We start from the raw sequence: 82,640 nt of genomic DNA on the forward strand, positions 1-82,640 counted from the left end.
TGGCACTGTGATGCCTCGGCGGGGGCGAGTCCATTCAATTACAAAGGGCGACAGCGCAGATGCATGTCAACGCCAGGGAAATTTGAGTTCCCAGCGCCAGGCATGGGCCACGATCTGCTCCAACGAATCGAACTGCGGCGTCCAGCCGAGCACCTGCCTTGCCTTGCCGGCATCGGCCACCAGCCTGGGCGGGTCGCCAGGGCGGCGGGGCGCATCGCTGATATCGATCAGCCGCCCCGTCACGTGGCGTGCGGCATCAATCACCTGCTGCACCGAGAAACCAAGACCATTGCCGAGGTTGAACGCGGTGCTCGCGCCACCGGCGACCAGGTAGTCCACCGCCAGGGCATGGGCCGAGGCCAGGTCGGCGACATGCACATAGTCGCGAATGCAGGTGCCATCCGGGGTGTCGTAGTCACGGCCGTACACCGTGATTGTCGGGCGCCTGCCGGCAGCAGCCTGCAGGATCAGCGGGATCAGGTGGGTCTCAGGTTCGTGGCACTCGCCCAGATGTCCCTCCGGGTCCGCGCCGGCGGCATTGAAGTAGCGCAGGCACACCGACCTCAAGCCATAGGCGCGGTCGAAATCCGCGAGCAATTGCTCGACCATCCATTTGCTGCGCCCGTAGGGATTGATCGGTGCCTTGGGGTGTTCTTCATCGATGGGCGTTGCCACCGGGTCGCCATACACGGCCGCCGTGGAGGAGAACACCAGTTTGTCGATACCAGCCCGCACCATGGCCTGCAGCAGCGTCAGGGTGGCCGCAACGTTGTTCTGGTAGTACTTGCCGGGGTCGGCGACGGACTCGCCCACCTGGATGTACGAGGCAAAGTGGAACACGGCGTCGAAACGGTACTCGGCCAGCAGCGTGTCCAATGCATGGACATTGGCGATGTCCAGTTGCACCCAGTTGATACCTGGGCGCGTGGGGGCGGTGTCGGCCACCACCACCTGATGATTGGCCCACAGCAGGTGCTTGACCATGTGCGAACCGATATAGCCTGCACCCCCGACAACCAGAAAATTCATGCAAACCTCCTGGATTCCTTTGCCTGTGCAACCTTCCCTGACGCGCGCTGGGAGCGGTGGCTTGTCGGCAGGCCTGATCACAGGCCGCCAGAACAGGTCTTTTGTGACTCTAGATGGCTATTTCAGGAACAGCCAATTGGTCATTCGCTGGCCGTCGAGGCGCAGGTTGTAGCGGCCGTCCTTGTAGGTCACGGGGAGCTCGCTCTGCTTGCCGGAAGCGTCGCGGCTATAGAGCTTCAGGCCCTGGGCGGCCTTGATGGACAGCGTGCCTTCGAGGGGTTCGACATGGAAAGGTGTCTTGTCGTCCGCCCTGGGCTCCGCCCGGCTGCCCAGTGAAACCAGCAGGCTGCGGGACTGGGCGAGCGGCTTGGCGTCCAGGCTTTGCACAACGACACTGGCATAGGGCGTTTTCATCTGTACCTGAATACCCCCCAGGCTGATCGACTGACCGCCGAGCCAACCGGTGGCGGCCTGGGTCAAGGGCGTGTCGATGGTATAGACCCCTTGCTGCCAGTTGCGCTTGAGCTCGCCTGTGTCGGTGGTCGCTTCGCTGGCGTTGGCGTCGATCAGTGACTGGTCGGGGTCATGCAGGACCTTGGCATCGGCGGGTATCGCGCTGGGATGCAGCCACGGCAGCACCGGGGTGGCGGGCATCGCGACCTGCAGCCGGCCCTTGGTCATGGCGGTGCGCAGCAACGCCGAGTTGGCGGGGGTGATCTCCTGGCCGAACAGCATGCTCGAGGGCGGCGCGAAGACATAACGGGTACGTGCTGCTTGCACGTCGCCTCGGCGATAGAGCAAGGCGGCGGCGGGGAGGGTGGCGAGCATCGCCGGGTCGTTGTAGGCATGCCAGTTGTCGGCCGTGCGCCAGCCTTCGGTCAGGGCTTGCTGGCTGTAGGCGTACTGCATCAGTGCATCCCAGCCCTGGTGCCTCGCGGTCGCCGCCACATACAGCGGCAGCGAGTGGCGGTCGGGGGTGGGGAAGGGCTCGGCGTTCCATTCGGTGACGGTCAGCGGCATGCCGACCACCTGGGCGGCGGCGATCCAGTTGATCATGCCGTCGCTGGTCAACGGGTTCCTGTCCAGCTGGCCGGCACCGCCATAGCTGTGCGCATCGATCACGTCGCCGGCGGTCAGCGCCGGCAGGGCGCTCAGGCCGTTGCCGCCCCAGGTGCTGGTGGTGACGATCGGCACCTTCACCCCCAGGCCGCGCAGGTGCTTGATCATGTCGACGTTGAAACGGTGCTCCAGGTCGTTGAGGAACAGTTTCGAGGGGCCGTGCTCCCAGGCGTGCCAGATGGTTTCCGTGGGCAGTTGGTTGCGCAGGGCGAATACCTTGGCTTCTTCCATGTAGCGCTTGCTGTGCTTGGGGACGTTCTTGTCCTCGAGCAAGGCATTGCCAAAGTGCTGGGTGATGTCGTTCTCGTTGGTGATCAGCACCGCGGCGATCGCCGGATCATCCTTGTAGGCAAGGCCGGTGTAGGTGTTCACATGGGTCAGGTATTGCTCGGCGAAGCGCTTCATCGCCTGCTGGATGCTCGGGTTCACATAGGCGTAGCCCTTCAGGTCGATCGCCCGGTCGCCCCTGGCCACTTCGTCGAAGCCATCGATCCGGTCGGCGGCGGCCAGGGGGCGCTGCACGTGGAGGTCAAGCCAGACATAGACCCCTTCTTCTTTCAGGCACTTGATCCACCAGTCGATCTTGCGCAGCGATTCGGCGCTCAATTGCTGGGTGTCGCGCAGGGTGTTGACGTCACCGAAGATGTTCGGGCTCACCCAGGGCGAGTCGTGGTGGTGGATGCGCACGAGGTTGAAGCCCAAGGCCGAGAGGCGCCTGGCCTGTTGCCTGATCTCGTCGTCGGGGGTCTTGAAGATCGCGTAGGCCGACAGGTTGGTGCCCCAGAAGCGGACCTGGGTGTTGTCCGCGAACACCAGTTGCTCGCCTGCCGCCTTGACGAAGCCGCGCTTGCCGGCCGGCTTTTCCGCCTCGTTGAGGAACGACAGGTCGACCGGCGAGGTGCGCCAGTCGAGCTGGTCGTCCGGCCAGCGCCTGGGGTCGGCCAGGCCGAAGCGCTCGGTCGGCGTTGGCCCGAGGGTGATGTCGCCGCTGACTTCGAGGGTGGCCTTGATCTGCTGTCTGCCGGGCAGGATCGGGTCCTGGTAGAAAAAGGCCCGCACTTCGTTGGTGTTGCCGCGTTCGAAATACACCCTGGCCAGCGCTGGTTCGAAGCGCATTTCGATACGCCGCGCCCGGCCATTGCCGCCCCAGGCCCAGCCACGGTTGTCGGGCAGCAGCACCGGGGCGCCCATTTCCCCGTCGATCAGCGCCTGGTCGAACTGGAAGGTGATACCGCCGCCCATCACGTTCGCCTGCCGGCTGTGGGCGTTGAGGTTGAAATTCCAGGTCAGGGTATTTGCAGAGGTCTTGCGGATGTCGGCTGAAAGATCGAAATCAAGGTCTTTATTCTTGCCTTGGAGCAGGTAGTCATAAGGTCCGTTGACCTTGAACGACGTGTAGAAGCCCGTCCAACTCCATTCCTTGGCCCAGAAGTCGAACTTGGATGCCATGGTCGGGCCGCCACCCCGTGTGAGGGCCGGCAGGCCATTGCGCTCGTCGACGCTGACGTTCCAGGCCGCCGCCCAGCCTGCCAATGGCAGCAACACCAGGCCAGCGCATGCCGATATCCCTATGAAGCGGCGCAGAAAACCTCGTGTCATGGTGTTTACCTGGGTTGAAGGCCTGCATTGGAGATCAAGGTGTCCTGAGCGTAGCGCTGTTGGCGGACCATCTGGATATAGGCCACGCCCAGTCCGCCCACCGACCAGTACACCGTGGGGATGACGGTGATGCTGCTGACGGTGAAGATGATCACCATGATGCCGATCAGCGTTGCCAGCAACGCCCGCCCGAGTTGTCGTTGCGGGTCATCCTTGTCCGGGAAGGCGTGCATGGATTTACGGATGCCGACCAGAATGACCACGAAGAACGCCACGAACAGCGCCAGGCCCACCAGGCCGACCCTGAGGGCCAGGTTCACGTAGGTGTTGACGATGTCGATGATGCCGTCGCCCTGAACCATCGATTGCATTTCGGGGGTGTTACGGAAGTCGAACGAGCCGAACAGCGGGTTGCGCTGGATGACGATCCACGAGTTGTCCAGCAGGCGTTCGCGGTAGGTGATGTTTTCTTTTTCGATATTGCCGATGAACGGTAGCAGGTCGAGCACTTTCTGCCCGCCTGGCACCACCGTGAGCAGGGGCAGGGCCAGAACGCCGGCCATGCCCAGCAGCATCAGGCGTTTGATGGCGTTGCGGCCGGTGGCGATGAAGGCCACCAGGATGATCCCCGCGCCGATCCACGGCCCCCGCGACAGCGGCGCCACCAGGCCGGCCGCCAGCAGCAGGGCACCCAGGGCACGCTGCAGCCCGCTGCGCACGAAGCCCTGCACGAACAGGTACAGGCCGGCGGCCACGCTGATGACGTAGCCCAGGGCGATGGCCTGGCCGGTGGTGGCGCTGGCCCGCAGCGAGCCGCCACGGCTGAGGTAGCTGGACATCTCCCAACGCACGCCCATGGCGTCGAGCAAGGCGTCGTAGAGCAGCCAGTGGCGCAGGAACTCGGCCACCCCGATCAGCGCCAGGACGAACGAGGCGAGCACGAAGGCCAGCAGGGCGTCCTTGAAGTCTTGAAGGGTCTTGAGCGCGCGGCTGGCCACGTAGTACGGCAGGATCACGTCGACATACAGGTAGAACGCCTGGCGCAGGGTGTCGGTGAGGGTGGTGTCGCGCAGGTACAGCAAGGCCAGGAGCACGACGCCCGCCACCAACAGCTTGTCTGGCCACAGCCGCCCCAGGCGCACGGTGTCGCCCTGGCGGCTGAGGTTCAGCGCTGCCGGCAGCAGGATAAACAGGCTCAGCAGGCGCAGGTGGTTGAGGTCGAGCAGGTAGTTGATGACGCCGAAGCCGGGGATCTGCACCGAGGCGGGCGGGATAAGAAACAACAGCATGAAGAACAGCGCCATGGTGTTGCGTTCGCGCCTTCCGGCCAGGTACATGACCAGCGCCGCGGCGACAGCGTATACCCAGAAGCTGAACGAGAAGAACGCCACCAGCGTCAGGGCGAACCATAGGTTGCGCCGCCGCTTGAAGTCGCTGTAGGGGATCAGGTCTGCCGCCGGGCGGCGGGCAAGCGTGAAAACGACGCCGGCGGCAAACAGAATGACGATCAACGCACGAATATGTTCAGGCATTGGCGGTGTTCACCTATCCGGTGGTGGACGACGGCTAGCATCATGGCTGATTGAAACTATAGTGACTTCTAGCCATCCAGTCAGGGATCGAACTCATGCCGTCAGTTGAAGCGTCTGCATCGGGGAGCCTTCGTAGGCGGGCGATAGGGGCCGGGGCCTGGAACGTGTTCTCCCTGGTCGCCTCACAGGTGATGCGCCTGGGTGGCAACTTGATCATGGCCCGGCTGCTGTTGCCGGAAATGTTCGGGATCATGGTCATCGCCACCACCGTCTCGGTGTTGCTGCACCTGCTTTCGGACGTGGGCTTGCGCCAGAACATCATCCAGAGCCCGCGTGGCGACGACCCGCTGTTCCTCAACACGGCCTGGACCGTGCAGATCATCCGCGGCTTCATCCTGTTCACCCTGACTTTGCTGCTGGCGCTGGGCGCCTGGCTGTCCCAGCAGGCCAACCTGTGGCCGGCGGGTTCCACCTACGCGGCGCCGGAGCTGCCCATGATCCTGGCGGTCACCGGCCTGTCGGCGATCATCTACGGGCTGCAGGCGACCAATATCGACGTTGCCTTGCGCACGTTCCAGCAGAAGCGCGTGGTGCTGGTGGAGCTGGGCTCGCAGCTCGTCGGCTTGATCACCATGCTGGTCCTGGGCTACTTCACCCGTTCCATCTGGTCGCTGGTGATCGCCGGCCTGGCCGGCGCCCTGGCGGGTACCTTGCTCGGGCACCTGGCGATCAAAGGGCCGGTCCACCGCCTGAAGTGGGACCGCGAGGCGCTGGCCGAGCTGGTGGTGTTCGGCCGCTGGATCCTGGTGTCGTCGATTGTCGGTGTGTTGGCGATGTACGGCGACCGCATGTGGTTCGGCGCCAGCATGACCACCGCGGAACTGGGCGTGTACTCCATCGCCGTGCTGATTCTCGGCTCGCTGCAGACCGGCTTGCTGAAAGTGGTCGGCACGGTGGCGCTGCCGGCCTTCAGCGAGGCTACCCGGTCGGGTGACAGCGAGCGCCTGAAAGCCTTGTACCACCGCTCGCGCCTGCTGGTGGACCTGGTCATGCTGTTCACCTGCGGCGTGTTCCTGACCGCGAGCCCCATGCTGATCGGTTGGTTGTACGACGAGCGCTACGCCGCTGCCGGGCCGATGCTGGCTATCCTGTCGTGGTCGTTCTTCACCCTGCGCTACACCCTGGCACACCAGGTCTGGATCGCCCTGGGGCATACCAAGTACCAGGCCATGGACAACATCATCCGGATGGTCGCGCTGTGGGTGGGGTTACCGCTGCTGCTGGCCATTGGTGGCGTGAAGTATGCAATCTGGGGGGTGGCCTTGCATTCCTTCCCGACCCTGGTGCTCATCGTCTACGTCAATTGCAAGCTGGGCATGTTCAATCTCAAGCGCGAACTCGTGGTGCTGCCGATGATTGCGGTAGGCGCGGCCTGCGGCGCGTTGGCGACGAGCTTCTTCAACTGGCTCTGAGACCATTTCGAGTGTTTCGGCGCAGGGGCGCCGGGGGCAGTGCCGCGCAGGCAGGGATCGAGGCGCGATTCGGGCACTGGGATTCACGCAGTCTATGGCATGGGGCTTGGATCATGGGGAAGCTTCAGTTCTGTACTCCGTCTTCTGGTCGTAGGGGTTTTATTCGTAGTTGTGTGTTGCTGGGCGCGGGGGTGGCGGTATTGGGTACCGGGACGGTCGTTGGGCGCAAACCGGCTGAAAAAGGCGGCTTCGTCATCATCAACGGCTGGGTGTTGCCTTCTCAGTATTTTCGGGACGGGCAGGCATGATCAGGGATTATCAGACCGAGAAGGCGCTGCGCGGCGCCTATGATTTCTGCATCGTCGGCGGCGGACCGGCCGGTATCACGCTGGCCTTGCGCCTGGCCAAGGCCGGGTGGAGCGTGGTGTTGCTGGAGGCTGGCGGGCAAACCTACGCGGACAGTTCGCAGACGTTCTACGACTGTTCATCGACGGGCCTTGAGCTCTACCCCCATGACACGCGCCTGCGCTTTCTCGGGGGCACTTCCAACCATTGGGCGGGCCGCTGCCGTCCGTTCGATGCGACTGACTTCAGCACCCCACCCCAGGGAGGGCTGCCCGGCTGGCCCATCGCCTATGCCGAGGTCGAGCGTTACCTGCCCGCCGCCATGGACATCGTCGACATCGGCCAAGGGGCGGATTTCCGGGCCGTGAATGCCGATCTCGGTGGCGGTGAGTTCGACGCCGACCGTTTCCTGCTCAGCCCACCCACACGGTTTGCCCAGAAGTACGACACCGAGCTCAAGGAGACTGCCGGGCTGGATGTCTTCATCAACTGCAACTGCGTCGACCTGCAGTTCGACAAGGCCTCCGGCGGCCTCGCTGCAGTGGTCGTGTCGGATTACGACCGCCACCGCGAACGGGTGTCGGCCAAGCACTACGTGCTGGCGATGGGCGCCATCGAGAACGCCCGGCAACTGCTCAACAGCGGTTCGCTGTCGGCGGCAGGCATCGTCAACAAGGACGGAATGGTCGGGCGCTGCCTGATGGACCACCTGAACATCGAGATCGGCACCTTCATCCTCAAGGAAGGGCAGGATACCGGCCTGCGTTCGTACTACACCACCGATGTCTTCGCCGACAAATACCGCTCGGGCAAGGGCAATGTGACCGCCGCGGTGATGGCCGAGGTCAGGACCTACGGCAGGACCGCCGAGGTCAAGGACTTCCTGGAAAACCTGGCCTGTGAATGGGGCGTTGCCGGCAAGATCGACTTCATCGCCAAGTTCAGCTGCCCGGGCGATGGCATCTTCGGCACCATGATCGAGCAGTTCCCCAACCCGCAGAGCCGTATCACCCTGCGCGACGAGAAAGACGCCTTGGGCGTGGCCAAGGTCAATGTCAACTGGGCGCTGGCCCCCGAGGACCGGCACACCATCAAGTGCATCGGCACCGAACTGGCCAAGCAGTTCGCCGACACCGGCCTGGGCTTCGTCAAGCTCAACGAGTTCATCTACGACACCAGCCTCCCGCTCAAGCTCGAGCCCCATGCCCACCACATGGGCACCACGCGCATGGCCGCCAGTGCCGAGCATGGCGTGGTCGACAGCAACTGCAAGGTGTTTGGCGTCAACAACCTGTACGTCGCCGGCAGCAGCATCTTCGCCCGCGGCGCCGCGGCCAACCCGACCATGCCCCTGCTGCAGTTCGCCGTGCGCCTGGCGGATCACCTGAATGAACGGATGAAGTCGATGAACGGCGTGGTCGTCGCCAAGTGAGGGCAAGGGCGGGGCGGTAAGCGTAACACCGTGGTTGAAACGGTTCGTGGGCGGCAAGGTCGATATCGGTAGTAACAGGCCCCATTCGCCTCAGGAACACTCCAGGATCGAAAGACTCGCGAGGTGTGCACTATGTTCGGATGGATACGCAGGGCAGTGGCCTACTACGCCAACAAGACCGGCCGGGCGGGCGGGACCTACAAGAAACTGTGCAACCCGAATGCCCAGGACTGGGGGGCGTACCAGACCCGCTGGGGCAAGTTCTATTCAGTGGGGCACAACGTCCATATCAACCCCGGTTGCAACGTCACCGACCCGACCCTGGTGCGCCTGGGCAGCAATGTCGGCTTGTCGGATTGCACGCTGATCGGCCACGACAGCGTCGTCGCGCTGATCGAGTACGCCCGCGGCAAGCACCTGGACTCGGTGGGCTATATCGACATCAAGGACAACTGCTACATCGGCCATGGCGCGATCATCATGCCCCGGGTCACCATCGGCCCCGACGCCATCGTGGCCGCCGGGTCCGTGGTCACCAAGGATGTGCCGCCCAATAGCGTGGTCGGTGGCAACCCGGCGAAGTTCATCTGCACCATGGACCAGTTGATCGAGCGGGTGGAGGCACGCTGCGCCGCCTACCCCTGGATCCACCTGGTCAGCGAACGCACGGGCGGCTACGACCCGGAGCTGGAGCCTCTGCTGGCGGCGGCCAGGCGCGAGTACTTCTTCGGGGAGGGCAGCAATGGATAGCAAGCCGGTCGATGTGATGGTGGTCAATTTCAACACAGCATCGCTGTTACAGCCGATGTTCGATGCGTTGCGCCAGGCCGGTGGCGAGACGCTGGCCAAGTACCTGGTGGTGGACAACGCCTCGGCTGACGACTCGGTGGAACGCATGAAGCGGGTCTGCCCCGAGGCGGTGCTGCTGAGCAACACGCAGAACGTCGGTTTCGGCCGGGCCAACAATCAATTGCTTGATCACCTGCAAGGTCGTTATGCGTTGTTGCTCAATACCGATGCTTTCGTGGCCGCCGACTCACTCGCCAAAACCCTCGAGTACATGGATGAGCATCCGGACTGCGGCGTGCTGGGTGTGCGCCTGGTCGGGCGCGAGGGCGACTTGCAACCGTGCTGCCGCTACTTTCCGACGCCATTGAACGTGTTCGTCGCGCGCACCGGGCTCGGGCGTTTTTTCCCCGGCCTGAAGATGGTCGACGAGATGGCCTGGGACCACGACGCGGTGCGCGAGTGCGACTGGTTGCCCGGCTGCTTCTACCTTGTCCGGCGGGAGGTGCTTGACCAGGTGGGGCTGTTCGACCCGCGCTACTTCCTCTACTACGAGGAGGTCGACCACTGCAAACGCGTCAAGGAAGCGGGCTGGAAGGTGGTGTTCTACCCCTACACCACGGTCGTGCACATCGGCGGTGAAAGCTCCAAGTCGGTGGCCGAGCTGGAGGCGGCCAGCCGGCAGATCAGCGCCTACCAGATCGAAAGCGAGTTGCTGTATTTCCGCAAGCACCATGGTGTGTCGGGGCTGGTCCTGCACATGGCGCTGGTGTGCCTGGGCGACCTGGTGCTGGCCCTCAAGGCCTTGCTCAAAGGGCGCGGCTGGGCCGCGATGCAGGCCTGCTGGCGGCACAACCAGGCCACCTGGTCGTTGTTGCGCAAGACCCGTTACGCCACTCAACCCACCCGCTAGGTGAAGCCATGTTCGAGAACATTCGCGCGGACTTGCGAGCATACGGAGGCGACTGGGGCGCCCAAGGGTTCTGGGTGATGCTGGTGTACCGCTTCGGGCGCTGGCGCTACGGCGTGCGCCCGGCGTTGCTGCGCAAGCTGCTGTCGTTCGTCTACAAGGTGTTGTTCAAACTGGTGCAGATCCTCACCGGCATCGAGCTGCCGTGCGAAGTGGAGGTCGGCCGCAATTTCGTCATCGATCATTTCGGCGGCATCGTCATCAGCGGCTACGCCCGCTTCGGCGACGATTGCCGGATTCGCAACGGTGTGGTGGTGGGCCTGAAGAATGTCGAGCGCCCCATCGCGCCGGTGTTCGGCAACAACGTCGACATCGGCACCGGGGCCAAGGTGCTGGGTGAAATCCACATCGGCAACAACGTGGTGATCGGCGCCAACGCCGTGGTGCTGACCGATGTACCGGACAACTCGATCGCCGTCGGCGTGCCGGCGACCATCAAGACCCGGGCGCGCCACGAAGCCGTGCAATGCCCGTGAATGTGCCGATGGGGCGTGGTGATAAAGGGAATTTTCCATTCAAGGCAATTGAGTGAGGCCCAGGGTGACAGGCATAGGAGTAGTGGTGATCGGCCGCAATGAAGGCCTTCGTCTTGAACGCTGCCTGGCGTCGTTGCGGGAGGCGGCGGAGCAGATCGTCTATGTCGACTCCGGCTCCACGGATGGCTCGGTGGTGATGGCGCGCCGGCAAGGGGTCGAAGTGCTGGCGCTGGACATGACCATCCCCTTTACCGCGGCGCGTGCGCGCAACGAAGGCTTCACCCTGTTGCAACGCCTGTTGCCGGGCATGCGCCATGTGCAGTTTGTCGATGGCGACTGCGAAGTGGTGGCCGGCTGGCTGCCTGAGGCGCAACGCTTTCTCGATGCGCACCCCCAGGTTGCGGTGGTGTGTGGCCGGCGTCGCGAGCGCTACCCGCAGCATTCGGTCTACAACCTGTTGTGCGACCTGGAGTGGGACACGCCGCTGGGGGAGACCAAGGCTTGCGGTGGCGATGCGCTGATGCGGGTGGACGCCTTCAGTGCGGTCCACGGCTATCGCCCGGACCTGATCGCCGGTGAAGAGCCCGAATTGTGCATTCGTCTGCGTGCCAGTGGCTGGAAGATCTGGCGGCTCGACCAGGAAATGACCCTGCATGATGCTGCGATGACCCGCTTTGGCCAGTGGTGGCGGCGCAGCCTGCGTGCCGGGTATGCGTTCGCCGAGGGGGCCTCACTGCACGGTGGACCACCGGAGCGGCACTGGCGGCGCGAAGCGCGGCGTGCCTGGCTCTGGGGCTTGGGGCTGCCAGTGGCGATCACGATGGCGAGCCTGGCGCTGGGGGGCTGGGCCCTGCTGCTGTTGCTGGTTTACCCGTTGCAAGCCGCGCGCCTGGCGCGCCGTGGTGGCAGGTCCGCTCGCGAGAACTGGCTGCAGGCCGTGTTCCTGGTGCTGGGGAAGTTTCCGGAGATGCTCGGGCAGGTCAAGTTCATGATGAACAGGTTCACTACCGGCAAGCCGGTATTGATCGAGTACAAGTGAGAGGCCTATGTACTTCAGAGCGATCGTGAAGAGTGTGCTCACCGTGCAACCCGGGTTTGCGCTGCGGGCGCTGAAGAACAAACTCAAGTTGCTGGTGCTGATGGTCAGGGAGTGGCCGGCCCTGCGCGCGTTCCTGCAGCGCATGTCCGGCGCCCTGGGGGCCGAGCGTTTCGCCAGGCTCGGCCTGGACTGCGTCGGGGTCGTGCAGTGGCCCTACATCAGCAAGGACTGGGACGCCCAGGAGCGCTTCGACGCCCTGGCCTCGCACTATGAAGTGGTCACCCGGCACTTCCCCGCGCTGGTGCTGCTGGGGCGCGATGAGCGGCTGGTGTTGTGCGACCTTTCCCGCTATTCCCCGGCCTGCTCGCTGCTGCTGGACCGGGCGATCTGGTTCAAGCGTGAAGGGGAGCTGGTGCTGAACCTGTTCCAGGGCGACCTGCGCGTGGCCTCGCTGGCGTTCACCCTGCGTCGCGCGGACAACGTGTTGAACCTGTTCATCGGCGCGGTCCAGGGCATCCACAAAGGCATCGACAGCGAAACCTCGCTGAACATCTACCGCGACCTGACCAAGGACTTCGAGGGGCTGCGGCCGCGAAGCCTGCTGATCGAGGTCGTCAAGTGCATCGCCAGGACCCTCGGGGCCGTGCGCATCTATGCCGTTGGCGACGCCCACCGGCATCACCGTCACGCTTATTTCGGTGCCGAGAAAGCCCAGGACCTGGCAGCCAACTACGACGTGATCTGGGAGGAGCATGGCGCGACGCCCTCTACGCGCGAGGACTTCTTCAACATTCCGCTGGCGGCCGCGCAACGTTCGCCTGATGACATCCCACCGAAGAAACGGGCGATGTATCGCCGGCGCCAGGCCCTGCTGGACGATATCTTTACCCATGTCGAGGCCGTGCTGTCGGGAAACCGGATGGACCCCCACCGGCAACGCCTGGGGCAGGTTCTGGCTGAACAGGATGAGGGGCCTGCGCCGCAACCGGGGTTGTTCAAGGGGAAGCTGGCGACGCTCGTTCGGCAGTTTCAGACCGAACCACGGCCTGACCAGCGATTCATCGCCTACCTGCGCAAGGCAGGGCTGTATTCAACGTTGAGAAAAGCCTGGCGTGAGCTGCTCAAGCAAGGGCCGGGGGTGTTGTGGAAACCACCGGACATCAAGCGCAAGAGCCTGGCACTGGACACGCCGCGGGTGGCGGCGCGTGAACTGTTTCCCCGGGAGATACTGCTGCTGGTTGAAGTCGAACCGGTGGCGCTCGCAAAGTCACGGCCTGGGCAGATCCGGCAACTGCTCGAAGGGCTTGGCTACCGGTGCCGGGTGCTTGACTGGCGCAACCACGTACATTGCCTGAATGCCCTGCAGACCAGTGGCGCGGTGATTCTTCATCGTGTGCCCGCCAGCCCGCAGGTGCTGCTGCTGCTCGATGAAGCCCGGCGGCTCGAGGTGATGTCCTGCTGGGACAGTGATGAACTGACCTTCGAACCCCAGGCCTATCGACGGGCGCACGACATGGCCGGCCTGAGCGCGGAGGCTGTCGATCGGCTCATGTCGGCCGTGGCGCTGCACCGGCAGGCGCTGTTGTCCTGCGACCAGGCGCTCGCCTCGACAGCGGAGCTTGCGTTGGCCATGAAAGAGGCGGGGGCTCGCCAGGTCACGCTGGTCGAGGCGGGTGCCAGCGACCGGGAAAAGGAGCAGGTCAGGCGCCTGTTCCCGATACCCGCGGCCGCGCCCGGCAGGCGCGTGCTGTCCGCCAATATCTTCTTCGCCCCCCGCAGCTTTGGTGGCGCCACCGTCGTCGCGGAGCAGATGGTGCGGCTGATGGGTGAGATGTCCGCCTGGCAGTCGTTCATCTTCACCTCGCTGCCGGTGTCCGAGGTCGCGCCCTACGGGCTTCTCAGGTACGAGGCACACGGGGCACCGGTCATCGGTGTGGGGCTGCCCGAGACGCGCTCGGCCCACGAGGACTTCGAGAACCCCGCGACCGTCGCGGTGTTCGAGCAGGTGCTTGCCTGCGTGGTGCCGGATATCGTCCACCTGCACTCCATCCAGGGGCTGGGGGCGCTGCTGGCCAACAGCTGCCGCAAGGCCGGCGTGCCGTTCGTGGTGACCCTGCATGACGCCTGGTGGATCTGCGGTCGCCAGTTCATGATCGACGGACACGGGCAGTACTGCGGGCAGACCACCATCCAGGGCGAGGTGTGTGCCCGCTGCGTCGACGACCCGCCCCTGAACGCCTACCGCCAGCGTTTCCTCGCCGATACGCTGAAAACGGCCAGCCTGCTGTTGGCGCCGAGCACGTTCGCCAGAAACTTGTACATTGCCAATGGTTTCGATGCCGGCAAGATCCGCATCAACCGCAATGGCATCCTCGCGCCAGCGGCCGACTACCTGAAACACCCGGGGCAGAGGCTGCGCTTCGGTTTTGTCGGCGGCAACTCCTCGATCAAGGGGATCAACCTGATCACCCGCGCATTTGCCTCACTGGAACGCTCCGACTATGAATTGAAGGTGGTCGACAACCTGCTGCACCTGGGGTTTCGCTCGTTCAACCGGCACAGCGTGAAGATTCCGGGCACCGTCAGCATCATCCCCGGTTACACCCAGGCGGATATCGATGCGTTCTTTTCCGGCATCGATGTGCTGCTGTTCCCGACCCAGTGGAAAGAAACCTTCGGCCTGGCGGTACGCGAGGCGCTGGTGCGGGATGTCTGGGTGGTCAGCACCGACGCCGGGGGCACGGTGGAGGATATCGTCGACGGCGTGAACGGCACCATCATTCCCTTGAGTTCGGATGAGCGCTACCTGCGCGAGGTGCTCGACGACATCCTCGACCACCCGCAGCGCTATGTGCAGCATCGCAACCGCTTCAAGGACGGCATCACCTTGTGCAGCGACCAGGCCCTGGAACTCCAGGGGATCTACCAGGATGTCGTCCATGTGAGTGAACCGGCCGGCCAGCCATCGTCGGCCATCGACAGCCTGAAGTAGAAAAGGCCTGTCATTCGAAGACGCAGGGATCGTTTCGGGGGCTTATGCGCATCGCTTACTTCATCAACCAGTACCCCAAGGTCAGCCACAGTTTCATTCGCCGGGAAATCCTGGCGCTGGAGCGCCAGGGCTTCGAGATCCAGCGCATCGCCTTGCGCGGCTGGGACGCCGAGTTGCAGGACGGCGAAGACCTGGTGGAGCGGGGCAGGACCCGCTACATCCTGCAAGACGGCCTGCGTGGGTTGCTGGCGCCTGCCTGGCAACTGCTGAGGGCGCAACCCCGGCGCTTTCTTGCCGCGCTGCGGCTGGCCCTGCGCACGGGGCGCCGGGCCGATCGGCCCTGGCCCTACCATCTGGTGTACCTGGCCGAGGCGTGTCGCCTGGTGCAATGGTTGCAGGCCGCAGGCGCCGAGCATGTGCACGCGCATTTCGGCACCAACTCGGCCGAAGTGGTGATGCTGGCCAACGCCCTCGGTGGCCCGGGCTACAGCTTTACCGTGCATGGGCCGGAAGAATTCGACAAACCACAGTTCCTGCACATGGGCGAGAAGGTCAGGCGCGCGGCCTTCGTCGCGGCGGTCAGTTCCTACGGGCGCAGCCAGCTGTATCGGTGGGTGGCCCATGAGCACTGGGCCAAGGTGAAGGTGGTGCATTGCGGCCTGGAACGCAGTTTTCACGAGGTCGACGCCGTCGCCGTGCCTGCGGCCCCGCGCCTGGTGTGCGTGGGGCGGCTGTGCGAGCAGAAGGGCCAGTTGCTGTTGCTCGAAGCCGCCCGGATCCTGGCGGAACAGGCCTTGGCGTTCGAGCTGGTGCTGGCAGGGGACGGCGAAATGCGCGCAGAGATCGAGGCCCTCGTCCTTCGCTACGGGTTGCAGGGCAAGGTGCGTATCACCGGCTGGATCAGCAGCGCCCAGGTTCGCGAGGAAATCCTCGCGGCCCGTGCCCTGGTGCTGCCGAGTTTCGCCGAGGGCCTGCCGGTGGTGATCATGGAGGCGATGGCCTTGCGCCGTCCGGTGCTGACCACCTACGTGGCGGGCATTCCCGAGCTGGTGCGCCAGGGCGACAACGGCTGGCTGTTTCCCGCCGGCGCCGTGCAGGAGCTGGCCGCGGCCATGGCCGACTGCCTGGCGCAACCCGAGGCGGTGTTGCAGCGCATGGGCGAGGCAGCCTACCAGCGGGTGCTGCAACGCCACGATATCGATACCGAGGCGGCCAGGTTGGCCGGCCACTTCAGGGCACCGGCATGATCATTTTTCTGGCGTGGTTACTGGTGGTGGTCACGATCGCACTGCTCTTGCCAGTGCTGGTGCTGGTTGCCCAGGTGCTGCTGGCCTGCTTGCCTGCACGCACGCTGCCGACGACGGCCGGGGCACGCGGGCAGGTGGCCGTGCTGGTACCGGCCCACGACGAGTCGATGATCATTCGTTCGACCCTGGCAAGTATCCTGGCGCAATTGCAGGCGGGCGATCGGCTGCTGGTGGTGGCCGACAACTGCTCCGACGACACCGCTCAGCTGGCCCGCGCCAGCGGTGCTCAGGTGGTGGAGCGCCAGGACGCGCAGCGGCGTGGCAAGGGCTACGCGCTGGACTTTGGTGTCCGTCACCTGGCGCAGCAACCGCCTGAGGTGGTGATCGTCATCGACGCCGATTGCCAGGTAGGCGAGGGCGCCATCGACCAGTTGACCCGCTGCTGCCAGGCCAGCGCACGACCGGTGCAGGCCCTCTACCTGATGCATGCACCGGTCGGCGCCGGGCTCAAGGTGCAGATCGCCGCGTTCGCCTGGCGGGTGAAGAACCTGGTGCGCCCGCGAGGCTGGGCGCGGCTGGGTCTGCCATGCCAGCTGATGGGCTCGGGCATGGCCTTCGCCTGGCGGGACCTGGCCGCGATCGATCTCGCCAGCGGGCACCTCGTCGAGGACCTGAAGCTGGGCCTGGACCTGTGTCGCGCTGGCAAGCCACCACTGTTCTGCCAGGCGGCCCAGGTCGACAGCCAGTTCCCCGCCAGCGACGAAGGCCTGGCCAACCAACGCAAGCGCTGGGAGCACGGTCACCTGGGCGTGCTGTTTGGCGAGGCGCCTGGATTGCTGGCCGGCGCGCTGGGGCAGCGCAATGTTGGCTTGCTGGCATTGGCCCTGGACTTGCTGGTGCCACCGCTGGCGCTGCTGGTGCTGGCACTGATCGCCTGTTTCTGCCTCACCTGGCTGGTCTTCGCGCTGTCTGGCCTGCTGCTGCCAGCGCTGATCTGCAGCGGCGCCCTGGCACTGCTGGGCGTGGCGGTGCTGCTGGCCTGGGGGCGCTTCGCCCGTGAGCTGATCGCGTTTTCGACGCTGATGTACGCGCCGTTCTACGCGCTGAGGAAAATTCCCCTGTACCTGGGCTTCCTGGTCAGGCGACAGGTTGATTGGGTGCGTTCGAAACGGGATGACAGCTAATGGACAGGCATGCGTGGCGCATCCGGTGGAAGCGGCTGGTGGAAAATCTGCACGTGGTTGGCGACCCGGCGGCCGAACAGCTGCTGATCGAGCGGTTGTCCCACCCCGACAAGACGACTGTGCTGGCGTTCGCCAACGCCCATGCCATGAACCTGGCGACTCACAACGCCGAGTTTGGCCAGGCGTTGACGATGGCCGATGTGTTGCTGCGCGACGGTTCCGGCATGGCAATCCTGCTTCGCCAGCTGGGCGTGGAGCCCGGCCTGAACATGAATGGCACCGACTTCATCCCCAAGCTCCTGGCCGCGTACAAGGGGCGGCGGGTAGCCTTCTGGGGCACGCGCGAGCCGTATCTCGGGCAGGCGGTGAGCCGCTGCGTGGAATGCTTCGGCATCCGGCCGGTCTCGGTCTGTGACGGTTTTGCCGAACTCGACAACTATCTGCGGCATGCCCGTGACACCCAGCCCGAGCTGATTGTGCTGGGGATGGGCATGCCCAGGCAGGAGGCGCTGGCCGCCGCGTTGGCCGCCAGTGGCTCGCCGTGCGTGGTGGTGTGCGGCGGGGCGATCCTGGACTTTCTCGGTGGCAAGGTGGAGCGGGCGCCGCAATGGCTGCGAAGGCTGGGTGGCGAGTGGGTATTCCGCCTGGCCAGGGAGCCCAGGCGTTTGTTCATGCGCTATGTGGTGGGCAATCCGTTGTTTTTGCTGCGTGCGGTGTTGCTGCGCAAAACTGTGGCAAAGGGCGCATGAAGCCCCCCTGCAGGAGCGGCTTCAGCCGCGATCAACCAGGTATCGCGTCGCCTGCATCGCGGCTGAAGCCGCTCCTACGGCCTGGCGCTGCTACAGTGATATCAGACCTGCACCCGTGAACCGTCAACATGGAATCGCGCACGCCGTCGTATCAGTCCTGTGGGGGATGGGTACCTGAAGGCACGCCGAAGGGGTTATGAAGATCATGGGAACATCCCGCCGCCGCAGGCTTGCGGCACGTGTCATCGCACACCCTCGCTTCGCATTGCACAGGTCGCTGGCTGATCGCCCAGCGTGAAAGACAGGCATTTGCTCACTCACCTTTCGATGAGGCCTGACCATGGTGTTCGAACCCCGCAGCAGTCGTTCCTTGCTCCAGCGCAGAAGCAGCGTCAGCAACGCCATCCAGGCGGGCCTGGATGGCATCGCCGTGACCGGCGTGGCCTGGTACCTGATCTACGATCAGTTTGGTTTCATCACCTCCGACTACGTGATCATGCTGCTGTTGCTGATCGGTGCGTTGGCGGTGATCTACGACCACTATGGTATCTACCGCAGCAATGTCGGGCTGACGCGCAAGGCGTTCAGGTTGTTCAAGGCGTGGTCGGCGACGTTCTGCTTCCTGGCGGTGATGGCGTTCCTCACCAAGCAGAGCGGGCAGTACTCGCGGATGCTGGTGGCGCAATTGTTCGTGATTGGCTACGCGGTGCAGCTGTTCCTGCACATCGCCGTGCGCGAGGTGCAGAAACGCTACATGGCGCATGCCTCCAGGCCGGAGAACGTGCTGATCATCGGCGCCGGCGACCTGGCCGAGTTCCTGTACCTCAAGATCAGCAACAACCCCTGGCTGGGTGAGCGGGTCGTCGGTTGTGTACTGGTCGACGACGGCAACGCCGCCGACAGCGAGGCCGCGCAGATCAAGTCGCGCCTGCCGGTGCTGGGGCACATCAGCGAACTCGATGGCATCGTTGCGCAACACGCGATCAGGACGGTGTACCTGGTCACGCCGCTGGGCGGCTCCGATGTGATCAACGACGTGTACATGAAGTTGCTCGACAAGTGCATTGCCGTGAACTGGGTGCCGGACATCTTCTCCCTGCGCCTGATCAACCACAGCGTGCGCGAGATCGCCGGGATTCCCGTGCTGACCCTGTCGGAAACCCCGTTGACCGGGATGAGCCTGTTCCTGAAGAACCTCGAGGACCGGGTGCTGGCGGCGATGATCGTGCTTTGTGCCTCGCCAGTACTGCTGACGCTGGCCGCGATCATCAAGTTCGACAGCCCGGGGCCGGTATTCTTCAGGCAAGAGCGCACCGGCTGGACCGGGGAGTCGTTCCGTATCTGGAAGTTCAGGAGCATGCACGTGCACCAGCCGCATGATGGCGTGGTCAAGCAGGCGCAGAAGAACGACCCGCGCCTGACCCGGATCGGGGCATTCATCCGCCGCACCAGCCTGGACGAACTGCCGCAGCTGTTCAACGTGCTGACCGGCGAGATGTCCCTGGTGGGGCCGCGCCCCCATGCGCTGCAGCACGACACCCTGTATTCCCAGGACATCGTCGACTACTTCGCCCGCCACAACATCAAGCCCGGCATGACCGGCCTGGCCCAGGTGCGCGGTTATCGAGGTGAAACCAAGGATATCGCGCAGATGATCCAGCGCGTGGATTCGGACATCGAGTACATCAACAACTGGTCGCTATGGCTCGATTTCGTGATCCTGGTGCGCACGCTCAATGCGTTTACCGGCAAGCAGGCTTATTGAAGGGGCTTTTGATCGAGCGCCGCCTGCGCGGCGACGTTTGTTGCTACGTGCCGCGTGCACACAAGGGGAAGAACCATGGCTGTAGGAGCGGATTCATCCGCGATGCGCCGCGTCGGCGGCGCCCGATTTCATAGACGCTGAAACGCTCCAGGCGAACACCTTGAAAGAGCGCCTTCTCATGCCCGCGGCATAACCTCGGAGAGCGGGTGCAAGGCCCGAAACCCCTGCGCTTCCTCCACCAGCCAGTCATGCACCGCGCGCGCGCCCGGCTGGCTCAAACCGCCTGGCTGGTACAGCAGCACATAGCGCTTGTGGTTGGCGATCGGCACCCCGAACGGCACGATCAGCGCACCGCGCTCCAGTTCGTCGTTGAGCAGCGTGCGCCGTGCGATGGCCACGCCGACCCCGGCGATGGCCGCCTCGATGGTCAGGTGGTTGCGGTTGAAGGTATGCCCCCGGCGCACGTCCAGCCCCGGTGCGCCGATACCTTCCAGGTAGAACTCCCACTCGGCGTATTCCGAACTGCCGCGCCAGGCGGTGATGTCGTGCAGCAGCGGATAGTGCACCAGGTCCGCTGGCCCGTGCAGGGGCGGGCGGCCGCGCAGCAGGGCCGGCGAGCACACCGGGAATATCTGCTCGTCCAGCAAGGGGGTGGAGAGCATGCCCGGATAGCTGCCGTCGTTGAGGTCGATGGCCAGGTCGAAGTCTTCCGGGTGCAGGGCCTGGTTGCTGTCCTCGGCCACCAGGCGCAGCGCGATATCCGGGTAGCGCTGCTGGAAGCGTGGCAGGCGCGGGGTCAGCCACTTGGCCAGGAACGAGGGGATCGAGCGCAGGCGCAGGGTGCCGCGGATCTCACCGGCATCGAGGCGCAGCAACTCCGCCTCGATGCCGCCGTAGGCTTCAGCCACGGTCTGCGCCAGGCGCTGACCTTCGGCGGTCAGTTCGACACCACGGGCGCGGCGCAGGAACAGGCGCAAGCCCAGGCGTTCTTCGAGCAAGCGCATCTGCTGGCTTACCGCGCCGGGGGTGATGTGCAGCTCTTCGGCACAGCGGGTGAACGACAAGTGTCGCGCGGCACAGGAGAATACATGCAGCCAGACGAACACCTGGCCATTGAGGGGTCCTTTCATCGTTTAGAACTGCTAAAGGCTTGTGTAGGAAATTTCGTTGGTCATGGCGACCTTGGCGAGGCAGTATCGCGCAAATTCGCAATACCGCTCAATTTTTCCAGACAGCCGTGACGCATCCCTTACTGTGATCACGGCCAGGCATTAGCATGGCTATCAGTGTTTTCGACCTCTTCAAGATTGGCATCGGCCCCTCCAGCTCCCACACCGTCGGCCCCATGCGCGCGGCGGCGACCTTCGCCCAGGCCCTGCGCGAGCATGGCTGGCTGAGCCGCGTGACGCGGGTCGAGGTGCGCCTGTACGGCTCGCTCTCGGCCACCGGTGTCGGTCACGCGACCGACCGGGCCTGCCTGCTGGGGCTGATGGGCCAGTGGCCGGACCGTATCGACCCGCACAGCATCGAGTCGCGCATCGACCAGGTCATGAAGGAGCAGAACCTGATGCTCGACGGCAGCCACCCGGTCGAGTTCCAGTATGCCCGGGACATGCGCCTGCTCGACGAAGACCTGGCCTATCACCCCAACGCGATGACCCTCGAGTGCTTCGACGGTCAGGCCAGCCTGTTCAGCCAGACCTACTTCTCCGTGGGTGGTGGTTTCATTGTCGAGCAAGGCGAGATCGACGCCCCCGAGGCGAACGTTGGCCAGGTGGAATTGCCTTATGAGTTCTCCAGCGGCGCCGAGTTGCTGGCCCTGTGCAAGGCCCACAACCTGAGCGTCAGCCAACTGATGATGGCCAATGAATGTGCCTGGCGCCCAGAGCATGAAGTGCGCGAGGGGCTGCTGAGGATCTGGGGCGCGATGCGCGAGTGCGTCGTCAACGGCCTGCGCAACGAAGGCATCCTGCCCGGCGGCCTCAACGTCAAGCGGCGCGCCGCGCGTCTGCACCGTAGCCTGCAGGAGCTGGGCAAGCCCAATGTGATCGGCTCGACGCTGAGCGCCATGGAGTGGGTCAACCTGTTCGCCCTGGCGGTCAACGAAGAGAACGCCGCCGGCGGGCGCATGGTCACCGCGCCCACCAATGGCGCGGCGGGGATCATCCCGGCAGTGCTGCACTACTACATGAAGTTCAACCCCGGCGCCTGCGACGACGACGTGGTGGCGTTCCTCCTGGCGGCGGCGTCGGTGGGCATCCTGTGCAAGAAGAATGCGTCGATTTCCGGGGCCGAGGTCGGTTGCCAGGGCGAAGTCGGTTCGGCCTGTTCGATGGCCGCCGCGGGCCTGGCCGAAGTGCTGGGGGCCACACCGCCACAGCTGGAAAACGCCGCCGAAATCGCCCTTGAGCATAACCTCGGGTTGACCTGCGATCCGGTGGGTGGGCTGGTCCAGATCCCTTGCATCGAGCGCAATGCCATTGCCGCGGTGAAGGCGATCAATGCGGTGCAGATGGCCCTGCGTGGTGATGGCGAGCACTTCATTTCCCTCGACCGGGTGATCCGCACCATGCGCGACACCGGCGCCGACATGCACGCCAACTACAAGGAGACTTCGCGCGGTGGCCTTGCGGTCGCCTTCGTCGAGTGCTGAACCCGCGCCTGCTCGCGGTCTCCGTAGGAGCGGCTTCAGCCGCGATCACCCGCAAAGCGGGTGCCAGGCACCGTGTCGTCTGCATCGCGGCTGAAGCCGCTCCTACAGATCCATGCCTGGCAGGCCGTCAATCCTCCAGCGCCGTCTTCAGCACCGCACTCAGGTGCCGGCGCTGGCTCTTGTCATGTTCCAGCAGCACCATCCTGCGGGTCAGTTGCGGCTCGCCGAAGGGCAGCACGGTGGCGGCGGGCAGGCGTTCCAGGTCCTCGTCGGCCATCGGGATGATCGCCACCCCCAGTCCCATGGCCGCCATGCGTGCCAGCGCTTCCTGGCTGTCCAGCTCCATCTGTTCGCTGACCTGCAAATGCTGGCGGCGCAGCTCCTGTTCGATCTGCCGACCAGCCCAGGCGCGCTTGTCGAAGCGCAGGAAGGGTTGCCCGGCCAGCAGTTGCGTCACGCTTTGCCCAGCCAACTCCGGGCTGGCGATGGCCCAGAAGCGGTCTTCGAACAGCGGGGTGTAACTCAGGCACTGGGGATAGGGGCTGACCGGCTCGGTGGTGATCGCGGCATCCAGCTCACCGTCCTCCACACGCCGCGCCAGTTCCGCCGACATGCCCGACACCACGCTGATGTGCAGGTGCGGGTGATGGGCCTTGATCCATACCAGCGCCTTGGGCAGGCGCCGGGCCAGCACGGTGTGGATCGCCCCGATGCGCAGGCGCCCACGCAGGCCCGGGCCGCTGGCCAGGGTGTCGGCGAGTTCTTCATAGGCGGCGAGGATGGTTTCGGCGCGGGTCACGGCCAGTTGCCCGGCTTCGGTCAGCACGACTTGCCGGCGGCTGCGGTCGAACAGGGCGACCTGCAGTTCGTCCTCGAGGGTCTTGATGTGCAGGCTCACCGCCGACGGCGTCAGGCTCAGCAGGTCGGCGGCGCGGGCGAAGGTGCCATGGCGGGCGATGGTCACCAGGGTACGCAGGGCTTTGAGGGACACGCGGTGGAGGCTCCGGGCTGCGCTGGTCGTGGGCGATTGTCCGGTTCGCCCCCGTCGCTGGCAAGCCCGTTTGCGGCGTCAGCGCTTCTGCCGGCCATAAGCCTGGCTGATCCGGTCGATCACCATGGCCAGCGCGACGATGGCCAGCCCGGCCTCCATGCCCTGGCCGACATTGAGGGTCTGGATGCCGGCCAGCACATCCTCGCCCAACCCTCGGGCGCCGATCATCGACGCCACCACCACCATCGACAGCGCCATCATCACCGACTGGTTGAGCCCGGCCATGATGCTGGGCAGGGCCAGGGGCAGGGCGATGCGCCACAGCCGCTGCCAGCGACTGGCGCCCAGGCCATGGGCGGCCTTCAGCAAAGAGGGGTCGATCTGCGCCAGGCCCAGCTCGGTCAGGCGCACCAATGGCGGCAGGGCGTAGATCAGGGTGGCGAACACCGCCGGCACCTTGCCCAGGCCAAACAGCATCAGCACCGGGATCAGGTAGACGAAGGCCGGCAGGGTCTGCATCACGTCCAGCACCGGCAGCAGCAGGCGCCGGGCCAACGGCCGGGTAGCCAGCAGGATGCCCAGGGGCACGCCGACCAGCACGCACAGGCTGGTGCTGACCAGCACCAGGGCGAGGGTCTGCAACAGCTTGTCCCACAGCCCCAGCACGCCGATCAGGGCCAGCAGCAGCGTCAGCGCCACGGCCCGCGCCAGGCTGCGGCTGGCGTGCCAGGCCAGCAACCCTACCAGGAGCAGCAACAGCCACCAGGGCAGCAGGCGCAGCAGGTTCTCCAGCGCCACCAGCAGTTGCAGCAGTTGCTCGGAGACACCACGCAGGTAATCGCCGTAGTGCAGCACCAGCCAGTCGACCAGGCGGTTGACCCAGGGGGCGAAGGAGAGTTGCAGGGCTTCGGGAAAGCCACCGCTCACAGGGCGGCCTCGACCTTGGCGGCACTGTCGGCCGGCAGCCAGGCTTTCCACACTTCAGGGTGGTCGCGCAGGAAGGTGCGCGCCGCTTCGCGGGGCGGCTGGCGTGACTCGCTCATCCTTGCCAGGGCCTTGTTCAGCAGGTCGATGGGCAAATCGACCTGCTCGAACAGGGCGACCAGTTCAGGGTGGGTGTCGTGGAACGCCTTCGACACGCCAATCGAGAGCTTGGCCGGCAACGAGCGGCTGCCCTTCGGGGCGGGGTTGGCGGCGTCGGTGAGGGTGGCCCAGGCGCTGGCGTCGAATGGCGGCTCTTCCAGGCGCACCAGCTCGTATCGGCCCATCAGTGGGGTCGGGCTCCAGTAGTAGAACAATACCGGCTTGCCCAGGCGGATCTGCGCCGCGACCTCGGCATCGAGAGCGGCGCCGGAGCCGCTGCGGAAATTGTTGTAGAAGCCGTCAAGACCATAGGCCTTGAGTTTCTGGCTGTTGACGGTTTCCGAGGTCCAGCCGCTGGGGCTGTTGAGGAAGCGGCCCTTGCCGGGTGCTTCGGGGTCCTTGAATACCTCTGGGTAACGCTTGAGATCCGCGACGCTGCGCAGGTCGGGCGCCACTGCCTTGAGGTTGCGGGCGGCGTCGCCCTTGATCACGTAGGCCGGCACCCACCAGCCTTCCTCGGCGTTCTTCACCGTGTCGCCCAGGGCGAATACCTGGCCGGCCTGTTCGGCCTTGACCCAGGCCGGGCTGCGGCCGGCCCATTCCTCGGCAATCACCTGCAGGTCGTTGCGGGCCAGGGCCACTTCCATGCTGACGGTGCTGCCGGGGAGGGTGTCGGTGGGGTAGCCGTAACCGTGCTCGACGATGAGGCGCAGGATCTCGGTGGTCAGCGCGCCGCTTTCCCAGCCGATGTCACCGAAGTGGATGGGCGCCGGTTGCTCGGTGGCCGCGGCGGAGTCGGTGGTGGCCAGGCCGAGGGCGAGCAGCAGGCCGGCCAGCAGGGTGGGGAACTTCTTCATCGGGACCTCGTCGATTGCCGCTCCATGGGTAGGGGCCAAGTGTAGACGACGACATCTGAGCCCCGTCGCGTGGCCTGCTTGGGTCGTGTCCTGTGGGAGCAACTGGCTTGCAGGGTCTTGGGGATTTACGCTTACCTCTGTAGGAGCGGCCTTGTGCCGCGAAAGGGCCGCAAAGCGGCCCCGGCGATCTTTGCTTAACACTGAGTCCTGGGGCCGCTACGCAGCCCTTTCGCGGCACAAGGCCGCTCCTACAGGGGAGGCACCGATCCAGAGGCTGGTACGGTCCCTGTGGGAGGGTTATCCAGCGTACTGCAAGGCCCGGCTGCGGCCTTGCTGCTTGGCCTGGTACAGGGCATGGTCGGCCATCGACAGCAGCCGTGAGAGGTCGCATTGCTGCGCGGGTTGGCTGGCCATGCCGATGCTCACGCCCAGCACACCAGGCTCCAGCAGTGGCAAGGCGGCGAATGCCGCGCAGATCCGCCGCGCAACCTGCTCGGCCGCCACTTCGTCGCCGCCAGGCAGCAGGCAGGCGAACTCTTCACCGCCAATCCGGGCGAACAGGTCGCCCTCGCGCAGGTGACGACGGGTTTCCTCGGCGAACGCCAGCAACACCTGGTCGCCCTTGGGGTGGCCGAACTGGTCGTTGATCCGCTTGAAGTGATCCAGGTCGCACAACAGCAAGGCCACCGGTGCTCGCCGCGCCGCGCTTTCCTGCAGCAAGCGGGTGCCGTGCTCCATGAACGCCCTGCGGTTGCCGACGCCGGTCAGCGGGTCACTGTAGGCGGCGGCACGCAGCTGCACTTCGGCGCGTTCGCGAACCATGGCCAGGGTGACATAGGAGATGCCGATGGCGAACAGCATCGATTCGAACAGAATGAAAGCAAAGAAACCCGGGTGCCTGCCCTGGTCGACGATGGCCTGGTCCAGGGCGGCGCCGTCGTCGATCAGCAGGCGCGCGAAATACACTGCGCCATGCAGCCCGGTCAGGATCAGCGCCGGGGCGTACGACACCGGCAGGCGGACCCGTGGCCGGTACAGTTCGCGGATGCACAGCCCGGTGTAGAGCAGCGTCAGCAGCGAGTAGGCCTGCACCCGCAGGCCAAGGGTGGCGTAAAAACCCGGCCACAGGCTGAACAGCCACCAGAGCAGGGCGCCGGCGAACACCAGTGGCCAATGTACAGGGCGCCCGCCGAACACGCGCATGGCCGTCCAGCCCAGGCCCGCGCCGACCAGCAGGATGATGTTGCCCAGCACCAGCGCCAGGTAGTCCACCCCCATGCCGCGCAAGGCGTTGAGGGTGACACCGAGGGTGCAGGCCAGCAGCATCGCCCCCAGGTAGCCCAGGCTCGGGTCGCCGGCGCAGCGGCGCCAGGCGTGCAGGGTCAGGCTGCCCATCAGGGCGAAGATGAACACGGCGACCAGCATCAGGGTCGGCAGGCTAAGCGGCACGGTGCAAGGCTCTCGGGGTAAACGGCGCATGCTAAGCCAGGCTTGTGGCCATTTGCCAGCGTAGTCAATGGATACTTGAGGCCAGTTCGAAGATCGGCATGTACATCAGGATCACGATCAGCCCGATCAGCAGGCCGATGAAGGTCATCAGCAGCGGTTCGAACAGTTTGACGAACCACTCCACCCAGCGGCCGATCTCCTGGTCGTGGAAGTCCGCGCAGCGTTCGAGCATCTCGCCCAGGTTGCCCGATTGCTCACCCGCGCGAAGCAGGCGCAAGGCCACCGGCGTCACCAGTTGCCCGGATTCCAGCGCGTCGGACAGTGGCAGGCCTTCGGCAACGCGGCGGCTGGCATGCTCCAGGCCCTCGGCCGCGGCGCTGCCCAGCAGCCCGCGGGCCATGCCCAGGGCGGTGAGAATCGGGATGCCGCCCTGCAGCAGGATCCCCAGCGACCGATAGAAACGTGCCAGCTCGTACATCACCAGGCGCCGGTGCAGGGCCGGGATCCGTCGCGACTGGCGGCTGGCCCAGCGGCGCACGGCGGGATGGCGGCGCAGGGCGACCAGCATCGTGATACCCCCGAGGGCGCCGAGGCCCAGGGGCAATTGCCGGGCGTGCAGGAACAAGCCGATCTGCATCAGCACCCGCGACAGCCAGGGCAACTCGGTGCCCATGCCCTCGAACACCAGGCTGAAACGCGGCACCACGTAGCCCAGCAGGAACAGCACCACGCCGCCGCCCACCAGCAACAGCAGCAGTGGGTACACCGAAGCGCCGACCAGTTTCTGCCGTACCAGGTCCAGGCGTTGGCGATAACCGATGTAGCGGGCCAGGGCATCCCCCAGCGCGCCGGTGCGCTCACTGGACTGCACCAGGGCCACGTAGAGGCTGGGGAACACCTGCGGCTGCCTGGCCAGGGCCTGGGACAGCGAGCGGCCTTCGTAGAGTTGGCGCACCAGCAGCTCCAGTATCTTGCGCGGGGTGCCGGCGCCGGCCTTTTCAGCCAGGCTTTCCAGGGCGTCGATCAGGGGCAGGCCGGCGTTGAGCAGGGTGGCCAGTTCCTGGCTGAACAGCACCAGGTCGAAGGCCGCCGCGCGACGCCAGGGCAGGGCGCTCAGGCCCAGCCCCTGGCCGCGCACGCTGAGCACGCGCAAGCCCTGGTCCTGGGCCTGGCGTCGGGCCTGCTCGATGTCCTCGGCTTCCACCTGCAGTTGCACCACGCCCTGGCTGCCCAGGGCCTTGAGTCGAAAACGCATGGCTTGGGCCCTCACTGCCAGCTGGTGATCTCGGCGTTTTCCCCGTCACCACCGGGCTGGCCGTCCTTGCCCATCGACAGCAGGTCGTATTCGCCGCCGTTCTCCCCCGGTTGCCGGTAGAGGTAGGCGCGGCCCCACGGGTCCTGGGGCACGGCTTTCTGCAGGTAGGGGCCCGACCAGCGTGTCTCGCCGCTGGGCGCGACCACCAGGGCCTGCAGGCCCTGTTCGCTGCTGGGGTAGTGGCCGACTTCGAGGCGATACAGGTCCAGGGCCTTGCCCAGGCCCTCGATCTGCGCCCGCGCCACCTTGGCTTCGGAGCGGCCGAGCTGGCTGAAGTACTTGGGCGCGACGATGCCGGCCAACAAGCCGAGCACCACCAGCACCACCAGCAGTTCGAGCAGGGTGAAACCACGTTGGGCGAAATGTCTGCGCTGCATGGGGGAACCCTCCGTTGCGTGTGCAGGGGGCTCATGCAACTGCCGTGCACGTCTGCGCCGGGCCCTTGCGCCATGCGGGGTGGCAAGCGGCACGGGGCTTGCGTCGTCACTGTGGGCCCCGGGTTTTCCGGGGCATTTCCCCCACATCGGGGGCCACGGCGGGAGGCGATCGACATGCGTGGACTGATTCTGGGGTTGACCGGGCTGCTGGCGTTGGGCGCCCAGGCCGATGTGTATGTGTCCAGCGATGGCAAGGGCGGTTACGTGCTGTCCAACGTGCACCGGCCGGGGCGGCACTATGAGCGGGTGATCAGCGAAGCGGGCACGGGGCCGGTCGATGCGCAACTGGTCACCGGGCGCCCGTATGCCGACCTGGTGGCCGCCGCCGCGCTGGCCAACGATGTGCCGCAGGCCTTGTTGCATGCGCTGATCAAGGCCGAATCCGGCTACAACCCCAAGGCGCGCTCGGCCAAGGGCGCGGGTGGGTTGATGCAACTGATGCCGGACACCGCCAGGGAGCTGGGGGTGAAGGATGTGCTGGACCCGCAGTCCAACCTGCAGGGCGGCGCGCGTTATCTGAAGCGCATGCTGACGCTGTTCGACAACGACATCACGTTGGCGGTGGCCGCCTACAACGCAGGGCCCGAAGCGGTGCTCAGCCGTGGCAAGGTGGTGCCCCCGTTTGCCGAGACCCGCCGCTATGTGCCGACGGTGCTGCGTGATTACCGACTATTGCGAGGGTTGGCGGCAGACGCGCCCTTGTAGGAGCCGGCTTTGCCGGCGAACACCGGCATAGCCGGTGCCATCCACCGCGTCGTCTGGTTCGCCGGCAAAGCCGGCTCCTACAGGGGGGCATCAGAGCATCGCCAGGCGCTGCTTGCGCGTCGGTGGCGCGAACGCCTGGTCGATCGCTTGCAGGTCCGCGTCGTCCAGCACCAGCGCCGCGGCCGCCGCGTTCAATCGCACATGTTCGGGCTTCACCGCCTTGGGGATGGCGATCACCCCATCGTCACGCGTCACCCACGCCAGGCTGACCTGTGCTGGCGTTACCCCGTGGCGCTCGGCGATCTCCCCCAACACCGGGTGGCGCAGCAGGCGCCCGGCCTGGGCCAGCGGGCAGTAGGCCATGGTCGGCATCTGCCGCGCTCGGCTCCATGGCAGCAGGTCGAACTCGATGCCGCGCTCGGCCGGGTTGTACAGCACCTGGTTGGTGGCGCATGCCGGGCTATCCAGTTCGCGCAGGTCATCGAGGTCGAAGTTGGATACGCCCCAGCGGCGAATCTTGCCCTGCTCGACCAGGCGCTCGAAGGCTTCCAGCGTTTCTTCCAGCGGGTACTGTCCGCGCCAGTGCAGCAGGTACAGGTCGATACAGTCGGTACCCAGGCGCTTGAGGCTGCGTTCACAGGCCTCGGGCACGCCACGCCGGCTGGCGTTGTGCGGGTACACCTTGCTGACCAGGAACACCTGGTCGCGACGCCCGGCAATGGCCTGGCCAACCACCTGCTCGGCACCGCCCTCGGCATACATCTCGGCGGTGTCGATCAGGGTCAGGCCCAGCTCGATGCCCTGTTGCAGCGCCGCCACCTCGGCGGCTTTGTGGCCTGGATCTTCGCCCATGTACCAGGTGCCCTGGCCGATGGCCGGCACGCGGGAGCCCGCCAGATTCACGTAACGCATGTCACCTCCTGTGGAAGGGTATGGGTCAGCAGTACATCGAGCAGGGCCTCGGCGGCTTTCGACAGCTTGTGGTCGCTCAGGGCGATCACGCCGATGCGCCGCTCGATGGTGGGTTCGACCAAGGCCACACAGCGCGCGCCGAGCTCCTGCATCTGCTCGATGCACAGCGCCGGCACGGCGCTCACGCCCAGGCCGCTGGCGACCATGCGGCCGACAGTCGACAGCTGGTGGCTTTCGAAGGCCACCGCCAGCTTGCCATGGTTGGCGGCCAGGTGCTGTTCCAGCAGCAGGCGCACCGCGGAGGGCCGCTGCAGGGCGATGAAATCCTGGGCCAGCAGTTCCTGCCAGCGCACCTGGGGCTGGCGGGCGAGGGGCGAGTCGGCGGGCACCACGGCCACGAAACGGTCCATGTACAACGGATGAAAGCGCAACGCTTCGCTGCTTTCGGGCTCGAAGCCGATGCCCAGCTCGACGCGGCGGTGGCGCACCAGCTCCAGCACCTGCTCGTTGATCACGTCGTGCACGGTGACATTGACCTTGGGGTAGCGCTGGCGAAACACCTTGAGCGACTGCGGCAGCAGGTTGCCGGCGAAGGCCGGCATGGCCGCCACCGACACCCGGCCCAGTTGCAGGGTGAAACGCTGGCGCAGCAGTTCTTCGGTATCGTCCCAGTCGGCCAGCAGGCGCCGGGCCAGGGGCAGCAGTACCTCGCCCTCGGGGGTCAGGCTGACACTGCGGGTGGTGCGGGTGAGCAGGGCGCCGCCGAGGTTGTCCTCCAGCGCCTTGATGGTCAGGCTCAGGGCCGGTTGCGAGACGTGCAGGTGTTCGCCGGCCTGGGCGAAGCTCTGGTACTTGGCCACGGTGACGAAAGCACGCAGCTGCTTGACGTTCATGACAGGCTTGCCCTTTGTTTTGCAAAAGTTATCAATCGATGACGAAAACAAAATTAACAAATCAGTCGTCTACAGTGAAGATGACCGCACGGTTCCAACAACTACAAAAGGCGACTGAGCATGGCCGGACTGGACAAGCGTGTAGCAACTTATGAAGAGGCCCTGGCAGGCCTGACCGACGACATGACGGTACTGGCCGGCGGCTTTGGCCTGTGCGGCATCCCCGAGAACCTCATCGCCGAGATCAAGCGTCGTGGCGTCAAGGGCCTGACCGTGGTCTCCAACAACTGCGGCGTCGACGGTTTCGGCCTGGGCGTGCTGCTCGAGGACCGGCAGATCCGCAAGATGGTCGCCTCGTACGTGGGCGAGAACGCCGAGTTCGAGCGCCAGCTGCTCAGCGGCGAGCTGGAGGTGGAACTGACCCCGCAAGGCACCCTGGCCGAGAAGATGCGCGCCGGTGGTGCCGGCATCCCGGCCTTCTACACCGCCACCGGCTACGGCACCCCGGTCGCCGAAGGCAAGGAAGTGCGCGAGTTCAAGGGCCGCAAGTACATCCTCGAAGAGTCGATCACCGGCGACTTCGCCATCGTCAAGGGCTGGAAGGCCGACCACTACGGCAACGTGGTGTACCGCAACACCGCGCAGAACTTCAACCCGCTGGCCGCCACCGCCGGCAAGATCACCGTGGTCGAGGTCGAGGAGATCGTCGAGCCCGGCGTGCTGCTGCCCAGCGAGATCCACACCCCGGGCATCTACGTCGACCGGATCATCGTCGGCACCTTCGAGAAGCGCATCGAGAAGCGCACCGTCAAGGCCTGAGCGCCGTCCTCAAGAACAACAAAGAGATCCTGACCATGGCATTGACCCGCGAACAAATGGCCCAACGCGTCGCCCGTGAACTGAAGGACGGCTACTACGTCAACCTCGGTATCGGCATCCCCACCCTGGTGGCCAACTACGTCCCCGCCGACATGGACGTCATGCTGCAATCGGAAAACGGCCTGCTGGGCATGGGCGAGTTTCCCACCGAAAGCACCATCGACGCCGACATGATCAACGCCGGCAAGCAGACCGTCACCGCCCGCCGTGGCGCCTCGATCTTCGATTCGGCGCAGTCCTTCGCGATGATCCGCGGCGGCCACGTCGACCTCACCGTGCTGGGGGCCTTCGAGGTGGACGTGGAGGGCAACATCGCCTCGTGGATGATCCCCGGCAAGCTGGTCAAGGGCATGGGCGGCGCCATGGACCTGGTGGCCGGCGCCGACAACATCATCGTCACCATGACCCACGCCTCGAAGGACGGCGAGTCCAAGTTGCTGCCGCGCTGCAGCCTGCCGCTGACCGGCGCCGGCTGCATTCGCAAGGTGCTGACCGACCTGGCCTACCTGGAGATCGACAACGGCGCGTTCATCCTGCGCGAGACCGCGCCGGGGGTGAGTGTCGAGGAAATCATCGAGAAGACCGCCGGCAAGTTGATCGTGCCGGATGATGTGAAGGAAATGACGTTCTGATGGTGTAGGTGTTTCGCAAACCCCGTGGCGGCGCCTCGGGGTTTTTTATTGCGTGTTGGCGGGCAGGCAGCGTTGCAGCGTTTTCGAGATCGAGCGCTGCCCGCACGACGCATCGCGGATGAATCCGCTCCTACGTTTGTTTCGGGCCAGCAACCATGGCCTCTCAGGTGCGGCACATGGCAATCGGTGTAGGAGCGGATTCATCCGCGATGCGCCGCCCGCGCGGCGCTCGATTTCATGGGCGCCGCAAGACTTCCGTCGAACGCCCCTCAGCGCGACGCATTGATCAACGCACCCGCCCGCTGATAGTCGTGGGGCACCCCGATATCGATAAACCGCCCCGACGCCTCGAACCCCAGCACATTCAACCCGCTGTCCAGCCACTGCGGCAGCAACTGTTCCTCCAATGACGCCGCCTGACCGGCACGATGGGCGAGGTACTCCAGGCACGCCCGGCGCATCCAGTAGACCCCGCCATTGACCCATGCCTGCGCATCGGCACGGGTATGGGCAAAGGCCAGGACATGACCGTTGTCATCGAGGGTGATGCCCGTGTACCGCCGCGGTTCCCCATTGCGATAGAGCGCCAGGCAGCAGTCGGCATGGTGCTGCTCGGCGTACTGCTGAAGCGTGGCCAGGTCCAGGGTGAACCAGGTGTCACCATTGAGCAGCAGGAAGTGCTCGTCGGCCTCCGTCAGGTGTTCCAGCGCCATCAGCAACCCGCCACCGGTGCCCAGGGGCTGCGGTTCCCTCGCATAGTGCAGCGTGGCACCACGGTAACGCTCACCGAAGTGCTCGACGATCGCTTCGTGGCGATAGCCGACCGAAAGCACGAAACGCTCGATACCCTGGTCGATCCAGTAGTCGAACAGATACTCCAGGAACGGGCGCCCGGCAACGGGCGCCATCGGCTTGGGTACATCGTTGACCACGCTGCGCAAGCGTGTGCCCAGGCCACCGGCCAGAACCACCGCGGTACGTATGGACATGTCTTGGGCTCCTGTATCAGGGGGCACTGGGCTGGTAGCGCATCAACTGGCTGCCGGCTTGCTCGAAGCGGAAAGGCACATGGACAAGGTCGCGCAGGCTTTCGCGGACCTGGGCTTGCTGCTCGGGCCTGACGAACAACAGCATGAAACCGCCACCGCCAGCCCCCAGCAGCTTGCCGCCAATGGCACCCGACGACCGGGCGATGGTGTAGAGGTGGTCGATGTCTTGATTGCTGACCTGGTTCGACAGGTTCTTCTTGAGCAGCCAGCTGCAATGCAGCAGCTCACCGAAGGCCTCCAGCGGCCCAGGGCCCTGGAGAATGGCAAGTGCCTCGTCGACCATGGCATGGAGGCGGGTCAGCTCATCGAGACGGTTGCCCAGGTTGTCGATCTTCGACTGGGCAATCTTGGCCGCGATCCTGGAAAAACCGGTGAAGAACAGCATCAGGTGGGCTTGCAGTGCCTCGAGTCGAGGCCTTGGCACATCCACCGGGGTGACGGTGAAGCCGCCATCGCCGCGCAGGAAGTCGATACGGTTGAAGCCGCCGACCGCGGCGGCGATCTGGTCCTGGGAGCCGACGCTCTCGCCAATGACCCGCTGTTCCACATGCTGGGCCAGCCTGGCCAACGCTTCACGGGCGATGGCGTGGCCCTGCAGGGCCTTCAATGCGTGCAGCAGGCCGACGGTGAAAGAGGAACTGGAGCCCATGCCCGAGCGGGCCGGCAGGTCGCCGTCGACATGGATCTCCAGCCCGTCCTCGCAGCCCAGGTACTGCAAGACCGCGCGCACGGCAGGGTGTTCGATCTCGCGGGGGTGCATCACGTTCTCGATCCGTGAATAGGCAATTCGGAACCGATGTTCGAAGAACGGCGGCAGGTGGCGGCAGCTGATATAGCAATACTTGTCGATGGCGGTGGACAGTACCGCGCCGCCATGGGCTTTGTACCAGGCGGGATAATCCGTGCCGCCGCCAAAGAACGAAATACGATAAGGCGTGCGGGTAATGATCACAGGCGAGCGACTCCCAATATACAACTGTGTATGTGGGGGCGTGATTCATTGTGCGGGCGAGTCACAATGCAAGCGCCATCCGTTGCTGTTCTTGCTTAGTTTGGCTCCCTGCCTAAGTTACCGCCTTGTTGGGGCGGTGTTATATAAAAAGCAATAATCATATTGTGCAGTCGGCATGAACTTTATCTGCAAGTTGATGGCGCACTGAATGCCCAGCTTAGCAGGGCTGCAACCCCTTTCTGGCGCCGTTTGTCGGCGGTTTTTTTGCGGCTTTTGCATGTGCCTGGCAAATATTGCGCCGCTGAAAACCAGTGCTATCGTAGAACTTCACCGCGCACCTGGCAGGCACAGCGTTTTCGGGTTCGAGGCTAGGGAAGAGTCAAATTATTGGTCCCACGGACAAGCAGGGATGTAGGGGCGTACGGCCATGACTGATAGTATTCAGTTTATTCAGCTTAAAAGTGCCTGTGGTGATCCGGTGACCCATGCCGAACTACCGCGTGCTATTTACGTCGAGTTGACGGACCGCTGTAACCTGGTTTGCCCGATGTGTCGCTGCAGCCCGGTCAAAGGCAATATCCTGCCGCTGCCGATGTTCAAGGAAATGGCGGCCGCGCTGTTTCCCAGCGCCGAATTCGTCGACCTGCGTGGCTGGGGTGAAAGCACCATCGTGCCAGGCTTTCTCGATTACCTGGACGTGGCGCTGGGCTATCCGGTCAAGCTCAAGCTGATCACCAACGCGGTGGTACGCAAGCCGCAGCTGTGGCAGCGCCTGGGCCATGAGGGCATCACCGTTGGCGTCTCGTTCGATGCCGCCACGGCGCCGCTGTTTCGCGAACTGCGTGGTGGCGCCGACCTTCGGCAAGTGCTGGGCAACCTGTGCCTGCTCACCGAGGCCCAGCGCGAGGCCGGGCATGACCCGGCGGAAAAACTCTACCTGTGCGTGACCGTCAGCGGGCGCAACCTCGACGAACTGGAAGCCATCGTCAGCCTGGGCATGGAACTGGGCGTACGCCGGTTCAAGTTCGAACCGTTGTGGGCGCCCGATGAAGACCCCAACCGCCTGGAGTACCACAGCGAAAAGGTCGCCACGGTGATGGCCCGACTTGGCCAGCTGCAACGCCGGCACCACCTGCAACTCGAGCTGTCGGCGGCACTTTCCGCGGCCAGCATCCAGCACCACGCCGTGAACAAGGTCTGCATCCACCCCTGGCAATACCTCTACATCAACAGCCGTGGGCGCCTGGGCTTCTGCGACCACCTCAACGGCCGCGACGAGTTCACTTTCGGCGACTGGCAGCAGGGCGGTTTCGCGGCCTTCTGGAATGGCCCCGAAATGCGCCAGTTGCGCGCCGAGCATCACCAGCGCCTGGGCGGGCCGGCCATCAAGCAGTGCGCCGATTGCAACTGGTGCTACGAGCGCCGCTACATGGACCTGGAAGACTGGCTGGAGCCTGAGTGGGCCAACTACCGGGTGACCCTATGAACCTTCGCGACATGACCCTCGACCCGCCCTGGCTGGCGAACTTCTACGACCCGGCCTTGTTCGATGCCAGCGCCGGGGACGCCGACTCCGCCAACACCATCGCCTGGTACCGCGAGCAACTGCGTGGGCCGGCGCGCCAGGTGCTGGACATCGGTTGCGGCACCGGGCGCCTGGCCCTGCCGCTGCTGGAGGATGGCCACAGGGTGCACGGGGTGGACATCAGCGAGGCGATGCTGGGCTACCTGGCCGCCAAGGCCGGTGCCCTCGCGCCACAGGCCCGGGGCCGTTTGAGCTGGGCCCACGGCAGTGTGCTCGACGAACCCCTGCGGGCGACCTTCGACGCCCTGGTCGCCGCCGATGATTTCGTGACCCATTTCGACCTCGACCAGTTGCAGCGCTTCATGGCCATCGCCCATGCCGCGCTGCGCCCCGGCGGCCAGTTGCTGACCGATATGCGCGAACGCTCGGCGGCCCGCCTGGCCGCGGCCGCGGCGCCATTCCCCAAGCCCCTGCAGAGCCATGGCCTGGCGGGTGGCATCGCCGGCGAACAGGGGCAACTGCATGTGGCGATGATGGGGTGGGAGGAATACGACCCCGAGAGCCGCTGGCTGGTCAGCCATCAGCTGTACAGTTTCATCGATACCCAGGGGCGCGAAGCGCGGCGCGACTGGAAGACCATCCGCCAGCGCAACCACAGCAATGCCGAACTGGTCGAAGCCGCGCAACGGGCGGGCTTCGTGGTCGAGCGCAGCAGCGGACGCGAGCTTGAAGGCGTGCCGGGTGAACAGGGCGGGTTCTTTCAGTTGATACGCCCATGAAGCCTGCGCTGGAGCTGATCTGGGTGGTGCCCTCGCTGGCCAGCTTGGGCGGCAGTGAATATGCGGCCGTGACCTTTGCCCGGCTGGTGGCTGGCGACGGTCATCGTGTGCGCTTGCTCACCGGGCCTGAAGTGCACTCGGCATGGCAGGCGCTGTTGCAGGTCGAGGGCCTGACCGTGGTTCAGGACCCGGATGGCGGCGCGATGGCCATGGCCGACACGCTGGCGCACCTGCTGGCGGTGCGGTGCGCCGACCTGATCCAGTTCATGCCCATCGAAGCCCATTGCCTGGCGTGGCTGGACCGGCGCACGCGTGTGCCCGTCATCGGCTGGGAGCCCACCGACCTGAGCCCCCGATGCTGGTGGTTGCCGAGCGCGTTGAAACAACGCCTGCGCGAGCTCGATGGGCTGTTGGTGCTCAACCCCGATGCCGCCCTGCACGCTTGGGAGCATTACGCCTATCGCGGGGATGTCAGCATCCTGGCCAACACCTTGGTCAGTGTGCCGGCCACGGTAGCGACGCGTCAGCGTGATGGGCTGGTGGTGGGGTGCATTTCGCGCTTGTCGGCGGAAAAGGGCCTGGAGTTCCTGCTGGCGGCCTTCGCCTTGTTGCTTGAGCGTTGCCCACGCGCCACCTTGCGCCTCTGGGGCGAAGGCGAGGACCAGGAGCGCCTGGAAAACCTGGCGCTGATGCTGGGCATCGAGGCATCGGTGGAGTTTGCCGGCGGCTTCGAGCCCTTCGGTGGTATCGATGACGTGGCGGCCAGTGCCGATGTGTTCGTGCTGAGCTCACTGTTCGAAGGCGCGCCGGTCGCGCTCCTGGAACTGGCGGCCAGGGGCCGGCCATTGGTGGCCTCCGCGACCAGCGGCGCGCGCTGGGTGTGCGGGCAGGCGTACCCGTGGCTGACGGCGGTCGGCGACACCCGCGCCATGGCCGATGCCTTGGCGGATGCCCTGGGTGGCCAGGGCCACAAGGCACTGGGTGGGCAGTTGCGCCAGCGCTTCGAGCAGCAGTTCGCGCCGGCCCGGGCGCTGGCCACCCTGAACGCGGCCTATGCCCGCGTGCTGGCGGCGGGTCCGCGGCCATGAGCAGCCGGGGCGAGGCCTGGTTGCTGTCGCCCCACTGCGACGACATCGCCTATTCGTTGGCGGGGCGTTTGCTCGGCGGGGCGGAGCACGGGCAGGGCGCGCGCCTGCTGACGATCTTTTCCCAGAGCCGTTTCGCCCCTTACGCGCCGGCGCTGAATACCCAGGCGCGGATTTCCAGCTGGCGCCAGGCTGAAGATGCGCGTTTCTGCGCCGCGCTGCACCTGGCCCACGAGTGCCTGGGCCTGGCCGAAGCCCCGCTGCGTGGCTATCCCGATGTCGATTCGCTGTTCATCGTCGACGGCGCGACACCTGACGATCCGGTGCTCGAACGCCTGGAGCGACGGCTGCGCCGGCGTCTGGAGCAGGCCCGGCCGGCCAGGGTCTATGCGCCGCTGGGGATAGGCGGGCACGTCGACCACCTGCTCACGCGCCGGGCGGCGCAACGGGTGTTCGCCGATGTCTGCCCGCTGCTGTTCTATGAAGACTTGCCCTATGCCGGCGAATTGTCGGCAGGCGCGCTGGCGCAGCAACTGGCGCGCACCGCCCAGGGCTTGCGGCCCTTGCTCACGCCGTTGGCCGACTGGCTGCCGGAAAAGCTCAGGCACCTGGCCGGCTATGCCTCCCAGGTGGCGGAAAAAGACCTGGCCTCGGTGGCAACCCATGCTCATTTGATTGGAGGTGAACGTGTCTGGACCCTTGGCTGACATCTGTATCCTGACCTTCGCCGTGGATCGCCCGCAGGCCTTGGCGCGTTGTATCGCCAGCGTCGCCGCGCAGCAGGGCGGCCTGCGTGTCGAGCACCGCATCCTGTCCGAGCGGGCCATGGCCCTGCGCACGCACCCGGCGTTGGTGGGGTGGCGGGAGTGGGTGGTGTGGCAGCCGCTCGAAGGGCAGCCGTTCCAAGGCGCCTCCTCACAGCGCATGGCACGCCTGCGGGCCGCGGCGCTGGCCCAGGTGAAGCAGCCGCTGGTGGCGTTCCTCGATGATGACAACGCACTCGAACCCGAGCATCTGCAGACCCTCTGCCAGTGCCTGGAAGATCCACAGTTGCAGGCGGCCCATGCCTGGCGCCAGGTGCTCAACCCGGACGGCACGCCGTTCCCCTTCACCCATTACCCCTGGCATGACGACCCGGTGGTGGCCAACAGGATGTACCGCTGGGGCCTGGCCCACGGTGTTTTCAGCCCCGGCAGCCCGGTGATGCGCGACGGTGTGCGCGGCCCCGAGGAGCCCGACAGCTGCGCCACCGTGGACATGAACGAATGGCTGTTCCGCACCGAATGCCTGCGCAACCTGGGCTTCGACCAGCGCTTCAGCCAGCGCGAGGTGGACCTGCGGGTCGGTGAAGACGACAAGCTGTTCCAACGGGTGCGCGAGCAAGGGGTGAAGTTCGCCTGCTCGGAGCGCGCCACCGTGCGCTACTACCTGGGCGGCGTGTCCAACCTGCGCCAGACCAGCGGCCCGACCCAGGCCAGCGCCGGAGCCCATCCATGAGTGGCCTGGCATTGTTCGGTGGCACTCCGGTGCACGGCCAGGCCTGGCCGCAATGGCCGCAGTCCACGCTGAAAAGCGAGCGCGCCCTGCTCACGGTGATGCGCAGCGGGCGCTGGTCGGTCAGCGGCCTGGAGACCGATGGCAGCCCGACCTGGGACCAGCGCTTCGCCGAGGCCTTTGCCCATTACAACGGCGTGCGCCACTGCGTGCCCACGGCCAACGGCACCAGTGCCCTGATGGCGGCCATGCAGGCGCTGGGCATCGGCGCCGGGGACGAGGTGATCGTTCCTGGGCTGACCTGGGTGGCCTGCGCCAGCGCGGTGCTGGCGATCAACGCGGTGCCGGTCATCGTCGACATCGACCCCCACTCACTGTGCCTCGACCCCCATGCGGTGGAAGCGGCGATCAGCCCGCGCACTCGGGCGATCATGGTGGTGCACCTGTACAACGCCATCGCCGACCTGGATGCGCTACTGCCGATGGCAAGGCGGCATGGCCTGCACCTGATCGAAGATTGTGCCCAGGCCCATGGCGCCCAATGGCGGGGGCGGCATGTGGGGACGCTCGGTGCGGTCGGCACCTTCAGCATGCAGAATGGCAAGGTCCTGACCAGCGGCGAGGGCGGTGCCTGCATCTGCGACGACCCTGACCTGGCCGCACGTATCTTTCGCCTGCGCGCGGACGGTCGGCAGCGGGTCACCGATGCGGTGCCATCGGGCTGCATGACGCTGGAGGAGGGCGGCCAGGGCTTTGCCCAGAACGCCTGCCTCAGCGAACCCCAGGCAGCGATCCTGCTCAGCCGGCTGGAAGACCTTGACCATGAAAACGCCCAGCGCGCCCGCCAGGCCCAGCGCTTGCGCCTGTTCCTCCAGGAGATCGGCGGGTTCGCCTTCCAGCAGACCGCCGAAGGCACCGAGCGGACCACCCTTTACCACTTTCCGGTACGCCTGGAAGGCCCCGAGTTCGAGGGCGTGGCGATAGCGCAAGTGTGCCGGGCACTGTCCGCCGAGCTGGGCTGCTGGGTGCACCCGCCTTATCCGCCGATGGACAGGTTCGCGGTGCTCGCGCCCGGCCATTCCCAGCGCCTGTTGACGGCCCCGCGGGTGCCGCAACCGCTGCTGTGCGCCCAGGCCGCACATCACCAGCACGTGATGCTGGCCCATTGGTTGTTCCTCGCCGACGACCAGGCGATGGTCCATGTCGCGCAGGCGTTCGCCAAGGTCAAGGAGCACGCGCACGAACTGCGTGCGGGTCAAGGAGAAGGGCTATGAACTCGCTTTTGCAGAACCCACCGGCACGGCGGTCGACCCAGGAGCAGCCGGTACGGACCCTGGATTTTCGCTTCGGTGAGCAGCGCATGGAGATGCTGTTGGGTTACCGCTTCACCGCCCAGATTGCCCAGCGGGTCAGCGAGCAGGCCGCGCATATCCTGCTGGTAGCCGATCGACGGGTCTACGAACTGTGGGGCGCGCCGTTGCTCGATGCCCTGCAACGCCACTTGCCGGTGACCTGCCTGCTGGTGGAAGCGGATGAGGCGGCCAAGACCCTCGGCGTGCTGCAGGGCTTGCTCGACCAGGCCGTGGCCGGTGGCGCGACCCGGCGCTCCGTGGTGGTGGCGTTCGGCGGCGGCCTGACCGGCAACCTGGCCGGCATGTTGGCTGGCCTGCTGTATCGCGGCATTCGCCTGGTGCACATTCCGACCACGCTGCTGGCGATGTCCGACTCGGTGCTGTCGCAGAAGCAGGCGGTAAACGGCACCGGCGCGAAGAACATGTACGGCCTGTACCACCCGGCGAGCCTGTGCTGCGTCGATGTGCAGTACCTGCAGAGCCTGCCGCCGTCGGCGTTCTCCGCCGGTGTGGTGGAACTGTGCAAGAACGGCCTGGCCTTCGACGCCGCGACCGTGCCGGCGCTCGAACGCTTGGCCGCGGACACCTCGCCGGCCGGCTGGATCGAGCTGGTCCAACTGGGGATCCAGGCCAAGCAGCAACTGCTGCTGGACGACCCGCTGGAGCACGAGCTAGGCGTGGTGCTGGAGTACGGGCACACCGTCGGCCATGCCCTGGAGCTGGAGACCGGCACCTTGACCCACGGCCATGCCGTCGGCCTGGGGATGCTGGTGGCCGCCGCCATCGCCCGGGAACGTGGCTGGCTCAGCGAACAGGAAGAACACCTGCATGCCCAGTTGCTGCTGCGCTGCGGCGCGCCCCTTGGCCTGGAAAACCCACCATCATTCGACCTGGTCATGGCACGCATCCGCCAGGACAACAAGCGCGGTCGCATTCGCCTGAACGCCGGGCACTACCCCTTCGTGCTGCTGCGCGGCATCGGCCAGCCGGCCATGAGCCAGGGCCAGCCGCTGGTAGGGGTGGACGAAGGCGAGATCCGCCGGGCCTACGCCAAGTTGCAGGCGGGTTACTACACCGCGCTGCGCATTGCCGAGTAAACCTTTCCGACCACCGCTCGCGATAAGGAATGTCGTGATGCCCGAACCGAGTTTCAACCTGGCCTGGGTGGATGAAGCCCGCCTGGCCGAAGCCATCGACCAGGCCAACCGCGAGCAGCGGCCGCTGTACCTGATCGTGCTCGCCACCAAGCCGTGCTACATCAAGCTGGCCAGCCTGGTGCTGGCCTGCGAGGCGCTGCGGTTGCCGTTCCTGCTGGTCGACACCGGCCAGCACTACGACCCGGTGCTGACCCAGGCCAGGGAGGAGTTGGGTTACCAGCACCTGCTGGCGGTGAGCTTCGGCATCCGCGGGACTTTGCTGGGCCGCACCGCGCAGCTGGCGTTGGCCATCGAGTGCCTGGATGCCCGGCTCAAGGCCGGCGGCCTGCGCCAGAGCGCGGTGCCGCTGGTGTCCGGGGACACCGCCACGGCGGCGCTGTTCGCCCAGTTCTGGTACCTGGCCCATGGCGCGCGCAGCGTGCACGTCGAGGCTGGGCTGCGCAGCTACGGGCCGGACCGTGGGGCCTGGGCGAACCTGCAGGACCTGGCCGAGCAACGCCAGCTGCGCTGGCAACGGTTTTACGAAGAACCCTTCCCTGAGGGGGTCTGCACCACCCTGGCCAGTGTGGTCGGCGACCTGTTGCTGGCCCCGGTGGAGCGCAATGTCGAGCACCTGTTGCGCGAGGGCTACCCGCTGCCACAACTGCGCCAGGTCGGCTCGCTGAGCAGCGACGCGGTGCGCCTTGCCCTGCCACGGGCTGCTCGCAGTCAATTGTTCAGCCTGTACCCGGAGCTGGCCCAGGGGCGCTGGCTGCGGGTGGACCTGCACCGGCGCGAGAACATGACCGCCCAGGCCTTGCAGGCGGTGTTGCAGGGGCTGGGGCGACTGGCCATCGAGGGTGTGCAGGTGGTGCTGGTGCGCACCAACGCGCTCGACGGCGCACTGGTCCAGCATCAGCTCGCCGGCCTGCTGGACGAAGTCCGGCTCAAGGGCGTGGTGGTCCAGGCGATGTGGCCGCACTACACCGATGTCATCCACTTCCTGACCTCCGGTCATTGCCTGGCGCTGTACACCGACAGCGGCGGCCTGCAAGAGGAGGCCACGGTGCTGGGCGTGCCTTGCCTGACCTGCCGGCTGAGCACTGACCGCCCTGAAACCGTGCTCGACGCGCAGAGCAACCTGCTGCTGCCGCCGCTGTCGGCGGCGTTCATCCATCGCCACCTGCGCGATGTGCTGGCGCGCCCGGCGGCCGAGGCCTGGCCGGGTTTGCAGCGCGGGCGCTCGCTCTATGGCCAGGCCGTGGGGCAGGGGATTGCCGAGTTGCTCAAGGTGTACGAAGCACCCGCCGTGCTGGCGGGTGCCCAGGCTCAGTACCTGCCGCGGGTGCCAGAGTGAACCGCCCGGCGCAGGTCACCACCGCCAAGGCTGCGTCTACGCGCCTGTGTGGTGGGCTGNCTGGCCGGGTTTGCAGCGCGGGCGCTCGCTCTATGGCCAGGCCGTGGGGCAGGGGATTGCCGAGTTGCTCAAGGTGTACGAAGCCCCCGCCGTGCTGGCGGGTGCCCAGGCTCAGTACCTGCCGCGGGTGCCAGAGTGAACCGCCCGGCGCAGGTCACCACCGCCAAGGCTGCGTCTACGCGCCTGTGTGGTGGGCTGGGCAGTGGCGTGGGCGATCTGCGGCCCTGGCTGTCGCCCATGAGCCAGGCGCTGGGGCTGGAGGCCGACCATCTGCCGTCCACCGCGCACAGCCACACGCTGTGGTGCGGCGAGTTGTTCAACCGCGCTCAGTTGCAGGACTGGTTGGGCCAGGCGGGGCAGCCTCATACCGACGGCGAGCTGCTGACCCAGGCGTTCCTGGCCTGGGGCGAGGTGACGACCTTGAACCGGATCAGCGGCAAGTTCGCCCTGGCGTACTGGAATGCCGAGCGGCAGCGGTTGGTCCTGGCGTGCGACCGTACCACGCAGTTCACGGTGTTCTACGGCCGACTGAATGAGCACTGGTTGTTCAGCAGCGACTTCGGCGCCTTCCGCCCGTTGCACCGGCAGCTGGACGTCGACCGGCAGACGCTGGCGCTGTTCGTGCGCTACGGTTTCGTTCCGGCGCCGCACACCTTCTACCGGCAGGTGCGCAAGCTGCAACCCGGGCACTGGGTGTCACTGTCGGCCCACGAAGCCGGCGAAGTGACGCAACAGCCCTATGCGCCTTCGTCCTGGACGTACCTGCCGACCACCCAGCGCAAGCCCATCGAGCCAGGGTCCGCCACGCAGGCCTTCGAGCGCCATCTGCTGGCGGCCGTCGAGGCCCGCCTGGACGGCTCCACGGCGGGCGCCTTCATGTCCAGTGGGTTCGATTCGACCCTGGGCGCGGCGCTGCTGCAGAAAATCCAGGGCAAGCCCATCCACACGTTCACCGCAGGCTTCCAGGGCATGCATTGCAACGAGGCCCCGGACGCCGCAGCGATCGCCCGCCACCTGGGAACCCTGCACCACGAGGTCCGGCTCGATGACGCGGCGCTGGCAGGCGTGGTGCCTGACATCCCCAATGCCTACGGCGAACCCCTGGCCGACTCGTCGCAACTGCCCTCGATGCTGTTGGCCCGTGCCGCCAGCGAGTACGTCGACACGGTGTTCGCTGGCGATGGCGCTGATTGCGTGCTGGGTGAGTATGCCCAGCGCCTGGACATGTACCGCAGCGTGCTCCGTGCACGCCGCTTGCCGCCTTGGGGCAGGGCTGCACTGGGCCGTGGCCTGGAGCTGGCCGGGCGCTGTTCGACCCCGCTGGGCACAGGCCTGGCCCGTTGGCTCGGCCGGCGCCTGGCCTTGGACGACCCCGGCCGTGATGCGTTCGAGGACGTGCGTGGCGTGCTGGCCGCCAATGGCCTGGGGCCGGTGGAGCGCGTGCTCGGCGCACGGGTGCTGGACCCCGGGCGGCTGGTGCTCGGCGAAGGCGGGTTGGATATTCCCTGGCCGGGGACCGACGCCGAGCCACCCAGGTTGTCGGTGTTGCTCGACCAGTTGGTGCAGGTGCAAGGGGAAATCCTTATCGCCCCGGTGACGCAAAAGACCCTCGGTGCCTGTGATCACGCCGGCCTGCGGGTGGCCATGCCGTTTCTCGACGGGGCGCTGCTGGATTTCGCCCGAGGCCTGCCGCATCGCCTCAAGCACCGCCGCAACACCTCCAAATGGCTGCTGCGCCAGGTGGCCTACCAGTACATCCCGAGGGCCTTGCTCGAGCGCAAGAAACTGGGCTTCAGCATCTGGGTGAGCCCGTTGTTGCGCGACCACTTGCGCGACTGGGCCGAACACCTGCTGGCGCCCGGGCGCCTGCGTGACGAAGGCTTCTTCGACGTGGCCCAGGTGCGGTGGGAGTGGAGACGATTGCTGCACCACGGCGAGCACTTCAGGGAAGAGCGGTTGTGGTCGGTGCTGATGTTTCAACAATGGCTCGACAGCAGCCGGGCCTTCAGTGTGCGAGGAAACGGATGAGCGCGATAAGAACGGCCTTGATCGGCTGCGGCACGGTGTGCGACTGGCACCTGGAAGAGCTGGACAAGCTCAGGGACCTGTTCGACGTGCGCTGCCTGTGCGACAGCGTGCCGGGCAAGGCCCAGGCGCTGGCGCAGAAGTGGCGGGTAGCGGGTTGGACCGAGGACTTCCAGCAGGTGCTGGACGACCCGCTGATCGAATGCGTGTGGATCCTGACGCCGCCGTTCAACCACGCCGAACTCGCCATCGCGGCGCTGCGGGCCAACAAGCATGTGTTCTGCGAAAAGCCCCTGGCCAAGACCGCGGTGCAATGCCAGGAGGTGGTGCGGGTGGCCGAGGACAGCCAGCGGGTGTTCCTGCTGGGCTACCCGATGCGCTTTTCCGCCGATGCGGGCAACCTGCGCAAGGTCGTGCAAAGCGGCGTGCTGGGGCGCCCGGTGGTGTTCCGCGATGTCTGGGCGGTGTGCAAGGGCGCCGACAGCCCGGCCATCCACGATGCCGAGCTGGGCGGCGGGGTGGTGTTCGAGCACACCCACTGGCTGGACTTCGTGACCTGGATGTTCGGCCCGGCACGCAAGGTCTACGCCTCGACCCGCAAGCTCAAGCGCGGGCCGACCAGCGCCCACGACACGGTGATCGCGGTGATCGATTTCGTCTCCGGCGACCAGGCGCTGTGGTCCGAGTCCTGGGCCGCCAGCGGCCTGGGTTGGGAGCCTTTGTGCGTGGGGCGCGCGGGGATCCGCCCGACCTTCGACGTGGTCGGCGAGCAGGGCGTGCTGCAGTTTCCCAATGCCCAGGGCGAGAAGGTCCTGAGCCTCTACCGCTACGACCGGCCCGAACAGCCGGTCAGTACCTGGCGCTGGCAGCACGACTGGGGCACCAACGACGACGCCTTCCCCAACGAGCACCGCCACTTGTACGCCTGCATCCGCCATGGCACGCCGCCGGTGTGCCAGGCCCGCGATGGCCTGCGCGCGGTGCAGTTGGCCGAAGCCATTCTTGAATCCAGCCGCAGCGGCCAACCGGTGTATCTGCAGCCGTAGCCGATCAACAGGGAGGGGATAGCGTGCAGCAGTTCAATCAGATCGTATCGGTCAATTTCCAGGGTGTGGTGGTGGTGTTCGGCCGCGAAGTGGCGGGCAAGCAGGCCATCTACTTCGACGTGCTCGGGCAGGACGTCGACAGCGACGACGATGACCTCGACTGGTCGGGTTTCACCGCGGTGACCTTCACCGAACAGGTGCGCCAGGTGGGCATGAGCATCATCGCCGTGGACTGCGATGCCTCGACCTTGGTGCCGTCGCTGGCGCCGTTCCGGGTGGTGACCGACCAGAAGTACATCTCGGTCATCCAGCAGTCCATGAACGGCACCCTGTACGTGAACCGTTTTCGCCTGCTGAAAAACAAGTCGGGCACCGACCAGAAGACCACCGACTACGAACTGTCACCGGCGTGGGAAGTCCGCTACGCCCGCAGCCACAAGGAAGACGTGCCCGCCGACAAGTCCGACAAACAGGACTTCCTCGACCCCGACGGCCAGCCTTTCCTGGAACCTTCCCTCGAGCTGTCGATGATCACCGGCGTGACCGATGGCCATTTCGACGCACTGCTGCTGCCGATCGCCGGCAGCGAGAGTTTCGCCTGGCAGTTCCTGGCCCTGGATGCCAGCGCCACCTCGGTCAAGCTGTTCAATTTCCCCGCCACTGACAATGGCCTGTTCGACGTGGCCGGCAAACCCGTGGACAGCGACCTGCGCATCCAGCCGGACAGCGTGTTCGGCGTGGCCAAGGCCGGTACAAGCACCGCGCTGCCGATCACCTCGGCGCCCCGCGCAGTGACCTACGTCAAGCATGAGAAGGTGGTGCAGCCCGACGGTTCGAGCATCGGTGTGCGCCGCGCCACCCGGGTGATGATCACCCTGACCGTCGCCGACGGCACCGTCACGCTGGACTCGGCCATCGGCGTGAACGGCACCATGGCCAACCTCTCAGGGGTGATCGTCACCTCCAACATCGTCCCGGCCGAGTTCGACCTGCGTTTCGACGGCGTGTCCAGCCTCAACCTGCTGCCGCCCGCCAGCGGCGCCAACCCACTGGCGATCAAGGGCCCGTTCGAGATCGGCCTGATGCTGGCGCCGGGCGTCAAGGGCGACGGGCTGAAGGTGCTGGGCGGGGCGCCCCAGGGCGAGGAGAAGAACCTCGCGCCCTATGTCTCGATCGTCGATGGCGACAAGCTCGAAGTGGGCTTTGGCAATGGCAGCGCGCGGGTCAGTTGCCGCACTTTGCACCAGGTGCTGTTCAACGACGTGTGGAGCGACCTGCACATTCGCTACGCGGGCAAGGGCGACAACCCCTTCACCCTGACGGTGAACGACGCGCCGGTACCGCTCACGCCCTGCAGCACCACGGCCGAGCCCTGCGGCACGGCCATGGCGCTGGTGGCGGCGGACAGCAACGGCTTCATCGGCGCGTTGAAACGCCTTGTTATCACGGTGGCGGGCACCGCCGCAGTGCAGCTGGACTGCAACAGCGTCAACTACGCCGACAACCCGCCGACCACGCTCAACCAGGCCGCTTCGGGTGTGAAAGTGACGGTGCAGGGCGCGCGCCTGGAACCCTCGGCCTCGCCGGTCAACAGCGACATGAGCGGTGAGTTCTACATTGATGCCATGGGCCTGACCTACTACGCCGGCCTTGCCGGGTTCATCCGCCCGAACGCGGCCACCTGCCTGATCGATGGCTCCGACGGCCTGCTGCACCTGTACTACCCCGGCGACGGCAACCTGCTGACCGTGGCGCAGTTCTCCACCCAGTCGGCGCGTGCCACCTTCACCGTCGACTGGACCACGCAATGGGGCAGCGACGGAGCCAGGGCGGCGGCGCTGGAGCTGCCCGCGACTTCGGTGGCGCTGTACCGTGGCGTAAGCTGCGAGCACTGGGCACCGGTGTCCGCGCGGCTGCTGGTGGCCCCGGACGCCACCCAGAGCGGCTTCGTGAATTTCGTCGCCCACCGGGTCGGCACCTACATGAACAGCACGCGGATCACGGTCGCCGCCTCCAGCGTGTCCGAGCTGCTCTGCGACATCCACGTGGAGGCCGCGCAAAGCGTCGGCACGGAGACCTGGCGGGGCCTGCCACGGGACATCGCACAGCTGACGCAGATCTGGAACGGCGCCGCCTCCAACAACCCGGACGATCCCCAGGTACTCGACCAGTCCAAGCCCTATTTCGACTACGCGGGCAGCGCGCCGGCGGTGCTGGTGCCCACCCGCACGGGCGGCAACGGCAGTTTCTTCCTGCTGACCTCGGTGCCGCAGCTGCCGGTCACGCTGACCTCGGTGGTGGTCGCTGCCGGGGCCAGCGATGAGTTCGTGGTGGTCGACATCACGATGGCGGCGCCGCCGCGCTGGCCGGCCAGCGCCACCCTCAACCAGCACTGGCCCGCCGTGCCGGCGACGCCGCGCACCTTGCTCGACGTGTTCGCCGGCAAGGCGCCGCACTACGACTACAGCGCCGTGACCACCGCTGGCAGCCGCGCCTACGGACTGCCCCTGAGCCTGGCGCGCTCCGACGAGCAGGTCAGCCATGTGCTGGTGTTCGTGCGCGACGAGCAGAAGGATTTCACGGTGACGGTCAGTACCGCCACGCAGCCGCTGCTGTGCAACGTGCTCATCTGCGGCGTCAGCCTGCCCGACGTGCCTCGCGAGCAGGCCGGGTTCGTCAAGGTGCTCAATGGTGACGCGGCCGGTTATGCCTACCCCAGCGGCTACCAGACCGGCCTGGCGACCTTGATCTATGCCATGGGCAACGGCTTGAGCGCCGACGTGGTCGACACCCCGGCACCCGCGCCCGAAGGTGGCGCGTTCGCCTATGCCGGGCTGCTGCGCGTGCTGTTCCAGGGGCAAAGCTACGATGCCCCCGGGATGGCCACCCAGGCCTTGACCCGCGCGGCGGTCATCCAGGGTGCGCGGCTGGCGTTCAATGGCCGCGACGATGCCATTCGTGGCTCGATGCTGTTCGGTGCGCTGGTCGACGCACCGCCCACCGACGGCGGAGTAGGGCGGCTGACCAACACCTCGGTGCACCCAGGCGGCATCGCCCCGGTACTGACGCCCGGGGTCAACGGCGGCTGGATGCCGCTGCCACCAAGCTTCAGCCTCGACCTGAACCCGCCGAGCAAGAGCAACTACGTGGCGTTCAATGTCGACAAGGCGTTCTCGCCCTCGGACCAATTGGCGATCACCGACGACCTGACCGTCGAAGCCTGGCTGGCCCTGAGCGACAGCCGCATCAACCCATCGTCGCGGGCGCTGTCCTATAACGTCCTGGGCAACCGCAAGCACCCGGACCTGCCGGTGCAATACATGATCGGCGCACGGCAAGGGCCGGGGCTGATGATGAGCGACAGCACCTATGTGACCCGTGCGTTCAACTTCAAGCCCCCGGCATTGTCCTTGCAGGTCTACGTGTTTCTGCCGCAGAGCGGCCTGAGCGGCACGCTGCTGTCGGTCTCGCAGGTACGCGGCAGCGACCAGTACGTGCAGTTGGCGGTGAACGAATACGGCAAGGCGGTGTTCACCTTCCTCGAGGACGCGGGCGAAGTACAGACGGCCCAGTCATTACCCGTGAACGCCTGGACCTGCCTCACGGCGGTGGTGGAGCTGGCCGGGCAGGGCCAGGTGACCCTCAAGCTGTCGGTCAACGCCGGTGCGCCGGTCAAGGCCACGGCCAGCAACAGCTTCAGCGGTGACCTCGGCGCGCTGATGCTGGGCAGCAACCAGGGCGGCAGCCTGCCGGCCCGGGTCAACGGCGTGGCGTTCTGGCAGCGGGCGCTGAGCGACAGCCAGATGCAGAACAGCTTCAGCCAAGGCTTCGCCGACACCGACTCGATGCTGGGCATCCGCTGGAACCTGGCCGAAGGCAGCGGCATCGTGATCACCAACTCGGCCGCCACCGGCGTCGAGTACGACGCCACGCTGATCAACCCTGCCAGCCCCGCCTGGAGCGCGCAGGGGGCGTTCCAGGTGCCCTATGCCGGGCGCAACGAGCTGGTGCTCACCTCCAACCGCATCCTCAAGGGCTGGACCCATGTGGCGCTGGCCTCGCGCCAGGGGCATGGGCTGAGGCTGCTGGCCAGCAACTACGGCAAGGTCAGCGACGGCGATGCCTTCAACCCCTCCAGCACCTTCGCCCTGGAAGCCTGGATCGCGCCGTCGGCATTGAACCGCAAGCAGATCCTGCTGGAGAAGAACGGCAGCTACTCGCTGTACATCAACACCCTCGGCCAGGTGTGCCTGACCGTGCAACTGCAGATGGACCCGCCCAAGTACGACGACCCACCCGTCAACTTCACCCACGAAGTGAAGTTCGCCATCACGGCGGGGGTGACCACCTACGTGGCCCTGAACTTCAGTACCGGCACCGTGGCCAACGACAACGGCAGCAAGGAGTACGTGGCGCAGAAGTACTACGTGCGGGCCGGGCTGTACCTCAACGGCGTCCAGGTGGCCGAGCAGATGCGCAACGACCTGGCGCGCCCGGCCACGGTGCGCACGCAGACCTCGTCCTTCTACCTGGGGGTCAACGACGACCTCACCTTCAACTACGAGGGCCTGATCTCCCATGTGCGGGTGTGGAACCGCACCCTGGCCACCGACCAGATCGCCCAGACCTACGCCCTGCGCCTCACACCCGCCTCCACCGATGGCCTGGTGGCCGCCTGGGACTTCGACGAGATGGCCGGCACCAATGCCAAGGACCTCACCGGCAACAACACCCTGATACTGAGCAGCAACCAGCTGTGGACGATCTGGCAGGACGTGGCCCAGGCCAGCCTGGTGGTCAACGGTCGCGGCAGCCTGCCGCTGCGCCTGACGGTGGCCGATGTCGGCGGTTACCAGGACAGCCAGTTCACCTTCGGCGGCGCCCGCCAGGGGGCGACGCTGACGCTGCCGTACAGCGGCCGCATCGACGACGTGCGGCTGTTCTCCACGCGCCTGACCGAGCAGCAGATCCGCGAGAGCATGAACAAGGCGCTGGTCGGTGGCGAGGAGCACCTGGCCGCCTACTGGCGCATCGAGGCCGGCTCCGGCCCGACGCTGTTCGACTTCACCGGCTTTGGCAACAACGGCACCCTGACCCCGGCCGCCAGCCCGCCGCAATGGAGCAGCGCCGCGGCGCCGATCCAGAACGAGGCGCAGTACGTGGTCAACACCCTCGGCGGCACGCCGGACTACTACGTCGCGCGGATCCAGGGCCAGCCTTCGGTGATCGAGTACGCCAGTGCCGAGAAGGACGCCTACGGCAAGATCTTCAGCGTGATGAAGCGCGGCTATTTCTACCAGAGCAGCGACGGCGTGACGGCGCTGGAGGTGGGCTACAAAGTGGGTGACCTGGACACGCTGTTCGTCGGCCAGGTGCAGAGCAAGCCGACCATCATCGGCTTCATCGAAGGCGGCCCACCGCTGCCCAGCGAGAACCAGACCCTGGCCTACTGGGTCGGCGACATGGGCGGCCCGGCGTCGGACTACGCCTCGGCCTGCTCGGTCACCTACCAGGAGAGCGAAAGCAAGAGCTGGACCTTCACCGGCAACAAGACCTCGACCTTCAACGGCGAGTTCAACCTCAAGGGCGGCCTGTACCAGAAGAGCAAGAGCGATGTGTCGGTGGGCCTGGGCGCCGAGGCCGAGACCATGGTGCTGGAAACCACCATCACCGGTGGCGCCAAGATGGTGCTGTCGGGCAACCTGGGCGATGGCCTGGAGGTGTCGCAGAACCATTCCAGCAGCGTGAGCCTGGCCACCTCGATGACCCCCTCCGGCAATTGGGAGGCGGCCAACGCGGTGCTCAACCTGACGGTGGGGCGGCGCTACATCCAGAACAACGTCGGTATAGCCCTGGTCAAGTCGTCCACCGCCGACCTCTACATGCAGGCGCTCAAGGGCACCCAGACCCCCGTGGGCTATGTGCTGGCGCCGAACACCACGATCCCGGTGGACACCAACATCATCGACTTCCCGATCAACCCGCGCTATGTGAAGAACGGCACCCTGGACGGCAAGGTCGGCCTGGTCAACGACCCGGACTACCCCGAAGCCAACGATGAACGTGGCAGCTATTTCAAGCCGCTCGAGGCCTACGACACCAAGCGCAGGATCGAGAAGCAGGAGCAGCAGCTCAAGGCCTACTACGACCAGTTCGACGTCAAGAAGTACCGCACGGTGGCCGCCATGGACAACCTGCGCGACAAGCTCAGGTCCAACCAGTTCTACGACTTCGCCAACCAGCGCAACCTGCGCAGCCTCTACAACAACTACGTATGGACGGCGGCGGGGGGGCTGCACAAGGAGGAGCACAGCTTCGCCAACAGCTACAGCGAGACCTACACCGGCACCAGCAGCCTGACCTTCGCCGCGGGCCTGGAGTTCAAGGCCGACATCGGCACGCCGTTTGGTGGCTACTACATCGAGGCCGACACCCTGCTGGGCAACACCTGGACCATGACCGCGACCAAGGTCGAGGCGCTGTCCAACGGCTTTGCCCTGAGCTGCAGCGTAAGCCCGACCAACTTCCTGCCCGCGCCAATCCTCACCCAGGAGGGCGGCAACCTGAAGTTCAGCGGCTACGGCGCCAACGCCGCGCCGGGCAAGGTCGATGCCTACCGCTACATGTCGTTCCTGCTGGCACCGGCCGCCGACAACTTCAGCGTGCTGGCGCAGGTGGTGGACCAGAACTGGCTGAACAACGCCACCAGTGCCTCGGCCGCCGCCATGCGCGAGGCCATGAACAACCCCAGCGAGCCCTGGCGGGTGATGTACCGCACCACCTATGTCAGCCGGGTGCCGGCGGCGTTCCAGCCGGTCAAGGCCGACACCAACGCACCCAATATCACGCCACCGGCCAACCTGCCGTCCAACCACTGGCTGGTGAGCGTGATCGACAAGCAACTGAACAAGACCGACCCGACTCGCCTGGAGATCGGGACGGCGATAGACACGGTGCTGGGGAGCCCCAGCGCCGGCCCAGGCCTGCTCAAGGACCTGATCCCCTGGTGGGCCGCCTTCTACACGGCGGCCAAGGTGTACGGGAGTGACGCATTCCTCGAACTGGCCGAACTGCGGGTCGACTTGCTGAACTACATGGCCAGCAAGTACGAAGCAGAGCACTACCGCACCAGCTGACCCACAACCCACGTAAAGGAGCTACGAACATGGCAGATACAAGCTTTGCAGTGACCGGAATCTTCTCCGGCCTGCAGATCGTCTCGACCGGCATCGGCGGCCTGGTCAACGTCGCCTCGAGCGTCTCGGCGCAGACCGGCTACGCCATCGCCCGCCAGCAGACCTCCGACGGCACGCCGTACACCTTGCTCACCGCCGCGAACACCCAGGCGGTGAACGACCCGGCCAGCCTGGTGGTCAGTGCCCAGTACGCGCAGATCGTCACCTTCGCCGAACTGGACCTGGAGGTGCGCTACACCGACATCCCGGCGGACACGCAAGTGTCGGTGGATGCCACCAACCCCAAGCTGGCGGTCTCGCGCCAGGACATCGCCGGCACCAGCCTGCTGGGCAAGCAGAGCAAGAAGCAGGAAGCCTTCGAGATGGACCTGAGCCTCAACCTGTGGGTGGCCAAGCCCGAGCAGCTCAAGGCCACGTCGTCGATCACCCTGAGCCTGTCGAGCATCGATGGCAGCTCGGGTGGGCCGGTGAAGAAGACCCTGCTGCAGAAGGTGCAGATCAACCTGTCGAAATAACCCTTGCAAGGAGCATGCAACATGGCTACTGAAACCTGGAGCGGGATTGTCGTTCGCGCGACGCTTTCGGAAAACGGCACGGTGCCGCGCAGCGCTTCATCTTCCTCGCCCGACATCATTCTCGCCGGCAAGGAACCGCTGGCCGTCCCCTCGGTACTCACCGACCCGGCCAACTACAACAACGGCTACGACAACAAGCTGTACATCGGCTTGCCCAACTACCTCTACGTGCGTGGCAAGAACTACACCGCCGGCGAGCTGGCCGGGTATTGGAACCTGTTCTGGGCCACCCCCAACATCCTGCTGTACCCGTACCTGTGGGAGGGCAACCAGCTGAAGACCTCGGGGGGCGACAAGAACCCGCCGTTCGCCATCAAGGCCGGGGCCATCGGCGCGTCCCTCGACTGCTTCACCTGGGTGCCGCCAGACACCTCCGACCACTACTGCATGATCGCGGTGGCCAGCACCCCGGACCATCCCAACCCGCTGAAGGGCGTGACCAACATCACCGACCTGGCGGACGTGCTTTCGAAGAACGCCAACATTGCCCAGCGCAACGTGCAGATGGTCCGTGGCGACTTGCCGCAGGTGGTCAGCACCGCCGGCTACAACCAGGGCGACGAAGGCGCGCTGGTGGACCTGGCGGTGGTGTTCGAGAACATCCCCAAAGGCACCAAGTACACCATTTCCTCGGGCACGCCGCTCAATGGCAAGACCCTCAGCCATTCCGACAACAACACCCTGGACAACGACTTCAAGTACGCCTGGGTCGGTCAGGATATTCCCGCCAACTGGCAGACGCTGTTCACCTTCACCCTGTCGTTCGGCAGCGACTGGTCGGGGATCCCGGCGGGCAAGAAGCCCAAGGTGACCATCCGCGGCGAGCTGGTGCAAGGTTCCGCGGACCGGCTGTATTACAACCCGGCGGCGTACTTTGCCGACCCGCATCCACACACCCGCGCGGTGCGCCTGGATGCGACGGGGGGGCCGGTGAAGCTTATCGTGGCGGGCAGTGTCACCACGCTCTACACCGATATCGGGCCTAAGTAGCCGTTGTAGCGTCCATGAAATCGAGCGCCGCTCTCGCGGCGCATCGCGGATGAATCCGCTCCTACATGTGTTTCGGGCCAATCCTGGGAGGTATTCGTTGGCCCGACACAATATCAAGGCATACGCCAAGGCGGGCACCCATGGCCCCACAGGCATGACTGGCCCGAAACAGATGTAGGAGCGGATTCATCCGCGATGCGCCGCGCGGGCGGCGCTCGATCTTGAGCGCAGCGCAGACCTATCGCCAAACACCTGGCCGGCATACAGCTCTCGTGCCTGCCTAATACTTTAGTCGTAGCTCCTCGGCCCCCAACCGCGCCCCCCCTATAGACTCGCCCGGTAATCCGACAATCCAACAAGAAAAGGACATTACCGTGGCCGCTGAAATCCAAGACAGCCGCTCCGCCCGCTTTGCCCTGCGTTGCTCGAACTGGGCCGAACGCTGGTTCCCCGACTCCTGGGTATTCGCCGCCCTCGCCGTGATGCTGGTGTGCCTCGGCGCCCTGGCCATGGGCGGCAAGCCCACCGACACCGCCAAGGCCTTTGGCGATGGCTTCTGGAGCCTCATCCCCTTCACCATGCAGATGGCCTTCGTGGTCATCGGCGGCTATGTGGTGGCCAGCTCGCCACCCGCCGCGCGGCTGATCGACCGCCTGGCGCGACTACCGAGCAATGGCCGCTCGGCGGTGTGCTGGGTAGCGCTGATCTCGATGCTCGCCTCGTTGCTCAACTGGGGCCTGTCGCTGGTGTTCGGCGGCCTGCTGGTGCGCGCCCTGGCCCGTCGCACCGACCTGAAGATGGACTACCGCGCCGCCGGTGCCGCCGCCTATCTCGGCCTGGGCGCGGTATGGGCGCTGGGCCTGTCGTCGTCGGCCGCGCAGTTGCAGGCCAACCCCGCCAGCCTGCCGCCGTCGATCCTCGCCATCACCGGGGTGATCCCCTTCACCGAGACCATCTTCCTCTGGCAATCCGGGGTGATGCTGGCGGCGCTGGTGATCGTCTCGCTGATCGTCGCCTACGCCACCGCCCCGGGCCCGAACAGCGCCCGCAGCGCCCAGGACTGTGGTGTCGACCCCAGCTTCAGCGCGCCACCCTCGCCACAGCGCACCCGCCCGGGCGAGTGGCTGGAATACAGCCCGATCCTGATCCTGCTGCTGGTGGCCCTGGCCGCCGGCTGGCTGTACCAGGAGTTCGCCACCAAGCCTGCGATCACCGCGATCTCCGGGCTGAACACCTACAACCTGCTGTTCATCATGCTTGGGGCCTTGCTGCACTGGCGCCCGCGCAGCTTCCTCGACGCCGTGGCCCGCGCCGTACCAACCACCACCGGGGTGCTGATCCAGTTCCCGCTGTATGGCTCGATCGCCGCCATCCTTACCCAGGTCAAAGGCGTCGATGAGCAGACCCTGGCCCATCACATCTCGCTGTTCTTCACCCAGATCGCCACCCACGACACCTATGCGTTGCTGATGGGGGTGTATTCGGCGGTGCTGGGCTTCTTCATCCCGTCCGGGGGCGGCAAGTGGATCATCGAGGCACCGTACGTGATGCTGGTGGCCAACGACCTGCAGTACCACCTGGGCTGGGCGGTGCAGATCTACAACGCCGCCGAGGCGTTGCCGAACCTGATCAACCCGTTCTACATGCTGCCGCTGCTGGGGGTGCTGGGATTGAAGGCACGCGACCTGATTGGTTTCTCGTTCGTGCAACTGCTGGTGCATGTGCCGCTGGTGCTGGTGTTGTTGTGGGCGCTGGGTACCACCTTGCAGTACGTGCCGCCTGTGATGCCCTGACAACTGCGTTGCCGGTGTTCGCCAGCAAGGCTGGCTCCTACGGGACAGGCGCATCCCCTCGTAGGAGCCAGCCTTGCTGGCGAAAGCGCCCGTAAGACCACAGCATGCCTTCCTTCTTGTCATGATTCGATAATGATTCGCATACGCGAATCGTTCTCCTATGGCTGCCTCTCACCGGCAGCCAAGGACACCCCTCGAATCGAACAAGGAGACAGGCAGCGATGTTCGCGCCCATCAGCCGTTCCATGACCCTCACCCTGGGTCTGTGCGCCACCGTCATCGGCCCATTCGCCCAGGCCGAACAAACCTACCCCAGCTCCAACGACGGTGTGCTGGAACTCGGCTCCACCGAAATCCTCGCCCAGGGCCTGGGCAGCACCACCGAGCACACCGGTTCCTACACCACCGGCAGCATGAGCGCGGCCACGCGCCTGAACCTGTCGATCAAGGACACCCCGCAATCGGTCTCGGTGCTGACCCGCCAGCAGCTCGACGACTTCCGGCTCGACTCGCTGTCCGAGGCCATGGCCCACGTCACTGGCGTTACCGTGCAGCGCAACGATTCCGAGCGGCCGATCTATTTCTCCCGTGGCTACGCGATCAACAATTTCCAGATCGACGGGATGCTCAACACCTTCTCCGGGCTCAAGTCCGACTCCGATACCATCATCTACGACCGCATCGAAGTGGTGCGCGGCGCCACCGGCCTGACCACCGGGGCAGGGGACCCGTCCGGGACCATCGCCATGGTGCGCAAGCGCCCGACCGCCCAGCTGGATGTGCGCACGGGCCTGAGTGCCGGCAGCTATGACAATTACCGCGGTTACGTCGATGTTGGCGGACCATTGGGCTGGGAAGGGCGCCTGCGTGGGCGTACGGTGCTGGCCTACCGCGACAGCAAGTCCTACATGGACAAGTACGCCAGCCAGCGCGAGGTGGCCTACGGCATTCTTGAAGCCGACCTCACCGACAGCACGGTGTTCGCCGTGGGCTACGACTACCAGAACAAGCATGTGCAGGGCGCCTCCTGGGGCACCGTGCCTTACTGGAATGCCGACGGCGGCAAGGCACACATGGCGCGTTCGACCAACCTGGCCGCGCCCTGGTCGTCCTGGCCCTTGAAGGACCAGACCGTGTTCGCCACCCTCGACCAGCACCTGGGTGATGACTGGCTGCTCAAAGCCGCTTATACCCACCGCCAAAGCGACACCGACGGCAAGGTGTATTACGGTGGCAACGGTTTCCCCGCCGCCGACCGCAGCGGCATGAGCGCCTGGAGCTCGCATTTCGCCGGGGTGGAGAAGATGGACGCCCTCGACCTGAACCTGGCCGGGCCCTATCAGTTGCTGGGGCGAAGCCACGATTTCATGGTCGGTTATGGCGTATCGGAGCTGCGCAGCACGGCGCCGGCGTTCGTCGGCCGCGTCGACCCCAAGGACTACGCGAAGATCCCGGACTGGAAGTACATGGGCGGCATTGCCAAGTTCAGCGACCGAGACAGCGGCCTGGATTCGTCGCGCTCGTACACCCGGCAGAAGGCCGGCTATATCGCCACCCGCCTGAACCCCACCGACCGCTTGCACGTGGTGCTGGGCAGCCGCTACGGCAGTTGGGAGAGCGAGAGCAAGAGTTGGACCTACGATGCCAACCTCGCGCTGACCCGTTCCAGCGTCAGCCAGCAGACCCAGAACGACCAGTGGACCCCCTATGCCGGCGTGCTCTACGACCTCACCGAGCAGTACACCGTGTACGCCAGCTACACCGACATCTTCAACCCGCAGACGCGCAAGGACGTCAGCGACAAGTTCCTCGAACCCATCGTCGGCAAGGTCTATGAAATCGGTTTGAAGGGCAGCCTGTTCGACGACCGCGCCAACCTCAGCACGGCCGTCTACCGCAGCAAGCAGGACAACGTGCCGGAGATCGACGACTCGGTGCCGCTCGGGCCCAACGGCCAGCAGTACTACAAGTCCGGCGGCAAGGGCGTGGTGGTGGAGGGTTTCGAGGCAGAGCTGGCGGGGGAGGTGATGCCGGGCTGGCAGATGAGCCTGGGCTACAGCTACAGCCATGCGGTCAACGGCGACAAAACTCGCAAGAACACCGAGCAGCCGATGAACCTGGTGCGGTTCTCCAGCACCTACCAGTTGTTGCCGCAGTTGACGGTGGGCGGCACGCTCGATTGGCAGAGCGACATCTACGGCAACGGCAGGCGGCCGATCGGGCGTGACAGCAACGGCAACATCGTCACCACCCCGGACCGCATGACCCAGGACGCCTATGCCCTGGTCGGGCTGATGGGGCGCTATCAGTTCGACGAGCACCTGTCGGCGTCGGTGAACGTGAAGAACCTGTTCGACCAGCACTATTTCAACAATGTCGGGTTCTACAACGGCGTCTACATGGGCGAGCCGCGGACGGTGATGGTCAGCCTGGATTGGAAGCTGTGAGGGTGCCTTGTCTGCCTACAGGACCATAAGTTGTTTTTCGGGAGGTTCGACGGAAGGGGGGCCGCGCCTATGAGATCGAGCGCCGCCCGCGCGGCGCTTCGCCGGCAAAGCCAGCTCCTACATCTGTTTCGGGCCAGTTATGCCTGTGCCAGAGGCGGTGCTCGCCTTGGCGCATGTCTCCCGTCATGCGCAGCGGCGGCAGCGCCCATGCTGAAACTGCGTCGTGCCAACAAGGCGGTCCCCGGTACCTTCCCAGACAAAACTGGCCCGAAACAAACGGTAGGAGCCGGCTTTGCCGGCGAAGCGCCGCGCGGGCGGCGCTCGATCTTGAGCGCGCAGCAAGGCTTGCGACTTGCACCAGCTAGCCATCACGCGATATCTGTAACAAGCCTTTCGTTGTTTCCTGGCTCTGAACGCCGATATCGCGCCAATGAGTCGGAATTTCCCTATTCCGTGTAGTCCATTTCCGAAGCATGCTATTGCCGCCCTCCAGCCCTTGCCCCAGGCCAACCCGGTCTCTAGTCTCGGCCAGCCGCTGCCAATTCAGCGGCCGGTTTTGACAGACCGTCGATTGTTGTCCACGTGTGCATACGCTCAATGGCGGCTGTACGTGCGGGCACCTTGTGTGCGCCGAGTGCCAACGATCTCGGTCTGTCAACCCGCGTACAGCTGCCACCCGACTGTTTGACAGCAGCTCAGCTGACGGCTCAACCCACAACCATTGTTGGAGTACGAGCATGCTGAGGATTGTCCCCGATCCACCTTCCCCCCAAGACCACGCCCACTTCCTCGAAGACACCCTCGTGCGCGCCCTCGAGTACGCCTTCTGCGTCCTCACGGTCGCCAACCAGGCCGTGCAGCTGAAACCCAGGTCGCCCGGCGCGATCCTGATGCTGGCTGCTACCCACGAAATGGAGGCGGTGCGCACATTGCTGGAGTCCGCCCTGGCCCAGGTGCAGCACTCGGTCCAAGCGCCGAGTGAGCCACCCACGCTGCACTGAGGGAGATCGACCATGACCACGGATAATGGCAATACCCCCGTTACCCCCGGCAAGACCCGCTTCTACCAGGGCGAGGGCAAGAACGCCCAGCCGTTGTTCTGCATCGAGCCCGGCATTCCCTGCCAGCATGCCCGCGAGCAGGCGTCCGAACTGATGGACTACGTGCGCCACCTGACCCTGGTCGGGGTGATGGACGAAGACCCACGGATGGTCTGGGCCGCGCACTACCTCAGTGCCCTGGCCAAGGCGTTGATGGATGATGCGGAACTGGGCATGGCGCACTGATGCCCAGTGGGGCGATCGGCTTCGCCACACTGGCCATATAGATCGCACCGTAGGAGCCGGCTTGCCGGCGACGGGCCGTACAGCGGCCCTGGCATTTCTACCAGTTTCGCGCGCTCCCCAAGTCGTCTACCGTCCTCCCAAACGCATCAGGGAGGCTGCCCATGCAGGCCTTGGCAATGGCGCTCCACGAGCACACGCCCACGGTGACGGTGTTCGACAATCGCAGCCAAACGGTCCGCGAGATTGCCTTTCACCGGCATCCCGCCACCCCGGCTGTCACGGACACACGCATCACCCGCCACCACTACGACCCGCGCGGTTTCCTGCAGCGAAGCCAGGATCCCCGTCTGTTCGCTGCAGATCTTGTGAACTTCACCTGGCTGGCTGATCTGGCCGGCACTGCGGTCCGCACCCAAGGCGTCGACCCCGGCATCTCGCTCGACCTGAACGACATCGCAGGCCGCCCGTTACTGGCTGTCAGCCAGATCGCCCCGGGCCCGGCCGGCGACGACCACAGCCAAGCGGTCACCCGTACCTGGCGCCATGAGCCTCCGGCCTCGCCCGGGCGCCTGCTGGCCATCACGGAACAGGCCAGCGGTGAGCCTGTCCGCCAGGCCGAGCGCTTCGCCTATGCCGGCGCCGACCTGACGGCCAGGCAGCGCAACCTGGCCGGTCGGTGCAGCCACCACTACGACACGGCAGGGCTGTTGCGCACCGACAGCCTGGCCCTGACCGGCCCGGCATTGGCCAGCATGCGACGGCTACTCAAGGTGGCCGACGATGTCGCGGTGATGAGCGACTGGCAAGGCGAGGACGCCTCGGTGTGGGAGACGCAGTTGGTGCCGGAGGGCGAAGGTCACCTCACCGTGGGCACCCTGGACGCCACCGGCACGCGGCTGACCAGCACTGATGCCGCCGGCCATGGGCAGCGTGTGGCCTATGACGTGGCGGGGCAGTTGCGCGGCAGTTGGCTCGAGGTGAAGGGTGCGGCGGAACAGGCGATCGTCGTGTCATTGGAGTATGCCGCCATGGGGGAAAAGGTGAGGGAGGTGCATGGAAACGGTGTGGTGACCCGCTATACCCGCGAGCCCCGTACGCAGCGCCTGGTTGGTATCAGGACCGAGGGACCGGGAGCCAAGGTGCTGCAGGACCTGCAGTACACCTACGACCCGGTGGGCAATGTGCTGGGCCGGGTGGACGAGGCACTGGCGATCACATACTGGCGAAACCAGAAGATCGAGCCGCGCAACACCTATGACTACGACAGCCTGTACCAACTGGTCAGCGCCAAGGGGCGCGAGATGGCCGGCGGCGGCAAGCCGGGCTCGGCCCGGCTGCCATTTCAGGCATTCGACTACGCGACCTACACCAACTACACCCGGCTCTACACCTACGACACGGCCGGCAACCTGACGCGGATCGAGCATCAGGCCGATGCCAGCGGCAACAGTCACACGACGGACATCACCGTCAGCGACCGCAGCAACCGGGCGGTGACGAGCGAATTGGCGAGCGGCGCGGCGGACGTGGAGGAATTGTTCACGGCGGGCGGCCAGCAGAAGCAGCTGTCCCCGGGCCAGCACCTGATCTGGACCCCGCGTGCGGAACTGCTGCAGGTGAAGCCGGTGAGCCGCGAAGGCGAACCGGACGATCACGAGGGCTACCGTTACGCGGGGGACAGCCAACGCTTGCTCAAGGTCAGCGCACAGAAGACCTCAGGCGGTGAGCGAACGCAGCGGGTGGTATACCTGCCAGGGCTGGAGCTGCGCCACACCGCAACGGCGGGAAGCGTGGCGGAGGACTTGCAGGTAGTTTGCGTGGGGCAGGCGGGGCGGGCACAGGTGCGCGTCTTGCACTGGGTGACGGGTAAGCCGCCAGAAATCGACAACGACCAGCTGCGCTTCAGTTATGACGACCTGCTCGGCAGCGGCACGCTGGAGCTCGATGGCCAAGGCGAGGTCATCAGCCAGGAAGAGTACTTCCCGTTTGGTGGCACGGCGGTGTTCAGTTTGCGCGGCGAGGCAGAGGGTAGTTACAAGGTGCTGCGTTACTCGGGCAAGGAGCGGGATGCCACAGGGCTGTATTACTACGGTTACCGCTACTACCAGCCCTGGGTGGGGCGCTGGCTGAGCGTGGATCCGATAGGAATTGGTGATGGGCTGAACCTTTTTCGGATGGTGGCTAATAACCCTGCTGTTTATCGAGATATTGACGGGCTGGGGCGAGCGTGTTGTTCTGGAGAGTCAAGTTATGCCACGGTAAAGAATTTACAAGGTAAGGGCCCCATCAATCTGGTGAGCACAAGTGGTGTATCTATTAACTTCAGTTTTTCCCGTGTTGATAGCGAGCAGTCATTCGGTCCGATCCCGAAATCAGAATTGAACGTGAGTCAGATCAGTAATGTCTTGAAGACCTCGACGGGAGATCAGGTGACTTCTTTCAATGGAACGGTCGGTTATTTGGGGGTGGGTTGGGACAAAGCGCCATTGCCGGAGGATGTGGACGTTATTTGGGTTACGAATGGAAAACAGGGCGCTGCCGGGGTCAACATAGAGCTTGATGATATAGAACCAGGGCAACAGGTCGTTGTTACAAGTGGTCCGCTGAGTGGCTGCATATTTATTGCCGGAGTGCGAGGCTCGACCTTCATGGCAATGCACAGTGGTGGGGAGGCTATGGGGGGGTGGGATACAAGCAGGGATGGGGTCGAGAAAGTGGTGGAGCTTTATAATAGAAGTGTCACTTCGGACAGTGTCTATGCGCCGTCCGTCTTTGAGAATAACAGTCTCGTAGGCCTGCTTGATCAATTTGACAATAGTAGCTTGGCGTACACCGATAAGCATAAAATTGAAACCGATGGATCTGCGGGCGATGGTAGGCTATTTGCCTATAAAGCAGGCTGGTTCGCGACATCTTCCACGCTGATAGAAAAAAATTCGGAGGGTAGGGTGTCGATTGAGACGGTGCTGGAGTTGGGGGATGTTGAACAGTACAAGCCCGTCAAGACCCAGGCTGCCCCAACGAAGGGTGGGGGTGTATTAATGGCGAATAAAATGAAATACAAAGTATTGGACGGCGCGGTTCGTAAATTGGCCTGAAGGTGCTCAGGGTAATGCTGTCCACTTACGGTCGATTCAGACTATGGTTTTCGCTCAACGGGGCGACTGCAGCAACAGGTAGTCGCCCTCTTCGCCGGTCCCCGCATCCACCTCGGTGAAACCACAAGCGTCATAGAACGCCAGCGCACCCTCATTGCGCACCAGGCACTTGAGCCTGTAGCAGGTGCCGGGCCAGCCGGGCAGGGCGGCCAGCAGGGCGCGGCCGATGCCCTGGCGAGCGTGGCTGGCGGCGATGTACAGGTGATGGATGAAGTGGTCCGGCACCCACACCGAGATGAAACCGACACAAAGACCGTCGATTTCGGCCAGCAGAATCTGCTCGCCTTCGGTCTGCGCATCGAAGTCCATCAACTGGAATTGCTCGCTTTGCTGCCAGGTAAAAGTTACCTGGCGACTGTGCAGGAACAGCTCGCGCAAGGCGGCTCGGTCATTTGGCGTGGCAAGCCGGATACAGGGGGAAATGGCTGCGCACGCGGCGGGTTTGGGTTTGCAGGTCCGCAAAGGCGACATGGGCGGCCCATCAAGAGTTGAAGACGGTCCGATACTAGCAGGCTTGTTCCTGTTCGTCGGCAAGGGCGGCGCGAGAGGTACAACACATACCCTGTAGGAGCCAGCGTTGCTGGCGAACGCAAGGCGTAGCCTTGCTGGCCGACATCGTGTCGTTCCTTTCGCCAGCAAGGCTGGCTCCTACAGTTTCGCGCTGCACGGTATCAACCGTGCGGCGCGGTTTCTTTTGCCGCCGTACCCGCGTAGCGGGCTTTCAGGTGGCCCTGGTCATCAAGCAGGTACGCATCCATCACCTCGCGCACCACCGGCCCCGCCACCCGGCCGCCAGCCTCGCCGTTCTCGATCATCACCGCCACCACCATCGCCGGGTGATCGGCCGGCGCGAAACCGACGAACAGGGCGTTGTCGCGGTGGCGCTCGAGGGTCTTGTCGCGGTTGTAGCGTTCCCCTTGCTTGATCGCCACCACCTGCGCCGTGCCGCTCTTGCCGGCGATGCGGTACTGGGCGCCGGCGGCGGCGGCGCGGGCGATGCCGCGCGGGTCGTGCATGACCATCTGCATGCCTTGGCTGACCTGGTCCCAGGCGCGCCGGTCATGCAGCACGATGTCCGGCATCGGGTTGGGGTCGATGGGCGCCTGGCCACCGACGCTCATCGCCAGGTGCGGGCGATGCCACGCGCCCTTGCTCGCCAGCAGGCTGGTGGCCTGGGCCAGTTGCAGTGGGGTGACCTGCATGTAGCCCTGGCCGATCCCGAGGATCAGCGTCTCGCCCGGGAACCACGCCTGGCGCCGGGTGGCGCGCTTCCAGGCTTGCGAGGGCATCAGCCCGGGCGCTTCCTCGAACATGTCCAGCGAGACCTTCTGGCCCAGGCCGAACTCGACCATGTAGTCGTGCAGGCGGTCGATGCCCAGCTTGTGCGCCAGGTCGTAGAAGTAGGTGTCGTTGGACCGCATGATCGCGGTGTACATGTCCACCCAGCCATCACCCGTGCGGTTCCAGTTGCGGTACTTGTGCTCGTAGTTGGGCAGCTCGTAGTAGCCGGGGTCGAACACCCGATTGCCCGGGGTGATCACGCCGCTGTCCAGGCCGGCGATGGCCACCTCCGGCTTGACCGTCGAACCGGGGGCGTACAGGCCGCGCAGCACGCGGTTGAACAGCGGCCGGTCGATGGAGTCGCGCAGGGCCGAGTACTGCTTGTAGCTGATGCCCTTGACGAACAGGTTGGGGTCGAAGCTGGGGTTGCTGACCATGGCCAGCACGTCGCCGTTGGCCGGGTCCAGCACCACCACCGCGCCACGGCGGTCACCCAGGGCTTTTTCGGCGGCCTGCTGCAGGTGGGCGTCGAGGCTCAGCACGATATCCTTGCCCGGCACCGGGTCGTGGTGGCGCAGCACGCGCATCACCCGGCCCTGGGCATTGGTCTCGACTTCTTCATAGCCTACCTGGCCGTGCAGTTCGTTCTCGTAGAAGCGCTCGACGCCGGTCTTGCCGATCGACTGGGTGCCGCGGTACGCGGTGCTGTCGAGGGTCTTGGCTTCCTTCTCGTTGATCCGCCCGACATAGCCCACCGAATGGGCGAAGTGCTCGGCCAGGGGGTACTCGCGGATGAACTGCGGCGCCACGTCCAGGCCGGGCAGGCGGAACTGGTTGACGGCGATCAGGGCGATCTGTTCTTCGCTCAGGCCGACCATCAGGGTTACCGGCTCGAACGGCTTGCGGCCACGGCGCAGGTCCTTGTCGAACTGGTGGCGGTCGTCCTCGCCCAGGCCAAGGATCTGCGTGAGGGTGTCCAGCACCTTGGCCGAGTCGCCGGCACGTTCGCGGGTCATGGTCAGGTCGAAGCTGGGTTTGTTGGTCGCCAGCACCACGCCATTGCGGTCGTAGATCAAGCCGCGCTCGGGCGGGATGGGCAGCACGTGCACGCGGTTGTTTTCCGACACCGCCGACTGCTGGTCGTGTTGCAGCACCTGGAGCACGTACAGCCGGCCCACCAGTACCACCACCAGGCTTATCACCAGGACGGCGCAGGCCAGCAGCCGGCGGTTGACCAGGCTCTTTTCCTTCTCATGGTCCTTGAGGGGGATGGGTTGCGGCATGGGGCTCGGTTGGATCGCCAAAGGCACAGGTAATGATGGCGCCACAGCGAGGATCAGCGGGATCCTCGGGCGTGGCGCAGGGGCGGGGGATGCTACGCAAGGTGAACGGTCGGCTCAAGGCAGGCGCCGTTGCGCCGATGCGCTGGATTGCGCCTGCGCCCCGTGCCCAGGGCGCAGGCGCCGAACATGAAGATTCCTTCACGTGACCGGTGGCCGCTGTGTCTTGCCACCTAGCAGGTCTTCCAGTTGCAACCATCGGATAAACAGGAGGGTTATAACCAGCCTTCGGCCAGATAGATTAGTTTGAGCTGGCTGGGGGCACCGCACACCTTTAAGGCGTCCAGCTGAGGCTGACTGAGGTTAGGACTCTTCTCCAGATAGACGGTGCGATTGTCAACCTCGAGGGGCACTTTGTAGGCCAGCTTGCTGTTGAGGTCTTCCACCGCGCCCTTGTCGAGGCTGCGCACGGCAGGCAGTAGCCAGTTGTAATCCTTGGCCAGCAGCTTTTTGAACACCTTATGGCTCAGCTTGAGTTCCGCTGTGGGGGCGTTCTCCTCATGCTGGCCCGGCAGCAACTGTTCATCGGCCGGTGAACCGAGCTGGGCCTTGAGGGCCAATCTGGCTTGCTCCATCTCCCTGAGAGCTGTCGGTGCATCGCTGCCGAGCAGGCTCTCATCAGCCCTGGGCCCGAGATAGGTAAGCAGGGCGCGCACTGACGCGGGCTTAAGCATGCTGAAACTGAACTCCCCCTTGTCATTACTCATTTCAAGGCGCGGCAGCACGTAAGGAAGCGGGTTCTCCTGCAGTAGATCGCTAGCCTGCTGATTGATAAGGTAGGAGGCGCTCATTTTGGTGACGGCTGGCAGTCCTGACGTGAGTGCCTTGCTGGCTACGACGGGCAGCGCCTCGGCGACGATGGTCGCCACGCCAGTGGTTACTTGAGGAACCCCGAAGTCGCTCAGCCCTGCCAGCCCGGCACCCAGCGTCATCTTGGTTGCCTCCTCGACAGCGATGCTGGCATGGTCCTGACTCAAGACCTGTTGGCATGCATGGGCAAGCTGACTGGCACGACCGGGTAGGCGGCTGGCTTGGGCAACCTGATGGTGGTGGCTTTCGTAGTCACAGTGTTGGGCTACTTGATAACCCGCTCGTCCCGCATTGATAAATGTGCCAATACCCGGCAGCAACATGTTGATGGCAAGATCGATGCCAGTGGTACCCGCGAGCCTTTTGACTTTATGCAGTAGAGTTTTGCCCAAACCATCCATCTTGCCCGGATACTGTTGCTCCAAACAGACCTGCAGTCTTGGATCACGGCTAATCTGGTCAAACAGCTGCTTGAGTTGGCTATAAGTGGCGGGGTCAACCTTGAGCTGCGTCAACAGAACGATGACCTCCCCTATGTTTTCTCGAGTGAGAGGCTCGCCTCGGTAAGCTGCCGGGCTCAGCAGCGAAAAAGCTTGCAGGGCTATATTCTGCGGGGCGGCATTTTTCAGCGCTTCCTTGAGATCAAGATGGGCCTTGATGTTCTCCTGCTTGAAACGGCTCGTTGTGTTGCGCAGCAGATGCTGGTTGAGCAACTCATATTTATAGCCCCGGTGAAACAGCGGGACAGGGTCCACTTCCCCTTGTTTGCTGAGCAGCCGAGTATCGTCCGGGGCTGCATAGGCAGCGAAGCGGGCAAGGTCGGGCATCGGCGCGCCAGTGATGCGACTGGTTGCCATGGGGCCTCCTAGATGCGAATGGAAACGTGCTGTGACGGATGTGGATTAATCGGGGGCAACTGTTTTGGCATAAGGGCAAAGTGAGCCTGCCACTCGAGCGCCTGTCGGGTCAGCAGTGTCAACCATTCGGCCAGATCCCGCGGGGTGAGGGAGGCCAGGCGGCGCAGCCCAAACAGCACCAGTTGGCGGCCATCAGGGGCAAGCGCTAGGGTATGGCCAGTTTCAGCGCCTGCACTGTAGTTCGCGTGACTGAGCCGCTCGAGAGACTGTTGACGCAAAGTGCCCGCAGCCGCCAACAAGCCAATAGTGGCTCGCAGCATCAGGGCTGGTTCTACCGAGTCGCACCGGAAAGGATGAGCTAGCAATGATAGAGGGAGTTTTTCGTCTATAAGCAGTTGGCAGCTCCCCTCTTCATCGAGTTGCAGAAGCGGGAAGCCATGTTGTTCGCTAAAGGTATCAAGCAGTGCTTGCAGCTGGATCATAAGAGCCACACCCGATTGGATATGGCCTTATTGAATAATATCCTCGTTCATAAAGATGTCATTTCTGACCGATTTTTTATCAATAGTTTGTCTGTATGTTGTAGCGCATGCACATTGAATGACACCGGGTCATCGATCGGTCTGCGCAGGTGGCAGAGCGACTTCGGCGAAAGGCTTGGGCAGGTACACCTGCGCCGTAGGTGTCTGCTTCGCAGCCAGATTCTCCACATGCTGCTGCATCTCCTTGACAGCCCTTGTGCTCAGAGGTGGAGCATGATCAAGGTTGTATCCGAAGAAATTTTCCCAGTGGCCCAGCAGCACCAGCCGCGGCGTGTATGCATTCAATAGTCGATCAGGGTAATCCGCGGCCTTGCGCCAAGACCCCACACTGAGGAGCTCGACATCGACGGCCTTTTCATCTGGCCAGATGGGCAGGATGCCGCAGGGTGCGGAGGCGGCGCTGTCCTGGAAGTGGACTCGGTACTTGGGCGAGCCTTTTTCGTCCAGCAAGTCGATCAACCAGGCCATCGACTGGCCCTGTTTCCAGCCGGACACGGTAGTGGGGACCTCACTCAGGTCCTGGTTGTAGTCCCCGTGACCTACGGTGTAACCCAGCACATGCGGCGCATGCATGCTCTGGATCGGCATGGCCCTGATATGCCCGCCTTGCGAGGTGATCCAGTAGCCGGGCAAGGCGGGCGCTTGTCGGCCATCACACCCTGGAACGGTTGCCATGTAGCCCCTGGCGCTCTTCACCCGGTCCGGGTCCACCCAGGTCCAGTGCGCATCCTCCACTCGCGTGGGGTCCTTCATGGCATGGAGCATGTGCACGACGGTGTCCGAGCCATAGACGATCGCCTTGGGCGCGTACTTGCGCATGATCCATGGCACATCCAGCAGGTGATCGTAGTGCCCGTGGCCGACCAGCAGCAGGGTGACATCCTGCGTCGCAAGTCGCTGCATGTAGTGATCGATGCGCGCCTTGTCGGCTTCGACCCGCAGGGGAGGGAGCCCCTTGGACAGCCCCGAAGGGTTGCTGAACGAGGGCGCGAGCATCACGCCTTCGCCCCGCCAGTGGATGAGCCAACCGCCTACACCCAGGAACTGGATCTTCGGCTCGGGCAGGCCGCGCGCATTCCAGTACTTCGGATAGTCGTCCCCGGCGCCCTGTGCGCAAGTGCTGAAGACCAGCCACAGGACCAGCCAAACGGTTGTGCGCATGGACGTCACCTCGTCAGGCGATGATCGGTACTGCTCAAGGGAAAGCGTAGGGTAGGAAATGGCGGGTGACAAAGTCGGCGCGCCTCAGGCGCGCCGTGGGGATGGCGCTTCAGAAGTCCACGGTGGCGGACAGCTCGTAGGTGCGCGGTGCCCCCAGCCCCAGGCTGGCGGTCAGCGGCACGCCCCAGTAGTCCTTGTCGGTCAGGTTGGAGATGTTGGCGCGGAAGGTCACCGGCTTGCTGGCGATCTGCATGGCATAGCGGGCGCCCACGTCGAAGATCGTGTAGCCGGGGATCGACAGGCTGTTGTCGGCACTGATGTACTGCTTGGACAGCGACGTCACATTACCCGTCAAGGTCAGCCCTTCCACCGCCGGGGTGTCCCATTCCATGCCCAGCTTGCCCTGCAGCTTGGGGAACGCGGTGGCGGTCTTGCCTTCGTTGACACCGCCCGCGGTCTTGGTCACCTCGGGGTCGACATAGGCCACGCCGCCCATCAGGCGCACGTCCGGCAGCGGGGCGCCGAAGAAGGTCCACTCGACGCCGCGGTTGCGCTGCTCGCCGCCGAACGAATAGACGTTGGTGGCCGGGTCGGTGTAGCTGTTCGGGCGCTTGATCTCGTACAGCGCCAGGGTGTGGCTGAAGGTACCGAGGTCCAGCTTCAGGCCGATTTCCTTCTGCTTGGACTTGAACGGCGCGAACACCTGGCCGGCGTTGGCGGCGGTCACCGGGGCGATGGTGCCCTTGCTCAGGCCTTCGATGTAGTTGGCGTAGAGCGACAGCTCGTCGGTCACCTTGAACAGGATCGCGCCGGCCGGGGTGGTGGCATGGGTGTCGTAGCCGGGTTTGTTGCGCACGCCGGTGGCAACGTTGTAGGTGTCGGTGACCACTTCCTGGCGACGCACGCCGGCGGTCAGTTGCAGGCGGCCGTCGAACACCGACATCGTGTCGGCGATGCCGTAGCTCTTCAGGTCGTTCTCGATGTGGGTGATCTGCGGGAAGGCCTGCGGCGCCTTCGGCCCCCACACCGGGTGATAGATGTTGGTCACCCAGTTGCCACCTGGCACCGAACGACGCCCGTAGTCCTTCTGCTCGTCGCTGTACTCGGTCGCGTTCACCGACCACTGGTGGTTGATGGCGAAGGTGTCGAAGTGGCCACGCAGGCCCACCTCGGCGGAAGTCTTCTCGATCTCCATCTTCAGCTGGCCCATGGAGGTGCTGAGATCGCCGGCGTTGTTGATCACCGTGGCGACCATGGCGCCGCTGTACTTGTAGTCGGTCTTGCTGGTGCCGATGGCGCCGTAGGCCAGCAACTGGTCGGTCAGCTCATACTCGCCGCGCAGGATCACCCCCTTGTCCTTGGTCTCGACATAGGCCCAGTCGGGGTTGAGCAGGGTGTCGGACTTCGGTGGCCTGGGCACCGCCACGCCGGGTGCCAGGCCCAGGCCACGGTTCTGGCCGCGGATATGGTCGTCGGCGTCGAACAGGTCGACCGACAGCTTGGCGCGTTCGCCGCGCCAGTCCAGGGCCAGGGACGACAGCACGTTGCGCTTGGACTGGTCCTCGGTGCTGGTGTCGCCGTCGCGGTACACGCCGTTGAAGCGCACGCCGAACTGGTTGCCCTCACCGAAGCGCCGGCCCACGTCGACATGGCCGCCGAACTGCGCGTCGGACTCGTAGGTGGCGGTCAGGCGGGTCAGTGGTGTGTCGCCGGCGCGCTTGGGGATCAGGTTGACGATACCGCCCACCGAGCCGCCGGGCGGCATGCCGTTGAGCAGCGCCGACGGGCCCTTGAGCACTTCGATGCGCTCGTACATCTCGGGCGAGGCGCGGTAGTAGGGCGCCATGCCGAACAGGCCGTCGACGGTCATGTCGCTGACGCTGGTCTGGAAGCCGCGGATCGAGTAGTTCTCGCTGAAGGTGCCCTTCAGGCCGTTGTTGAACACCGACGGGTCGGTGGCGGCGATCACGTCGGTGATGTCCTTGGCCTGGCGGTCCTGGATATAGGTGTCGGTGTAGCTGACGGTGCTGAACGGGGTCTCCATGAAATCCTTGTTGCCCAGCAGGCCGACGCGCCCGCCCGTGGCGACCTGGCCGCCGGCATAGGCGGGTGGCAGGTTGTCGGGGCTGTCAGTGCTGCTTTCGATGCGGGTTTCGTCCAGCTCCAGGCTGGCCGGCTTGCCGGCCTCGGCCGCCGTCGCTGCCAGCGGGGCGCCGCCCAGGCCCAACAGCAGGGCCATGTGCACGGCGACGCAGGTGCGGTTCAGGGAGAACTGCGGCGCGACAGGGGTGAGGCGTCGTGAAGTACAACGTTCCGACATGCTGGCTTCCTTTCGATTCGGAGGGTAGTGAAGGCATTCACTAGGGTTTCCGAACCAAAGCGTGAATACCTCAATGATAATCATTTTTATTTATTGCGCCGCCGTGGGGCGCGCATCCCTTGTAGGAGCCGGCTTTGCCGGCGAACACCGGCATGGCCGGTGCCATGCACCGCGTTGCCTGGTTCGCCGGCAAGGCCGGCTCCTACAAAAGGCCTCAGCCGCGGTAGCCCTGCATCACTTCATCCGCCATACGGTCCAGGCAAGTCACGCTGGCGGTGCACAGGTACCAGGTCTGCGCATCGACGAAGACCACCCGGCCGCTGTTCCAGGCCTTGGTCTTGCGCAGCAGGGGGTTGTCCAGGGTCTTCAGGTCGAGCGCAGGGCGGCGCTCCATCACCGCGGTGCGGTCAATGACATAGAGAATGTCCGGGTCGGCCTGCTGGATGAACTCGTTGGAGATCGGCTGGCCGTGAAGACCTGCCTCGATATCGCTGCTGGCCGGCTTCACCCCCAGGGTGTCGAAGACGAAACCGTAGCGCGACTTCACGCCGTAGGAGGTGAAGGCACCATTGTTATGCAGCACGATCAGGGCTTTCTCCGGGCGCCCTTCGGTCACCTTGCGGGTCTGCTCGACCTTGGCCTCCATCTGCGCCACCTTCTGCTGGGCCAGCGCTTCCTTGCCGAAAATGCGCCCCAGGGTGGTGAGGTGCTGCTTGGCCGCGTCGATGAAGTTGCCGTGCTTGTTGTTGAGGTCGACATCGTCGTACACGGTCGGTGCGATCTGGCTCAGTTCGGCATAGTTCTGCGCCTGCAGCGGCGAGATCAGGATCAGGTCGGGCTTGAGCGCGTGCAGGCGTTCGAGGTTGGGCTGGATGGTGGTGCCGACGTCGGCCACGGCCGGGTCGTCGCGGTACTTGCTCAGGAAGCTGGCCACGTAGTCCTTGGCGATGCCCGCCACCGGCGCACCGAGCTGGTCGAGGCTGTCCAGCTCGCTCATGTCGAACGCCACCACGCGCTGGGGCAGCTTGTCGATCACCGTGGTGCCCAGCGGGTGCTCGATGCTCACGGGCTGGTAGGGCGCCGTGGAGGCTTGCGCCTGCGTGGGCGCCTGCGCCGTGGGTTTGTCGCAACCCTGTAGCGCGGTGGCGAGGGCGAAGGCGAGCAGGGTGGCGGTGATCCGTTTTCCGCGGGCGTTGGTCATGTCAGTTCCCTTGATGGCGATGGATTGAAGTAGTTGCAGACGAAACCCCGCTCGCTGCGCAGGATCTCGAAGTCCAGGTCGAACAGCTCGCCCAGGCGCCGCTCGTTGACCACCTCGGCCACCGAGCCCTGGCAGTGCACGGCGCCGCGCTTCATGGCGACGATGTAGTCGGAATAGTTGGCGGCGAAATTGATGTCGTGGACCACCAGGATCACCGTGCGCCCCTGCTCGTCGCACAGCCGGCGCAGGGCGCGCATGATCAGCACGGCGTGCTTCATGTCGAGGTTGTTCAGCGGCTCGTCGAGCAGCAGGTAGTCGGTCTGCTGGGCGATGGTCATGGCCAGGAACGCCATCTGCCGCTGGCCACCGCTGAGCTCGTCGATGTAGGACTGGCGCAGGGCTTCCAGCGACAGGAAGGCGATGGCCTCGTCGATGGCTTGGTGGTCTTGCGTGGTGAGGTTGCCGCGGCTGTAGGGGAAGCGACCGAAGGCCACCAACTCTTCGACGGTCAGGCGCAGGTTGAAGTCCGGGGCCTGGCGCAGGGTGGCCACGCGTTTGGCATAGTCACGGATGGCGATCGACGCGATATCGCGCCCGCCGATGCTCAGCTCACCGCGGGTGGCGGTCTGCAAGCGGGCGATCAGCATCAGCAGGGTGGTCTTGCCGGCGCCGTTGGGGCCGATCAACGAGGTCACCTTGCCCTGGGGAAAGCGCACGCTGACATCGCGCAGGATCGGCTTGTCGCCATAGGACTTGTGGACGTGGCTGAGGGAGATCATGCGGTGCCTCGTGTGCGAACCATCAGCGCGAGGAAGTACACGCCACAGACCAGGTTGATCAGGATGCTGACGGAGGTGTTGTAGTTGAACAGTTGCTCGACCAGGTACTGGGCGACGATGAACAGGGCAATGGCGATGGCGCTTGCCATGGGCAGCGTGACCCGGTGGCGGTGGGTGCGGGCCAGGGTGTAGGTGATGTTGGCGACGAACACGCCCATGAACGCGGTCGGCCCGACCAGGCTGGTGGACAGCGCCACCAGGAGCGCGATCAACGCCAGTTGCAGGCGCACGCTGCGCTGATGGTCGACCCCGAGGGAGATCGCCTGGTCACGACCCAACGCCAGCACATCAAGCACCGGCAGGGTACGCCAGGCAACCAGGCCCACGGCCGCCACCAGCGCGGCCGCCACCATCACCTGCGCCGGCTGGGCCTTGTTGAACGAGGCATAGTTGAAGCCCTGGAAGATGGAAAACTCGCCGGGGCTTATCTTCAGCTGGATGAACTGGGTGAAGGTGGTGATCACCATGCTCAGCACCAACCCCAGCAACAGCAGCAGGTAGACGTTGTTGCGCCCATCACGGAACAGCCAGCGGTGGATCAGCCAGGAGTACAGCAGCATCAGCAGGATCGACAGCGCCATGTTGCCGCCGCGCCCCAGCAGCACCAGGCTCTGGGTGCCGAGGACCAGGATCAGCAGCGCCTGGAACAGCAGGTAGATGGCTTCATAGCCCATCACCGCGGGGGTGAGGATGCGGTTGCCGGTGAGCGTCTGGAACACCACCGAGGCATACGCCACGCAGACCCCGGCCACGCCCATGGCCGCCAGGCGGGTGAGGCGCCTGGGGATCACCCAGGCAAAGTCGAAGCCGGAACCCAGCAGCAGGAAGCCCAGCGCCAGCGCCAGCACCAGCAGCCACAGGCCACGGCGGATCAGCGTGTCGCTCATGGCTTGCTCCTCATCAGCAGCACGAGGAACAACACGCCGCCCACGCTGCCGGCGGTCATGCCGATGGGCACCTCGAAGGGGTAGATCAGCAAGCGCCCGACGATATCGCAGGCCAGCAGCAGCGAGGCGCCGCACAGGGCGACGATGGGCAGGGTGCGTTGCAGGTTCTCGCCGTAATAGATCGCCACCAGGTTGGGGATCACCAGTCCGACGAAGGGGATGGCGCCCACGGTGATCACCGTGGCGGACACCGTCAGCGCCACCAGCAGCAGGCCCAGCGCGGTGTTGGCGGCGTAGTTCAGGCCCAGGCTGCTGGCCATGCCTTCACCCATGCCCAGCACGGTGAAGCGCTGGGCGAACAGGTAGGCCAGCGCCACGATGGGCAGGATCAGGTAGATGATTTCGTAGTTGCCCTGGACGATCTTGGAAAAGTCCCCCAGCAGCCAGCCCTGCATGCTCTGCAGGACGTTGTGCTGGAACGCGTAGAACTCGGCGATGGCGCTGAGCACGCTGCCGTACATCAGGCCGATCACCGGCACCAGCACGGTGTTCTTGAAGCGGATGCGGCGGATGATCGCCACGTACAGCAGGCTGCAGGCGAAGCAGAACACCAGGGCGACGCTCATCTTGGTGAAGGTGCCGGCGGCCGGCAGGGTGGTCAGGGCCACCAGGATGCCCAGCTTGGCTGCGTCCAGGCCACCGGAGGTGCCCGGCTCGACGAAGCGGTTGCGCACGATCTGCTGCAGGATCACCCCGCACACCGCCAGCCCCACGCCGGTCAGCACCAGGGCGGCCAGGCGTGGCAGGCGGCTGGCGGTCAAGGTCAGCCAGGCATCCTCGGAGACGTTCAGCAGGTCGCTCCAGGCCACCTGCTTGACCCCGACCATCAGCGACAGGCCGCACAGCACCACGAACAACAGGACAAGCGAGGCAATGCGCTTCAAGCAGTGCCCTCGCTGACCGGCTCCGCGGCGATGCGCCAACCCTTGGCCGCACGGCGCTGGGCCAGGAAGTGCGCGTACAGGCCGGGTGTTTCGCTCAGTTGCGCGGGCGTGCCCTGCTCGGCGATGCGGCCGTTGTCGAGCACCACGATGTGGTCGGCCATGGCCACCGTCGACAGCTGGTGGGCGATCACGATCAGCGTGCGTTTGCCGCGCAGGCGCGCCAGCGCTTCGGCGATCGCCGCCTGGTTCTCCACATCCAGTGCCGCGGTGGCTTCGTCCACCAGCAGGATCGGCGCGTCCTTGATCAGCGCCCGGGCGATGGAGATGCGCTGGCGCTCGCCGCCGGACAGCCGCGCGCCACCTTCGCCGACCGGCGTTTCCAGGCCTTGCGGCAGGCGTTCGATGATCTCCAGCACGCCCGCCGCGCGCGCCGCCTCGAGCACCTCGGCGTCGGTGGCGTCGGCTTTGCCGATGCGGATGTTGTCGGCGATGCTGCCCTGGAACAGATAGGCGTCCTGGAAGATCTGGCTGATCTGCGCCGCCAGTTGTCCGGCGGACATCTGCCGCACATCCACGCCGCCGACCTTGAGGCTGCCCTGGGTGACATCGAAAAAGCGCGCGATCAACCGCACCAGGGTGGTCTTGCCCGAACCGGAGGCACCGACCAGCGCCGTCATGCTGCCCGGGGCGATCGTCAAGCTGACCTGACGCAGCACCTCAGGCTGGTCGTCGCTGTAGCGGAAGCTCACCCCGTCCAGCTCGACCCCGGCATGGCCTGGCGCGGTCGGCTGCTGCGCCTGTGGCAACGGCTTGACCGCGAACAGCTCGCGCAGCACCCCCAGCTGGCTGCGCGCGCCGCGCAACACCTCGCTGTAGCTGGCCACTTCCAGCAGCGGGTCGATGAAGCGACTGACCAGCAACAGTGCCAGGACCACCGGAATCAACGCGCTGGCCGGCAAGCCGGCGCCCCACAGTTCGCCCAGCCACGCCACGCAGCCGACCAGCAGGGCGGCGAACGCGGCCTGCACCGTCCAGGTGTTGAACACCACCGACATCGCCGAAACCTGAATCAGGCGCTTGGCCGACTGCTGCTGGCGGGCGATGGCCTGTTCGAGAAAACGTGTGCCGCCGTCGGCGCCATTGAAGGCGCGCAGCACCGACTGGGCCTGGGCGAACTCGACCATGCGCTGGCTGGTGCGCGCGGTGTCGGCGTGGAAGCGTTCGTCGGCGCGCTGGCCGACGCGCGCGGTCAGCGCGAACAGGCCGAACAGCAAGGGCAGGGTGAGCAGGGCGATCAGGCCCACCTGCAGGTTCAGGACGAACAGTGCCACCACTACCACGAACGGCGTGATCACCCCGGTAATCAACGGCGTGAAGACATGGGCCGGCAACTGCGCCACGGTCATCATGCCTTGCGCGGTGACATGGTTCAGGCGCGCGGTGTTCTGGGCGTCGAACCAGCCGACCGGCAGCTGCGCGACGTGGTCGCCGAGGCGATGCCGGCCACCCTGGAGCACGGCAACGCCGACGCGGATGCCGGCCTTTTCGACCACACGGCGCAGCGCCCAGCACGCCAGCGAGGCGATCAGCAGCACGCCCAACCAGCGCGTGGCACCCGGCACGTCGCCTGCCAGCAAGTGGCCGAGCACCGGCAGCACGCTGAGAATGGTCAACCCGCACAGCAGCCCGTAGACCAGCGCCTTGACGAGATAGCGATGCAGCACCGGGGCGTCATCGCCGAGCAGTTCGATCAGGGTCTTCAGCATGGCGCCTGCTCCTGTTCCTTGGTCTGTTGGTAGCCGCCCAGCGTCCACAGGCGGGCGTAGTGACCGTTGCGCGCGAGCAACTGCGCGTGGTCGCCCTGCTCGAGGATGCGGCCGTTGTCGAGCACGATGATCTGGTCGGCGTGCATCACCGTGTCCAGGCGGTGGGCGATGACCAGCAGGGTGCGCTGGTAGGCGAAGCGCGACAGTGCCTGCTGGATCTGCACCTCGTTCTCGGCATCGGCAGCGGCGGTGGCCTCGTCCAGTACCAGCACCGCCGGGTCGAGCAGCACGGCGCGGGCGATGCTTACCCGCTGCAGTTCGCCGCCGGAGAGCTGCACGTCCTCACCGACCACCGAGTCGTAGCCGCGGGGCAGGGCAAGGATGCGCTGGTGGATATTGGCGGTGCGCGCCGCCTGTTCGATCTCTGCCTGAGTGGCCGAGGGCCGGCCCAGGGCGATGTTGTCGCGCAGGCTGGCATGGATCAGGCGCACCTCCTGCAGGACGAAACCGATATGCCGGTACAACTGGGCGGTGTCGAGCTGGCGCAGGTCGACGCCACCGAGGGTGATGCGCCCGTGGGTGGGGTCGAAGAAGCGCAGCAGCAGGCGCGCCAGGGTCGACTTGCCGGCCCCTGAGGCGCCGACAATGGCGGTGACGGTACCGGGTTCTAGGGTGAGGCTGATGTCGTCGAGCACCGCGGTGTCGCCGTCATAGCTGTAGCCCAGGTGTTCGAAGCGAATCTCGGCGTCTTTCGCCAGCGTCCGGCCATCGTGCGCCGGGGCGTCCAGCAGCGGCGTGCGCAGCAGGCCGTCCACCCGTTGCGCCGCGCTGGTGGCGGCATGCAGGTCGTGGGTGATGTAGCTCATCAACAGCAGTGGCGCGCACATGCCTGGCGCCACCAGGGCGAATGGCAGGATGTCCACCGGGTGAATCCAGCCCAGGTAGGTGAACAGGGTGCCGAAGGCCAGCACCACGCCCAGCACCGCCACCGGGGTGACCAGCGCATGGGCGTTGGCCATGGCGCTGACCAAGGGCCGGGTGAAGTCGGTGAAGGCCGCGGCGAAACCATCGATCGCCTCGCGGTAGCTGCCGTGGGCCTTGCCCTCGATACCGAAGGCCTTGACCACCGGGATGCCGTTGACGAACTCGACCACCGCGTTGTTGATGCGCCCCATGTGCGCGCCGAACGCTTGCATGTTGGCGCCGCTGGCCTTGGTGGCCCTGGACACGAACAGGAAGAACAGCGGGAACGGCAGCAGCGAGACGATCGCCATGCGCCAGTCCATGGCGAACAGGTAGAGCACCGTGGCCACCACCGCGCCCCAGGTGCGGCCGAGGGTGGTGTAGTAGTGCGCGGTGAGGCTGTGCAGGGTGTTCACATCGTCCTGCATCGCCTGCTTGACCTCGCCCGAGGCGCGGCTGGTGAACCAGCCCAGCGGCACCCTGGCCAGGCGCTGGGTGATGGCCAGGCGCAGCTGGCGGGTGATCCGGTTGTCGGCCAGGTGGGCGAAGGTCTCGCCCAGGGAGATCAGGAGCATGCCGACGAACAGGGCGCCGAGGCTGAGGCCCAGCACTTGCCAGACGCTGGCCTGGATCTGCGCCCAGGGCGCGACGCTGTCGCCCTGGCCCAGCGCCAACTGGCCAATATGGGCGACCCCGGCCAGGGGCACCAGGGTGAACATCGTGCCGACCGCCGCCAGGGTGCCGGCGACGATCAACCGCCCGCGGATCGGCCGCAGTACCTCGGACACCGGATTGGCGACGGTGTGCTCCTTGCTCGCATCGTTGGCGCTCATTCCATCTCCTATGGAAGCAAACTTGACTCTTGCTGTGGCTGCTGTTCGCCGGCAAGCCGGCTCCTACAGGTTCGGCGCTGCTCTCGGTAGGAGCGAACAGCGCGTGCATATATGTATTCCGAACGACCGCGAAAACCCCTCAATGCGATTCATTCAACAGCGCTGGCGAAAACGGTGAGCAACTGCGCAAGGCCGAGGCGATGTACTTCTCGACCGACGACACCGACACCTTCAGCTCAGCGGCGATATCGCGGTGGGCCATGCCGTTGAGCTTGTGCAGCAACAGCGCCTGGCGGCTGTTGGCGGATTGGCGTTGCAAGGCGGCATCGACCGCGACCAGTGCCTCCAGGGCCAGGGCGCGGACCTCCTCGGAAGGGGCCAGGGCTTCGTCACGCTGCATGAGTTCGTCGAGGTAGCGGGCCTCGAGCTGGCGCCGCCGGTACAGGTCGATCACCTTGCCATTGGCGATCTGCGCCAGGTAGCGGCGGCAGTCCTGCGCCGCAGGCACGCAGCCCTTGTTCAGCAGGAGGAGGCAGATGTCGTGGGCCAGGTCGGCGGCGTCGCAGGCATTGCCCAGCTTGCGCCGCAGCAGGTTGCACAGCCAGCCATGATGGTCGACATACAACTGTTCCAGTTGTTGTCGGAGTGCGAACGATCCCTTGTCCACGAACTTCTCCAATACCGCACGAGCAAACAGATTTTTGACTAATGATAATTACTACGATTAGCATCGAAAGCATACGGTGTTGATCAGGCACATGCAACGCAGCCTGACGCCGTTGATCCAGTGCCCGGCATCGCCGGGCGCGACTCCAGGACCGAGGATCGGTCTGTCTGCCCGAATACGGGTTGTACTGTTTGACAAGGCGGAGCAATTCCATGATGGAACTCAATTCAGGCGCGCAGTCCCAGCGACCTGTCAGCGAATTCGAAGAACATGCCTGGCTGCTGCAGCAGCAATTTCCCGAGCGGGTGCTCAAGCACTTCAGTGCATGGCGGCTGGGCGAGGATATCGACCTGGCCAGGCTGCAAGGGGCGATCGCCACCGTGGTCGCCAGCCTGCCGGCGCTCAATGCCCGCTACCGCTTCAATGACGACGGTGAGGTGCAAAAGGTTCACGACAGTGACCCGCAGGCTTGCATCGGTGAACTGACCGTTACCACCGATGCGCAAGCCAGCGAGCGGCTGCTGGCCTTGCAGGCGCAGCCCTGGGACGCCGAAAGCCAGGCGCCGCTGACGGCGCTGGTCATCCGTGGCGGGCAGGCGCCGATCCTGGCCTTCGTGTTGCACCAGGTGCTCGACCAGACCTGCCGCGAGGACGATCTCTACCGCTTGACCATGGACGCCTACGCCGGGCGTCCGGTCGGTGCGCCACACCTGCCTTGGCTGCAGCGCCAGGCGGCAGGCGATCACCCCGACGCCGTGGCGGCCGCTGTGCCAGAGGGCAACGACGCTGACGTCGCCGGGCTCATTCTCGACGAGTTCCGCCGTGCCCTGGGCGTGGCGAACATGACGGCGCAGGACGACTTCTTCGACCTGGGCGGCCACTCGCTGCTGGCCACGCGGATCATCGGCAAGCTGTCGAGCAACCATGGTATCGAGGTGCGCTTCAACGACTTCTTCAGCGCGCCGACCGCCGCCGCGCTGGCCGCGCGTGCACAGGTGCAAGGGCACAAGGGGGGCGCGGCTACCGCCCAGCAAGACGATGTGCAACGAGCACCGTTCGCCCTGGCCCAGGCGTCCCTTGGGCGTGCCTACGCCGCGTTCGAGTTCGGCACCATCTTCAACCTGCCGTTCGCCATGACCTTCCTCGACCCGGTCGACGAGGCGGTGTTCGAGCAGGCGTTTTCCGACCTGGTGAAGCGCCACGCCAGCCTGCGCACCACCTTCCATTTCGAAGGCGACGAAGCCTGGCAGCAGTTGGTGCCGGTCAACCAGCTGGGCCAGTACCAGTGGTTCTGGTCCAGCCGTGAAAGTGCCGGGGCGAACCTGGCCAGCGAGGCCGGGCATCGTTTCGACCTGTCCCGTGAGCTGCCGATGCGCGTGCGCTTCTTCCGTGATCCGCACAGCCAGCAGCAGTCGCTGTCGTTGCTGGTCAACCACATGGCCATCGATGAGTGGTCGCTCAACGTGATGATGGAAGACCTGGCCCGCGCCTACCTCGCACGCGCCCAGGACCAGCTGCCACGCTGGGAAGCGGCCGTGCCGTCGTTCCATCAGTACGCGGTGAAGGAGCTGGCGCGCGGCATCAACCAGCAACACCTGGCCTACTGGACCGATATGCTGCGTGATGCCACGCGTGGCCTGGCCCTGCCGGCCATCGGTGAGCAGGGCAGCGCGGTCGTGGCCGAGGCGTCCACCCGCGCGCAGTGGTTCGAGATCAAGCCCGACCAGGCCATGGTCGACTTCCTGCACGGCTTCGCCCGGCAGAACGACTCGTCGCTGTTCGGGGTGATCTACACCGCCATCGCCCTGGCCCTGCACAAGGTCGGCAACCTCTCCGACCTGGTGATCGGCACTTCGGCCTCGGGGCGTACCGACCCGGCTTACTACGAGACGGTCGGCTACTTCACCACCATGGTGGCGCACCGCGTGCAGTTCGAACCACGCCAGAACGTGGGTGCGCTGATCGAGGGCGTCAGCCGCCTGATCAACGACTCCATGGCCTATGCCGACGTGCCGATGGAGCATATCCAGCAGGCTTTGGGCATGGCTCCGGCGGACGGGTTGCTGTTCGACGTGTACGTGCAGATCCACGCCAACAACGCCTTGAATGGCGCCCTGGTCACGCCCGAGGCGGGGACCATTCGTTACCGGCAGATCGACCCGGAGAAGAATGAGTCGATGTTCGGCATCCAGTTCGAGATCATGGACAACATGATCGATGGCCAGCGCGTACTACGGCTGGTGGTCACCTACCGCACCGATCGCTACAGCGCGCAGCAGATGGCGCGGGTGACCGAGTCCATCGAGGGGGTGTTTGCCCTGTATGCCAGTGAGGGTGGGGCGGCGACGGCGGTCGAGGACGTGCGAGTTTAAGAACGCAGGG

Annotated in this window: 62 protein-coding genes and 1 pseudogene; 36 read left to right on the forward strand and 27 right to left on the reverse strand. The window is 65.3% G+C overall.

The genetic code is table 11. From position 1 onward, the window contains the following. Window positions 1-66: 66 nt before the first annotated feature. The 3 genes from galE to P5705_RS20830 all read right to left on the reverse strand — a co-directional run bounded on the left by galE (window position 67) and on the right by P5705_RS20830 (window position 5,279). A complete protein-coding gene (gene galE, locus P5705_RS20820; protein WP_277462797.1) occupies window positions 67-1,029 on the reverse strand; it encodes a UDP-glucose 4-epimerase GalE in 963 nt (320 codons plus the stop codon). A 117-nt stretch (window positions 1,030-1,146) separates the two neighbouring features. Further along, entirely contained in the window at window positions 1,147-3,747 is a 2,601-nt protein-coding gene (locus tag P5705_RS20825; RefSeq protein ID WP_277462798.1) for a glycosyl hydrolase family 5, read from the reverse strand. A 5-nt stretch (window positions 3,748-3,752) separates the two neighbouring features. Beyond that, complete coding sequence (locus P5705_RS20830) at window positions 3,753-5,279, reverse strand: O-antigen ligase family protein (RefSeq protein ID WP_277462799.1); 1,527 nt, start codon at window positions 5,277-5,279, stop codon at window positions 3,753-3,755. A gap of 95 nt (window positions 5,280-5,374) precedes the next feature. Here P5705_RS20830 and P5705_RS20835 point away from each other — a divergent pair, with 95 nt between their 5' ends. The 12 genes and pseudogenes from P5705_RS20835 (at window position 5,375) to P5705_RS20890 (ending at window position 19,736) form a co-directional block, all read left to right on the forward strand. After that, complete coding sequence (locus P5705_RS20835; protein ID WP_277462800.1) at window positions 5,375-6,751, forward strand: oligosaccharide flippase family protein; 1,377 nt, start codon at window positions 5,375-5,377, stop codon at window positions 6,749-6,751. 304 nt (window positions 6,752-7,055) lie between these two features. After that, complete coding sequence (locus P5705_RS20840) at window positions 7,056-8,528, forward strand: FAD-dependent oxidoreductase (RefSeq protein WP_277462801.1); 1,473 nt, start codon at window positions 7,056-7,058, stop codon at window positions 8,526-8,528. Between the two features lie 132 nt (window positions 8,529-8,660). Further along, on the forward strand, window positions 8,661-9,278 hold the full coding sequence (locus tag P5705_RS20845; protein ID WP_277462802.1) for an acyltransferase: 618 nt from the start codon (window positions 8,661-8,663) through the stop codon (window positions 9,276-9,278). After that, entirely contained in the window at window positions 9,271-10,227 is a 957-nt protein-coding gene (locus P5705_RS20850) for a glycosyltransferase family 2 protein (protein ID WP_277462803.1), read from the forward strand. The genes P5705_RS20845 and P5705_RS20850 overlap by 8 nt, the downstream gene beginning before the upstream one ends. An 8-nt stretch (window positions 10,228-10,235) precedes the next feature. Continuing rightward, on the forward strand, window positions 10,236-10,760 hold the full coding sequence (locus P5705_RS20855) for a serine O-acetyltransferase (protein WP_277462804.1): 525 nt from the start codon (window positions 10,236-10,238) through the stop codon (window positions 10,758-10,760). Window positions 10,761-10,845: 85 nt separating this feature from the next. Then, window positions 10,846-11,799, forward strand: coding sequence for a glycosyltransferase (locus tag P5705_RS20860; RefSeq protein ID WP_277462805.1), 954 nt, complete (start codon window positions 10,846-10,848; stop codon window positions 11,797-11,799). A 7-nt stretch (window positions 11,800-11,806) separates the two neighbouring features. After that, window positions 11,807-12,706, forward strand: a pseudogene (locus P5705_RS20865) (DUF535 family protein); the annotation flags it as partial. A gap of 723 nt (window positions 12,707-13,429) precedes the next feature. Beyond that, on the forward strand, window positions 13,430-14,791 hold the full coding sequence (locus P5705_RS20870) for a glycosyltransferase family 4 protein (protein WP_277462854.1): 1,362 nt from the start codon (window positions 13,430-13,432) through the stop codon (window positions 14,789-14,791). Between the two features lie 44 nt (window positions 14,792-14,835). After that, window positions 14,836-16,038, forward strand: a complete 1,203-nt coding sequence (locus P5705_RS20875; RefSeq protein ID WP_277462806.1) for a glycosyltransferase — start codon at window positions 14,836-14,838, stop codon at window positions 16,036-16,038. After that, on the forward strand, window positions 16,035-17,222 hold the full coding sequence (locus P5705_RS20880; RefSeq protein ID WP_277462807.1) for a glycosyltransferase family 2 protein: 1,188 nt from the start codon (window positions 16,035-16,037) through the stop codon (window positions 17,220-17,222). The genes P5705_RS20875 and P5705_RS20880 overlap by 4 nt, the downstream gene beginning before the upstream one ends. Then, on the forward strand, window positions 17,222-17,971 hold the full coding sequence (locus P5705_RS20885; protein ID WP_277462808.1) for a WecB/TagA/CpsF family glycosyltransferase: 750 nt from the start codon (window positions 17,222-17,224) through the stop codon (window positions 17,969-17,971). Before P5705_RS20880 ends, P5705_RS20885 begins: the two co-directional genes overlap by 1 nt. Before the next feature lie 340 nt (window positions 17,972-18,311). After that, window positions 18,312-19,736 carry an undecaprenyl-phosphate glucose phosphotransferase gene (locus P5705_RS20890; protein WP_277462809.1) on the forward strand — a complete coding sequence of 475 codons (1,425 nt, stop codon included), beginning with the start codon at window positions 18,312-18,314 and terminating at the stop codon, window positions 19,734-19,736. Window positions 19,737-19,912: 176 nt separating this feature from the next. Here the strand turns inward: P5705_RS20890 and P5705_RS20895 are convergent, their stop codons facing one another. Beyond that, window positions 19,913-20,866, reverse strand: a complete 954-nt coding sequence (locus tag P5705_RS20895; RefSeq protein WP_277462810.1) for a LysR substrate-binding domain-containing protein — start codon at window positions 20,864-20,866, stop codon at window positions 19,913-19,915. Between the two features lie 146 nt (window positions 20,867-21,012). Between P5705_RS20895 and P5705_RS20900 the strand changes: the two genes are divergently transcribed. Continuing rightward, window positions 21,013-22,389, forward strand: a complete 1,377-nt coding sequence (locus P5705_RS20900; RefSeq protein WP_277462811.1) for an L-serine ammonia-lyase — start codon at window positions 21,013-21,015, stop codon at window positions 22,387-22,389. A 127-nt stretch (window positions 22,390-22,516) separates the two neighbouring features. On the opposite strand, the gene P5705_RS20905 is transcribed toward P5705_RS20900, so the two are convergent. The 6 genes from P5705_RS20905 to gspG all read right to left on the reverse strand — a co-directional run bounded on the left by P5705_RS20905 (window position 22,517) and on the right by gspG (window position 28,461). Further along, on the reverse strand, window positions 22,517-23,380 hold the full coding sequence (locus P5705_RS20905) for a LysR family transcriptional regulator (protein WP_277462812.1): 864 nt from the start codon (window positions 23,378-23,380) through the stop codon (window positions 22,517-22,519). A gap of 78 nt (window positions 23,381-23,458) precedes the next feature. Continuing rightward, the gene (locus P5705_RS20910; RefSeq protein WP_277462813.1) at window positions 23,459-24,307 is read right to left on the reverse strand and encodes an ABC transporter permease; all 849 of its coding nucleotides are present in this window, start codon (window positions 24,305-24,307) and stop codon (window positions 23,459-23,461) included. Beyond that, on the reverse strand, window positions 24,304-25,320 hold the full coding sequence (locus P5705_RS20915) for an ABC transporter substrate-binding protein (RefSeq protein WP_277462814.1): 1,017 nt from the start codon (window positions 25,318-25,320) through the stop codon (window positions 24,304-24,306). Before P5705_RS20915 ends, P5705_RS20910 begins: the two co-directional genes overlap by 4 nt. Window positions 25,321-25,617: 297 nt before the next feature. Further along, window positions 25,618-26,769: a GGDEF domain-containing protein gene (locus tag P5705_RS20920; protein WP_277462815.1), complete on the reverse strand. Its 1,152-nt coding sequence runs from the start codon at window positions 26,767-26,769 to the stop codon at window positions 25,618-25,620. Between the two features lie 64 nt (window positions 26,770-26,833). Further along, the gene (locus P5705_RS20925; RefSeq protein WP_277462816.1) at window positions 26,834-28,024 is read right to left on the reverse strand and encodes a type II secretion system F family protein; all 1,191 of its coding nucleotides are present in this window, start codon (window positions 28,022-28,024) and stop codon (window positions 26,834-26,836) included. A gap of 11 nt (window positions 28,025-28,035) precedes the next feature. Next, window positions 28,036-28,461 carry a type II secretion system major pseudopilin GspG gene (gspG, locus tag P5705_RS20930; protein WP_277462817.1) on the reverse strand — a complete coding sequence of 142 codons (426 nt, stop codon included), beginning with the start codon at window positions 28,459-28,461 and terminating at the stop codon, window positions 28,036-28,038. A gap of 174 nt (window positions 28,462-28,635) precedes the next feature. On the opposite strand from gspG, the gene P5705_RS20935 reads away from it, so the two are divergent. Further along, window positions 28,636-29,226: a lytic transglycosylase domain-containing protein gene (locus P5705_RS20935; protein WP_240066013.1), complete on the forward strand. Its 591-nt coding sequence runs from the start codon at window positions 28,636-28,638 to the stop codon at window positions 29,224-29,226. Window positions 29,227-29,316: 90 nt separating this feature from the next. On the opposite strand, the gene P5705_RS20940 is transcribed toward P5705_RS20935, so the two are convergent. After that, the gene (locus P5705_RS20940) at window positions 29,317-30,138 is read right to left on the reverse strand and encodes an aldo/keto reductase (RefSeq protein WP_277462818.1); all 822 of its coding nucleotides are present in this window, start codon (window positions 30,136-30,138) and stop codon (window positions 29,317-29,319) included. Then, complete coding sequence (locus P5705_RS20945; protein ID WP_277462819.1) at window positions 30,126-31,031, reverse strand: LysR family transcriptional regulator; 906 nt, start codon at window positions 31,029-31,031, stop codon at window positions 30,126-30,128. The genes P5705_RS20940 and P5705_RS20945 overlap by 13 nt, the downstream gene beginning before the upstream one ends. Before the next feature lie 120 nt (window positions 31,032-31,151). On the opposite strand from P5705_RS20945, the gene P5705_RS20950 reads away from it, so the two are divergent. Further along, window positions 31,152-31,850: a CoA transferase subunit A gene (locus P5705_RS20950; RefSeq protein ID WP_277462820.1), complete on the forward strand. Its 699-nt coding sequence runs from the start codon at window positions 31,152-31,154 to the stop codon at window positions 31,848-31,850. Between the two features lie 35 nt (window positions 31,851-31,885). Further along, window positions 31,886-32,542 (forward strand): CoA transferase subunit B, encoded by a 657-nt coding sequence (locus P5705_RS20955; protein ID WP_213660865.1) that lies wholly within the window; start codon window positions 31,886-31,888, stop codon window positions 32,540-32,542. A gap of 269 nt (window positions 32,543-32,811) precedes the next feature. Here P5705_RS20955 and P5705_RS20960 read toward each other — a convergent pair whose 3' ends face one another. Both P5705_RS20960 and P5705_RS20965 read right to left on the reverse strand, forming a co-directional pair. Further along, window positions 32,812-33,531, reverse strand: coding sequence for a nucleotidyltransferase family protein (locus P5705_RS20960; RefSeq protein WP_277462821.1), 720 nt, complete (start codon window positions 33,529-33,531; stop codon window positions 32,812-32,814). A 16-nt stretch (window positions 33,532-33,547) separates the two neighbouring features. Then, complete coding sequence (locus tag P5705_RS20965) at window positions 33,548-34,543, reverse strand: kinase (protein ID WP_277462822.1); 996 nt, start codon at window positions 34,541-34,543, stop codon at window positions 33,548-33,550. Window positions 34,544-35,090: 547 nt separating this feature from the next. On the opposite strand from P5705_RS20965, the gene P5705_RS20970 reads away from it, so the two are divergent. The 19 genes from P5705_RS20970 (at window position 35,091) to P5705_RS21060 (ending at window position 63,787) form a co-directional block, all read left to right on the forward strand. Further along, window positions 35,091-36,029, forward strand: a complete 939-nt coding sequence (locus tag P5705_RS20970; RefSeq protein WP_277462823.1) for an SPASM domain-containing protein — start codon at window positions 35,091-35,093, stop codon at window positions 36,027-36,029. Further along, window positions 36,026-36,847 (forward strand): class I SAM-dependent methyltransferase, encoded by an 822-nt coding sequence (locus P5705_RS20975; RefSeq protein WP_277462824.1) that lies wholly within the window; start codon window positions 36,026-36,028, stop codon window positions 36,845-36,847. The genes P5705_RS20970 and P5705_RS20975 overlap by 4 nt, the downstream gene beginning before the upstream one ends. Further along, complete coding sequence (locus tag P5705_RS20980; protein WP_277462825.1) at window positions 36,844-37,935, forward strand: glycosyltransferase; 1,092 nt, start codon at window positions 36,844-36,846, stop codon at window positions 37,933-37,935. Before P5705_RS20975 ends, P5705_RS20980 begins: the two co-directional genes overlap by 4 nt. Next, window positions 37,932-38,639 (forward strand): PIG-L deacetylase family protein, encoded by a 708-nt coding sequence (locus tag P5705_RS20985; RefSeq protein ID WP_277462826.1) that lies wholly within the window; start codon window positions 37,932-37,934, stop codon window positions 38,637-38,639. Before P5705_RS20980 ends, P5705_RS20985 begins: the two co-directional genes overlap by 4 nt. After that, window positions 38,632-39,429, forward strand: coding sequence for a glycosyltransferase (locus tag P5705_RS20990; RefSeq protein WP_277462827.1), 798 nt, complete (start codon window positions 38,632-38,634; stop codon window positions 39,427-39,429). The genes P5705_RS20985 and P5705_RS20990 overlap by 8 nt, the downstream gene beginning before the upstream one ends. Then, window positions 39,426-40,700, forward strand: coding sequence for a DegT/DnrJ/EryC1/StrS family aminotransferase (locus tag P5705_RS20995; protein ID WP_277462828.1), 1,275 nt, complete (start codon window positions 39,426-39,428; stop codon window positions 40,698-40,700). Before P5705_RS20990 ends, P5705_RS20995 begins: the two co-directional genes overlap by 4 nt. Further along, window positions 40,697-41,875: a 3-dehydroquinate synthase family protein gene (locus tag P5705_RS21000; protein WP_277462829.1), complete on the forward strand. Its 1,179-nt coding sequence runs from the start codon at window positions 40,697-40,699 to the stop codon at window positions 41,873-41,875. The genes P5705_RS20995 and P5705_RS21000 overlap by 4 nt, the downstream gene beginning before the upstream one ends. A gap of 37 nt (window positions 41,876-41,912) precedes the next feature. Then, on the forward strand, window positions 41,913-43,271 hold the full coding sequence (locus tag P5705_RS21005) for a UDP-N-acetylglucosamine 2-epimerase (RefSeq protein WP_277462830.1): 1,359 nt from the start codon (window positions 41,913-41,915) through the stop codon (window positions 43,269-43,271). A gap of 70 nt (window positions 43,272-43,341) precedes the next feature. After that, window positions 43,342-43,470, forward strand: coding sequence for a hypothetical protein (locus P5705_RS21010; RefSeq protein ID WP_277462831.1), 129 nt, complete (start codon window positions 43,342-43,344; stop codon window positions 43,468-43,470). Continuing rightward, window positions 43,467-45,359, forward strand: a complete 1,893-nt coding sequence (locus P5705_RS21015) for an asparagine synthetase B family protein (protein ID WP_277462832.1) — start codon at window positions 43,467-43,469, stop codon at window positions 45,357-45,359. The genes P5705_RS21010 and P5705_RS21015 overlap by 4 nt, the downstream gene beginning before the upstream one ends. After that, complete coding sequence (locus P5705_RS21020) at window positions 45,356-46,402, forward strand: Gfo/Idh/MocA family protein (RefSeq protein ID WP_277462833.1); 1,047 nt, start codon at window positions 45,356-45,358, stop codon at window positions 46,400-46,402. Before P5705_RS21015 ends, P5705_RS21020 begins: the two co-directional genes overlap by 4 nt. A gap of 23 nt (window positions 46,403-46,425) precedes the next feature. Then, on the forward strand, window positions 46,426-53,538 hold the full coding sequence (locus tag P5705_RS21025; RefSeq protein WP_277462834.1) for a LamG-like jellyroll fold domain-containing protein: 7,113 nt from the start codon (window positions 46,426-46,428) through the stop codon (window positions 53,536-53,538). A gap of 29 nt (window positions 53,539-53,567) precedes the next feature. Then, window positions 53,568-54,113, forward strand: coding sequence for a hypothetical protein (locus tag P5705_RS21030; protein ID WP_277462835.1), 546 nt, complete (start codon window positions 53,568-53,570; stop codon window positions 54,111-54,113). 21 nt (window positions 54,114-54,134) lie between these two features. Beyond that, window positions 54,135-55,163: a hypothetical protein gene (locus P5705_RS21035; protein WP_277462836.1), complete on the forward strand. Its 1,029-nt coding sequence runs from the start codon at window positions 54,135-54,137 to the stop codon at window positions 55,161-55,163. A gap of 374 nt (window positions 55,164-55,537) precedes the next feature. After that, on the forward strand, window positions 55,538-56,956 hold the full coding sequence (locus P5705_RS21040; protein WP_213660881.1) for a short-chain fatty acid transporter: 1,419 nt from the start codon (window positions 55,538-55,540) through the stop codon (window positions 56,954-56,956). Window positions 56,957-57,177: 221 nt separating this feature from the next. Next, window positions 57,178-59,403 carry a TonB-dependent siderophore receptor gene (locus P5705_RS21045; protein ID WP_277462837.1) on the forward strand — a complete coding sequence of 742 codons (2,226 nt, stop codon included), beginning with the start codon at window positions 57,178-57,180 and terminating at the stop codon, window positions 59,401-59,403. Window positions 59,404-60,140: 737 nt separating this feature from the next. After that, window positions 60,141-60,404, forward strand: coding sequence for a hypothetical protein (locus P5705_RS21050; protein ID WP_277462838.1), 264 nt, complete (start codon window positions 60,141-60,143; stop codon window positions 60,402-60,404). Between the two features lie 12 nt (window positions 60,405-60,416). After that, a complete protein-coding gene (locus tag P5705_RS21055) occupies window positions 60,417-60,689 on the forward strand; it encodes a DUF3077 domain-containing protein (protein ID WP_011533689.1) in 273 nt (90 codons plus the stop codon). Window positions 60,690-60,850: 161 nt separating this feature from the next. Beyond that, window positions 60,851-63,787, forward strand: coding sequence for an RHS repeat-associated core domain-containing protein (locus P5705_RS21060; RefSeq protein WP_277462839.1), 2,937 nt, complete (start codon window positions 60,851-60,853; stop codon window positions 63,785-63,787). A gap of 54 nt (window positions 63,788-63,841) precedes the next feature. Here P5705_RS21060 and P5705_RS21065 read toward each other — a convergent pair whose 3' ends face one another. The 13 genes from P5705_RS21065 to P5705_RS21125 all read right to left on the reverse strand — a co-directional run bounded on the left by P5705_RS21065 (window position 63,842) and on the right by P5705_RS21125 (window position 80,258). Next, on the reverse strand, window positions 63,842-64,225 hold the full coding sequence (locus tag P5705_RS21065) for a GNAT family N-acetyltransferase (RefSeq protein ID WP_277462840.1): 384 nt from the start codon (window positions 64,223-64,225) through the stop codon (window positions 63,842-63,844). 293 nt (window positions 64,226-64,518) lie between these two features. After that, complete coding sequence (gene mrdA, locus P5705_RS21070; RefSeq protein WP_277462841.1) at window positions 64,519-66,411, reverse strand: penicillin-binding protein 2; 1,893 nt, start codon at window positions 66,409-66,411, stop codon at window positions 64,519-64,521. Window positions 66,412-66,683: 272 nt separating this feature from the next. Then, window positions 66,684-68,135 carry a hypothetical protein gene (locus P5705_RS21075; protein ID WP_277462842.1) on the reverse strand — a complete coding sequence of 484 codons (1,452 nt, stop codon included), beginning with the start codon at window positions 68,133-68,135 and terminating at the stop codon, window positions 66,684-66,686. An 8-nt stretch (window positions 68,136-68,143) separates the two neighbouring features. Further along, a complete protein-coding gene (locus tag P5705_RS21080) occupies window positions 68,144-68,617 on the reverse strand; it encodes a CesT family type III secretion system chaperone (protein WP_277462843.1) in 474 nt (157 codons plus the stop codon). Window positions 68,618-68,746: 129 nt separating this feature from the next. After that, window positions 68,747-69,838 carry a hypothetical protein gene (locus tag P5705_RS21085; protein WP_277462844.1) on the reverse strand — a complete coding sequence of 364 codons (1,092 nt, stop codon included), beginning with the start codon at window positions 69,836-69,838 and terminating at the stop codon, window positions 68,747-68,749. Between the two features lie 109 nt (window positions 69,839-69,947). Continuing rightward, the gene (locus P5705_RS21090) at window positions 69,948-72,158 is read right to left on the reverse strand and encodes a TonB-dependent receptor (protein ID WP_277462845.1); all 2,211 of its coding nucleotides are present in this window, start codon (window positions 72,156-72,158) and stop codon (window positions 69,948-69,950) included. A gap of 214 nt (window positions 72,159-72,372) precedes the next feature. Continuing rightward, window positions 72,373-73,359 carry a siderophore ABC transporter substrate-binding protein gene (locus tag P5705_RS21095; RefSeq protein ID WP_277462846.1) on the reverse strand — a complete coding sequence of 329 codons (987 nt, stop codon included), beginning with the start codon at window positions 73,357-73,359 and terminating at the stop codon, window positions 72,373-72,375. Further along, window positions 73,356-74,138 carry an iron ABC transporter ATP-binding protein gene (locus tag P5705_RS21100; protein ID WP_277462847.1) on the reverse strand — a complete coding sequence of 261 codons (783 nt, stop codon included), beginning with the start codon at window positions 74,136-74,138 and terminating at the stop codon, window positions 73,356-73,358. The genes P5705_RS21095 and P5705_RS21100 overlap by 4 nt, the downstream gene beginning before the upstream one ends. Continuing rightward, complete coding sequence (locus P5705_RS21105) at window positions 74,135-75,085, reverse strand: iron chelate uptake ABC transporter family permease subunit (RefSeq protein WP_277462848.1); 951 nt, start codon at window positions 75,083-75,085, stop codon at window positions 74,135-74,137. Before P5705_RS21105 ends, P5705_RS21100 begins: the two co-directional genes overlap by 4 nt. Then, on the reverse strand, window positions 75,082-76,029 hold the full coding sequence (locus P5705_RS21110) for an ABC transporter permease (protein ID WP_277462849.1): 948 nt from the start codon (window positions 76,027-76,029) through the stop codon (window positions 75,082-75,084). The genes P5705_RS21105 and P5705_RS21110 overlap by 4 nt, the downstream gene beginning before the upstream one ends. Continuing rightward, a complete protein-coding gene (locus P5705_RS21115; protein ID WP_277462850.1) occupies window positions 76,026-77,795 on the reverse strand; it encodes an ABC transporter ATP-binding protein in 1,770 nt (589 codons plus the stop codon). Before P5705_RS21115 ends, P5705_RS21110 begins: the two co-directional genes overlap by 4 nt. Then, window positions 77,789-79,591 carry an ABC transporter ATP-binding protein gene (locus tag P5705_RS21120; RefSeq protein WP_277462851.1) on the reverse strand — a complete coding sequence of 601 codons (1,803 nt, stop codon included), beginning with the start codon at window positions 79,589-79,591 and terminating at the stop codon, window positions 77,789-77,791. Before P5705_RS21120 ends, P5705_RS21115 begins: the two co-directional genes overlap by 7 nt. 139 nt (window positions 79,592-79,730) lie before the next feature. Beyond that, entirely contained in the window at window positions 79,731-80,258 is a 528-nt protein-coding gene (locus P5705_RS21125; protein ID WP_277462852.1) for a sigma-70 family RNA polymerase sigma factor, read from the reverse strand. Between the two features lie 212 nt (window positions 80,259-80,470). On the opposite strand from P5705_RS21125, the gene P5705_RS21130 reads away from it, so the two are divergent. Next, window positions 80,471-82,630, forward strand: a complete 2,160-nt coding sequence (locus tag P5705_RS21130; protein WP_277462853.1) for a condensation domain-containing protein — start codon at window positions 80,471-80,473, stop codon at window positions 82,628-82,630. Window positions 82,631-82,640 lie beyond the last annotated feature (10 nt).

The organism is Pseudomonas entomophila (assembly GCF_029478665.1).
Taxonomy (GTDB): domain Bacteria; phylum Pseudomonadota; class Gammaproteobacteria; order Pseudomonadales; family Pseudomonadaceae; genus Aquipseudomonas; species Aquipseudomonas entomophila_F.

What these genes read in the sequence shown, in the direction of transcription:
- P5705_RS21105 (WP_277462848.1), bottom strand. Translation starts at nt 75,085, where the DNA reads ATGAGCGACACGCTGATCCGCCGTGGCCTGTGGCTGCTGGTGCTGGCG.
- P5705_RS20955 (WP_213660865.1), top strand. Translation starts at nt 31,886, where the DNA reads ATGGCATTGACCCGCGAACAAATGGCCCAACGCGTCGCCCGTGAACTG.
- P5705_RS20875 (WP_277462806.1), top strand. Translation starts at nt 14,836, where the DNA reads ATGCGCATCGCTTACTTCATCAACCAGTACCCCAAGGTCAGCCACAGT.
- galE (WP_277462797.1), bottom strand. Translation starts at nt 1,029, where the DNA reads ATGAATTTTCTGGTTGTCGGGGGTGCAGGCTATATCGGTTCGCACATG.
- P5705_RS21050 (WP_277462838.1), top strand. Translation starts at nt 60,141, where the DNA reads ATGCTGAGGATTGTCCCCGATCCACCTTCCCCCCAAGACCACGCCCAC.
- P5705_RS20995 (WP_277462828.1), top strand. Translation starts at nt 39,426, where the DNA reads ATGAGTGGCCTGGCATTGTTCGGTGGCACTCCGGTGCACGGCCAGGCC.
- P5705_RS20840 (WP_277462801.1), top strand. Translation starts at nt 7,056, where the DNA reads ATGATCAGGGATTATCAGACCGAGAAGGCGCTGCGCGGCGCCTATGAT.
- P5705_RS20870 (WP_277462854.1), top strand. Translation starts at nt 13,430, where the DNA reads ATGAAAGAGGCGGGGGCTCGCCAGGTCACGCTGGTCGAGGCGGGTGCC.
- P5705_RS20945 (WP_277462819.1), bottom strand. Translation starts at nt 31,031, where the DNA reads ATGAACGTCAAGCAGCTGCGTGCTTTCGTCACCGTGGCCAAGTACCAG.
- P5705_RS21060 (WP_277462839.1), top strand. Translation starts at nt 60,851, where the DNA reads ATGCAGGCCTTGGCAATGGCGCTCCACGAGCACACGCCCACGGTGACG.
- P5705_RS20880 (WP_277462807.1), top strand. Translation starts at nt 16,035, where the DNA reads ATGATCATTTTTCTGGCGTGGTTACTGGTGGTGGTCACGATCGCACTG.
- P5705_RS20830 (WP_277462799.1), bottom strand. Translation starts at nt 5,279, where the DNA reads ATGCCTGAACATATTCGTGCGTTGATCGTCATTCTGTTTGCCGCCGGC.
- P5705_RS21090 (WP_277462845.1), bottom strand. Translation starts at nt 72,158, where the DNA reads ATGTCGGAACGTTGTACTTCACGACGCCTCACCCCTGTCGCGCCGCAG.
- P5705_RS20825 (WP_277462798.1), bottom strand. Translation starts at nt 3,747, where the DNA reads ATGACACGAGGTTTTCTGCGCCGCTTCATAGGGATATCGGCATGCGCT.
- P5705_RS21005 (WP_277462830.1), top strand. Translation starts at nt 41,913, where the DNA reads ATGCCCGAACCGAGTTTCAACCTGGCCTGGGTGGATGAAGCCCGCCTG.
- P5705_RS20895 (WP_277462810.1), bottom strand. Translation starts at nt 20,866, where the DNA reads ATGAAAGGACCCCTCAATGGCCAGGTGTTCGTCTGGCTGCATGTATTC.
- P5705_RS20935 (WP_240066013.1), top strand. Translation starts at nt 28,636, where the DNA reads ATGCGTGGACTGATTCTGGGGTTGACCGGGCTGCTGGCGTTGGGCGCC.
- P5705_RS21075 (WP_277462842.1), bottom strand. Translation starts at nt 68,135, where the DNA reads ATGGCAACCAGTCGCATCACTGGCGCGCCGATGCCCGACCTTGCCCGC.
- P5705_RS20940 (WP_277462818.1), bottom strand. Translation starts at nt 30,138, where the DNA reads ATGCGTTACGTGAATCTGGCGGGCTCCCGCGTGCCGGCCATCGGCCAG.
- P5705_RS21030 (WP_277462835.1), top strand. Translation starts at nt 53,568, where the DNA reads ATGGCAGATACAAGCTTTGCAGTGACCGGAATCTTCTCCGGCCTGCAG.
- P5705_RS21045 (WP_277462837.1), top strand. Translation starts at nt 57,178, where the DNA reads ATGTTCGCGCCCATCAGCCGTTCCATGACCCTCACCCTGGGTCTGTGC.
- P5705_RS20835 (WP_277462800.1), top strand. Translation starts at nt 5,375, where the DNA reads ATGCCGTCAGTTGAAGCGTCTGCATCGGGGAGCCTTCGTAGGCGGGCG.
- gspG (WP_277462817.1), bottom strand. Translation starts at nt 28,461, where the DNA reads ATGCAGCGCAGACATTTCGCCCAACGTGGTTTCACCCTGCTCGAACTG.
- P5705_RS21130 (WP_277462853.1), top strand. Translation starts at nt 80,471, where the DNA reads ATGATGGAACTCAATTCAGGCGCGCAGTCCCAGCGACCTGTCAGCGAA.
- P5705_RS21100 (WP_277462847.1), bottom strand. Translation starts at nt 74,138, where the DNA reads ATGATCTCCCTCAGCCACGTCCACAAGTCCTATGGCGACAAGCCGATC.
- P5705_RS20975 (WP_277462824.1), top strand. Translation starts at nt 36,026, where the DNA reads ATGAACCTTCGCGACATGACCCTCGACCCGCCCTGGCTGGCGAACTTC.
- P5705_RS20855 (WP_277462804.1), top strand. Translation starts at nt 10,236, where the DNA reads ATGTTCGAGAACATTCGCGCGGACTTGCGAGCATACGGAGGCGACTGG.
- P5705_RS21085 (WP_277462844.1), bottom strand. Translation starts at nt 69,838, where the DNA reads ATGCGCACAACCGTTTGGCTGGTCCTGTGGCTGGTCTTCAGCACTTGC.
- P5705_RS20985 (WP_277462826.1), top strand. Translation starts at nt 37,932, where the DNA reads ATGAGCAGCCGGGGCGAGGCCTGGTTGCTGTCGCCCCACTGCGACGAC.
- P5705_RS21095 (WP_277462846.1), bottom strand. Translation starts at nt 73,359, where the DNA reads ATGACCAACGCCCGCGGAAAACGGATCACCGCCACCCTGCTCGCCTTC.
- mrdA (WP_277462841.1), bottom strand. Translation starts at nt 66,411, where the DNA reads ATGCCGCAACCCATCCCCCTCAAGGACCATGAGAAGGAAAAGAGCCTG.
- P5705_RS20900 (WP_277462811.1), top strand. Translation starts at nt 21,013, where the DNA reads ATGGCTATCAGTGTTTTCGACCTCTTCAAGATTGGCATCGGCCCCTCC.
- P5705_RS20890 (WP_277462809.1), top strand. Translation starts at nt 18,312, where the DNA reads ATGGTGTTCGAACCCCGCAGCAGTCGTTCCTTGCTCCAGCGCAGAAGC.
- P5705_RS21035 (WP_277462836.1), top strand. Translation starts at nt 54,135, where the DNA reads ATGGCTACTGAAACCTGGAGCGGGATTGTCGTTCGCGCGACGCTTTCG.
- P5705_RS20885 (WP_277462808.1), top strand. Translation starts at nt 17,222, where the DNA reads ATGGACAGGCATGCGTGGCGCATCCGGTGGAAGCGGCTGGTGGAAAAT.
- P5705_RS20980 (WP_277462825.1), top strand. Translation starts at nt 36,844, where the DNA reads ATGAAGCCTGCGCTGGAGCTGATCTGGGTGGTGCCCTCGCTGGCCAGC.
- P5705_RS20925 (WP_277462816.1), bottom strand. Translation starts at nt 28,024, where the DNA reads ATGCGTTTTCGACTCAAGGCCCTGGGCAGCCAGGGCGTGGTGCAACTG.
- P5705_RS20950 (WP_277462820.1), top strand. Translation starts at nt 31,152, where the DNA reads ATGGCCGGACTGGACAAGCGTGTAGCAACTTATGAAGAGGCCCTGGCA.
- P5705_RS20845 (WP_277462802.1), top strand. Translation starts at nt 8,661, where the DNA reads ATGTTCGGATGGATACGCAGGGCAGTGGCCTACTACGCCAACAAGACC.
- P5705_RS20915 (WP_277462814.1), bottom strand. Translation starts at nt 25,320, where the DNA reads ATGAAGAAGTTCCCCACCCTGCTGGCCGGCCTGCTGCTCGCCCTCGGC.
- P5705_RS21080 (WP_277462843.1), bottom strand. Translation starts at nt 68,617, where the DNA reads ATGATCCAGCTGCAAGCACTGCTTGATACCTTTAGCGAACAACATGGC.
- P5705_RS21000 (WP_277462829.1), top strand. Translation starts at nt 40,697, where the DNA reads ATGAACTCGCTTTTGCAGAACCCACCGGCACGGCGGTCGACCCAGGAG.
- P5705_RS21120 (WP_277462851.1), bottom strand. Translation starts at nt 79,591, where the DNA reads ATGAGCGCCAACGATGCGAGCAAGGAGCACACCGTCGCCAATCCGGTG.
- P5705_RS21020 (WP_277462833.1), top strand. Translation starts at nt 45,356, where the DNA reads ATGAGCGCGATAAGAACGGCCTTGATCGGCTGCGGCACGGTGTGCGAC.
- P5705_RS21115 (WP_277462850.1), bottom strand. Translation starts at nt 77,795, where the DNA reads ATGCTGAAGACCCTGATCGAACTGCTCGGCGATGACGCCCCGGTGCTG.
- P5705_RS20970 (WP_277462823.1), top strand. Translation starts at nt 35,091, where the DNA reads ATGTGTCGCTGCAGCCCGGTCAAAGGCAATATCCTGCCGCTGCCGATG.
- P5705_RS20850 (WP_277462803.1), top strand. Translation starts at nt 9,271, where the DNA reads ATGGATAGCAAGCCGGTCGATGTGATGGTGGTCAATTTCAACACAGCA.
- P5705_RS20960 (WP_277462821.1), bottom strand. Translation starts at nt 33,531, where the DNA reads ATGTCCATACGTACCGCGGTGGTTCTGGCCGGTGGCCTGGGCACACGC.
- P5705_RS21055 (WP_011533689.1), top strand. Translation starts at nt 60,417, where the DNA reads ATGACCACGGATAATGGCAATACCCCCGTTACCCCCGGCAAGACCCGC.